Genomic DNA, 115343 nt, shown 5'->3' on the forward strand with positions numbered 1-115343 from the left:
CAAATAGGCTACCAGATCCTTATCATATAAGATGTTGTCACGGTTTATATCGCAAAGAATAACATTGTTGTGATGCATGAAGTCAATCAGTTCTGCAAAATTAACTGCCATAGTAACCTGATGTTTTTTTTCAATACCTGGAATAATCTCCTCAAAGGTATCATATGCAAATTCTGAAAAAGCAGTGGTATCTTTGAACAACTTCATAATATAACCAATTGGTTCAGATTTTTCGTTGTAAAGCATTTTTTCCGGCCATGCAATTCTCTCCATAATAGGGGTATCAATCATACGAAGCAGTCCATATTTAGAACACATGATTGTAACTTTCTGCATCTTCAACTCAGAATTACTTTCGTTCTTAAAAATTTTTGCACATTTCGTTCCAGAGAAAACTTTATAGACATTAGCTTCTCCTCCATGTCCAAGCTCATTTTCAAGAAGTACTGGTTCATATCCATTTTTCGACTTCATGAATACGTACTGACCGGATACTGGAATTTCTCCTTCCAGATATTTCGGAGAATCAGATAACGGAGCTTTGGCCTTGTCATCTGGATTTGCAAAGGCAACCATCTGATTTCTTGGGTTCGCGAGATGACCTTTCGCAGTAATATCTCTTTCGAAAATTCGAATATACTGATGGTCATTTTCATTCGCTTTATTTCTGCTGTAAATGAAAGTGCTCAGGCCACGGTTGATTCCGATTACAATAATAGAGTCGCTTAAATTTCTACCTTTAATAAAGGTACTGATAGCATGATTTTCTTCTGATATTTTTCCTGGAAGAATAGTAAACATGTTATATTTTCTTAAGGATTCAAGTGCATCCGCAACTCTTTTAATACTGCTGTCTGTTTTAGCTGCCTCCATTACAAACTCTACAGTTTCGGCACAAACAACAAGAGTTGTATTCGTTTTTCTGGTTATCTTAACACCCAGTGCTTCTGTAATAATGTCTGCTGCCACAGGCTTGCGAAGCGCCATGTGGGTAAAGATGATATAATCTCTGCTCAGAAGCTGTTTCTGACGCTCATCCGCATCCTGATGAGATGTGCGACTGCTTGTACGGCTTCCAGTTCTGGAAACACTTTTAGTAGTTTCTGATTGCTTATGATATCCAGTATGTTGTGTTCTGTCTGACGTGGAATGCTGTTGAGAATCTTCTGTTCTCTGTGTAGGCGTTGGTTTCGGAGCTGGCCTTGGAGTTGGCTTGGGTTTTGGAGTTGATTTTATATCGGCAAATATCTTGCTATATTTCAGGGTTTTCACCTGATCCAGTTGCAAATCAGTAGATAATATAAGAATATTATTTGCCTCAAGTGCAGCTAATGCTTCGTCTAATGTCAAGCCATACATGTTGGCAAGGCTTTTGACTGTTTCACTCATATGTATTTTTCCTTTCTTACGCATGGTCTATGGGTAACTTTGGATTTTTTACGTCATCTGTATTATCCAGCAAAGCACCTCCCTTTCCTATTTTTTTAACCAGAACCAGGGCAGACGACTTAGAAGAATGCGATTCATTTTGCTGAAGCGCATCTACAGTCAGCCCGTAGTCCTGGGTAATTAACATACAGCTTTGGGAATCATTTCGGAAATAAATCAGCTTTTCCAACATAACACGGTCAGCATGAACAACCTTTTCTCCGCGTTCATTTGTCCTCTTGTCTTCCTCATCTCCAATGATTTTTATTCGATTCTGCTGACATTTCTGGAGAATAAAATCAAATATGCGTCTGGCCTTTTCGACAACTTCATCATCTTTTTTCTTATCTATGCATATTTTTTTCAATTCTTCCAGAACGACATAAGGAATGTATAAACTGCTGTTTGATTGTACTGTTTTGTCGAACATGTTAAAGAAATCGTAAAAATACTGGTTCAGAAGACTGCAGGTATCAATAAAAAATAAATAATTATGCTCACTACAGTATTCCAGTAACTTCCTGGTGTATTTTATTTCCGGGTGAAGAATATCGGATAATTCTCTGAAGCACTGCTCTTCATCGGTTGGTTCCGAAGAAAATCCCTGCTTTTCAAAATCTCCCTCCGGAAGATCAGTATGTGAGACGGAGTCTATCTGATTGATACCAAAATAATCCATCAATTCATGAAGCACTTTTTCATCCAAACCAACATATTCAGATAATACGATACGGTTAAACTGTATCATTAAAAGTTCTTTCAAGTTATCAATTGACTGGTTTGATATCTTGGAAAATTCTATCAAATTCATATTACTCACCTCCGGTTAAAAGTTCCTCTTACGATTATGTAAAGTCCTACGCAACAGATAATACAAGGCATCAATGCATCCAGCAGTGCAGAAAGATCAGCTGCACTTCCAAGCAGGTTATATCTTATGATACATCCAATAATCGCACCGCTTATAGCTCCTGTAATAGTAATTTCCGCATTGAAATGGGTGCCAAATCTTATAGATAAAAAAGTTAACAGTACACTTCCAATGATTCCTCCCACAAGACAGGCTTCTAAAAATTCTTTTACTGTTACCCAGTTACGGATAATTAAAGATGCAGCTATTACAATCATTAATACCGGAACCAGGATACGGAGCCATGACAGGAGCCGCCGCATAATCTGTCGAAACCTTCTTCTGCGGATTCTTCTCCGGTAAACCGGCTGCACACTCTCTTCTTCATAATCATCACTTTCTTCACTTGGCTGGAATGAGGAGGATGATGTTCGTTTAACAGGCTCTGAATTTGAAGCTTCTTCAACTGGATGAACCCTGTTTCTTCTGCGTCTACTGCTGTCAGATTCAGAAGGAGCAGTGTCTGTGCCTGAAAAAGTTGATTCGGCACCGGTAAAAAAACTTGCACTATCATCTTCTGTTACGTTTTCATCAACAGGATGAATTGGGTTTCTACGTCTGCTGCTAGCAGCTTTTTCAAAATTGCTATTGGTATCTGCAAAAAATGATTTATTTCCTGCAAACCCCTTCTTATTAAATGATTCCTCCGATAAATCTGAAAGTACATCTGTTATCAAATACATGTTACACTTTGGGCAGATTACTTCAGAATCATCATATTTTGTTCCGCATTTTACGCATTTCTTCATGTTTCTTCCTCTGCATTACATATAAAGCTGGTTAACATGTGTATATCCATTTGGTGAAAGAATAAAACCACTTCCATCGCGTATATTCATTAGTGAAAGTCTGTCTGCCGTAATAGGGACCTGGTGTCCAATGGTAAATCCTACATGTCCACCATGTCCAACCCCCAGATGTGTCTGAATCCAGGAACTGTTCATGACCATCATATCAAAAATATCAGAAGCATCTCTTCCTGATACTCCTAAACAAACAACGGTAGAGGCAGGGATATTACAATCTTTGATATTTAATTCTCCGAATGTATTCCCTATGAATACGGACTTACCGGTTTCTGTCAATCGGTAGCAGCCAAATCCCGTAGCAGATATGTTATATCCTATCATCTGGTACTGAAGGCTGGATGTTTCCTGGAAGAGTTTAAGCTCATTCAGCAATGTTTCCATCAACAACTGCTCGTATTCTGGAGCAATCATTGCAATACAGACTTCATGCTTTTTCAGGCAGGAATACAGGGAACGTTTTTTCCCATTTTTACAGGAAAGTTTGTTTACTTCTGCCGAATAACGGATCCAGAAACGGTAAAACTCAGTCACTACGCTATCCCACTGTAGCAGAAGGGAATTTTCTATAAATCCCTCTGCATCAATATGAAGCTCCTGTTCAATCCAGCTTAGGAATTCTTTCAAGTTTTTTGCTTCTATACTGCCACGTCTGGAACCGGATGTCCTGACAAGATGATCTACTATAATGGAAAGATTGTAATATGTAAAATTTTCACGGCCAAGTCCGTCTTCCAGTATGGACAACAGAACATACATGAGCGAAGTAATATTTTGGCAGTTCATAGTCTGCCCTGCATACTTTTCGATAATTCTTGCGAACATTTCACAGGTCTGTTCGTAAGAAGTGGTTTTATCGAAAGGCATATAAGAAACGTTTACTCCCCAAAACACGATATTATTTCCAGTCTTTGGATCGCCTTGTGCCAGCGCTTTCAGCTCATCTACGAGTTCCTGGCTTATGGAATTTGGAGAACAGATACATATAGTGGGGATTCCCTTTTTCATTGCGTCATAGACCCCCGCATAAAGGGCATCTTCTTTGATACTTGTAGCTAATTCTCCTCTTTCTCCAGTATTTCCGCCACATACAATTAAGTTTTCATTTTCCGGTACAAATCCCAAAAGCCGGCGTGATACATGGTTCGCCCTGCGGTTATGCCGGCCTGCCAGACCCGCAAGGATTATATTTCCAATAAAACCCATGGACTATCCTTTCTCCACGACATTACGGGCAAATCTGAACTTAAATGGCATATATCCTGCAAGTTTCACGAAAGCTTCACCAATCTTAAGATTGAGCACTTCCTTTTCTTCAATACACTTTCGATCGTACGGTGGGGAATATGCCATTGAACCACCAGCAATTGTGTACCTGTCGGAAACGCGGGCTTCTCCGGTCTGTTTCTGTATCTGGACAATACTGTTTCCGGTGCACTTAAAGGCTATTATTGACTGGAATGCACTTAACATGACAGACGCTTCTGCTTCTGTATAACGGACATTCATTTGTTCAACGTGCTGCAGACCAGCTACAATACAGAAATTCATACTTCTGAGCTGATTCAGGGCCAGTAACACGTAATCCAGCTTAAACATCTGGCTAAACTCATCCAGAAACAGATACGTTTTTCCCACCTTGGCAGGACCCTTTTCTTTATAATAAGAACATCTGCTTGCAATAATGTTGTCTACAAAGAACCGGAAAACGTAAGACTGTGATTCCGGAAGTGATGGATCATATGATAAAAATACAACATTTGTTTTTAAGTTTCTTGCAATTTCTGATGCAGAAATATAAGCATTCTTTTCATTTTTTGCTGTTCCATATGCACCTGCAAATACATCATTCGCCATACTGGTTATCTCACTGATAACGCCATAGGCAGATTTATCTTCCATTTCTTTGGGTGGCAGGTAGGACAGCCCTCCTTTAAAACTTTCATAGGAAAGAAGAACTTTCCGGTAAGAATCATATAAATCTTCTTCGCAATTAATTCCTTTAAAAAAATTTTTCAGACAGAGGTTATTCAGCCTGCTGTCATCTCCTGTCTCTTTATACTCATAAAGGAAATACCTTATAACATATTCGGTTATTTCTCTTGCAGCATTGACAAAAAATGGCTGTTGCTCAGATTCCCGTCCTTTATATAAATATTTGCATAATTCTTTGATTCGCATATCGAAGAGGTATTCATTATCCAGAAATGGAAGAAGCTCTTCAAAAATGTTCCATGCATATTTATCATCTAAAGCATTTAGAATCAAATCACCATCTTCATAAAACGCCTCCTGGTAATCACCCTTTAAATCAAAAATAACTGCCAGATCATTTTCTTCCAGGTTTTCAAGAATCTGTCCGGTAAGACTCAACATGGTGTTTGTTTTTCCCTGACCGGCATCTCCAAGAAACAAAAGTCCCATAGTAAGCAACTTGTCTGCGATGATAATCTGTTCTCGTTGATCTCTATACCTTCCAGAAAGAAAATATTTTTTTTCATTGGAAGGAGAAAAAACTGGAAACGTATTATACTCTGCTACATTTCCTTTTATAATCCGGAGATTATCGCAAATCATCGTCCATGACCTCCTCCCGTTCCTCCGTGACCACCGTGTCCTCCGCCAGAAGATCCATTACCATGACCTCCTCCGTGCCCGGAACTACCAGAATGTCCGCCGATACTGCCAGAACTTCCAATACCGCTATGTCCTCCGGTTAATCCTCCAGACAATGAACTACCAGGGCTTCCTGTAGTAGAGGTTCCATGTATAGCGGACTTGGAACTAACTGTAACATAACTGCTGTGACTATTTTGGCTTTTATCAGAAACAACTGTATTCTGTGAATGACCGAAGTTTGTAGTTTTGGATTTATTACTAAAAGTAAAATCCGATTTACCATATTTATCATGAGCTTTATTTCTGTTTTTGCCTTTATAATCACGGATCACTTCGAAACATTTATGTAATTGCTCCATGCGGTCCTTGCTTTCAAATTTATGTGATCGGTTATTATGGGAAGACTCAAACTGATACAGTTTGGGATTCTGCATCATTTTATTATATTCTTTCTGAGTCATATGACAGCGTTCTGCACATACCCGCATAGCCTGTTCTTCATATCCATGCTTATGACCTTTGTCAATCTGCCCCTGCACCAGTACCTCTTTTGTATTTGCATCCAGCATCTGCCCTTTTTCGTTATAAATGGCTTCAATATTTTGCGATGTTGCTTTATTAGGAGTAACTCTGTGTAAATAAGACATATCTTACTCCTTTCTGTCTGCATCATAAACAATCAGGTAACTGCCATCATCCTGAAGAATAAGGGCAGTATTGTCTGGATGATCATATGCAATCTGCAGGATTAAATGTGGATTTAAAAGAAGTATCTGCCACATTTGGCATTGCTTAAACTGGACTTCTTTTTGTTCTGATAAAAGAAAATACCAGTCTCCCGCCTCCTTTATTGCATATCTGCAAGGCTGGCCTTTTAAAAGTGCAGGGTCACAAACGCACCACTGTTCTGCAATAGCTGGCAGCCCCCTGTAACTACTTCCTTCCTGTTTTTCCAAAGATAAAATTAAAATTGAAACCGGAATATTTGGATTCTTTGGATCCAGGCGATAAGCCAAATCTACTAAAGGAAAATCATGTACTTTGTAGTCATGAAAAAAAGTTTTTCCGTTCATCCATTCTTTTAACGGAACAGTGTAATCTGCATTATCAGCACATGCAGAAAGGATATCTTCTGCCAAGTCAAAACAGTCTTCCTGATCTAGAATAATTCTATATTTCTGATACATCTTCTCGGCAAGTTTTGTTTGAAGATCAACCATTTAGATACCTCCTCATAATCAAACACTGGTAAAGAAAAACGGCATGTATAAAACTTGTGTTTTCACAAGAGTTTTTCAATTTACATACTTATTATCCCACCAGAATTAGCTGTTTGCAAATGGGGTTTCGTAGTTCATTGACACGAAACATTTGTTCCTTTTTATCACCTTCTTTTACTTTATCCCATTGAAAGAAAATTCGTACTATTTTACACATTAAATCGAAATTATGTAACATATCATACCACTTATTGATACATATTGCTATATGATATTACTAAATAATGCAAATAATTAGTAAATATATCCAAAAATTCGACAAAAAAAGACATCTTTCGATGTCTTATAAAAAGTATTATGTATCCTATAAAATGCCTCGCATGACAACGGCGGATATTTTCTAATGAAATGGCAGCTCTTCATCGATACCATCTGGAATATTCATAAAGCCATCTGCAAAATTAGGATCCTGTGTATAGCTTGTTTTGGCATTATTGTTTCCGCGCGGAATCTGGTACCCACCAGTTGGACTACCATATCCTGCACCTGCCGGTCCACCATAAACAGGAGCTGATGGCGATGGCGTATGATAAGAGCCTTGTCCGTAAGCAGAGGCTGATGATGCCGGTGCACGGTATGAACTCTGAGAAGAGGTTTGGGCAGCTGAAGTGTTTGGTGATGGCAATGCTGCATTTGTAGTATTCTGACCACTTCCAGCAGCCGCATAGTTTTGACCATAATTATTGCCCTGATTATTTGGTGTCGGATTTTGATAACTCTGTCCTTGATAACTTTGTCCCTGATTCTGATATCCAGCTTGGTTATTGTTATAAGCAGCTGCACTGGACTGTTTGCTTTCACAAAATGCATGTTCACTTACTACAACCTCAGTAGTACCTACTTTTACCCCATCCCTATTAGTATAATTCCCAGTCTGGATGCTTCCACGAATAGTAATCTTCATACCTTTCTTCAGATATTTTGCGGCAAATGCAGCTCCCTTTATAAATGTTACACAATGAATGAAATCCGCAGTATCTTCTCCTTCTTTTTTGTGATACCGGTCTACTGCCAAAGTATATCTGGCAACAGACACTGAATTACCCTCGTTTCCATACCAGACTTTTGGATCATCGGTAAGACGTCCCTGTAAAATAACTACGTTCATAAATGTCTCCTTTTCTTTCCCTGAAAAGCTTGCTTTTATTTCTAATATGTCATTTTGTATTATATCCAGCCCATTTTTATAAGAAAATTAATTTTCAGCACGTTCTGCGACAAATGCCAAAACCTTCCTATTTAATGCCAGATGTGCCAGCTTTCGTTCACTCAGTGTTTTATCAAGTTCTTCTTCCGAATAAGTACCTCTTTCCAGAAGACTGGATTTGTACTCTGCAATATCGCTGCCGGTAACAGTAATGCCATTTTGATCTGCAATATAAAGAATCAAAAGGTCCATAGAATGTTCTTCCGTGCTATCCATGGATATTGTTTTACCAGCTGCTTCATATTCCTGAGCAAGTTCTGCAGGTGCAATCCCCTTTTCATCTGCTTCTTGCTGGATCTTTTCATAGGTCAGGTCATTCTCTGACTCTTCTTCTGGAATTCCTTTTATGTCTATAGAATCAGCAATTTGCGTCATGACTTCCATAAAGACATTATAGTTGTGCCGCTCTTCTTTTTCTGCCTCCAGCATTTCTTTTATATACTGCTGGTATTCTTTAACAGACTGATACTTTTGATCAGACAGCTTTACTGCAATTTCATCAGTAAGCTGCGGCTGTGTCCGAACAGCTTTCAGGTATACAGTAAAAACCCCCTTTTTTCCAGTCTGTTGTGTAAACGTATCATTATCTGGAAGAGTGAGTTCAAATGTAATGGTATCCCCGAGTTGTTTGCCAATCAGTTTTTCTTCAAATTCTGAAAAATAATTTCCTGCCCCAACATTCAGATTTATATCCTTTTTGCTACCCGGGGCATACTCTTTCCCATCGACGGTGCAGGTAATATCCAGATTCACAAGATCATATTGTTTTATACTGCCTTCTGTTTTATCAATCCAGATTTCCTTTTTTTCATCAGATCCGAGATTCTGGACTGTATTTCATCATTTGTCACTTCCTCAAACTGAGTCTGTTCAACTTTAATGTTGCTGTAATCTCCCAGGGAGATATAATCAGATGCTTTGTATCCAAAATCATACACTTCATCTTTGGATGTTGTGCCCTTAAACTGTATGGTTCCAGCATCGGAAGTAATGGTTGGGGAACCAGATGAGTCTTCAGCCAAAGTTTCCAGTGTTACATTTGTTTCGCCTGTTTTGTTCCCTCCACATCCAGATAAAATACCTGCCATAGAGGTTAACAGGCACAGAAAAAGAACCGTTTTTCTTCGCATTTTAAACTCTCCTTTTCTTTTTAATATGTTATTTTTATGTAAAAACAGCAGAAAACAGAAAAAGGCACTCCCACATTGGAAGTGCCAAGTAAAATACAACTATTTTGTAAGAAGCTCATCTACAGAAGGGTTTTCTACTGCTTTGAGATACTGTTTAAACATATATGCTTCCCGGATGGTATCTCCAGATACGAACATTACTTTAGCCCATTTCTCCTGACTGTTATCAGAAACGATAACTTCCTTACCGCTTTCTACCTTTCCAAGTTTTTCTGAAGTATCAGAAGCTTCTGCACGGACATTCACGTTTGCTGTTGTTACATATAAAGAAGCCGTGCTGGTGAGATCTGATGTTTTTACAGAACCCTCCTGCAAACTCCCATCTTTCACATACTGAATCTGACTCCATCCATCTTTTTCATCCAGTACACGCACCCGCTGTCTCTGTGTAAGAAAGTCGGAGGAATCTTTCAAGCTTGCTTTTGCTGCTACAATCATGATGTTTTCTGTAGAAGGTGCCTCACTCGTATCTTCGGCAGCTTCTGTCTGGTTTTCTGTCTCAACTTCTGAGCTTGCTTCCGTTTCCGTGGCCGGAACCACTTCTTCTGTTGTATCCTCTGAAATATCTGTGATGTTCAGACTGAGGTCTTCAGCTGGCATTGTAAAAGAAACCTTTCCATCCATTTCTTCAGCTGCAAAATCTGTGTCATCTACCCCCATAGCATCCTGGATCACAAAGCCATCGGCTCCTTTTACTGTCACATCGACAGATTCTCCTTCCTTATAAAGAAGTACGGTATACTGATCGCTGGAATACTGATCCGCTACATGTTCCTGATCCATCTCATACGTAATGCCTTCTGTTTTTGGTAAAAGCAGAATATAATCATTGGAATCCGCTGCCAGAACAGGTGTTGTTGTGAGAGATGCTGCTGCCATTAATACAGCAAAAATTTTTACGTTTTTGTTTTTCATTTTGCCTTCCTCCTAAATGTTTCGTGACTAATGTTTTTATTTTTCAAAATTAATATGTCATATTTCCTTGGTGATGGCAGATTTTTATAAGAAAACTTTTGGTTTTGTTTTATGAAGAAAATTACCCGATATCACTTATTAATATTATTTGACACATATTAATAAGTAAGATAAAATTGGAATCAGAAAAGAAAATCTGTTTACGAGGGTAAATATTATGAAAAATTTCGGGGATACACTTATCCGGCTTCGAAAAGAAAAAGGATTATCACGGATAGAATTGATAAAAAAAATGGAACAATTTGGTATTAAAACTACAGAAAACATGCTTGGAAAATGGGAACGGAATTACTCCATCCCAAATGTGCAGCAATTTTTTGCATTATGCGAAGCTCTGGATATAGATAATATCAATGCTGCTTTTCACGTGGCTGAAAAAGAAAATCCGGAGCAGATTCTGAACGAAAAAGGAATGGCACGAGTTAAAGAATACGTCAGACTGCTTAGCAAAGATGCACAGTTCCGCCATTAACGCCCCGAAATAACCTCTTTCTATGAATACAAAAGCAGCCCTGAAAGGCTGCTTTTATAAAAGTAAAGACTTTTATACACAGAATGTCATCTGTCCCATCGGATCCGAAGCATCAACATAGTAGATTCCCTTATCAGAAGAATTTAATGTTCCAATACATTCCATAAGATCATCCATCTGCTCTTCAATAGCTTTGGTTGGCATAATAGCATTAACTGAATAGTGTGCCATATGAATAGTTGCTTCTGAATAATAATCAGAATAGGTCTCATAAAGACGTGGATTTCTCTTCATCAGCTGAAGTCCCTTTTGATATTTGGTTTTGATTTTTCCAACTGTCGTTTTCATCTCACTTGCAATATATTCGTTTGTACAGTTAGAGCACTTCATAAGCACAATCCGGCGGTAATCTTCAGGAAGATCCATGATTGCCTGGTGAAGACTGTCATCCCGTTCTTTCTGGGCAAATAATGCCTCCGGCGTAGCTTCATATTCACAAGCACGGTCCTTTCCTTCATCTGCATCCAGATACTGAAATCTGGTACGTTCAAGATAATTCCATTCTCTCTCGATTGTCTCTCGTTTGAGTTCTGTCATAATAGCAATTTTTTCAATAGATGGTTCCAACCCTTCACTTTTGATATCTGCAATCGCCTGATTGATTTTTTTCTGTATATTATTAAAATGTACGGTAGTGCTGTTATTATGGAAATTGATCTGGGCGGAAATTTCGTGCAGGACAAATTTCGTACAATATGTATTAAATTTGCATCGAGTATCATAGTTCACCATAGCCGTCAAAAGCCCAATGCATCCACACTGATATAACTCTTCTCCGTATTTCTGTGCATAAGAGGTATAATGTCTGTGAATGATATCATATACATACATGCCATAGTTATCAATTACAATATCCTTGGATTTTTTTTCCAGTAAGTCGTTGCCGCTATGATACATCTTCATAACGATATCCATTGGAAACGGCTTTACAGGTCTGTTCGCTGCTTCGCGGAATGCTTCTGTAAGATCCATATTAACATCTAGGATAACAACAGTAGATAATTTTTCCATTAATTTTCCGCAGAATTCTTTTATCAAAATTTCTTTTTTTTCCGAAAAAGCATTTTTTAAAGCTTCTTTTTCTTTAGGTTTTGAAATCCCAGCAAGATCTTTTTCAAACTGCTCTTCTTCTGTCTTGATTGTTTCGGAAAATTCTTTGGAAGCTTCTTTTAAAACAGATGTTACTGTTTCTGGATATACTCCTGAAATATTCGTGGACGCATAATTTTTCAAATCAATGTCAGCTGTTCTAAAAAACATTATGTCCATAACCAGATCTTCTTTTTTCATGCTTTCTTTCCCCCTGATTCCATACCATAAAATTGTGATGATTCCGTGTGCAAAACCAAAATTTTCTATTTATTATAGTAATTAAATTACCATATATAGTAATTAAAGGCAATATATAATTTGATTTAATTTCAAATTTCGGTGTTTAGCACAAAAAAGTAAACCAGAAATCAAGCTGGTTTCGTGTAGGTTTATGCAACTTTTTCCAGTGAATAATCCGTATTCCAAACTACTTCATTTCTATTATGTTTGATTTTTCGATATTTCTCCTAAAATACGACATATTAAAAAGAAAAAAGGAGAATTTTATGGCACAGACACTCTTAAAAGGTTTCCTGGTAAAGAAAGTGACTGCCCTTGCAGACATAGAAACGATTCTGTATGAAATGAGGAATATCGTAGAAAAGCGCGCCTCTGCCGCATATGCGGATTTGGTGCGCTGGCAAGTGGAAAGGATCGTTGACGAAATTGCAACAAACCAGTTCCAGAGACCGGCAGAAGCATCAATCCTTGATGTGGCAGCAGGCGAAGTCCGCCGGAGAATGATTTATTCAGATAAACGTATGCAGTGCACGGAATTTAATATTTCCATAGGTGTTCAGGTGCTGGTAGGAAAATATGAAGGAATACCGGCAGTCTATTTAAAAACTCTCTGTCCAAATGATATCTATTCCAAATATTTGAAGAAAATCCCGGAATTGATACCATTTGATATCAATGAGGATGACCTGAAAGTAAAGAAAGGTGTAAAGAAAGAGTTCTGGGACAGCATCGAAGGAAAATACCAGACAGATATTCCTATCATCGCTTCTCTTCTCAATTATGATGCGATTTCTGTTCATCCGGAAGAATTCAAATTCCGTTCTCCAGCAGACCGCGCATCAGATCTTGCTAAAGAGAAAATCCTAAACCAGCTGCTTTCATCCTATGCCTGCGAGCAGGAAATTGCACCGAACAAGCTAATAGAATATACGCTTCAGAGCATAAACCGGCTGAAATACAGTGATATCCAGGAATTGATGGAAATGGAGAAAAAGCAGCTGGAATCTTTCCTTCCGGAAATTGACTTAGAAATGGTTACGAAGATTGGTAATACGCAGAATTCTGTGATTCCTACTGTACCTGCATCAATGGACTCATCTGAAAATCAGGAAAATATTGATTTTGAAGATTCTGATATAAATAAATCTGAATAGAAAAAAGGACAGCTGCTATGGCTGTCCTTGAATTTTACATACCATCTTCAGGCTGCAATCGCCCATACTCCTCTTTCACGGGAATAGAAAGTATTATACATTTACAATACCTGCCGCACTTTTTCTTTCCAGTGTGAATTTGATTGAGCTTTCTTATGTCCATCTATTTCAGAATAAATATCTGAAAGTCTTGCTTCTCCGCCGACTGCAGTTAGCGCAGCAAACACAACATCTCGCCAAGTAGCTGAAACACTATCCCTGATATCCAGTTCTTTCCGGAATGGATACTGGAAATCCAGAATGTACGGGGCTGCCTTTTTCAGAACCAGAATGTATTCGTGTACCAGTGGTACAAAATTCTTTCTTGTATAGTTCCGTCCGTTGGACACACAGTTATACTGCCGCTTAATGATAATCTGCTCCAGTTCACCTGGTTTCACAATATCTGTCAGCATGGAATATAAATGTCCATTCCTTCTGACATCTCCCATCAGGATTCCCATTCTGGATCCGGCCTCCATGGAAGCAAAATACTTCATGACAACGCTGTTTAATGTCTTTATGAACTCCGGCCAAGGCATTTGTCCAAGATCGTGCCTGGACAGTTCCCCAGATGGATCCGGATACATGCTTCCTGCATATGGGATCCTAAGCTCTGTTCCATATGGCGGATGCATAAACACAAAATCTGCGAATGAAAATGCTTCTGGCACTTCGTCCACAAAAGCGTCCAGGCAGCAGATATTCGGCCTTACCGGATTTGGATTCAGGTCAGCTCCAAAATACCCGATTTTCATGTCCTGGCAGACATCATAACCGGTACCGGAACCGGCAAACAGCTCAGCCATACGCTGCACCTGGTATTTCCAGATCAGGTATGCCTGGACATAACCACTGCAGTTTCCGCGATACTTATTGTCGCCCCAAGGTCCCCTGTCTTTGAAAGACAGGACGCTGGAATCATTTTGTTTTAAAATGTTTTCGATTTCTTCTCTTTTCATAAAGGCTCCTTTTACAGGTGTATTATAGTTAAAAAGATACATACTCAGGTTTTAAACTATATTCGCTTTTATCACATTTCCAGTTACGAATAAATTCTTCTGCTTCTATTATCTTGCCTTCGTCTTTAATAGTCACAGTTAGTCCATTTCTGAGCCCATGATATAAAGATTTTTTTCTGCCATTGCATCTATCACAATCACAAAATGCGTGAAGCTCTATCCTCTTATTTTTAGGTTTTACAATACCCTTCGCATAACAAATTCTATCAAATAAAAACTGTCCCATGATTTTTCCTCCAATTTATGACATCTTTTTATATACACCAGATCTCAGCATATCCCATATCCAACCATCAAAAGTCGGATATCTTCAATCAGATATCCATTGTATTTTTCATATAATTTCTGCATAATCTTTTCTTCCTAGAAATTCTATATATCAGCATAGTACATCCATTATTTCAGAACGAATTCCTCAATCTCAAAACAATCGACATCGTATTGAGGATACCTAATGCACCAACCATCATCATTCCAAGTGCTATTCCTGCAAATACCCCATAGGAACAACAGCTTCTGTTTTTTATCCCGGAAATAATGATTAAGATTAGTGATATGATAGATAACAATACAACGATTACCGTTGACAAAATGTGCATCTGATCCTGAAATGTTCCAGCATATCCGCTGTCACTTAACGGAAACATTCCAAAACCAACTGCAGACACCCACTCCATGATCGTAAATAAATAAACTCCACTTCTTAAAAGCCGGGTTCCTTTTTTCTGAATTCCGAGACACACCATCATGGCACATACCAAAGTACATACATTATACAGACTGCTCAGTTGATTCCATAACCTGAGTGATGGTGCATTGGATGCACTCAGTCACATTGATCTGCATAATTCAAGTACATGTTTTACTTTAATTCCGTCCCGAATAAACCATTAATTGAATATCATTATCCGATGATGGTTTACCAGTAAAATCTCCTGCCCTTTACATGTGAAGTGGATATTCACAATCCACTTCACTAAAATAACTGCCCCGGTAGTTTTTTCTTCTCTTTATAAAGAAACAACTTATCAAATTCTTCGGTTTCCTTTTCGTCTACAAAATATCCCGCTGGTGTCGCATACTCTCCCGTAATACCATCCAGATAGCCAGGAATCAGCTCTCTGCATAAAAAGAAAGTCGCATCCTGCCCTTCTTCCAGTCCATGATAACGAATGTTAAATTCTCTTGCCGGTCTGAATCCACTTTTCCCATAAAAATCAATATTTCCCTCAAAGCAGACTGCACCACAACCAAATTTCGCAGCCTTGTCTAATGAATAATCCAGTAAGACTTTTCCATATCCTTGTCTTTTCAGTTCTGGAGTAATACAAATCGGTCCCATAGTCATAATTGGAATATTTCTTCCATCATCCGCTTTAATACTTGTTCTCATAAACATATTCTGACCGATCAACTTACCATCTTCATCATTTTCATTAAGAAGCATCACAAAATCCAGTTCTGGAACAAATGCCGGATCATTTCGGAGCTGATGCAATACATAATGCTCAAGGCATCCTGGACGATACACATTCCAAAAACTTTCTCTTACCAGATTTTCTACTTTCTGATGTTCTTCCTTTTTCTCTAAACGAATCGTAATATTACTTTTTTCCATTTCTTTTATATCCTTTCAAATTATTCTAGATAAAAAGCCACTAATTTTGATTACTTTGCATTTATCAAAATTAATGGCTCTGCGTCTAAGCGTCTGGCTCTTATGTTTTTTAATTATTGCTATTTCTAATTTCTTCTGTGATTTCGGTCAGCATATGCTCAAACTGACATTTTACTTTCACCTTATCTGATGCTCCATCATACACACTATAATAGAAAAACATATTTGCATAAAATTTAACTGCAGTCTCCTCTGGATTTTCTATTTTCATATTTTTGAACAGATCCTTCACGTATTCTGCCGGTCCAGATACCAGATATTGCTGATACAACTTCTGCATTTCTTCATTTCTAAATTGTTCAAGCGTAAGCATTTTCCGAAATGATGATGCAAAATCATCCTCTGTCCAATACTCAAACATTGATTTGCTGTATCCTACAAAATCTTCTACTGATACGTTCTGATATTCTTCCGGCATTTTCTCAATACTTTCTTCTGGTACTTCATTCTGCCTGGCTTGTTCACTGTCCTGCTGTTCCATTCGTTTCACAATGTGCAAAAATATGTCTCTCTTATTTTCATAATGTCTGTATAACGCTCCTTTAGTCATTCCAAGAACCCCTGCAATCTGACTCACAGATACAGCTTCATATCCATTTTTCGCAAACAAGTGAAGGGCCACAGTCATAATCTCTTCCTTTGTACTTCCCATACATAATCATCTCCCTTACTACAAATAAACGATCGTTTACAGTCCTATTTTGGTAAACGGTCGTTTATTTGTCAAGTCATAAATGATTATTTGAGCAAAAGCACAAGGGATTTTAACGTCCCTTGTGCTTTTCTCTTTTCTTTTTCTGTTTCAGCTCAAGCATTCGTTATTCCGCCGCCTGTTTTATTTTTTTATATATCCCAGATCCGGGTTCTTATAATCCCCTCTGGCTTTTTTCTTTTCCACGTATGGCCCCCACACGTTTGCCTCATCTTTGATACCAACTGTCTCCGGATCAAATAACGGATCAAGCCCTGCATTTTTCTGTTTTTCATAATCTCTGACAATTTTAATAACCTGCGGCGTCAGAAGAAGGATACTGAATGTATTTACCCAGAGCATACAGCCAACTCCGATATCACCCATTGACCAGATCGTATCTCCGTCAATAAGGATTCCGAACAGACAGAAGATCAGGAACAAAATACGTACGATGGTAACTACTACTTTGTTTTCTCCCCACAGATATTTGCAGGTAGACTCCAGCTGATAGGAGTAGGATAACATTGTAGTAAAAATAAAGATAAACAGCATTACTGCCAGAAACATGGCCCCTGTTTTTCCAATTGATACCCTGAGTGCTTCCTGCATGAAAGAAATACCATACTGGATTCCCGGTACCTGTTCTACAAGAAGTACTGCTCCTGTTCCGTCAGCCGCTACATTATATGTACCTGCAAGTAAAATACAAAATCCGGTACAGCTGCACACCAGAAGTGTATCAATATATACAGAAAGTCCCTGTACAAGCCCCTGTTTTACCGGGTGGGAAGTATCGGTTGTCGCTGAGATCAGCGGGCTCATTCCGTTTCCTGCATCATTTGAGAAGAAGCCTCTCTTGATTCCCCATGCCACAGCAGATCCTACAATTCCTCCAAATATTGCATCCTTTCCAAATGCACTGGCAAAAATAGAACCAAACATCCCCGGAATTTCTTTATAATTCATAACAAAAATTGCAATGGTGATCAAGAAATAAATTCCGCACATGATCGGTGCAAGGACTTCTGCAACCTGACCGATACGTTTAATACCGCCCATTGTTACTACTCCAACAATAAGGACCATACCAATTCCAACTACGATAAACGGAATTCCAAATGCTCCTTTGATCGCAGTTGCTGCAGTCTGTGTCTGCATTGCAGGAAGCAGAAAACCAGGTCCAATGAAAACCGCAATACAGAATAATACTGCCAGGATTCTTCCAACCTTCTTATTTTTGAACCCGTTTGACATATAAAATGCCGGGCCGCCTGTTAACTCTCCTAAATTTCTGGTCTTATACGCCTGACCAAGAATACATTCCACAATACCGGTGGAAGCTCCCAGGATTGCTGTTATCCACATCCAGAACAGAGCTCCCGGTCCACCCATAAATATAGCGGTTGCAGTTCCTGCAATATTACCGGTACCGACACGTCCTCCTACGGTTGTCGCAAATGCCTGAAACGCTGAAAGACCGGTATCTTTCTTATTATCTCCCTTTTCTGTCAGACATTTTACCATGTCTTTGAATCTGCGGACCTGAATACCACGTAAACGAACGGTAAACCAGACCGCCGCGCACATCAGGAACACACACATCACCGGATGCCAGATGATGTCATTGATCGCGTTCATTACTGTTACAAATACTTCCATACTCTTTCCTCTCGTCCTTATATATTTAAAACTCTATTCTTTAATTTACTATAATCTGACATTTTTCACAAGTGTTTTCCATATAAAAACCTTTGTTTTTATCAGAAAGACACAGGAATACGTCAAGCGGATATTCGCAATTGAAGCAGGGGACTTACTTGATTTGGGTCAAGCGGATATTCGCAATCCGCTTCGCTACTTGCTCATAACCAAATAACTGCTCCGCAGTTTATTTGGTTAAAAAGGGGAAGCTGACTGTCTTCAGCTTCCCCTTCATATTTAACTACATATAGCTTATTGTTTCTGTTAATTCTTTTCTGCTGTTATGGTTTGGAAGTGCGCCTGTTCCGTCTGCCGCAATTCCAAGATCCAGCAACATCAAAATTTCTTCTTCCTCCGGAAGTCCAAGAGCCTTTGCCAGTTCATCCGGATTGAAAAAATTGATCCAACAGCTGTCAATCCCCTCATTGTAAGCTGCCAGCATCATGTGAGTTGCTACAATACTGGCATCTTCAATCCCGGAATCTCTTTTTCCTCCAGGATATGTGAAAACATTATTCTTATTATATGCTACCACCAAAACAACAGGTGCCTGATAACGGCATGGTGTTGCTTTATCAATTGCTTCCAGTCCCTTTTCAGACTGTACTACATAAATATGCTGTTCCTGAAGATTTTTTGCTGTTGGAGCGACACGTCCGGCCTCCAGGATCTTATCCAGCTTTTCTTTTTTCACTTCCACGTCACTGAATTTTTTGCAGGAATATCTGTTTTTTATTACTTCTGAAAAATCCATTCCAAACCATCCTTCCTATAATTTTTTATTATTTTACCATAAAAACGCAGATGCGCAAACTATCATCTAATACAAATAAATCTTCTTTTCTACAAGTCTGTCCCCTTCATACTGTAATTTTACGGAAAAAAAGCGTTCTTCTCCAGAAAGAAGCAGATCAAGAAATACTTTATCCCCCTCCCATGCAGGCAGTTCAGGCACTTTGGTTTTGTCAACCCAGCAAAGTTGTCCTTCATTACATTCAATCAGTTCTCCTGTATATCTGTCCGCTGTGAAAACACACATAAGCTCAGATTCATATTCATTATTAACAAATGTCACCAGCCCACGAAATTTATAAGATGTAAGTGTTAATCCGGTTTCCTCCTTCACCTCGCGCATAAGACATTCCTCCGGAGTTTCCTGACTTTCTACATGTCCGCCAACACCGATCCATTTTCCACCATTCATGTCATTCTGTTTTTTAATTCTATGAAGCATCAGATATTTGTCATCATTTTCTATATAACATAAAGTGGTTGTCGTCATTTAAATACCTTCTTTCCGTTTAATCACCCTACCACTGCCAACACAATATAAACCAGAATCGAAACAATACAATACAATGAATTTGTTGTAGAAGCATATGCACTGCTTTCTTTCTTTTTCAGAAATGTCTGCATACTGAATGTTGCTGGAGACGACATATATATAATAATTGCCAGATTCAAAAGTCTGGAACTTCCGACCAGATATTTCACAGCTATAAGAACTCCCATTATCATCGCTGCCTGCAAAATAATCCTCAGAAAAATAGTTTTGATACAGGGTCCTATAAGTTCCGGTACCAGTTCCATACTGTACCCAACAACAATAAGGATAATAGGCGTAATTGCAGTTGTCAGAATGCTTTCTGCACTGAGATAGCCAGGACCAAAAGAACTATCCATCAACCGGTTGATCAGCCCCGTCAATCCGGCGATGATTCCAAGAACCGTCCCTATAAAAGCAGGAGTTTTTAATGCACTGTAAAATAAACTTTTTGCATTGATCTTTTCTCCGTTTTCCGTTTGTCCCAGCATTCCCATATACACACTAAAGCCAAAAAGCAATCCTGCAATATCCAGCACCGCAATCTGTGAAAGATTTTCGCTGCCACAAAGGCTTGTATATAAAGGATATGCCATCATTCCGCCTTCATAGATACAGACCAGAAAAGGAAGATATTTTTTATAGGGTTCTTCCATAAATCTCTTCAGCAGGAATCCCACGCCAAATGAAATCAGAAGCATTATGAACATGATCAGCACCAATGTTCCAATCTTTCCACTGTATTTTGCAGTCGCAAGCGCATGAAAAATTGCCACTGGAAGCATAATGTTTGTTACCAGTGTTTTTATGTTATTGACACCATTCTGATCTAAAAGTTTCCACTTTCTACACAGCATTCCAAGAATGATCATAACCAGTACCGGTAAAACAATCTCTAAAACATCCATTTTCTCTGTCATCCTCTCCGTTGTCCTTAATTTTTTATTTCTATCTGTTTCTGTGCATCTGCAAAATTTCCAGCAGCACTTCATATACTTCCATATTTTCCTTTACCACAAGAGCCAGACTCTCTTTCGCCTGGTTCAGAAGATGAAAAAGTCTCCGCACACTGAAATCTTTTTCCGAAGAACACATGAATCTGAGATATCCTTTTTCATCGTAATAATATTGTTCGTCCAGTAATACAACAATCTTCTCCTCGTCTCTCACTGCCTGGGCATCAAGCTGTCCGGATCCCTCTGTCGTCCGCCGCTGATATCCCTGTCTCACAAAATCATTCATAAGATTTTCCGATTCTCGGCCATTACCAGCATACACCACTGCAATATTCGGATACCATCTGGGACTTCTTTTTTCCGGCAGGTGCATCATGTTCTGGATAAAAGTGGAAAGCTCCGCATTGGTACGGATCCGGTTTGTCAGATGAAATTTCTGGAGCCCCGGCAGATTCTCCAGTCTTTCCACAATGCTCCGGTCCAGCTCTTCCGGTGAAATCACATCTTCGGAGTCACTGGAAAAGATCACTGGCCTGTGCTCATTCCATGCAAGCAGAACAGATAATTTTTCCAGGGACAGAAGATGTGCTTCATCCACCAGAATACTGCTGTAACAGCCAAGATCTGTCGTCTTTCTCAACTGATTATCCGCCAGAAAGTCTGTCCGCCGCAGACGTTCATGAAGGAGCTTCCATTCTTTTCCAGCCTCTCCGCAGTGAATGATACAAACCCTCTGTCGTACGGAAAGTTTCATCGCAATATCATAAAGCAGCAATGTTTTTCCTGTTCCGGGAAGTCCGCTGAACCAGAAATATCCTTCTCTTTCTCCACGAATCCGCTTCAGGATCTGTCGTTCAATATCTCTCTGCTGAGAGGTAAGGAAATACTCTTTTTTGAGAAAACGTTCCGGTTCTGTCAGTGGAGAGATCAGATACAGTTCTGCCTGAAACAGCTTTTCAATATCTCCCTCATAGTCCGGGGTTTCTTTCTCCAATGCATTACAAAGCTGTTTCCAGTCTCCCTCCACAATATGATCGTGATTGGTCAGTCTCACCAGACGGTCTTCACTGCTGATATAAGTATACGACAGGATCGGTTTCCCGAAAACGGACAGATAATACCGGTTCTGGATCAGCTGTCTCCGGATGGCCTCGTCCGATACGCTGCCGCTTTTCAGTTCAATATTCACAATCTGGTCATCTTTGATCTGAAGAAGGTCAAACTCCTTTCCAAGCTTCGGAATCTGAAACGAATAAAAAAAACGGAGTTTATATACTTCTTCCATATGTAGTTCCAGCTGTTTCACCAACGCTTTCATACTTTCCAGTTCCCACTCTTTAATCCGGAGGAAAAAATCTCTGCCAGAAAGCTGACGCTCCAATTTCTGGATACATTCCATATTCTGATTTCTTGTAAGTGCATAGATCGATATTGCTTTCATATTTTGCCCCTTACTTTACCGTTCATTTCTTTATCCGCAGTGTCCTTAAATATTCCTTCTGCTCCGATGTAATCCGGTAACTTTCAATGGCCTTCTGTATCGTCTTGTTATGAGTCCAGACATCCATCTGACGCTTTTCCAGGAAAGGAAGAACGTTCTCATACTGTTTTGCCAGAGCTGTGGCAAAATACCAGGCACGCATCATATTTACATAATATTCTTCCGACCGGATCGCTGCTACTTTTTCAGGATATTCTGTTTTAAATTCTTCATCCAGATAATGGCGCATCAGCATACTGATCCCAAACCGGATGGTATACGGCTGATCCGATTCTATCCAGCGAAAAACTTCCCGGATAAATATATCCCGGTGTTTTTTCATCATATGGAGCGCCAGCAGATCACAGGTTGCCCAGTTATCAATAAACGGGAGAAAACGCTCCAGTTCTTCCAGACATTTATCATAGTCTCTGATCTGTTCGATCAGCAGTCCATGGAGATTATTTTCCTCATAATACTGATGAGGTAAAACCTTCAGGAACAATTCAGATTCTTCTGTTTTTCCAACCTCTTTTGCAAATTTCCGGAGTATCGGTGTCCGGATACCGATGATCTTTTCTTTCTCCACAGTCGGAATCAGCCTTGCATGAAAATCCCGATATCCTGTATCCTGCATTTCGAACAGTCTTTTCCGAACATCCCGGATCATCTCTTCCTGATTCATTTATCATCCCCGCCTTTTACACCAAAGATCGCGATCAGAGAACTTACAAGCAGAAGCATGGGATAAAACAGTTTCGGCATGATCTGAAAAGCAGAAAGCTCAAATCCCAGTTCCTTTGCCGCAGAAATGGCAACCAGCATCTGGGCTCCATACGGGATCACCCCCTGGAAAATACAGGAAAATGTATCCAGGATAGAAGCTGTCTTTCTGGAAGTGATCTTATATTCCAGCGCCATTTCCTTTGCAATGGGGTTGGCCATAACAATGGCTACCGTATTATTGGCTGTTGCGATATCCATGGCTCCAACCAGAAGTCCCATACCGAGAAGTCCGCCCTTTTTCCCTTTAAAAACTCTCTGTATTCCGGAGAGCAGTGCTTCAAAGCCTCCATGCTCACGGATCAGCGCACACATGGCTGCTACAAGGATAGCCACCATGCAGGTCTCGAACATTCCGGAAACACCGGATCCGATATTGGTCAGAAGCTCCACCGGCGTGATATGTCCTCCAAGAAGCATAATAAATGCTCCGGAGACAATTCCGATCAGAAGTACCACAAATACATTGATACCGATAATCCCGCCGATCAGCACCAGAACATACGGAAGGATCTGCACAAGATGATAATCCTGTACCACTCTTCCCTGGATCTCTGTCTGAAAAGACAGAATAAGGATCAGGAGCAGTGTAACAACAGCTGCCGGAAATGCGATCCAGAAGTTTTCCCGGAATTTATCTTTCATCTGACAGCCCTGACCGTTGCAGGCTGCGATCGTGGTATCAGAAATAAAAGAAAGGTTGTCTCCAAACATGGCTCCTCCCATCACCGATGCCACGCAAAATGCCATATCAAAACCGGAAGCTTTGGAAACCGCTACCGCAATAGGGGTAAGAAGCGTGATCGTCCCAACGGAAGTTCCCATAGCCACAGATACGAAGCAGGCAACTACAAACAATACCGCAACAGAAAAACGTGCCGGTATCAGAGAAAGCATACAGTAGGCCACACTTTCTGCACTGCTGCGCCCCACAACGCCCACAAAAGAGCCTGCGGTCAGAAAGATCAGAAGCATGGTGATGATATTTTTATCTCCTACTCCTTTTGCCATAAGCTCCAGCTTTCTGTCAAAGCTGATCGTTCTGTTCTGAACACATGCCACCAGGATCGCAGACAGAAAAGCCACAACGATCGGTACATTATAAAATCCCATAGGGATCTTCATCACATACTCAAACAAAATCCCCAGTCCCAGATACAGGACCAGAAAAACACCGATAGGCAGCAGTGCGATCACATTTCCTTTTTTCTTCATTTCCTCCATAAAACAATTCCCTTCATCACTTATTATATTCCCGTTTTTTTTCTCCGGGTGATCTGTTTTCTATCATATCATATTTCCCCATTCCTGTCCTGCTGCTGACGGAAACTTCTTCATATTTCCGTCACGATCCTGTTATCTCTGATATTTTTTATCTTATTTAACAAGATTTTCACCAATTAAATCGTTCCTTCCGTTGAAATCCAGAGCTTTTTTCAGTATAATTGGCTGTAGACAATTGTGAAAAAGATATCCGAGGGATTTATGTTGATATCTCTGATCACAGTCATTAAAGGAGGAATATGATTATGGCAACATGGAAAAATCTGGACACTCTTGCTTCTTACAGCAAACTTAACGGTCTGAAAGATCACGTGAACATTGCAGAGGCAATGTCCGGCGAGCAGGGTGCAGAACGTGTAAAGAAGTACAGCGTACCGATGGCAGCAGGTCTGGCTTACAATTACGCAGCTAAGGAAGTGGACGAGACCGTTCTTGACGCACTTTCCAAACTGGCTGATGAGGCAGAACTGATCGAAAAATTCCAGGAATTATATAACGGCGCAGTGATCAACACAGGCGAAAAACGTATGGTCCTTCATCATCTTGCACGTACACAGCTTGGCGAGCCTGTTGTTGTTGACGGTGTGGACAAGCGAGAATTCTATGTAGCTCAGCAGAAGAAAGCTGCAGATTTTGCAAACAAAGTACATGCAGGCGAGATCACAAATGAAGCCGGTGAGAAATTCACTACGGTTGTACAGATCGGTATCGGCGGAAGTGACCTGGGACCGCGTGCATTATATATCGCACTTGAGAACTGGGCAAAGGCAAACAACACCTTCAAGATGAAAGCAAAATTCATCAGCAACGTTGACCCGGATGATGCAGCTGCTGTTCTTGCATCTGTAGATCTTGCTCACTCTCTTTTCATCGTTGTATCCAAATCCGGTACAACACTTGAAACTCTGACAAATGAGGCATTCGTAAAAGACGCCCTTACAAAAGCGGGCCTGAACCCGTCCAGACATATGCTTGCTGTAACCAGTGAGACCTCTCCTCTTGCAAAGAGTGATGAGTACCTTACCGCTATTTTCATGGACGACTATATCGGCGGACGTTACTCTTCCGTTTCCGGCGTAGGCGGAGCGATCCTTTCCCTTGCATTCGGACCGGAAGTATTCGCAGACATCCTTGACGGAGCTGCCGAAGAGGATAAGCTTGCAACAAATAAGAACATTCTTGAGAACCCGGATATGCTGGATGCCCTGATCGGCGTTTATGAGAGAAATGTACAGGGATATCCTTCTACTGCAGTTTTACCATACTCACAGGCATTAAGCCGCTTCCCTGCTCATCTCCAGCAGTGTGATATGGAGTCTAACGGTAAATCTGTAAACCGCTTTGGTGAGCCGGTGGATTATGTGACCGGGCCAGTGATCTTTGGTGAGCCAGGAACCAACGGACAGCACTCCTTCTACCAGCTTCTGCATCAGGGAACCAATATTGTTCCGCTTCAGTTCATCGGCTTTAAGAAGAGCCAGCTTGGTGTTGATGTTGATATCGAGAACAGCACAAGCCAGCAGAAGCTCTGTGCAAACGTTGCAGCACAGATCGTTGCTTTTGCATGCGGAAAAGAAGATGAGAACCTGAACAAAAACTTCAAGGGCGGACGTCCTTCCAGTATCATTGTTGGTGAAGAACTTACACCGAAGTCTCTGGGTGCGCTTCTTGCACACTTTGAGAACAAGATCATGTTCCAGGGCTTTGTATGGAACCTGAACAGCTTTGACCAGGAGGGTGTACAGCTTGGTAAGGTTCTTGCAAAACGTGTTCTCGCTCATGATACAGACGGAGCACTGAAAGTTTACAGTGATCTTCTTGATATCTGATAAACAGATAGGTACCGTCCCGGAAAATGTTTTTTCGGGACGGTTTTTCTGTATATGTGACCTTAACCGGGAAAGGAAATCTTAAATATGCAGCAGATAAAAATGATCGGTCTTGATCTGGACGGAACTCTTCTGAATACAAAAAAAGAACTCACAGAAAATACCAGGCGCGTTCTCAGGGAAGCTATTGATGCAGGTATCCTTGTTCTGATGGCTACCGGCCGGCCATATACCGGCATTCCCGCGGAACTGAGAAATTTTCCGGGAATTCACTATGCTCTCACCTCCAACGGAGCCAGAGTCCTTGATACAGACCATAATAAACTTCTTATCGAGCAGCTTCTTCCCATGGAAAGTGCAAAAAAAGCTCTCCGTATCTTTGAAAAGTATGATACTTTAAGTGAGATCTATTTTGACGGCCAGGGATATGCAGACGCTGCCAAGCTTGATAATGTAGGAAAATACCATCACGACCCTAATATGTGGAATTATGTCCGTACTACCCGTATCGCGGTTCCGGACATCCAGGATGTCATTATAAAAGAAAACAGAAGCATGGATAAAGTCCAGGCGCTTTTTGCAGACATGGAGGAACGTGCCGCCGCCTGGAAGGAATTAAGTGAACTTAAGGAGCTGGAGCTTGTAGGCTCCTTAAGCTACAATATTGAGATCAACGCCGCCGGTGTCAACAAAGGAACCGCTCTTGTTGCTCTTGGCGAAATGCTGGGAATCCCAAGGGAATCCATTATGGCATGCGGAGACGGTGACAACGATGTCCATCTTCTCCGGGAAGTCGGTTTTGGCGTAGCCATGGCCAATGCACAGCCCCAGGTAAAAAAAGCAGCCGATTATATTACTGCTTCCAATGACGAAGACGGTGTAGCACGCGCCATTGAAAAGTTTGCGCTACACCGATGAGATATTCTATTATGTATGCCAAAAAGGAACCGACAGTTTTTACGCTGTCGGTTCCTTTTTTAGAATGGGATTGAATAGCGGTACATTCACATTCGATCAATATTCATAGTTTCCTGCCGGCTGTTTGATCCTGGTAAGAAGATCATGCCAGGACTGATCCCAGATATACCATTTTCCGGTTTTTGAGTGCTTATATGTACAGATCCATCTGGAACTGTCGCTGCCTGCAAAATCAGTAAATGATCTGTAGATCGCAGGAGTGGTCTGGGTCGGTTCAAAATACGGGATATCTTCACTGATGGAATTTCCCTTACCCGGAAGTGTGTCCTGTCTTAACGTAATGGAAATCGGTTTAGACGGAGTATAATTGTTGGCCGGAGTTGCTCCGTTCAGGTAAGAATTGCCAAGATATTTATATCCGTTATCCGCTTTCATACGATCTCTCAAAAAGTTTTTGTAATACTGAGTCATCTCTTTATTGTTGAGATAAGAAATCATCTCCTCGCAGTCCGTCGGATTGGTCGGTGTCCAGGTACGATATGCAAGGATCAGAAGAGCCATGGTCTTATAGCGTCCGTCTGCCGTTGTGATATCATACTGTTTCAGCTCCTCTGCATTGGTCGGGATCGTGGTAAAGGTGTAAGTATAGGTATTTATCGTTACATTAATAACTTCCTTCTGTCCTTTATCATTGGTGATCTCTTTTTTTGCAGATTTAGTTCCTTTTGTAAGAACCGGCTCCACCTGTTTCTTTACTGTCTGTGTCACGTGAACAGTACAGCTGCCTCGCCAGGTACTCTTATCCCGGACCTGGATCTTTGTTGTTCCCACATTCACTGCCGTTACTTTGCCTTTACTGTCTACAGTTGCAACAGATGTATCATCACTGGTCCATACAAGAATCTCTTTATAATTCTTTACCTGAAGCTGTCTCACATCACCTTTATTCATATTTAAGGTGGTGGCACTTAAAGATGGTTTCGGCACCGGTGTAGGTGTCGGCTTCGGTTTCGGTTTCTGCGCTGCTTTTACTGTAACCTTACAGTTGAATTTCTTTGTATTTGCCTTCGCTGTGATCACTGCTGTTCCTTTTTTCACTGCGGTGATCTTTCCTTTGGAATCCACACGTGCGATCTTCGGATTGGAAGAAGAATATTTCACCTTCACAGTTGTTCCTGTCAATTTAATGGCACTGGATTTCTTTTCTATTAATGTCAGCGATGTCCTGCTGAGCTTCGGTGTTTCTACCTTTACAACACATTTATACGTTTTTTTGCTTACCTTTGCATAGATCGTTGCGGAACCTTTATTTTTGGCAACCACCTGACCTTTGCTGTTTACGGTCGCAACACTCTTTTTGGAAGATCTCCAGGCAACCTTCTGCCTGGTTCCGGTAACCTTAAGTGTTGTCTTCTCACCTTTTAAAAGAGTTACTTTTGTTCTGTTCAGTTTTGGTGCGGCGCTGACCGTCACACTTCCAAATGCCATCGTAAAAATAAGGCTGATCAGCAGCACAAAACACAACAGATTTTTTTTCTTTTTCATTCTGATTTCCCCCTTTCCGGTAAAACGTATATTTACGTCATATATTGCTTTAATCACATTTTAGAGGAAATCCCTTATAAAAACACTAGCACTTATGATAGTATCCTTGTAAATATGATTGTTTATATTCTTTCATCGCCCATACCGGGGCTTATTGTCAGAAAACAAAAAATAAAACAGGACTGATTTTTGATACAGATACTTGAAATCAAAAGTTTCATCTGTTTAAAAATCAGTCCTGTTATATAAAAAATATCATGGTTGATCCGTAATAGCAGGCAGATCAAGGCATTCGCTATCTGCTCATAATGATACAGTCACGTAACATCGCCAGTGCATGCGCTGTAGTCTGCTCGCGGACCCGCATGCGATTTCCTGTAAAGTGGAACTCTTTGGCAATAGCCTTGCCCTTATAGCAGCAGCCCATAAATACAGTACCAACCGGAGTTTCCTTTGTTCCGCCTCCCGGTCCTGCCAGACCCGTCACGGAAATACTGATGTCTGCTCCGGATGCTTTGCAGGCGCCCTTTGCCATTTCTCTGGCACATTTGGCGGAAACTGCCCCCTGCTCCTTCAGAGTACGCTTCTTCACTCCCAGACATTTATGCTTGGCCTTGTTACTGTAAGTCACAAAGCCATAGCCAAACACCTCAGACGCACCGGATACATTGACAATGCGCTGGGCGATCATACCGCCGGTAAGCGATTCCGCCAGGGAAAGCTTCAGATCTTTCTCTTTCAGAAGATCGATCACCGCTTCCTCCAGTGTCTTGCTCTCATCTGTGGCGAAAACATTCTCTCCAAAACGCTTCTTTAGCTCCTTGACAACCGGTTTGATCAGCTTTCTGCAGGCCTTTTCATTCTCTGCGCTTGCTGTCACACGAAGATGCACTTCACCGGTTTTTGCATAAGGTGCAATGGTAGGATTGGTCTGGCTTTCGATCAGATCCTGGATTTCCTCTGCTACCTGACTCTCACCGATCCCGCTAATCTTTACCATCTGGGACACAATGATCTCCGGCTGGTTTTTCTGCAGATATGGGACCACGTACTCCTCGAACATGGGCTTCAGCTCATTGGGAGGTCCAGGAAGAAGGATCGCGGTTTTTCCTTTTTTCTCAAGGATCAGTCCCGGAGCAGTTCCGTTATGATTGTCAAGAACAATGGCTCCCTCAGGAACCATGGCCTGTTTATAGTTGTTCTTCGTGATACGTCTCTGAGGATTGTTTTTCTCATATTCCTTCAGATATTTATCGATCAGTTTTCTTGAGTGGGAATCTTCCTTAAGAGGCATTCCCATCAGATCCGCAGTTACTTCCTTGGTGATATCATCCTCTGTTGGTCCAAGACCTCCGGTGAGGATCACAACATCGGAACGATCCAGTGCAGTACGGATCACGTCACGCATACGGCCTTCATTATCACCTACTACATCCTGATAGTAAACACTTAACCCAAGCAGGGCGCATTTTTCAGAAAGATAGGCGCTGTTGGTATTTACGATATTTCCTAGAAGGATCTCGGTTCCTACGGATATCAGTTCTGTGATCATGAAAAGAAACTCCTTTCGTATACTCTGATCCCTACTCCTGCATGGAAAGGACCTTTCTGTTCTGCATGATATAAGTCAGCAGGGAGATAATGGTCAGTGCAACGGACAGCCAGATAAATATCTGTGTCAGCACTGCAAAAACACCTCCGAAATCCAGCATCAGAAGTATGATCATGATCATCTGGGAAACGGTTTTGAATTTTCCCCAGTAGTTTGCGGCAATGACAATTCCGTTCTCCGCTGCGATCAGACGGAAACCGCTGATGATAAATTCCCGTCCGATGATAATGATCACAACCCATGCCGGAAGCTTGTCAACCTCGATCATGCAGATCATGGCAGAGCATACCAAAAGCTTGTCTGCCAGCGGATCCATAAATTTTCCAAAATTGGTTATCAGGTTATATTTTCTGGCAAGATGACCGTCAAACCAGTCTGTCACACTTGCTGCGACAAAAATCGCAAGACAGATCCAGCGGTTTGCTTCTCCTCCCCAGCCTGTCAGTAAGAAAACTACAAGAAATGGTACAAGTATCATTCTTGCAACTGTAAGTTTATTCGGTGTATTCATCGCTCAGCACTCCTATCAAATCATACTCAAGCGCACCTGTCACACGTACCTTTGCAAAATCACCTGTCATAAGCAGTTCGCCTGTCTGAACGAAAATGTATCCGTCAACCTTCGGTGCATCCCCGTAGGTACGTCCGATATAGGCACTTTCATCTGCAACTTTTCCTTCGATCATAACAAGAAGTTCCTGTCCGATACGGTCCTGACCTCTGTCATAAGAAATCTCCTGCTGAAGCTCCATCAGCTCGTCTCTGCGTTCTTCCTTCACTTCTTCCGGAACCTGGTCTGCCATCTCTGCTGCCGGGGTATTCTCCTCCGGAGAGTAAGTGAAGACACCGAGACGGTCAAATTCCATCTCATCTACGAACTCCTTCAGTTCTTCATGGTCTTCCTCCGTCTCACCCGGAAATCCGGTGATCAGAGTTGTACGCAGTACGATATCCGGAATCTCCTTACGGAGCTTTCCGACAATATCGATCAGTTCCTGTTTGGAAGTACGGCGGCCCATTCTCTTAAGAATGTGATCCGATGCGTGCTGGATCGGAATATCCAGATAATGACAGATCTTCTTCTCATCACGAATGGTTTCGATCAGTTCATCGTAAATCTCCTCCGGATAACAGTAAAGGATGCGGATCCAACGGATACCTCTGATCTCACAGAGCTTCTTTAAAAGAATGTGAAGAGATTTTTTGCCGTAAAGATCCTTTCCGTAAACGGTGGTCTCCTGTGCTACCAGGATCAGCTCTTTCACTCCCTGTTCAGCCATATCCTCTGCCTGGGCAATGAGGCGCTCCATTGGGACGCTTCGAAATTTACCTCTGAGCTTCGGGATGATGCAGTAGGTACAGTGCTTGTCGCAGCCTTCCGCGATCTTCAGGTAGCCGAAATGTCCACCTGTTGTAAGGACACGTTTGCTTCCTGTATCCGGCAGATAATCAATATCACGGAATTCTTCGAAATGATTTCCGGCTACTGCTTCCTCCAGAGCCTTTACGATGTCGCCGTAGGATGTGGTTCCAAGAACAGCATCGACCTCCGGAACCTCCTCAATGATCTCTTTCTGGTATCGCTGTGCCATACAGCCGGTAACGATCAGTGCATGGCAGCTTCCTGTTTTTTTGTACTCTGCCATTTCAAGAATGGTTTCCACACTCTCTTCCTTGGCATCCTTGATAAAACAGCAGGTATTGATCACGATTGCATCTGCCTGTGTTTCATCGTCTGTGATCTCATGACCTCCGGCTGTAAGAAGTCCCAGCATTTCCTCAGAATCCGCCAGGTTCTTGTCACAGCCAAGAGAGATGAATAATATTTTCATAAAATTACTCCGCTTCTGTCTGAGCTGCTTCTGCAGTCTCAGTGCCTTCTGCGGTCTCGCCCTCTGCTGCCTCAAGAGCCTCCTTCTCAGCTTCAAGAGCCTCCAGCTCTTCCTCTTCCTCCTGTCCGGGAAGGATCTTTACTTTGCCCTTGTAAAGCTCATCAATGGCAACGGAAAGCGGTTTCTTTCCTGCTGCACCCGGTACAAGCGGCTCTGCTCCTGCGATCAGCTGGCGGGCACGTTTGCTTGCTGCAAGTACAAGAGAATAACGGCTGTTCAGCACGAGAGCCTCATCGTCGTCCTCGTTGTTTGTGTTGATAGCCTCAATTAATTCTGAATAAGATGGATGTATCATATCTTTTCTCCCTTCTGTAACGGCAGGGCCGTATTTAACTTGTTAATTGGTATTTATAAAAAAGCTTCCGCTTCTTTCTGGATCCTGGATACAAAATCATGATTCCTGGATGTACGCATGCGCTCACACCGGATGGTCTCATGAAGTGTATCAACACATTCCTCCAGATCATCATTGATCAGGAGATAATCATATTTATCCATTCCTCTGGATTCTTCAACCGCTCTTCTGAGACGCCCGTTAATCACATCCAGAGTCTCTGTTCCGCGACCTACCAGACGGTTCTTAAGCTCCTCCATAGACGGCGGACATACAAATACCAGCAGTGTATCCGGAAACTTCTCACGGATCTTCATGGCACCCTGGATCTCGATCTCAAGGATCACATCTTTCCCTGCGGAAAGCTGTTCCTCTACATATTTGCGGGGTGTGCCATAATAATTCTCCACATACTGTGCATACTCGATCAGTCCGTCTTCCCGGATCAGCTGTTCAAATTCTTCTTTTGTGCGGAAGAAATAAGCCTCTCCGTCCTTCTCACCCGGTCTTGGATTTCTGGTAGTAACAGAAACAGATAATGCATAATTGTCATATTTTTCCATCAGCCGTTTCATGACAGTACCTTTTCCGGAACCGGAAAAGCCCGAAACAACAACTAAAATTCCCTTACTCATTTCCTTCCTCCCTCATTTCCTCTCCATATGCTTCCGAAAATCTCCTGGCAATAGTTTCCGGCTGCAGAGCGGAAAGGACAAGATAATCATCGGAAGTAACGATCACTGCTTTTGTTTTTCTTCCCTGTGTGGCATCGATCAGAGTTCGGGTCCCCTTGACACTCTGTATCATGCGCTTTACAGGAGCGGCATCCGGACTTACCACAGCCACGATCTTGCGTGAATTGACAACATTTCCAAAGCCTACATTAATAAGTTTCGCCATTTACGCTCTCCCTTTCTGTCTGTGTACAGCCTGTTTCCTGCCCGGTTACTCGATATTCTGGATCTGCTCACGGATCTTCTCGATCTCTGTCTTCAGATCGATGGCCGCGTTGGATACAATAAGATCATTGGATTTAGACAGGATAGTGTTCGCCTCACGGTTCATCTCCTGTGCCATGAAATCCATCTTACGTCCCACGCCCTCGTTCTCATCCAGGATCTTTCTCATTCCGTGGATGTGGCTTCGAAGACGTACCGTCTCCTCATCATTGCAGATCTTATCTGAAAAAAGTATCACCTCTGCGGCGATCCTGGAATCATCGATCTGGTTATCTTCAAGTAGCTCGTGCATCTTGGCTTCCAGTTTCTCCCGATAAGCCTTCACTACTTCCGGAGAACGTTTTTCCACTACATCGACCTTTGCTTCCAGTCCGTCCAGCTTCCCAAGAAGATCCTGTTTCAGATTAGCACCCTCACGCTGGCGGGTCTCCACAAATTTCCGGCAGGCCTCATGAAGCGGACCCTCCAGAAAATTCCAGAGCTCTTCCTCATCCGGAGCCTGCTCTTCCATCGTAAACACATCCGGATATCTGGAAAGTGTGGAAACACGGATATCATTCTCGATCCCCAGTTCCTCACTCATCTGGTTCAGATAGCCCAGATATTCCTTTGCCAGCTCTGCATTGTATTTCAGAGCCATTCCGCCCATTGTATAGTCTTCATAGGTGATGAACACATCGACTTTGCCGCGGCGGATATAAGTCTTCATCACATTTCGGATCTCTCCCTCAAAATAGCTGAGTCTTTTCGGCATTTTGATGTTCAGATCCAGATATCTGTGATTGACGGATTTCAGTTCAACAGAAACCTTACGCTCTCTGGAAACTGCTTCTGCCCTGCCAAAGCCGGTCATACTTTTTATCATGTTATCCTCCAATACTGCCTCTTAAGTTTATCAGCTGCTGATAAATACAGTAACTGATTGCATACGGATTTATTATAGTTCATTCCAAAACCCTAGTCAAACTCTTTTTTTACTGTTATAATGATTGATGTTGAAATGGAGGTAAAATCATGGCATTTGACGGAATTACAGTTTCTGCTCTCGTGGCAGAGATCGATGATAATTTAAAAGGCGGACGTATCAACAAGATCGCCCAGCCGGAAAACGATGAACTTTTGATCACAGGAAAGGGCGCAAATGGACAGAAACGTCTTCTCTTAAGTGCAAGCGCATCCCTTCCTCTGATCTATTTTACAGATAAGAACCGTATCAGTCCTTTAACCGCACCGAACTTCTGCATGCTTCTCAGAAAGCACATCGGAAGCGCCCGTATCCTTGATGTGAAGCAGCCTGGAATGGAGCGCGTGGTGGAATTTGAGCTGGAGCATCTTAATGAGCTGGGGGATCCCTGCAGAAAGCGTCTGATCATGGAACTGATGGGCAAGCACAGCAACATCATCTTCTGTGACGAAAAGGGAATGATCCTGGACAGCATCAAACATGTCTCTTCTCATATGAGCTCTGTCCGTGAGGTTCTTCCCGGAAGAGAATATTTCATTCCCAATACCAGGGATAAAGAAAATCCGCTGACTGTTTCCGAGGAGGAGTTCACACAGCACATCTGTAAAAAGCCTGTAAATATTTCCAAGGCGCTTTACACTTCACTCACAGGTATGAGCCCGGTAATGGCTGAGGAGATCTGCTACCGTGCATCCATTGACGGAAGCGATGCATCGCAGTCCCTAGATGAGGCAGCCTGCACCCATCTTTATCATACCTTTCTCCGCCTTATGGAACAGATTCGGAACAGAGAGTTCACCCCAAATATTGTCTACCGCGGAGAGGAACCTGTGGAATACGGTGTCTTTCCTTATCAGCAGTTTGGCAGTGAATACCGCAGCGAAATCTTTGACAGTGTCTCTGTTATGCTGGAGACCTATTATGCTACCAAAAGTCTGCTGACACGTATCCACCAGAAATCCTCCGATCTTCGCCGTGTAGTACAGACCGCTCTGGAACGTAACCGAAAAAAATACAACATCCAGAAAAAGCAGCTGAATGATACTACAAAAAAAGATAAATTCAAGGTCTACGGTGAACTGATCAACACCTACGGATACGGACTTGAGGAAGGCTGCAAATCCTTTAAAGCACTGAACTATTACACCAACGAGGAGATCACTATCCCTCTTGACCCGACACTGACTCCGGCACAGAATTCCAAGAAATATTTTGATAAATACGGAAAGCTGAAGCGTACAGAGGAAGCCGTCACGGAACAGATCACAGATACGGAAAGTGAGATCTCTCATCTGGAATCTATCTCCAATGCTCTGGATATCGCCAGATCTGAAAGTGACCTTTCCCAGATCAAGGAAGAGCTCACTGAGTACGGCTATATCAAACGTCACTACACAAACAAAAAAGGCCAGAAAGCCCAGCCGAAATCCAAACCGCTCCACTACATATCCAGTGACGGTTTTGATATCTATGTGGGAAAAAACAATTTCCAGAATGATGAGCTGACTTTCAAGTTCGCAACCGGAAATGACTGGTGGTTCCATGCAAAGAAAATGGCTGGTTCCCATGTGATCGTCCGCACCAAAGACGGTGAACTTCCGGACCGTACCTTCGAAGAAGCAGGCCGCCTGGCCGCCTGGTACTCCAAAGGACACTCTGCTCCCAAGGTAGAGATCGATTATATCCAGAAAAAGCATGTGAAAAAACCTGCCGGTGCGAAACCCGGTTTCGTTGTTTATTACACCAATTATTCTCTCATGGCTTCTCCGGATATTTCGGATCTGAAAGAGGTTACGGAGTAATAACTATTCAACAAAAAACCTTCCTGTGTTCTCGTATTTCTTCAAGACCGGATACCTGTATCTCTGCAAGTATCTGTCCTGAGAAATTTTTCTGTAAACACAGGAAGTTTTTTTTATTGAACATTCGCACTCCGCTTCGTTACATGCTCACGAACAAAAATCGCAAAACGATTTTGTTCAGATCTCCAGTTTTTTCTTCACTGCCGGTGCAATAGACGTATCTGCTTTATGATATGGGATCAGTGTAGACTGCAGTGCATGGTACAGATCGGATTTTCCGGGCCATACGGTTCCTTTCAGATGATTCTGCTCATCCAGCTGATGAAACCAGGAGCCGTTTTCGTGATCCATGACCACTTCATCCAGGTACTTCATAAACGCAGCATAATCTTTCGCATATTTCTCCTTACCGGTCACATGATAAAGAACTGCAGAGGTATTGATCGCTTCCGCAAGCGTCCAGTGCATACGGTCATGTACCACCGGTTTGCCATTCCAATCTGTCGTGTATACAATTCCCGGTGCACCATCTGCGTTCCAGCCGTCTTTTATTGCTGTTGTGTAAAGGTTTTCTGCTGCCTGAAGATGTTTTTCCAGTTTTTCTTTCTCTTCTCCACAGTTTGCAAGCGTCCACTGTGTGATCAGCCTTGCCCATTCGATTCCATGTCCCGGTGTTGCGCCGTATGGCTTGAACGGATCATCCGGACGGTCACGGTTGCAGTCAAGATCTGCCACCCATTCCTTCGTAAAATGTTCCGGGATCCTCCAGGAGTTATCTTCTGCCCACTGGATCACATGATCAATGATCCTGCCTGCACGAATGTGATATTTTTTATCCCCGGTGACATCTCCTGCTGCCAGAAAAGCCTCTACCGTATGCATATTGGCATTTAATCCCCGATAATCATCCAGCACAGTAAATTCTGTATTCCAGGTGTCGCAGGCCAGCCCTTCCTCTTCATTCCAGAAATATCGGTCATAAACAGCCAATGCCTCTTCAAGGAGCTCTTTCGCCCCGGGCCTTCCGGCTGTCAGTGCGGAAGATGCAGCCAGGATCACAAATGCATGGGCATAACACTGTTTATTGGGCACAATATCTCCTTCCGGTGTTACACCTGCATACCAGCCACCGTTTTTTTCATCGTGAAGCTCTCCCTTCAGACCTTTCAATGCCGCATCCGCAAGCTCTCCGCTTCCCTCATGGCCAAGCATCAGACCCAGACTGTATACATGAGCCATACGACAGGTGATCCAGGTTTCCCGGTTTCTGTCCTTCCATGGTGTTCCGTCGTCCCCCAGATAATAGGAACCTCCATTCGTTGAAGGAAACCGATGTCCGAAATTCAAAAGTTCCTCACAGGATGCTTTCAGGAATTCCCGGTTTTCTTTTGTGCTGATCTCATATTTGCTGTTCATTTCAACCACCCCATCTACTTTTTTCTTTAGGATACCATTCTTTTTTGGGGACTTCAATTCCTTTGGATTCTTTTGACAGATTGACGAAAAAAGGAGAATGCCCTATATGCATTCTCCTCATATCAGATTTCTTAATTCCATTACCGTAACGGTCACAGATATCCCTGTATTAATCTTCAAAACAGATGATCACATAACGCTCACTTTCTGTGATCACATCGGAAACATTATCCCTATCCCAGATCGCATCACTGATGATATCTTTCAGCTTATCATCCATAACGATATTAAAATTCTCCTCGATCACCTGAAACGGGACTCCCTCATTCTCCTGTGCATACTCCATGATAAAATCAAGAATCTTCTCTTCCATACCTTAAAATCTGCCTTTCTGTAAATACTAACGTTTAATATATTACATCAGATTTCCGCAGATGTCCAGATATTTTCCAGCCATGTCCATGCGGTATTCCATAAGATATTATGCCAGTATACACACCCCCTTCACATTTCGTTCTATATCAGAATCTGGTATGTCGGTTCACATATTTTGCTTTATATTTGGAGTACACAATGGTCTGATCCTTGTAAAGGCCATAATATCCCGATGCTGCATAGCTGATAGATACTGCGATCAGATAGAAGGATACTCCCTTAAATCCAAACATTTCAAAAGCGATCAGGATCGAAGTGATCGGACAGTTGGTCACACCGCAGAAAACTGCTGCCATTCCGCAGGCTGCACAGATCGACGGAGAAATTCCCATAAGATTACCCATCACACAGCCAAAGGTAGCTCCAATGCAGAAAGAAGGTACAATCTCTCCCCCGCGGAATCCTGCGCGCATAGTCAGTGCTGTAAGCACCATTTTCCAGAAAAAGGCGAAAGTATCCGCCTGTCCGTTTTCCACCGCTTTTTCAATAAGCTCCGCACCAGCGCCCATATATTCATCTGTTCTCAGAATAAAGGTGACAACAATGACCAGACAGGCGCCCACTGCAACCCTGACATATTTATTCTTAAACCATCTGCCATAAAGTCCTGCTGCACCATTCAGCGCAATACAGAACATAATGCTGACAACTGCACAGCCCAGAGCGATCACTCCCATTTTCAGGCCAGTTCCCACAGTCAGTGCCGGAATATCCGTCACATGAAAACTTTCCGGTGTGACTCCCATTCCGGCTGCAAATCCGGAAGCGATCAATGACGCGATCATACACGGCATCAGTGCTGCATAATACATCACGCCCACACTGACCACTTCCAGCGCAAAAACTGCCGCTGCCATCGGTGTTCCAAACAGCGCGGAAAACGCCGCGCTCATGCCGCACATGACAATTACATGACGGTCCTCCTCGTCCAGATGGATCCATCTTCCAAGCTGGTTGGCAATACTTCCTCCAAGCTGGATCGCTGCTCCCTCACGTCCCGCAGAACCACCGGTAAAATGAGTCAGCGCCGTTGTGATAAAGATCAGAGGCGCAGAAAGGATCGGCACATCATCTCTGGAACGCACGGTAGAAAGAACCTGATTGGTCCCTCCATCCTCTTTTCCAAGCTTCTCATACAAAAATACAATGACAAGTCCGGATAATGGCAACAAAAGAAAAATCCATTCATGCGCCTTCCGGTAACTGGTCACTGCCTTCAACGTAAAAGAAAACAGTGTGCTGGCAGCTCCTACGATACATCCTGTAATGACAGCAAGAACCAGCCACTTGATCAGATTTGAGATATCCCGGCTGATTCTTGCACTGTAATAATATAAATGTTCCTTTAATCTTTTGTTATGATCGATCCCCATGTTCCTTCCCTTCTTTTCTTTACTGTCTGCATTATACTACATTTTTCTTCACAGTAAAAGCAGGAAGGAGAAAGCCCTGTTATTTTTTCTTCCGGGAAATATGCCTGTGTATCAGGATCGAGAATACACTGATCATCACAAGAAGCACTGCGGAAAGCCAGAATGCCAGTGATCCGGGATTCTTGATATTTGCTCCAAATATCGTGGCTAGGATAACTCCCGGAAATGTTCCCAGCATCCCGCCCAGCATATATACTTCAAACGGGATCTTCACCGCGCCCAGAAACAGGCTCACTGCATCCCCGGGCAAAAAATTCAGCGTTCTCATAAAAAAAGAGATATACAGCGGATTTCCGTTCTGATAGTCCACCACTGTTTTCAGCTTCGGATATTTGGAAGTAAGATTCTCCACCATGGAAGAGCCGGAAAAACGTCCCATCCAGTAAGGAAGCGCCAATGTAACTGCTCTTCCCAGAAAGTTCACCAGAAGTGCTGTTCCTGTAGAAAACAGATGCCCTACAGCAAGCTGCAGGATCGCAATTGGAAATATAAAAGAGACACTTTTCACTGCATAAAGCCCAAGCATAAGTAATGCAGCCTTAACAGGTTCCTCCGGTGTATAGCTTAAGATCCTTTCCACAGACAGATCCTCTCTATAACGGATACAGAAAAGGAGAAGCACAAGAAGGAGCACCGCCGGCAGATATTTTCTGATGTTATCAATCATTTTTTTCATGGTCTGATCCCTCCGTTTTCAAAAAAAGAGCACCGGCACCTGTTTCCGGTACCGTGCTCTTTCATAAGTTCTGCTTTTTTAAGTTTCAGGATCAGCAGCCTTTCTTCGCTGCCTTTCTCTCCTGGTCTTCCTTCCACATTTCCTCTGCTACCGGCTTCCAGTTTTCAGCATACCGGTCACATTTCGCACAGAGATGCTCTGCACTCTCCGGTGACTGAAGATCTGTGGAATGTGCTCCGGATTTTTCTACCATTTCTCTCAGCTTCTGCGGATTTTCAAGCATCGGGCATGGACGGTACATATTGTCATTAAACGGCTGTCCGTCATGATATGCCATCATCATCGGAGACTGCAGTGCTTCCAGAAGTGTTTTCTCGCGGATATTGGAATCAGAATAATGGATAAACACACATGGATCGATATCGCCGTTTGCATTGATATGCAGATAGCGACGGCCGCCTGCAATACATCCTCCCACAAACTCTGCATCATTCTGGAAATCCATGGCAAACAACGGCTTTGTTGCACGGTATTTACGGATACGCTCATAGGTTTCTCTTCTCTGTGCAGGAGTAGGAAGCAGCTCCGGTGCTGCATCATTTCCAACCGGCATATAATGGAAATACCAGATAAAGTACGCTCCAAGATCGATCAGGCTGTCGTAAAATGCCTCTGATGTGATAGACTCGAAATTTGCACTCGTATAACATGCAGAGATACCAAATACAAGCTTCTTCTCTCTGAGAAGATTGATGGCCTTGATAACCTTCTGGTATACACCATTTCCTCTTCTGCCATCTGTTGCAGTCTCAAATCCTTCCAGTGAAATTGCAGGAACAAAGTTTCCTACCCGAAGCATATCATTTGCAAAATCCTCATCGATCAGTGTTGCATTTGTGAAGGAAAGGAAGATACAGTCATTATGTTTCTCGCAAAGACGGATCAGATCCTTTTTTCTTACAAGTGGCTCTCCGCCTGTGTAAATATACATATAAACGCCAAGCTCCTTACCCTGGCGGATGATGTCATCGATCTCATCGTAGGTGAGGTTCAGCTTGTTTCCATACTCTGCTGCCCAGCATCCTGTACAGTGCAGGTTACATGCACTTGTTGGGTCAAGAAGGATTGCCCACGGGATATTACAGCCATATTTCTCACGGCATTCATCCTGTTTCTTCCAGCCTGCAAGATTTGCATTGATAAAGAAGTTTGCAACCAGAGTTTTCATAACATGCGGATCAATATCAGTTACCAATCTATGAATAAACGGATAATACGGATGTTCCGGATTAGAAATGGCTGCGCGGATCATTGCTCTCTGTGTAGGAAATCCACCACCGGAAAATTTATCTGCCCAGTCCATGATCTTGATAAAATTCTTATCCGGATCTTTATAAACATAATTGAATGCCTGTTCAAGTCCGAATTTCTTAAGTGTGTTCATTGCGCTCATACTATCTCTCCTTATTTCTCTCAATGTAAATATGCAATCTAGCTAAACGGACATCTTCATTCCGTCACACTGCATTTCGAGTACCAAAGCTTTCTTACTATCTTTGCCTGACTCATGGTGTTACTGTACGTTTTTTCCATTTGAATAACAATAGACAATATAATTGGCATGACCAAAAACTAGGCAAATCTGTTAAAATGCCTAAATATTATTGGCATTTATTCTAAATAACATTCGTTATTTTTGTGCATACTTACCGATTTTACGATGTTTATCCATATAAAAAACACCCTGGCAAAGGCAGAAATATCTTCCGCCCTGCTTCGGGTGTTTTTGATTTATCTTATTACTTTACTACGATATTGATGATCTTCTTCGGTACGTAAATTTCTTTGATGATATTTCCGGAAATCTTATCTGCAACTGCCTTCTTTCCTTCGGCAATCGCATCTTCTTTGGAGATTTCTGCCGGAATACTGATAACAGCCTTGGTCTTGCCGTTGATCTGAACCGGAACCTCGATCTCATCATCCTTCATAAGCTCCTCATCGTGAGCCGGCCACTGTGCATGGAAAATGGAATCCTCATGACCAAGCTTCTCCCAGATCTCCTCTGCAATATGAGGAACAAATGGCGCAAGAAGAATGGTAACTGTCTTGATGGTTTCTTTGTCAACAGCGCCGTCGTTCTGCTTTGCGATAGCGATCAGCTTGTTTGTGTATTCCATAAATCCGGACACTACGGTATTCAGGCTGAAGGCCTCAAGTCTGCTGGTGATATCGTATACCATCTTATGACGGGTCTTCTCCATCTCTTTGGTAGCCGGGATATCTTTCTCAATGCTGTCAAGAGCCAGATTCCAGAAACGTTTCAGGAATCTGGATACACCATCGATTCCTCTGTCATCCCATTCTGCATCCAGTTCCGGCGGTCCTACGAACAGCTCATACATACGTAAGGAATCACATCCGTAATCATTTACAAGATCATCCGGTGAAATAACATTTCCTTTGGATTTACTCATCTTGATTCCGTTTTTACCTGTGATCATACCCTGATTGAACAGCTTGACAAACGGCTCATCGAAATCAATAGCTCCGATATCATACAGGAACTTGGTGTAGAATCTGGAGTACAGAAGATGAAGAACAGCATGCTCTACACCACCGATATACATATCTACCGGCAGATATTTATCAGCTTTCTCTTTGGAAACCAGTTCTTTATTATTCTTATTATCTACATAACGGAGGAAATACCAGGAAGATCCTGCCCACTGAGGCATGGTGTTTGTCTCACGTTTTGCGGGAGCACCACAGCATGGGCATGTGGTATTTACCCACTCGTCAATAGCTGCAAGCGGTGACTCTCCGGTTCCTGTCGGCTGGTAGCTTTCTACCTCCGGAAGTCTTAACGGAAGCTGATCCTCCGGTACCGGTACCGCACCGCATTTCGGGCAGTGTACGATCGGGATCGGCTCACCCCAGTAACGCTGACGGGAAAATACCCAGTCTCTCAGTTTGTAGTTGACAGTCTTACGTCCGATACCCAGCTTCTCGATGATATGCGGTGCTTCCTTCTTCAGTACGGAAGATTCCATTCCGTTCCACTCACCGGAGTTGATCATGGTTCCGGAAGCCTCTGTGTAAGCTTCTGTCATATTCTGAATTTCTTTACCATCTTTTGCGATAACCTGGATGATCGGAATATCGAATTTCTTTGCGAACTCAAAGTCACGGTCATCATGAGCAGGTACACACATGATAGCACCTGTACCATAATCAGCAAGTACATAGTCAGAAAGCCAGATTGGAAGCTTCTCACCGTTCAGCGGATTGATCGCATAAGTACCTGTGAACACACCGGTCTTCTCTTTATCCTGAAGACGGTCTACATTGGATTTCATGGAAGCGTCAAAGATATATTTCTCTACAGCCTCTCTTGTCTCGTCTGTTGCAAGAGATTTTGCAAGAGCATGCTCCGGTGCAAGTACCATGAATGTTGCTCCATGAAGAGTATCCGGTCTTGTTGTATAGACCGTGATCTTCTCTTCTCTTCCCTCAACCGGGAAATCGACCTCTGCGCCGTAGGATTTGCCGATCCAGTCTGTCTGCATCTTTTTAACCTTCTCCGGCCAGTCCAGTTTATCCAGATCACTTAAAAGTCTGTCTGCATATTTTGTGATGCGGAGCATCCACTGACGGAGGTTCTTTTTGGTAACCGGAGTGCCACAACGCTCGCAGCATCCGTTTACAACCTCTTCATTTGCAAGACCTGTCTTACAGGAAGGGCACCAGTTGATCGGGAACTCCTTCTCATATGCAAGCCCCTCTTTGAACATTTTTACAAAGATCCACTGTGTCCATTTATAGAATTCCGGATCTGTTGTGTTAACCTCCATATCCCAGTCATAGATCGCTGCGATATCGTTGATCTGACGTTTGATATTTTTGATGTTTGCTGCTGTAGATACTGCCGGATGAACACCCATCTTGATGGCATAGTTCTCAGCCGGGAGACCAAAAGCGTCCCATCCCATCGGATGGATCAGGTAATAACCCTGGAGCATTTTATAGCGGCTCCATACATCAGAGATCACATAGCCTCTCCAGTGTCCTACATGAAGACCGTTTCCGGACGGATACGGGAACATATCCAGACAGTAGTATTTCGGTTTCTTGCCATCATTGACATTTACCGGCTTTTTCTCCCAGTTTGTGCGCCATTTCGCTTCGATGGCTCTATGGTTATAAGGTGCAGCCATTTTTTTATTCCTCCTGACAAATTACTCAGTATTAATACTTTAATGCTTTCACACACTGCTATTAATTTTAACTACTTATGATGTATTTGTCAAACAAAAATCCAAAAACAGCCCTTTTCCATCAAAATATACATGAACCTGCAATCCTGGCCTGGTTTAGTTGACGCTTCTTTTTTCACATGATATAATTTCCTGCATGTATTTTCCTATATTATACATACCATACATATTTATCTTAGGAGGGAACACATAAATGAAATCTTTTTATTCCTGGTACCGGAAGCATATTACCGGTGCGATCTTTACAGGACTGATCCTGGGTATCCTCACAGGACTTTTCCTGGCCGGACGGTTTGAACCTGTCCTCACTGTGACCAGTCTGATCGGAAGTATCTACATGAACGCCCTGAACATGATGATCTTTCCCATGGTCTTCTGTTCCATTGTCATTGGAATCTGTTCCATCGGAAACGCACGTACTACCGGCAAGATCACTGCAGCATCCATGATCTATTTTCTCTGCACAACGGCACTTGCCAGCCTGTGCGGACTGATCATCCCGAGACTGATCCATCTCGGAAAGGGAGTCAAATTTGAGATGGCAACAGCCGATATCCAGGCTACAGAAATGAGCAGTATCCTTGACACCCTGAAAAACCTGATCCCTTCCAACCCAATCGCCGCATTTGCTGACGGAAACATGCTCCAGGTTCTGGTGTTTGCCCTGATCATCGGTTTCACACTGATCGCAGTCGGTGAAAAAGGAACTCCATTCCTGAATCTGATTGATTCCATCAATGAAGTATGCCTGAAGATCATCACAACCATCATGTACTTTACACCCATCGGTGTTTTCTGTACCATCGTACCGGTTGTGGAAGCCAACGGAACTGAAACGATCATTTCCCTTGCAACACAGCTTGTCATTCTGTATGTGGCATTCTTTGGCTTCGCTATTGTAGTGTACGGTCTCTCTGTAAAGCTGATCGGCAAACAGAGTCCGCTGAAATTCCTGAAAGCGATCCTGCCAGCAGCACTGAACGCCTTCGGAACCTGCTCAAGCTCCGCAACCATTCCATTAAGCAAGCAGTGTATGGAAGAAGAAATGGGCGTATCCAACCAGATCACCAGCATCGCCATTCCTCTTGGTGCTACCGTTAATATGGATGCTGTATCTATCCTGATGTCCTTTATGATCATGTTCTTTGCAAACGCCTGCGGGATCCATGTAAGTATTCCTCTTATGATCATTATCCTTCTTGCAAACGTACTGCTTTCCGTTGGTACTCCAGGTGTTCCCGGTGGTGCTATCGCATCTTTCGCAGCACTGGCAACTATGGCCGGACTTCCTGCCGGAGTTCTTGGTGTTTATATCAGCATCAATACCCTCTGTGATATGGGCGCCACCTGTGTCAATGTTATCGGTGACATGGCATGCTGCTCTGTACTGAAAAATGTTATCCAGATTGAGGAAGAAGCATAAACAAATCTTTCTGAAGTGTTATTTAAACAGAATGCGAATTACTTTACATAAAATATTTTATGTAAAGCAGCAATAGCAAAAGCCGTAAGATATATGTTTAAGAAACTTTCACATATACTTACGGCTTTTCTGTTTATCAACTGTTCACATCCTGTATTCTTTATACTGTTTAACGTAAATGATGTAACACAGAAATTTATATTTCATTTTGCTGACTTTATTTTTTCAGAACACGGTAATTTTCTTCTCTGTCGTAATCCTTATGGACCCCATCGTCCTCATATAAGGTATACTCCGCACCTTCATATCCGAGAAGCTGCATATTTTTTGTATCCAGAGCTGCCACACATTCCGCTGCTTCTGCAACCGGAATACATTTTCCCTTCCGGATAAACAACGGAATCTCATTCAGTGCCACCTCTACATAATGAACACCCTTTTCAAGGATCTCCTCTGCAATGGTTCCATCCGGAAGGAATTTCACAAACTTCATCTCCTCCGGAAGATATACATAACGGCCTCTTGCGTTCTGTTCATAAACCGGAGCGATCATGATCTCATTTCCAAGAAGCAGCTGGTCTTCCACATGTACAGCAATCTTATCCTCCGGATAAACAAAGCCCAACGGCCGGAAATACATATCATCGTTCAGAGCCGCCTTCATATATTCACTGTAAAGATATGGAATAAGACGATATCTTACACCGATCACATGACGGAAATCTTCCACATTTTCAAACTGGTAGCATTCCTGCTCTCTGGTACCGATCGCTGTATGATCACGCATCAGCGGTGTGAATACTCCAAGTGCCAAGAAACGAAGCAGCAGTTCTCTTGTTGTATCAGCGCCAAATCCACCCAGATCTGCTCCTGCATACAGGAAACCACACATATTCAGGGAGGGCATCATCTTCAGGTTCAAAAGGATATGAGCCCACCAGGATTTATTATCGCCGGTCCAGATTCCACCATAACGATGCATACCAATATAGGATGATCTGGAGAACATCAGAAAACGTTTTTCCGGATCGATCCGTTCAAAAGCCTCCCCTGCTGCTCTGGTCATATTGTAGCCAAACAGGTTATGGACTTTGTCATGGCGGATCTTTCTGCCATCCACATTATGGTAAAATCTCCGATAATCTTCCGGATTGTTTGCAACATTGCGAAGTGCACTCTGCATCTTCCAGATATGGATCTTTCCTTCCGTATCTTTTGCAAATTCTCCTGCAAGCTCTTTGACCTCTTTCATTCCCTCTGTGGAATAGAAGATCGCTGGCTCATTCATATCGTTCCAGAAACCGTCGATTCCCTTCTCGATCAGGAAACGGTATTTGTCACCGAACCATTTTCTGGCATCTTTGTTCAATACATCCGGAAAATGAGTATCCCCCGGCCATACAGCAGCTACAAAATCACTGCCGTCCTCTCTCTGGCAGAAGTAGCGGTTTTTAACACCCTCCTCATAAACATCGTATCCCGGCTCTACCTTGACACCGGCATCAATGATAGGAATCAGACGGATATCCTGATCCTTCAGTTCCTTCACAAACTCCGGAAAATCCGGAAAATTCTCTTCGTTTAATGTAAAGTCCTTATAAGACTGCATATAATCGATATCCATATAGATCATATCAATAGGAATATGATTTTCACGATACCCGGCTGCAACCTTCCTGAAATCTTCTTTTGTAGTATAGCCCCATCTGCTCTGTCCAAATCCAAAGGCAAATTTCGGCGGGATATAGCTTCTTCCGATCACATGACGGAACTGCTTTACAATATCATAGGGACTTTCTCCCTCGATCACATAAAGCTTCAGGTCTGCATTTTCGCAGGTTACCTTCATGGTATCCATTCTGGTATAGCCAATGTCAAAGGTAATTGCTGCCGGATAGTCGAAGAACATTCCAAAGGTTTCTTTTCCTGACACAATGATAAGATTATGTGCACCGTACAGGGAATGTTTATCCTCTGTATGCTCCGGGTCATCGGTACAGTTACTGGTGTAAATGAATCCCCTCTTGTTGATGCCACGGTTGGATTCCCCCAGTCCGTAGACGATATCCTCTTCATCCATGATATATGTAAATGAAAATCCATTATCTGTACAGATTTCTCCATACCCTGGTCTTCCTTCTGCTGTTTCAATCTTTTCTGTCAGTGCCTCAGTCTCAAAAGGCTCTCCATATACATATTTTTTAATCATTTTTCATCCTCCTGATTTCTGTAAAGAACAAATGCCTCATAAGGTTTCAGGGGCACTTTCTCCCCAAAATCCTCTCTTCCGAGATTGGTGATCAGGCATTTGGCATTTTTCTGAAATTCTTCCGGAATTTCCATTTCTGCCACATGTTCGCTGAAATTGCAGACTGTAAGAAGTTTCTCTCCTTCAAGTGTTCTGGTATACGCAAAAATCTGTTCATGATCTCTGTAAAGTGCCTCAAAAGCGCCGTAAACGATCACCGGTTTTTCTTTTCTTAAACGGATCAGCTTCTGATAATAGTGGAAAATGGAATCCGGATCCAAAAGCTGCTGCTTCGCATTGATCTCCTTATAATTGGAGTTTACCCTGATCCATGGCGTTCCCTCCGTAAAGCCGGCCTGATGGGAATCCTCCCACTGCATCGGTGTTCTGGCATTGTCACGTCCTCTCAGCATCAGGCACTTCATCATGTATTCCGGTGTATAAATACCGGCTTCTGTATATTCATGGAAATACTGAATGCTCTCGATATCCCGGTAATCCTTAAGCTCTGTAAAATAAGCGTTGGTCATTCCAAGCTCTTCTCCCTGATAAACATAAGGAGTTCCCTGCATCATATGAAGGCAGGTTGCCAGCATCTTGGCTGAAGTTTCCCTGTATGCAGGATTATCATTTCCAAATCTGGAAACACTTCTTGGCTGGTCATGATTTCCAAGAAACAGACTGTTCCATGCTTTTCCAGCAAGCTCTTCCTGCCATTTGATCATAACCTTTTTAAATTCCCGGAAATCGTATTTCTCGGTAGTCCATTTACCATGTTCTGATCCCTGGCCATCTACATGCTCAAACTGGAACACCATGTTCAGCTCATTTCTGTCCTCACCTGCATATTTCTGTGCCTCTTCGATAGTCACACCAGAGGTTTCTCCAACTGTCATCACATCATATCTGGATAAAACTTCTCTGTTCATTTCCTGGAGAAACTCATGGATCCTCGGGCCATGGACGCAGTAAGGACCGAAATCACCGTATAATCCTCCATTCATTTCTCCATCCGGATATGACTGATCCTTGGAGATCATGCTGATCACGTCCATTCGGAAACCGTCGATTCCTTTTTCACACCAGAAATTCATCATATCGTAAACTTCCTGACGAACCTTTTCATTTTCCCAGTTCAGATCCGGCTGTTTTCTTGAAAACAGGTGAAGATAATACATCTCTGTCTGAGGATCATACTCCCATGCAGGTCCTCCGAACGCACTTCCCCAGTTATTCGGTTCTTTTCCATTCACCGGCTCTCTCCAGATATAGTAATCCCTGTAAGGATTATCTTTGGATTTCCTGCTTTCAATAAACCAGTTGTGTTCATCGGAAGTATGGTTTACGACCAGATCCATGAGGATCTTAATGCCCCGTTTATGCGCTTCTTCAAGAAGCTTTTCATAATCCTCCATGGTTCCATATTCTTTATAGATCCTGCGGTAATCGGAAATATCATAGCCATTGTCATCCTGCGGAGATTCCAGCATGGGTGAGATCCAGAGAACATTTACTCCCAGTTCTTTCAGATAGTCCAGTTTTTCTATGATCCCGGGAATATCACCAATTCCGTCTCCGTTGCTGTCCTTAAAACTTCTCGGGTAAATCTGATATACCACGCTTTCTTTCCACCAGTTTTTTTTCATAGTAAATGGCCTCCTTTTTCTGTTGATTCTGAAATTAGCATATCCTATCCACCCTTTAAAATCAACAGGTTTCTCGTGAAACTTAAATTACTGCCAAACTTTTTTGTTTTTTTTATGCAGTTTTAACAATAAAGCACTACTGTCCGGCGAAAGAATTCCTACCACATTCCGGAGAGGCACTAGGAAAAGTCATCACAACATAAAAAAAGAGATCCTGCTACTCTTTTACAGAATCTCTCTTTACAAGCCAGACAGGGCTTTTTACATTTTTTTCGGCAGGTTCCTTTCCCTCTGCCATAAGAAGCAGCTTCCGCAAGGCCAGAACTGCTTTCTGATGAACATCCTGATGAATGGTGGTCAGCTTTGGCCTGACGATCTGCGCATAAAAATTATCATCAAAGCCGGTAATGGAAATCTGATCCGGAATCCGGATTCCCTTGTCTGTAAAAAAATTGATGGCCTCCACAGCTGTGTAATCCGAAGAAAATGCCAGTGCCTTTGTCTCCAGAAAATGAGGCAGCAGCTCTTCATATTTTTTCAGTCTACGCCGGGGTTCCTGGGGAACCACCACATAGCGGGAGCGGCTGCAGAAGCCGCCATTTTTTTCCATAGCCTGTTTGAATCCAAGCCATCTGGCATAATCACTGTCCTGCTCTGTTTCCGCAACAAAAAGTGCCCGGTGGTATCCACAGGAATGCAGATATTCCCCGATCTGATATCCGCCGGAATAATCATCCACTCCTACATTCTGAAAGCTATATCCACCCTTCGGATAGGCATCGATCAATACCATTTTTTTATTCAGCTTTCTGGAAAGCTGATGATACTGTTCTTCATTATACCCTATAATGATAAGACCCTCCACATTCCAACGGGATGCCATATCTACCACATTATCGATCCGTTCACCGCCAATGAGCATAATATAATAGCCTCTGTTTTCTGCTTCGACCTGTAGCGTTCCGGTGATCTCTCCCACAAAAGAATCCTGCAGAGACTGCATACCATGAATGAAGGAAAAACCAAGAACCACTCCAATGATCCTTGAGCCGTGTCCGGATAGCATCACAGATCCCATGTGGGGAACATAATTCTGCTCCTTCAGGATCGCCGTGATCCGGTCAATGGTGCTCTGTGAAACCCGTTTTGTATTTCCATTGATCACATTGGATACGGTTGTACGACTGACACCTGCCATATCCGCGATATCCTGCAGCCTTATCATTTCATTGAATACTGCATCAGCTCATAATGAAGCTCACAGCCCTCATAGATTTCTGCCGGAAGTAATGCTCTGGCAACTACTTTCAGTTCCTCCTCCGGCTGATCCACACGCTTCAGATGTGCATAATCTCCGTCAATCTGTTCCACGATATAATCACATACTAACATTTTTTGTCCTCTCTCTTTTCTTTTTTGCTCATACTTCAATAACCTGTATGAGCGCAATTCGTTTCTCTGACTGCTTATTCACGAATGCATCTGAAAACAGGCTACAGCAAATGCTGCAGCCTGTCAACTCTTTATTCTGCCCTCAAAAAATATCTCTGTTTATTCGTCAGCACTGTCAACCTTGCTTGCGCGTGCCGCGATCTCTTTCTCCTGGATATCATTAGGAGCCTGCTCATAGCGTGCAAATTCATAGGAGAAATCTCCGCTTCCACCGGTCATGGAACGAAGGACAGTGGAATAACCATAGATTTCAAGAAGCGGAACATCTGCCTCAATGATGGTATTTCCTTCGTGGTCCGGATTCATTCCGAGAACACGACCACGTCTCTTGTTCAGATCTCCCATAACATCACCGGTATATTTATCCGGAACTGTAATCTTCATGGAGATGATCGGCTCAAGAAGTACAGGAGACGCTTCCATAAAGCCCTTCTTGAAGGCAAGGATCGTTGCCATCTTAAATGCCATCTCAGAAGAATCTACCGGATGATAAGATCCATCATAAAGGGTTGCTTTCACCCCAACTACCGGATATGCAGCCAGAGGGCCTTTCAGAACGCATTCCTGAAGACCTTTTTCAACTGCAGGGAAGTAATTCTTCGGAACTGCACCACCTACAACTACCTGCTCAAATACATAAGGTGTTTCCAGATCGCCGGATGGCTCAAAGCGCATCTTAACATGACCATACTGTCCGTGTCCGCCAGACTGTTTCTTATGTTTGCCTTCTACATCTGACTTCTTGCGAAGTGTCTCACGGAACGGAACCTTCGGTTTGGAAAGCTCCACATCCACTTTATAGCGCTCCTTCAGCTTGCTGACAACGATATCAAGATGCTGATCACCCATACCGTAGATCAGGCTCTGACGGTTTGCACTGTCATTGACAACCTTCAGTGTTCTGTCCTCTGTCATCATCTTGGCAAGGGACTGTGCGATCTTATCCTCGTCGCCCTTTTTTACTGCCTTAAATCTCTTATATGTATATGGTGTGGAAAGTATAGCCTTTGGATAAAGGATCGGATTCGCCTTGGTTGCAAGGCTGTCTCCGGTCTGTACACTGCCAAGCTTGGCAATGGCACCGATATCCCCTGCAAAAAGCTCCGGAACTTCGATCGGTTTGGAACCTTCCATGACATAAAGCTTGTTTACACGCTCCTCTGTTCCTTTCTCTACATTAAGAAGTGTATCATCGGATTTCAGCACACCGGAGCATACCTTGATCAGAGAATATTTACCAAGGAACGGATCCGCGATAGTCTTAAATACATAGGCGGATTTTGCCTTGGCAAAGTCATAATTGGCCTCAAAGATCTCGTTAGTCTTCTGTGCGATACCATTGCAGGAACGTCCGCTTGGGCTTGGGAAGTAACCGCAGATATCATCCAGAAGGTTAGATACACCGCGAAGGTTCACCGGTGATCCCATGCATACCGGAACAATACTTCCATCCTGTACATTGGTTGCAATAGCGGCGGAAACCTCTGCTACGGAAAAGGTATCTCCCTCGAAATAACGGTCCATAAATTCTTCGCTTGTCTCTGCAACAGACTCCATCAGAGTTTCATGATATTTCTCAAGATATTCTGTCAGATAATCCGGAACCGGGCATTCTTCCTTGCCGGCCTTATCAATATATCTTCTTCCTGCCTGCTTCACAACATTGACATAACCTACAAACTTACCATCCTCACGAATCGGAAAATGAAGGGGAGCGATTCTCTTGCCATACAGCTCTGTCAGCTCTTCCACAACCTCACGATAGCTGACATCATCCACATCCATATCGGTAACAAAGATCATACGCGGAAGTTTATATTTCTCGCAGAGATTCCATGCCTTCTGTGTTCCTACCTGAACACCGGCCTTACCGGAAACAACGATGATCGCTGCATCTGCGGCACTGACTGCTTCCTCTACTTCTCCCACAAAATCGAAATATCCAGGTGTATCCAGCACATTTACTTTCATCTTATCCCATGGTACCGGAATCAAAGAAGTTGTGATGGAAAAATGTCTCTTTATTTCTTCCTTGTCATAATCGCTGACAGTATTGCCATCCTCAACACGTCCGAGTCTGCTGGTCATACCTGCCAGATAAGCCATTGCCTCAGCCAGTGTTGTTTTGCCTGCGCCACCATGACCTAATAGGACTACATTTCTGATTCGGTCTGTTCTGAAAACGTCCATATGTAATACCTCCCTGTTCGTCTTACTTAATATGTTCACATTTTACTAAATTTCCATGCAAATTTCAAGTATTTTATTCAATTTTGACAACTTTTTTTCAGAAAGTTTTTCGTATTACCGTCAATTAATACAGAACAGTCGTCTATCTTTCAGAATTTCCGGTTTACATACTTTTTCACAGCATCCACAGAACGGTTCAGTACCAGCTCTTCCGGAAAATCCAGTTTAGTCAGAAGGTCTCTGGCAAGATCAAATTCCCCGATCAGAAGATCAAAATGGGCATCACTGTCCATAACCACAGGTACCCGATATTTTTTGCAGTATTCCAGCATGATGGTATCATTCTCTACTGCATTCTCACGGTTACAGTCAGGGTCCATGGAGTGATTGTTCAGCTCCAGGACTTTACCGTATTCTCTGGCTCCCTGTACAAGCGCCTCATAATCGATATTGTATCTTCCGTCATCCGGATGTCCGATGATATTGACACACGGATTCTTCATAGCATTAAGATAGGCCTCCGTATTCTCCTGTCTGCTGCCTGGTCTGATGCATGGAACATGAAGACTTGCAATGACCACGTCCAGCTTCTCCAGGGTTTTCTGCTCAAGATCTACCGTTCCCGCCGCATCCAGGATATTTACCTCCGAACCCAGAAGCAGCTGGATCCCGTACATTTCACGGGGTACTACCTTTATATTCTGGAAATAAAACTTATGACAGGTTCCGGGCATTTTCGGTGCATGCTCTGTGATTCCCAGGAGTTCAAGACCTTTATCGGAAGCAGCCCTGGCCATCTCGCGAAGTGTGCAGTATGCATGTCCGCTGGCTACGGTATGTGTGTGAAGATCCATTACTGACTGATATTTCATGATAAATTCTCCTCTGTATCTTATATTGTTTTTTTCTTATTATATTATACGTCCGAAATCTCCGATTTCTCAAGCCTTTTTCTATTGTTACTGTTCACTCCGTTCTCAGCAACACGCTTCGCGATGCACAGAATTTATGATAATCGCATAAATTCGCGCGGTATGTCTCGGGTTTTCCGTGACCTTCGCTCACAAAAAACACCTCGCGGAATATTACCAATGAACAGTAACTTTCTATTACTCTTCCCTGTTCGCAAAACATTACGGTAAACAGCTATAAAAATGGCCTTCCTGTTTCCGCTAACATTTGTTGACATTTTTCACACTTTCTTTTACAATATAGTCGTGATTTACACTATTAAAGAATAAAAGTAAAAAGTAACCTGAAAGGACTCTGAAGTACTATGAAAACCATAGGTTTTATCGGCCTTGGACTGATCGGCGGCTCCATTGCCAGAACCATACGAAAATTTCACCCGGATTATCGCCTGCTTGCCTTTGACAAAGACAGAAGTGCTCTGGCAGAGGCAGTCAGTTTAAACGTGATCAACGGGATCTGTGATATTGACGATGAGCAGTTATATAACTGTGATTATCTTTTTCTCTGTGCACCTGTAGAATTTAATGTGGAATACATGGAAAAGATCAAAGATTCTCTTGGAAAGAACTGTATCCTCACAGATGTAGGCAGTGTAAAAAGCGTTATCCACGAAAAAGTAACCGAGCTCGGACTTGAAGGACGCTTCATCGGCGGTCATCCTATGGCAGGCTCCGAACGCAGCGGTTTTTCCAATTCCAGTGATCATCTTCTGGAAAATGCTTATTATATCATCACTCCGGGAGGAGAAGTTGCTTTGGAAAAAATTTCTGATTTCACAGAACTGATCTCCTCTCTTGGTGCGATCCCCCTTGTTATCACTGCAGAAGAACATGATTTCATCACGGCAGGAGTCAGCCACCTTCCTCATATCGTAGCCTCCGCTCTTGTAAATCTTGTAAATCTTCTGGATAACGACGCCCAGTATATGAAAATGATCGCAGCCGGCGGTTTCCGTGATATCACACGTATTGCCTCTTCTTCACCGGTTATGTGGGAACAGATCTGTCTGGAAAATCAGAAAAACATTTCCACGGTTCTGGATGAATTTATCCGTATGCTGATCCAGATCCGCTGTTCCATTGACAACAAAGAAGCCGACAACATCTTTGACATGTTTGCAAGCTCCAAGGATTACCGTGACTCCATTGACATTGTAGACAACAGCCTGATCCCCCGCTCCTATGTCCTTTATATCGATGTGGCAGATGAGGCCGGTGCCATTGCAACCATTGCAACCATCCTTGCAACAGAAAAGGTCAGCATCAAAAATATCGGTATTATCCACAACCGAGAATTTGAAGATGGCGTTCTGAAGATCGAATTTTATACAGACGCAGCTCTGGAGCAGGCTAAAGTGCTTCTTACAAAACGTAATTACAAGATCTGCGAACGCTGATATATAAACGGCAGCAGATATCCGATCTGCTGCCATGTATTTCAAAAATAACAATACAGGCAGGTACTAATATGGAAATCAAAAAAGCAAAAAAATTATCCGGCTCTCTTGCCATTCCCGGAGATAAATCCATTTCTCACAGAGCTGTCATGTTCGGCTCTCTTGCAGAAGGCACTACCAAAATCACAAATTTTCTGGAGGGTGCAGACTGTCTCTCCACTATTTCCTGTTTCCGGAAAATGGGTATTAACATTGAAAATACAGAAGGAGAGATCCTGGTCCACGGAAAAGGTCTCCATGGTCTCAGTGCTCCGTCAGAGACTCTTGACGTCGGTAACAGCGGTACCACCACCCGCCTCATCTCCGGGATCCTTGCAGGACAGGACTTTGTATCAGAGCTTACCGGCGATGCTTCCATCCAGAAACGCCCTATGAAACGGATCATGACTCCGCTTTCCCAAATGGGTGCCGATATCATAAGTCTCAACGGAAACGGATGTGCACCGCTTAAGATCTCCGGAAAAAAGCTCCATGCCATCCACTACAATTCTCCGGTAGCATCTGCCCAGGTAAAATCCTGCGTACTTCTTGCCGGAATGTACTCTGACGGCATTACCCGTGTAACAGAGCCGGTCCTTTCCAGAAATCACACGGAGATCATGCTGAATTACTTTGGCGCCAATGTAACCGCAGAGGGAACAACAGCATCCATCAAACCGGACCCATCTCTTTACGGACGTGAGATCCTGGTTCCGGGAGATATCTCTTCTGCAGCTTATTTTATCGCAGCAGGTCTTCTTGTTCCCAACAGTGAGATCCTTCTGAAAAATGTGGGGATCAACCCGACCCGTGACGGCATCCTCCGTGTATGCAGGGCCATGGGAGCAGATATCACTCTCCTCAATGAAACCACAGAGGGTGAACCTACTGCCGATCTTCTGATCCGCTCCTCTGCGCTTCACGGGACCACAATAGAAGGCGCGATCATTCCTACTCTGATCGATGAACTTCCGATGATCGCCGTTATGGCAGCTTTTGCAGAAGGAACCACTGTTATCCGGGATGCACAGGAGCTTCGTGTCAAAGAGTCCGACCGCATCCAGGTTATGACGGAAAATCTTCGGAAAATGGGCGCAGATATCCAGGAAACCGAAGATGGCATGATCATTCATGGTGGAAAAGCCCTTCATGGCGCAGAGATCGATTCTCATCTGGATCACCGTGTAGCCATGTCTTTTGCAGTAGCAGGACTGCTTTGTGAGAGAACACTTTCCATCAAAAATGGAGAATGTGTCAACATCTCCTATCCGGAATTCTATTCTGATCTTTATAGTCTGGCTGAATAATTATCTCATATCCAGACAGAGAGCATTTTCATGTATCACAACATCTGTTCCATCAGATGACAGTGCATAAAATGCTCTCTTTTTTTGTATTTCGTATAATTTTTATTTATTATGGATATCATAATTCCAAAACAAAACCATTTTTTTGATAAATTTTATCGCTTTCCCCACTTTCCAAATTCCTACTATTATGGTATTATTTTTTCGGAAAATAATTATTTCCAGAGAGGAGCAACGATTATGAAAATTTTGTTTTATGACACCAAGAGCTACGATAGGGAATTTTTTGAGAAGCTGCTTCCATCTTATCCAGGTATTGAAATTAAATTCATTGAAGCAAATATCCATGAAGAAACCGCAGCTCTTGCCCACGGCTACGATGCCATCTGTGCATTTGTAAATGCAGATCTCGGCGCACCGGTCATTGAAGAACTTCACCGCCAGGGTGTAAAACTGATCCTGATGCGCTGTGCCGGATACAATAATGTTGATCTGGAAACTACAGCAAAATGCGGGATCCAGGTGGCACGTGTTCCCGGTTATTCTCCGGAAGCAGTTGCCGAACACGCCATGGCACTGGCTCTTACCGCCAACCGGCACACCCACAAGGCATATATCAAATGCCGTGAAAACAACTTTGCACTGAACGGTCTCATGGGCGTTAACTTTTATCAGAAAACTGCCGGCATCATCGGCACCGGAAAAATCGGTCAGGCAATGGCAAAAATCTGTCGCGGCTTTGGCATGAAGGTAATTGCTTATGATCTTTTCCCTAATAAAAATCTTGACTTTCTGGAGTATGTTTCACTGGATGAACTTCTTTCCACCAGTGATCTGATCAGTCTGCACTGTCCGATGACTCCGGAAACAGAGCATCTGATCAACTCCGAAACGATTGCAAAAATGAAAGATGGTGTGATCCTTGTAAATACCTCCAGAGGTGGACTGATCAAAACAGATGATCTGATCGCAGGTATCCGTGATCACAAATTCTTCGCCGTTGGTCTGGATGTTTACGAAGAAGAATCCGCATATGTATATGAAGACATGTCAAGCAGCATTCTTCCTACTTCCACGATCCAGCGTCTTCTGTCCTTCCCAAATGTGACCATGACCTCACATCAGGGATTCTTTACGGTAGAAGCACTGACCAATATTGCGGAGACAACCCTGGAAAACGCAAAAGCTTTTATGGTTGGAGCTGAAATGAAAAATCTGGTCCACTGATCGGTCTCAGCCCTGACACACAAAATAAGCCCCTCGGATACTGATCGTTTATCTGTATCCGGGGGCTTATTTTGTTCTTTTGATTTTAATAGATCTCGTCAAAAGACTGTCCGTCATCGTCTGTGTAATAAATGCGCTTTGCATCCTGAGTGAAGATCAGCTTCTGTTTCCCTGCATCATCGAGGCTGCACTGCTGATAGGTGACGCCCTCCTCTACCGGAAGCATACTGTCTGCATTATCATAGTCTGCAGCAGTAAGATTGGAGGGTACATGGCCATACTCATAAATGTACTGGGCCACTTCATCTTTATCTGTATAGGTGCCATTTTCATCCAGTTTCTTTTCGCTCTGCGAGTCTGCTGCATCCGATGAATCGGACCCATCTGTATCTCCTGCTCCTGCAGCATTTTCAGAATCCTGCAGCTGCTCCAGGTCGCTTTCATCAGCTACTGCCATCTCATCGTCACCATTCTGGTCCATGGCCTCCACTTCATCCTCACTCAAAGGTTCCAGGTCATCCTGAAAAGCGGATTCATCATATTTTTCCTTATCTTTGCATCCTCCCAGCATCATCGCTGCCACCCCAGCAAGCACCAGGATAAAATATCTGAACTTTTTCATGGATCAATCTCCTTTCATGGAATATCGTTCTCGTAAAAGTGCAATTTCTCTTTTCCATCCTTCATCATCATTTGGTGTCTCCAGAATAAAGGGAATTCCCTCAAGAGCCGGATGGCACACCACATTCACAAGTGCATCCAGGCCGATCTGACCTTCGCCGATCTTTGCATGACGATCCTTATGACTGCCCAGTCCGTTTATACTGTCGTTAAGATGAACAGCCTTCAATCTGGAAAGGCCGATCACCCGGTCAAACTCATCAAGAACACCATCCAGATCATGGACAATATCATAACCGCCATCCCATACATGACAGGTATCCAGGCAGACACCCAGTTTATTATTTTTTTCCACCCTGTCAATGATATCACGAAGCTCCTGAAACGTTGCTCCTACTTCCGAACCCTTGCCGGACATAGTTTCCAGAAGGACGGTCGTACTCTGTTCTTCTGTAAGGACATCATTGAGGATTTCCGCAATTTTGGTAATTCCCGTCTCAGTTCCCTGCCCTACATGACTGCCCGGGTGAAAATTATAATAATTTCCCGGTGTATATTCCATACGTTTCAGATCATCTGCCATGATCTCTCTTGCAAAATCTCTCAGATTTTCTTTTGCGGCACAGGCATTCATGGTATACGGTGCATGTGCCACCAGCTTTCCAAAATGATTTTCCCTGGAAAGCTCCAGAAATCTTTCCACATCTGCAGGATCGATCTCTTTTGCCTTGCCTCCTCTGGGATTGCGGGTAAAAAAAGCAAACGTGTTTCCACCGTTTTTCAGCATCTGACGCCCCATGGCAGCATAGCCTTTGGACGAACTTGTATGATTTCCGATATATAATATCATATCAGCACCATCTCCCTGTAGTTTATATTTCTGCCTTTTGGCCTAATTATTATATCAAAAACTTCTTTTTCTGAAAAGTCCGCGATTCTTTCTTTACAATACTTACCATTCTTTCTATAATAAAGATATCTTTACATACGAAGGAGAAAAAGAATGGCAAACGACAATCAAAGGCGGCCGCCTCATGGCCATGATCCAGAGCAGGCACGCAGAGAAGCCGCCAGAGCACGGGAAGCACGGCGGAAGCATTCTGGTTCTGCATCCCGTAATTCCCGTTCACATTCCACCGGGACTCGCAGGAATGACATCAGCAAAAAATCCAGATATTACCAGGTACGCCGTCAGAAAATGTTTCTTGCAGCTGGCGGGATCCTGATCATACTTGTTCTTGTGATCATTTTTTCCGCACGTGCATGCATTTCTTCCCGGAAAGCTGCAGAAGCCGCCGCTTTGCAAAAGGCCCAGGAAGAGGAGGCCGCAAAAAAGGCAAAAGAAGAAGCTGCTGCTGTGAAAGATCCCGTTTCACTGACGCTCAGCGTAGTCGGGGACTGCACGTTGGGTACCGATGAGACCTTTGATTATGACACAAGTCTGAACGCATGCTACGATAACAACGGCAAAGATTATTTCTTTAAGAATGTAAAAAGCATCTTTGAGGCAGATGACCTGACGATCGCCAATTTTGAAGGAACTCTCACTGATTCCGATGCCAGAGAAGATAAAACCTTTGCATTTAAAGCACCCGCCGAATATGCTCAGATACTCACCAGCGGTTCCGTTGAAGCCGTAAACACTGCAAACAATCACAGCCACGATTACGGAGAGCAGAGCTACACGGATACTCTGACTGCTCTGGACAATGCGGGCATTACACACTTCGGTTATGATGATACTGCGGTTATGGACATCAAGGGGATCAAAGTTGGTCTTGTCGGAATTTATGAGCTGAAGGATCATCTTGGGCGCGAACAGCAGCTGAAAGATAATATCGCAAAGGTCAAAGCAGATGGAGCAGAGCTTATAGTTGTGATCTTCCACTGGGGCAATGAGACCGAAACAGTTCCTGATACCAATCAGATGACCCTTGGCCGTCTTGCTATCGATGAAGGTGCAGATCTGGTATGCGGCCATCATCCGCACGTACTCCAGGGAATCGAAACCTATAAAGGAAAAAACATCGTCTACAGTCTTGGCAATTTCTGTTTTGGAGGAAACAGTTCTCCAAGTGATATGGACACCATGATCTTCCAGCAGACCTTCACTGTCACCTCAGAAGGCGTACAGGCTGATAACGTGACCAATATCATTCCCTGTTCTATTTCTTCCGCAGATGGCTACAACAATTATCAGCCAACTCCTGCATCCGGAGATGAGGCATCCAGGATCAAATCCAAGATAGAGGAACGCAGTGCTGCGATTCCTGCCGCGGATTCTTCATCCGCTACATCGGAAGGCTCTGACAGTGAAGAATAAATAGCATAACAAAAAATAATATCCCAACAGATCCTGTAATAATGCATGTTTCCATGCTGCGATCCGTTGGGATATTATTTATATAAAAAGTAATTTTAAATCTTATTCGATCATCATGGCATCCCCGAAACTGAAGAAACGATATCTTTCCTTCACAGCTTCTTCATAAGCAGCCATAATATGTTCTTTTCCGGCAAGGGCTGAAACTAACATCAGAAGCGTGGACTCCGGCAGATGGAAATTAGTGATCAGTCCATCGATAGCTTTGAATTTATATCCAGGATAGATAAAGATCTCTGTCCATCCGCTTCCGGCCTTCACGATTCCATCCTCTCCGGCTGCGGACTCCAGGGTACGGCAGCTGGTAGTTCCCACAGAAATCACTCTTCCGCCGTTTTTCTTTGTATCATTGATCAGTTTTGCCTGATCTTCTTCTACAATATAAAACTCCGAGTGCATATGATGCTTTTCTACATCATCCACCTTTACCGGGCGGAAGGTTCCGAGACCTACATGCAAAGTTACATGTGCAATATTCACACCCTTCTCCTTTACTTTCTCAAGAAGCTCCGGCGTGAAGTGAAGTCCTGCGGTAGGTGCGGCAGCAGATCCCTCATTCTTTGCATATACAGTCTGATAACGGTTCTTATCCTTCAGCTTGTGGGTAATATACGGCGGCAACGGCATTTCTCCCAGCTGATCCAGGATCTCTTCGAAAATCCCCTCATAATGGAACTGGATCAGACGGTTTCCCTCATCTACAATATCAATGATCTCACCCTTCAGGATACCGTCACCAAAAGTGATCTTTGCACCGGGACGTGCTTTTTTTCCCGGCTTTACAAGACACTCCCAGATATCATTTTCGCGGCGTTTCAGAAGCAGGATCTCGATCAGCGCTCCTGTTTCTTCCTTGTGACCATAAAGACGTGCCGGGATAACCTTGGTATCATTGATCACAAGACAGTCTCCCTTATGCAGGTAATCCAATATATCGGTAAAATGACGATGTTCGATACTTCCATCTTTCAGGGACAGATGCATCAGTCTGGAAGAACTTCTGTCCTCCAGCGGATCCTGAGCGATCAGTTCCTGTGGCAGATCATAATAAAAATCTGATGTTTTCATAATTATTTTTCCACTTCCTCTTTCCACTGTTTGCGAAGCCTGCGGACCTCGTTCCACTCTTTGTTGGTCAGATCAGCTTTTGGTAAAAGATCCGGCCTCCATTTGGCTGTACGGATGATAGACTGCTCTCTTCTCCATTTATCCACATTGGCATGGTGTCCGGAAAGCAGCACCTCCGGAACCTTTTTGCCATGCCATTCCTCCGGGCGGCTGTACTGGGGATACTCCAGAAGATTCCCGGAAAAGGATTCCGTCTCACCGGATTCCTGATTATTCAGAACACCTGGTACCATTCTGGAAATAGAATCCATCATGACCATAGCCGGAAGTTCTCCACCGGTAAGTACATAATCACCAATGGAAACATAGTCTGTTACGATTTCTTCCAGAACACGCTCATCAATTCCCTCATAATGACCACAGAGGAAAACCAGGTCTTCTTCCAGGGCAAACTCTTTTGCCATATCCTGATTGAAGGTTTTTCCCTGAGGAGTCAGAAAGATCACGCGAGGTTTCCTTCCAATACGTTCTGCAATGGATTCATAAGACAGATATACCGGCTCCGCCTGCATCAGCATTCCGGCTCCGCCGCCATAAGGATAATCATCTACCTTCTGGTGCTTATTGAATGCAAAATCCCGTATATTGATCGCTTCCAGTGATAACAGTCCCTTTGTAATGGCACGGCCTGTAATACTTGTGTTCATTCCGTTCTCGATCATTTCCGGAAATAATGTAAGTACATGATAATTCATTTAAACAAGCCCTTTCATCAAATGTACAGTCATGGTATTTTTTTCCACATCCACATCAAGAACACAGTCATGGATCGCAGGAAGCAGGATTTCCTCGCCATCCACACGATCTACAATATAAACATCATTGGCGCCGGTCTCCATCACATCACGGAGCACTCCGAATTTCTCCCCATTCTCCAGAAGTACCTCCATTCCGATGAGATCCGCCACATAATATTCGTCCTCGCCAAGCTCCTGTGCCTCTTCACGTGGGATCCAAAGCTCACGGCCCTTATACATTTCAATATCATTGATGTTGTCAATGCCTTCAAACTTCAGGATCGCAAGATTTTTAAAAAACTTTACATTCTGAATATTCAGTCTGCGAAGCTCTTTTCCTGTATCCAGAAGCACATATTCAATATCAAGAAAACGCTCTGCGTCATCCGTTGTCGGAAAAACTTTTACTTCACCACGGACGCCATGGGTCGTTGTAATAACTCCTACCTTTAATAAATCTTCCATTTTTGCTCCCTTTCAGAGTAAAAACAGGAGCCATGGAATCCACAGCTCCTGTCTCTTTTTCATTGCAGAATATCTACAATCACTTTTTTGCTGCTTTTTGAAGAAGCCGCTTTCACAACAGTACGGATTGCCTTGGCAATTCTGCCCTGTCTTCCGATAACCTTACCCATATCGGCCGGTCCGACCTTCAGTTCAACAACAATCGCGTCGTCTTTTTCAGTCTCAGTAACGACTACTTCATCCGGATTTTCAACAAGAGATTTTGCAATTACTTCTACAAGTTGTTTCATTACATACCTCCTTGCTCCTGCCTCATTGAGGCCACAGATCCAAATCTGTCAGGTATTATTTCTCGATTCCGGCAAGTTTAAGAAGCTTAGCAACTACCTCTGTAGGCTGAGCACCAGCTGCAAGCCATTTTTTTGCTGCCTCTTCATCGATTTTGTATACGCTTGGGTCAAGGTTCGGATCATATGTTCCGATCTCTGCGATGCATCTTCCGTCACGTTTGCAGCGGGAATCTGCTACTACGATTCTATAGAAAGGTGCTTTCTTCTGTCCCATTCTTCTTAATCTGATCTTAACTGCCATTTTTGTTTTCCTCCAATTATCTTTCTGAAAATTTATTGTTATTTATTAAAAGGGAAGCTTAAAGCCGCCTCTTTTTCCCATATTCATCTTGCCGCCTGTTAATCCCGGCATCTGTTTCATCATCTTCTTGCTCTGCTCAAACTGCTTCACAAGACGATTTACTTCTGTAATATCCACTCCGGCGCCTCTGGCGATACGGTTCTTGCGTGAGATGTTCAAAATGTTGGGGTTACTTCTCTCCTGAGGTGTCATGGAAAGAATGATGGACTTGGTACGGTCCATAGCCTTCTCATCGATCATACCCTCGATATCCTTCATCTTACCGCCCATTCCGGGAAGCATGTTCAGGATACTGGAAATACCACCCATCTTGTTCATCTGCTCCATGCTGGTAAGATAATCATTGAAGTCGAAGTCCATTTTCTTCAGCTTCTTTTGCATCTCCTGAGCCTGTTCCTGATCCACAGATGCTTCCACCTTCTCGATCAGACTCATTACATCGCCCATTCCAAGGATCCTGGAAGCCATACGTTCCGGATAAAACTGTTCCAGATCAGAAAGCTTCTCTCCCATACCAACATAGAAGATCGGTTTGCCGGTCACAGCTTTAATAGAAAGCGCAGCGCCGCCTCGTGTATCACCGTCCATCTTAGTCAGGATCACGCCATCAATGCCGACTTTATCAGAAAAGTTCTGCGCCACATTTACTGCATCCTGTCCTGTCATGGCATCAACTACAAGCACTGTAGCATCTACATTCACATTCGCTTTGATATTCTCAAGCTCCTGCATCATATCCTCATCAATGTGAAGACGTCCTGCTGTATCGATGAGCACAACATTCTGCTGATTAGATTTCGCATGCTCGATAGCTGCTTTTGCAATATCCACGGGATTCTGCTTATCTCCCATAGAAAAGACCTCGACGCCCTGTTTCTCACCGTTTACCTGCAGCTGTGTGATCGCTGCCGGACGGTAAACATCACAGGCCACAAGCAGTGGTCTCTTTCCCTTGGATTTCAGTTTGCCTGCCAGCTTGGCAACCGTCGTTGTCTTACCTGCACCCTGAAGACCGACCATCATAAGAACGGTAAGATCCATTCCCGGTTTGATCGGAAGCTCTGTTGTCTCACTTCCCATCAGGTTGACCAGCTCATCATTTACGATCTTGATCACCATCTGTCCCGGATTCAGACCATTCATAACATCCTGTCCGATAGCCTTTTCCTGAACGGATTTCGTAAACTGCTTAACGACCTTAAAGTTAACATCCGCTTCCAGAAGCGCCATCTTAACTTCCTTCAATGCTACCTTGACATCAGCCTCTGTGAGACGACCCTTGCCCTTCAGCTTCTTAAATACATTCTGCAGTTTATCTGTTAAACTCTCAAATGCCATTGATCATAACTCCTCTAATATCACATTGGAAATCGCCGCAATATCTTCGGCGTGGTACTTGTCAGCCAGTTCATGGATCTTTATGACCTGACTGCGGATGTTCAGGAATTTCTCGACCAGATGAAGCTTCTCTTCATATTCTTCCAACGTCCGATTGCACCGTCTGATCATATCATGCACACCTTGTCTGCTGATGCCAAGTTCCTCAGCAACCTCACTTAAGGAATAATCCTCAAATACCACACTGGTATACACCTGCCGCTGCCTCTCTGTCAGAAGCTCTCCATAAAAATCAAATAAAAATGTCTGCTCTACAAATTTCTCCATCTGTAATCACCTTGGCTATCATACACGATTCCATCATACCTGTCAAGGGTTTTTGCTTTACAAATTTATTTTTTCCTGAATTTCACAAAAAAAGACCGGAAAAGCACTTTTCTGCTGGGTTTTGCAGGCTTTTCCGACCTTTGTTATTCTATTTGCTTCTTATTAATAGAAGGCTTGTTTCTGCACTTGTTTTTTCCTTATGATTCTATTATACTGTAAATCAAAAGAATCACAATTCCACATAACACGGCTATTATTCCTGTTTTTTCCTACAAAATATAGGAGGGAGGATTTTCCTTGAAACTCAGTGCAAAACTCATCTGCTATCATTTACAGAAATCTTTTCCCATGCATACATCCAGGCTGGATACATTCCCCACCCTTTCCTGCCCTTCCCGCTTTGAAAAGAACACCTCTCTTCAGGATGGGCGTGTTTACCTTATCACAGATCCGGATTTTCAGCTCACTTTTCATCATCCCAAAAATATTCTGTTCCTGATGATTGGAAAAATCTATCAGAACTACGAATTAACTCAGCCAAACATGTGTATCATCCCTGAAGATATTCCAGTCAATATTGTCTTTAACAGGATTCAGGATATTTTTATCCTATATGATCAGTGGAATCAGTCCCTGATGGATTCCCGTCTCCGGAACGCATCTATCCAGGAGCTTCTGGATCTTACAGCTTCCATTATTCCCAATCCAATGATGCTGATCGGTATGGATTTTACTATCATTGCCTCCAGAGACTGGAATCTAAGTGATCTTTCCAATTCTGTTTTGGGTTCCACTGAAAATTCCTGGGCTATTGTGGACAGCCTGAAGCAGGATCCTCATTACGAAGAGGCTTTTTATAAAACCGGATATTTTTATTATCCGGGAAATGGCCTTACTGCTCCTTCTCTTTGCGTAAATATCTCCAATAATGATAAAGCAGTATACAGGCTGATGTTTTCCGAAGGTGAGGTTCCCCTGGATGATACGTTTGGTTTTGTTCTGGAGTACCTTTCCCAGATGGTATCCCATGCACTTTCCACAGGAATCATGCACAGCCGGGATAAAGCTTTTCCTCTGCATCAGATTTTTATGTCCATTCTGACTGATCCCGGAGCTGATTATGTAAAAGTCAGTCAGCAGCTGACAAATGTAGGGTGGCTTTCTTCCCATATATATCAATGTATTTTGATCCAGACCGGGCTGATCGACCAGAAAAATCTGACCCTCAATGCCATCTGTAATTATCTTGAAAATACGATCCCGGCCAGCTGTGCTACCGAATATAAAGGAAATGCGGTGCTTTTTATCAATCTGGATCTCTGCACTCTGACTATCCATGAGATTTCCGATAAGATCGAGGGTTTTATCAAAAGCAGCATGTTAAGCGCCGGATACAGCCGGAAGATGCTTGGACATTTCAATTTCCACCGGCAATACACGCAGGCTTCTGTTACCCTGCAGGTTGGAAAACGCAAAAATCCCGCAGAAAGTATCCACTATTTTGACTCCATCGCTCTGCCCTATATTCTGGAACAGGCAACCAAAAAGCTTCCTGCTTACATGGTCTGTCACGAAAAGCTTCTGTCAATGAAATATAAGGATGAGGCAAAGCAATCTCATCTCTATGAAACACTACGTTGTTTTCTGGAGCACAACCAGAACATTTCTCATACTGCCAGCGCTTTATTTATCCACAGAAGTACTCTTCTTTATCGTCTGGATAAGATCAAAGCTTTTCTGGATTCAGATCTTACAGACAGAAACGAGATCCTGTATCTGTTGCTTTCTTTTCATCTGATGGATATGGAAGAAGAAAACCGGAATGCAAGATCATAAAAACGGGAACTCTCTTAAATATTTAGCGTTTTCCCAGCTGCCAAAATGCAACTGCACTGGCTGCCGCCACATTCAGTGAATCCACACCGTGTGCCATTGGAATACATACTGTATAATCACAGTCCGCAATGGTCTTCGAAGCAAGGCCATCCCCCTCTGTTCCAAGAACTACTGCCAGTTTTTCTTCTGCCATCAGATGAGGATCATCAATATCAAAGGAATCCTCCCTAAGAGCCATGGCTGCCGTCTTAAATCCCATCGCTTTCAGAGACCGGATTCCTTCCGTTTTCCACTCTGTTTTTTCATCAAAAAATGTCCATGGTATCTGGAATACGGTTCCCATGCTGACACGGATCGCACGGCGGTACAATGGATTGCTGCACCCCGGTGTCAGCAGCACCGCATCCATCCCAAGAGCCGCCGCAGAACGAAAGATCGCGCCTATATTAGTAGGATTTACCACATTTTCCAGAACTGCGATCCTGCGGGCATTTTTGCATACATCGACTATATCAGGAAGCGCCGGCCGGCGCATTGCACAGAGCATTCCTCTTGTCAGCTTGAATCCAGTCAGCTGCGTCAACACATCAAATTCTGCCGTATAAACCGGGATGTCTCCACAACGACGGATCAGTTCTTTTGCCTCACCCTCAACATGTTTATGTTCCACCAGAAAAGAAATCGGCTGGCACCCGGAATCCAAAGCTCTCTCAATAACCTTCGGGCTCTCCGCAATAAAGATCCCCTTCTCCGGTTCTGCCCGGTTCAAAAGCTGTATCTCCGAGATCCTGGCATATACATCCAGCTCCGGAGCGTTGAAATCTGTGATTTCTATGATATTTGACATGGTTATTTTTCTCCTGTTCTATCTTCTTGTTTTCATCCTGCTATTGTAACAGAATCTCTTTGCAAAAGAAAGCCAGGTGTTATATGTTTCCACCTGGCTTTGCTGCTACTTGTAAAACAATTTGTTTATATTCAGATTCTCACTTCCATCCACCGGATCATATCCCCGATCACTTCATCTTTACAATACTCATTCAGGATCTCATGAAAAAGTCCGCCGTAGATCTTCATCTGCTTGTCTTTTGATCCTGCTTCTTTAAAGAAATCATAGGTATCCTGTACACTTACCAGACCGTCTTTCTCGCCGTGTGTCATAAGGACTGGATAATGGAACTCTGCTTTTTTCTCTTTGAACCAGTCAAGTCCGTCGCAGATCGCATAGCATAACCCCGCTGTAAAGGACTGTTTATTGTATGGATCTTTTCCGTACCAGTCTACCACTTCCTGTACAGAGCATACGCCTGAACCCAGCTGATTGGCAAGGCGCGTATGTACATCCATTTCTCCCGGCACACCACGTATCAGATTGCCGTTATCTGCGGTTAGCGCACCACTGGTAATGATCCCCCGGAGCTTTTTGTCCGGATATTTGGCTCCGTACAGAGAAACCGTAAATCCGCCCATGCTGTGTCCCAGAAGAAATACCGGAATATCTGGATTTTCCTCAATTGCCATATCCACAACTACGTTGGTGTCGTCCAGAAGCTCATTGAAATCTGAATAAAAAGTCTCTTCACCCTCAGACCGTCCATGTCCTCTGTGATCAAAACGATAGGTTCCGATTCCCGCCTCATGAAGTTTTTCCGCAAAATAATCGTACCTGCCCTGGTGCTCACAGAGTCCGTGGACAATCACGATCACCGCTTTATTGTCTGCTGCCGTTTCTTTTTTCAGATACAGTTTCGTTCCGTCAAACGATGTGATCATACTTTCACCCATAATAAAACCCTCCCTTTTCTTTCTGCGAGATACATATCCCCATTATATGTCTCACGCTATCTGATAGGTTTATCATATCATGAAATCTGTATTTTGATAACCCTTATTCGTAATTATCAGCAATTATATGTTTTTTTACAAAAAGTAATAAAAAATAAAGGGGTGACATATTTTGTTCTCTGAACTATAATCACCTCAGTACAAAGGGGCTGTCGCACTAAAAAATTAGTGCGACAGCCCTTTCTTTTTTCATTGTTAGGGCAAATCCCTAACAAAAACAGCAGCGGAATATCTACATTTCCGCTGCCTGAATTTCTTATTCTACTTCTTCCGGCTCCATGCTGAGCATATGGCCTTCCTGATTTCCAATATCATATTTCTGTCCGTATTCCTTGAAATACTGGTAGTAGTCCGCACTGTTTGTGGGATAGATCTTAGAATCGTGAATATGAAGATCAGATCCTGTCTCTCCGCTCTTCATAAGTGCCACCATAGCACTTGCACAGTGAGTTGCGATACGACAGAAACTGTTGAGGATATCACTAAATACCGTTCCCTCTTCCAGTCCGCATTTGCCCTGGCTCAGTCGCTCTGCATGACGCATCTTCAGTACATCACAAAGTCCTGTGATCACAGCTCCGAGAGGTGCTACTCTCTGTGCCATTTCTTTATCGTCTTTCATGAAAGCATTGCAGGTTATATTGATATCCTCACGAACTGCCTCCATAACAACATTCAGCTCATCCCAGGCTTCCTGTGAAAAATTCGTATGGTTATCATGCATTTCATTGGACATATGAGCAATGTAAGAAGCATGATCACCGATACGCTCAAAGTCATTGATCGTATGCAGATACAGTGAAGTCTGTCTTGTCTGTGCAGAATTCATCTCTCTCTTTGTCAGCTGGATCAGATACTCTCCTAGACGACTTTCATACTTGTCGATCAGATCCTCTTTTCGCTGAACCTTATCATACTTATCCTGCTGATAATCATTCAGAAGATTCATGGCTCTGTTGACATTCTTACGGAGCTTCTTGGACATTCCGTTCATTACACGGTGACACTGTGCGATAGCAAGGGCCGGGTAATTCAGAAGACGCTCTTCCAGAAGATCAAAGTCTGCCTCATCTTCCAGATCTTCTTTGTCATCCTTCACAAGCCAGCATACCAGCTTCTCGATCTTTGGAATGAATGGAAACAGCACGATAACCGTTGCCAGACGGAACACCGTATTCAAAAGTGCGATCGCTACCGGTGTCATGGTCATATCCATAAATGTAAAATGTACAAACGCATTCACGGTATAAAAGATCACTGACCAGAGGATCAGACCAAACAGGTCATTGATCAGATATACAAGAGCAGTTCTTTTACCGTTCTTATTTGCTCCGATGGCTGAGATCAGAACTGGACATGCAGCACCAACACCGATACCAAGAACGATCGGAAATGCACTTGCAAATGTCAGGATACCGGTTACGGAAAGAGCCTGGAGCACACCGACTGTTGCAGACGCACTCTGGAGTACCGCAGTAAAAGCGATACCTACGAGAATACCTGCGATCGGATTGGAAAACATAGTCAGCATCTTGATGAACATCGGACTCTCACGCAATGGAGATACCGCACCACTCATCATCTGCATACCTGTCATCAGGATCGCAAAACCAAGCATGATATTTCCCACGTTCTTATGTAAGGTACGCTTACAGAACATACGGAAAATAATACCAACTACAGCCACAACAGCAGAAATAGTTGCTGTGGAAAGAACGCTGGCGATTCCATTGGATCCTTCAATATAAGAAAGACATAAGATCCAGCCAGTAATACTGGTTCCGATATTGGCTCCCATGATGATACCGATCGCCTGTTTCAGTTTCATCATACCGGAGTTTACAAAACCGATCACCATAACTGTCGTCGCAGAAGACGACTGGATCACACTGGTAACACCAGTACCAAGTGCGACACCCTTCAGCGGAGTATTGGTCATCTTATAAAGAAATGCTTCCAGCTTATTACCTGCTGCCAGCTTCAGACCATCGCCCATTAGGGACATACCAAACAAAAATAATGATACTCCACACAACAAAGATAAGATCATTGAAAAAATTGCCATAATTTTCTCCTTTGTCATACTCGCTTCCTGTCATAATCTGTCAGGAGCCATGTTATCCTGAAAATGCAACTTTACATTTCCTTAATCTGGATTTTTCTTATTTTTAACATTTTCCCATTTATTATGCCACATCAATTTCCATATTACAACAACAGATTTATTTCGAAAATAAAAAAAATCGAAGGCAGCGGATCATCTTCCAAAACTCTGCCTTCGAAATGAGTATTTTTGAGTTATTTTTCACAAAATTTTTTATTTTTCCAGGCGCATCAGCATATCATCCAAAATATTTTCCAGGTACTCTCCCGTTGTTCTTTCCCCTTCTTTTTTTATCTGGAGCATCGCTTTCAAATCTTCATCGGACAGGCAGATGATCAGTTTCCCGCTTTCCCGTAGACTTCCCCGTGCAGCCATTTTCGCATGTTTATCCGCTCCTTTTCTGGAAATAATGATCGCAACTTTACGGAGAGCTTTTTCGTACAGATATTTTTCTGTAGTGTAAATTTCCCTCTGAGTAATAGGCTTTTCATAGTTTTTAAACTCGAACACGATATATTTCGTAGAAAAATACTTACAGATCGTGTCAAAAAAATCCTGTGTCACCCCGTTTTTGATCTTACAGCACATGTCAAAACGATACAGATTTTCCTCTGTTGTCTTCTGCTGCTCCCACAAAGTCAGATATTCTCCAAGGATATATTTCAGAATAGAAACACAAAGTTCCTCATATTTCTTGAAAGCTGCACTACCGGTCTCCAACACTTTTAACTGCGCTATATAGCTGTCAGCAACCGATTCCGGATCCGTATTCTCCATCTGGCTGCTTTCCTCAAAGATAAAAGGCTCCGGTCTCTCCGGTTCTATGTTTTCCACCGAATAATTCAGAATCGAGATCAGTTCGTTCTTCAGTTCCGGATAGTCCTCAAAGAGCCACAGCACATTTCGGATGTCCCAGACATATCCAAGCTTCGCCTCTTCGTACTTTCTCTTAGTCTCATCAGAGACCAGATTCGCCACTACACAGATATTTTGTAATGGCAGATCCTTTTTCTGATCTGACACTGCTTTTCCAACCAGACGGCTATAACTCTGCAACCGTTTAAGTGTAGCGATTTCTTTGGAATCACTGTACATTCTGGTCATAAAGACCCATTCATCGCTTTGGAAAGAAACCCCTTTATATGTAAGGTATTTTTCAAAAAGCTGCTTAAAGCGGGCCATATTTTCCCAGTTTTTCATCTGCACATCACCCTCTGAATTTATATAGGGTTCTACGCAGAGATTGCGAACGACCTGTTCTGTCACTTTTATGTTCGGCGCATATATCAGGCTTCTGTACATCCGGCTTTTGTTTGGCACAGAACGTGGAAAATCTTCCGGAAATCCCTTTAATCTGGCTATTTCTTTGTGTGTGATCTTATGATAGACGCCATGGATACGGATCAGCGGCATTTTTATCAGATTCAGACGAACCTGCCCGGATTCCCGATAACCGCCTTTTTCCCAACACAAAACGCTGTCACCGGCATGCGAAGCATCAATCTTCTCTTTCGCAAAATCAATTCTGTAATACCAGGAATCCTGTGGATTTATTTCCACCCAGCCATCCAACAGGATACTACTCTTATGGACCTGCACCGGCATGATCATATCCGAAGCATTCACTCTTTTTGAAACAATATATGCAAATTCTTCCCGCAGCGGAAATGCAGTAACCTCCGAACTCTGGATATTTTTATGCGTGATATGGTATCCATATTCTTGCAGCTGAAAAATGTGCTCCTTTATGAACCCTTTCCATAATTGCTTTTTCATAACAAAAAGAATGACCGGCGGTCGTCTTCTTTGCACCAGGGTCAAACTATAAAACACCTCTTCTGCTTTCGACTGCGTCAGATCAAAAGCCCAGACATCACTGTCCGGAACTGTGGCAGGATCTATGGAAGAAAGGCTGCATGCAGTTACATTTTGACTTATATTTTCCTGATAGATCTCTATCACTTTTCTGTCCGGCTCATATGCTTTCAAAATCTCATAACCGGCATTTTGAAAACCAAGAGTCAGCGCACCGATACCGGCATTAAAGATCACCACTGTATTCTTCATATATTTTTTCCTATCTTATTATTTGTACTGTGACAGCAGCTCCAAAAGCTTACCACTGTTGATTGGTTTGTTATAATTGATCCCCACAAGCCAGGATATTCCCTGTACATTTCTGTAAAGACTCCGGATAATTTTTCTCCTTTATCTGCTCTATGGCTGTCCGGGCACTCTGGTTTCAGTTCAATCTCCTCTCTGGCACTACCGGCATAAGCATGTACCCGTCACCCCTTCTTAATATCCCCTGAAAAGCAAAATAATTTCACAGCATCATATGTCTATATGATACCATGAAACTATTTTTGCGTAAAGATTTTATAAAAAAGCCTCAGAGTATTTTCGCATATACATACTCTGAGGCTTTCTCTATAGTCCATATATATTTTTTACTCCACTGTCACGCTCTTCGCCAGATTTCGTGGCTTATCCACATCCAGGCCTTTGGCTACGCTTACGTAGTAGCCCAGAAGCTGAAGCGGGATCACTGCCAGGGATGTTGCAAAGTGCGGGTCTGTTTTCGGGATGTAGACGGTGAAGTCTGCGGTATCCTCGATATTGTAATTGCCAAATGTGGTCAGGCCCATAAGGTAGGCGCCACGGCTCTTACACTCAACCATATTGCTGACTGTTTTTTCGTAGAGATCCGGCTGGGTCAGCACACCGATCACAAGAGTCCCGTCTTCGATCAGGGAGATCGTTCCGTGTTTCAGCTCTCCGGCAGCATAGGCTTCAGAATGAATGTAACTGATCTCTTTCATCTTCAGACTGCCCTCCAGGCTGATAGCGTAATCAATTCCTCTTCCTACAAAGAAAGCATCTTTTACATTTGCCTGTTTTGAGGCAAACCACTGGATACGCTCTTTATCTTCCAGGATCTTACAGATCTTATCCGGAAGTGTCTGCAGTTCACTGATATAATTGCTGTAGGCTTCTTCTGTGATCGTTCCTCTTACCATTGCAAACTGGATCGCCAGTGTATAAGCTGCGATCAGCTGTGTGCTGTACGCCTTGGTAGTAGCTACAGAAATCTCCGGTCCGGCCAGAGTATAAAATACATTATCAGCCTCACGTGCAATGGAAGATCCCACTACATTAACGATTCCCAGTGTATGAATGCCATTTTCCTTACATTTACGAAGTGCTGCAAGGCTGTCTGCTGTTTCACCGGACTGGCTGATAATCACTGCAAGGCTGTTGGTGTTAAGGGCCATTTTTCGGTAACGGAATTCGGAAGCGAGCTCTACCCTTACCGGGATCTGTGCAAGATCCTCGATCACATACTGTGCTGCCATTCCTACGTGATACGCGGAGCCGCAGGCTATGATATAGATCTGCTGGATGTTCCGGATGCTTTCTTCTTCCAGGCCAACTTCACTGAGGTCGATCTTTCCATCCTTGAGCACGGAATTCAACGTATCCAGTACTGCCTTTGGCTGTTCATGGATCTCTTTCATCATGAAATGCTCATATCCGGCTTTTTCCGCTGCTTCTGCATCCCATTCAATGGTTTTCAGCTCTTTCTCGATCTCATCTCCATCAAGATTGTAGAAGGTGACTTCGCCTTTTTTCACACGCGCCATCTCCAGATTGCCGATATAATATACATTGCGGGTGTATTTCAGGATCGCCGGTACGTCAGAAGCGATAAAGGATTCATCTTCTGCCACTCCAAGGATCATGGGGCTGTCTTTTCTGGCTACATATATTTCACCCGGATAATCCTTGAACATGATCGCAAGGGCATAGGAACCACGGATACGTACCATGGAATGTGTGATGGCATCCACCGGTGTTCCCTCATATTTCTTGTAATAATAATCGATCAGCTTGACTGCTACCTCGGTATCGGTCTCAGAATAGAAAGTATAGCCTTTACGGGTGAGCTTATTTTTCAGTTCCTGATAGTTCTCAATGATGCCGTTGTGGACTGCTACGATATTACCGTCGTCTGTCATATGCGGATGTGCATTGTTCTCAGAAGGTTCACCATGAGTTGCCCATCTGGTATGACCGATACCACAGGTTCCCGGTACAGTCTCTCCGCCGTTTGTCTTTTCTGACAGAACTTTCAGTCTTCCCTTGGCTTTGATCACTTCCGTCTCGTCCCCGCCGTCACGTACGGCGATTCCAGCGGAATCATATCCTCTGTATTCCAGCTTGGAGAGTCCATCTAAAAGGATCGGAGCTGCCTGGTGTCTACCTGTAAATCCTACAATTCCACACATATTTATCTGTCCTTTCTGTCTATGTAGGTATTTTCGCAAAAGACCGGGCTGTTACATCATATGCAACAGTCCGGTCAGAAGTTTCAGTTATTGCAATATAACACGTCCTACAGTATAGCACGTACCACTCTCGGTTTGCAACCCGCTTTTTCCAGAGCTGCAACGATCTGATTCTTATGATCTGTTCCGAATGCTTCCATAGTGATCCGAAGTTCTACGGCTGCATTTCGGTTGGTACTTACAAACTGGTTATGATCCAGTTTGATAACATTACCCTGATTTTCAGCGATCACACTTGCAACACGTACCAGTTCACCTGGCTTATCCGGAATAAGTACGGATACGGTAAAGATACGGTCACGCTGGATCAGTCCGTGCTGTACAACCGATGACATGGTGATCACATCCATATTTCCACCGCTTAAGATGGAAACGATCTTCTTATTCTTTACATCCAGATGACGGAGAGCGGCTACAGTAAGAAGTCCGGAGTTCTCTACGATCATCTTGTGGTTTTCTACCATATCCAAAAAAGCCACGATCAGCTCATCATCATCGATGGTAATGATATCGTCCAGATTTTCCTGGATATATGGGAAGATATTTTTTCCCGGAGTCTGTACTGCAGTACCATCTGCAATAGTATTTACGTGAGGAAGCGTTACGACCTCCCCTTTCTCCAGGGATGCCTTCATACATGCTGCGCCTGCCGGCTCAACACCGATGACTTTGATGTGTGGGTTCAGAAGCTTCGCAAGTGTAGAAACACCTGTAGCAAGTCCGCCCCCTCCGATCGGTACCAGAATGTAATCTACAAGCGGAAGTTCCTGTACGATCTCCATGGCGATAGTTCCCTGACCGGTTGCTACTGCCGGATCGTCAAATGGATGGATAAAGGTATATCCTTTTTCTTCTGCAAGGGCAAGTGCGTGTGCGCAGGCTTCGTCATACACGTCGCCGTGAAGGATAACCTCCGCACCGTAACTCTTGGTGCGCTCTACCTTGATCAGTGGTGTGGTAGTTGGCATGACAATGACTGCTTTTACTCCATATTTATGTGCAGCATAAGCAACACCCTGGGCATGATTTCCTGCAGATGCAGTGATCAGACCTTTGTTCCTCTCTTCGTCAGAAAGTGTGCTGATCTTGTAATATGCGCCACGCACCTTATATGCACCGGTACGCTGCATATTCTCTGGCTTCAGATAAACCTTATTTCCCGTCATATCTGAGAAATAACTGCTGTATATCAGCTTTGTTTCCTGTGTCACTTCTTTTACTTTTGCTGCCGCTTCCTCAAAGCTCTCTAATGTAAGCATTTGTATTTAGCTCCTTTCTTCTACGTCAAAGAGGGCGTTTACAAATGCGTCTGCATCAAATTTCTGCAGGTCATCGATACTTTCGCCTACTCCGATGTATTTTACTGGTATGTCAAGCTCAGACTGGATCGCTACTGCGATTCCGCCCTTGGCTGTACCATCAAGTTTGGTAAGAATGATTCCGGTAACGTTTGCGACCTCGGCAAACTGTCTTGCCTGGGAAAGCGCATTCTGGCCCGTGGTTCCGTCAAGAACTACCAGCGTTTCCAAATATGCTTCCGGATACTCACGTTCCAGAATACGGTAAATCTTGCGAAGCTCTTCCATAAGGTTTTTCTTATTATGAAGTCTTCCTGCGGTATCGCAGATCAGAATATCTGCATTTCTGGCTTTGGCTGCTGCCACTGCATCATAGACAACAGATGCCGGATCTGCTCCGTCCTGGCCGCCGATGATCTCAACGCCTGCACGGTTGGCCCACTGTGTCAGCTGCTCCCCGGCTGCCGCACGGAAGGTATCTGCAGCTCCGAGGATGACCTTTTTTCCCTGATCCTTTAATTTACCGGCCAGCTTGCCTACAGAGGTAGTCTTACCTACTCCATTGACACCGATCACAAGGATCACGGATTTCCGGTTCTCAAACTCATATTCTGTGCTTTCTACCTGCATCTGTTTTTTGATGCTGTCGATCAGAAGCTGTTTGCACTGGGACGGCTCCTTGATATGCTGCTCAGCAACCTGCTCCTTTAAATGCTCCAGAATGGAGGTGGTTGCGTTAATGCCGATATCTCCCATGATCAGGATCTCTTCCAGTTCTTCATAAAAATCATCATCAATACTGGAAAAACCGCTGAAAATGGAATCAAATCCGGCAACGATATTGTCTCGCGTTTTGGTAAGTCCACTTACCAGACGTTTAAAAAATCCTTTTTTTTCTTCTGCCATACTGATTCATCCCCTCTGCTACTGGGTAAGCTGGTTCTCTACTAAATCTACGGATACCAGCGTGGATACCCCTTTTTCCTGCATGGTAATTCCATAAAGCCTGTCTGCTGCATTCATGGTACCACGTCTATGTGTTATTATAATAAATTGTGTGTTCTTCGTCAACTTCTGAAGATATCCCGCAAAACGTCCTACATTGGAATCATCCAGTGCAGCCTCGATCTCATCCAGAAGACAGAATGGTGAAGGCTTCAGATTCTGGATCGCAAAAAGAAGTGCAATGGCTGTCAGTGCTTTTTCTCCACCGGAAAGCTGCATCATGTTCTGAAGTTTTTTTCCGGGCGGCTGGGAAATGATCCGGATCCCTGCCTCAAGGATATCCTCGTCTTCCGCAAGTTCCAGAGTTCCCCGGCCTCCGCCGAACAGTTCTTTGAAGGCTTTATCAAATTCTTTCTGGATCTCTCCGAATTTTTCGGTGAACTGCTTCCGCATGCCCTCATCCAACTCCTGGATGATCTGTTCCAGCGTTTTTTCCGCCTCCAAAAGATCGTTGTACTGACCGCTTAAGAACGTATGCCGTTCCAGAAGTTCTTTGTAATCCTCAATGGCATTGACGTTGACAGAGCCAAGAGCTCGGATCTCGTCCTTTAATTTATGGATCTGCTGCTTCATCACATGCCTGTCATTCATTTCTTCTTTCCTGTACTGCAAGGCATTATTCGGAGTGATCTCGTATTCTTCCCACATATAGGAAATCCTTGCTTCCCGGTTCTCTTCGATCTTTTCTGCCTGAGTCTTCAGTCGGAAGCATTCTTTGTCCAGAAGACTGATCTGGCCAGACAGCTCATCACGCTTTTCAAAAAACTCCTTATGGCTTTTTGTGCGCTCTTCCTTTTCCTGCTGCCATTTTTCCAGCTGTTTTGCAGCCGCCTCTTCTTTTGCGGCAAAGCCTTCGATCTCCTTACGGACCTTGTCGATCGTCTTTCTCTTTTCTGCAGTTTCCTGGCTGCCTTTTTCCAGAGAATCCAGAATTTCTTCCCTCTCTTTCGAAAGAACTTCGATCTCCTCTTTCAGACGCCGCAGATTTTCCTTTATGAAGCTTTCCTTCTGCTGGGATGCAGATGCGTCAAGACGAATCCTTTCCAGCTTCTCTGAAGTCTCCGCTTCGTCCTTTTTCCAGTCCTCCAGTTCCTTCTGCCGGGTCTCGATAAACGTTTCCAGCTCTTCCTCATCCCTTTTGGATGCTTCAAGTTCCTGCGTGATCTTTATGTTATCTGCCTGCATGTCTCTTGCCTGAAGACGGATCTCCTCCTGCTCCCTCTCAATCCTGGTATAACCGCCGCGGATCTCCTCCGCTTTTTTCTCCAGCTGTTCAATGTTCAACCTGGCTGTATTCTGCTGAATGGATTGTTCCTGAAATTTCTGCTGCAGCGCCGCCACAGCATCACGCATCTCATTTCTTCTGCTGCGGTTATCTTCCATGGACTGTCGGATCTCATGATACCCGGCTGCCAGCTCTTTTACCTTCTTTTCCAGTTCCTCGATCTCACGACGACGCCCAAGAAGATTGCTGTTGTTCTTAAAAGCTCCACCGGTCATGGAACCGCCTGGACTTAAGGATTCTCCCTCCAACGTTACCATACGGATACTGTGTCGGTATTTTCTGGCAATGGCAATAGCATGATCGATATGATCCACCACCAGCACTCTGCCAAGAAGATACCCGATCAGACCGTCATATTCCTTCTCTGCAGTTACCAGGCCACTGGCAAGACCAATAGCTCCCGGTTCGTTCAAAGCACCTCTCTGATTAAACTCGCCTCTTGAAGAAATGCTGTTTAACGGGAGAAAAGTCGCACGACCATACCGGTTTTTCTTCAGGAATTCGATCATCTGCTTAGCAGTCTGCTCGTTATCCGTAACGATATTCTGAATACTTCCGCCAAGAGCTGTCTCAATAGCGATCTCATAATTTTTTTCAACGTGAATGATATCCGCCACTACGCCACGGATCCCAGGAACATGATTCTTCTGTTCCATGACACGGCGGATACTGTTTCCATATCCATCATAACGTTCTGTGATATTGCGGAGGGATTCCAGTCTGGATGCCTCTCTATGATAGGACGTCTGTTCCTTTTCCAGCTGTGTATTCTGCTGTTTAAGGGTTTCCTGAATGGCATGTATCTCTTTTGTAAGACGGCTGCCTTCTTCTCTGGTTTCCTGAATGGCTTTCGTGATAGTGTCGTATTCCTTCTGTGCCTGATCGATCGCTGACTGCTGCTCCTCTTCCTGGGTTTTCAGGGAAAGGATCCTCTGACTGATTCCTGCTTTCCGGATATCCAGCTGCTCCTTCATGGCATCAAAACGCTGTGCCTTACCTTTGGTGTTTGCACGGGAATTAAGGATTTCAATGATCTCATTCTTACCATCTTCCACTGCCTGGGTGCATTCTTCGATGCTGCTCTGGATATTGTCCATTTTTTTCTGCTCGTCAGCAAGTTTTCTGTCGATCTCCCGTAAATTTGCCTGAAGATCTGCTTTTTGCTCTTCCAGAGCCTTCTGGTCTGCAGATTTTTTCTCCGTATCTTCCTGAACTGCTAAAAGACGGCTGCGATAATGACTGTCATTCTGCTCTCCTGCCAGGATCTGTTCATGAAGAACATTGATCTCACCGGACAGCTGTTGTTTACGGATAGCACGATCCCGGCTTTCTTCCCGCAACGCCTCCATCCGCTCATTCAGCTCTTCCAGTATTTTTTCCAGACGTTCATATTCATCCTTGGTACGACTATGAGCATCCTGGGCTTCTTTTAACTGATTTTCTGCGATCCTGGTTTTTTCTTCCAGCTCGCGGATCAGATTTCCGGTGTGTTCATATTCCAGGAGGAACATATTTATATCCAGCTCTTTCAGATTTTCTCTTTTTGCCAGATATATTTTTGCAGTCTCAGACTGACGTTCCAGCGGTTCCAGCTGCTTGGTCAGCTCACTTAAGATGTCCGTGACACGGACCAGATTCTGTTGTTCTTCCTCAAGCTTCTTCAGTGTGGTATTTTTTCGTCTTTTAAATTTGACGATCCCGGCTGCCTCGTCAAAAAGCTCTCGGCGTTCTTCGGGTTTTCCACTTAAGATCTTATCGATCTGACCCTGTCCGATGATGGAATATCCTTCTTTTCCGATACCGGTATCATAGAACATCTCATTGATGTCCTTTAAACGACAGGAGCTGCCGTTGATGCGGTATTCGCTCTCACCGGAACGATACAGTCTTCTGGTAACGGTTACTTCTTCAAAATCCACCGGGAGCTTGTGATCACTGTTATCAAGTGTAATAGCCACGGACGCAAAGCTCAGAGGCTTGCGAAGCTCCGTTCCTGAAAAGATAACATCCTGCATATTCCCGCCTCGAAGCTGCTTGGCGCTCTGTTCTCCCAGAACCCAGCGGACTGCATCGCCAACATTACTTTTTCCGCTGCCGTTAGGTCCTACGATGCCGGTGATCCCGTTATGAAATTCAAAATTTATTTTCTGTGCAAAGGATTTAAATCCCTGCACCTCTATATTTTTCAGATACATTGGCCACCTGCTGTTATTTTATACTGCGTATTGCCTCTAGAGCTGCAGCCTGTTCTGCTGCCTTTTTTGTATGGCCGATTCCGGTTCCCATACTTTTTCCATTGATCAGCGCCTCCACAGTAAAGCTCTTGCTGTGGTCCGGTCCCTCTTCTTTCAGAAGACGATATTCCACCGGATGATTTCCGCCTTCCTGTACCATTTCCTGAAGCACTGTCTTGCTGTCATAAAAAATCCTCTTATCCTCCAGATCGTTCAGGATAAATTTCATAACAAAAGCCTGTGCCGGTTCAAATCCACCGTCCAGATACATAGCCCCGATCAGAGATTCCAGGGCATCAGAAACGATGGAATCTCTTTTACGACCGCCCATCATTTCCTCACCTCTTCCAAGGAGGATAAACTCCGGAAGCCCGAATTCTCTTGCACAGTAGGCAAGACTCTTTTCACATACCATGCTGGCACGTTTCTTGGTCAACTCACCTTCCTGATTATTCCGGAATTTTTTGTACAAGAAATCACTGCTGATCAGCTCCAGCACCGCATCTCCAAGAAACTCCAGACGCTCATTGCATCCAAGCTTTCCAAGGTGTTTTTCGTTGGCATAGGAGCTGTGTGTCATTGCCTGCTCCAATAAAGATTTTGCGGTAAACTGGTATCCGATAGTCTGCTCCAGCTTTTTTAAATTATTTTCCATTTCTTCTTCCCTTCGTTACTCGGCGAAGAGTCTCCACTGCATCGCCGACAGTAACGATCTCCTCGGCTTCCTCCGGGGCGATACGAACATCAAAAGTTTCCTCCAGATCAATAAGAATCTGAAAAAAATCCAGAGAATCCACTCCCAGATCATCCACAAAGGTAGTTTTTTCTGTAATGGCATCCATATTTCTTCCCAGAGTTTTTTCGATGATGGTCTTCAGCATTTCCAGTTCCACGACTGTTCGCCTCCTGTTCTGTCTGTAATATTTCCGGCAATCCCGGTTTTATTTTTTTTCGCTTTTTTCTTCTGCCTGTGCTTTCTGCTCGGCTGCTATAAACTCCTCGATCTTTTCATTGATCTTCTCTTCCTTAAACTGCTCGCACTGAAAGATCGCATGACGGATTTCTACGCTTTTGGCACTTCCGTGGCTTTTGACCACAAGACCTTTCAGACCAAGAAGCGGTGCTCCGCCATATTCACTGGCATCAAATGATTTTAAGGTTTCCTTAAGAGCAGGTTTTACCATCAGAGCTCCCATTTTACTGCGAATGTTTGTCATCATACCTTTTTTGATCATAGATATCAGAGTAGCTCCAACACCTTCATAAAGCTTGAGGATCACATTTCCTACAAAAGCTTCACAGACTACTACATCTGCATAACCTGACGGGATATCTCTCGCCTCAATACTTCCGATGAAATTGATATCCTTACATGCTTTTAACAGAGGGAAGGTAGCCTTTACCAGCGCATTGCCCTTTTCTTCCTCAGCACCGTTATTAACGATAGCAACTCTTGGTTTCTTAATACCCACTACATTTTCCATATAGATGGAACCCATCTGCGCAAACTGTACCAGATGATCTGGTCTCGCATCTACATTGGCACCACAGTCGATCAGAAGGGAAACGCCCTTTGCCGTAGGGATCAGCGGAGCAAGAGGTGGTCTCCGGATCCCTTTGATCCTGCCTACGATCACCTGGCCTCCTACCAGTACCGCACCGGTGCTTCCGGAGGAAACAAAGGCATCGGCCTCCTGTTTTTTTACAAGATTTAATCCCACTACAATAGAGGAATCTTTCTTTTTCTGGATAGCCATGACCGGAGGTTCCGCAGTCTCGATCACCTGAGACGCATGCACCACACGGATCCTGTCCTTAGGATAATCCGGGTATTTCCGAAGCTCTGCTTCGATCACATCCTGTACTCCTGTAAGGATGACCTGGATGTTCTCTTTTTCTTTCACAGCTTCCACTGCGGCTTTTACCGGTTCCTCGGGAGCATTGTCACCACCCATTGCATCTACAACGACTTTTACCATTTCTGACATATGTTGTCCTTTCTCTGTCCGAAATCTTTTCGGAATGCATATGGTACACTGTAGTGAAAATCCTCATACACATCCGTATAAGGATTTTCATTGCAGAGTACCAAAAGTTAAGCGGATATTCGAAATCCGCATTCGCTACCTACTCATAACCGAATAACTGCTTTGCAGTTTATCCGGTTAACGTACCGTTATTTATGATACTAGAGTTTTGCCTGAGAAGTCAATATCTTTTACTCTTTCTGATTTTCAATCTGCTCTGCAAGATCATTTAAATATACCCAGCGATCCATTTTTTCGTCCAGCTTCTGCTGGATTTCCTGCTGCTCGTCGGAAAGCTCCCGGAGTTTTCCCGCATTTGTGGCATTGGCAGCCATCTCTTTGTCAATCTGCTCCAGACGTTCTTCCAATGCTGCAATGTCATCGTCAATAGTGTCAAATTCTTTCTGTTCTTTATAGGTGAATTTCAGTTTCTGTTTCCGGTTCTGTTTCCAGGTATCTGCAGCGGATTTCTTTTTCTCAGGCTCAGCTGTTTCTCCCTGTACTGTACCGCCATTCATATCTGAACGCGTTTCCAGAGACTGTCCCTTTCTTTCCTTTGCTTCCAGATAATCCGTATAACCGCCCTCATACTGGACAAGCCGGCCATCTCCCTCAAATGCCATAATACGGTTCACCACATTATCCAGGAAATAGCGGTCATGGGACACCGTGATCACGATGCCGGAAAAAGAATCCAGATAGTCCTCAAGAATGGTCATGGTGGGAATATCAAGATCATTTCCGGGCTCATCAAGAAGAAGAACATTTGGCGCCTCCATCAGAACCTTCAGAAGATACAGTCTTCGCTTCTCACCTCCGGAAAGCTTCTCCACCGGAGTGTACTGCATGGCCGGATCAAAAAGAAATCTCTCAAGCATCTGGGAAGCTGTGATCCTTCCTTCTTTTGTCGGAACATATTCCGCCACCTCACGGATATAATCGATCACCCGCTGTCTTCCATCCATATCCGGAACGTTTTGGGCAAGATACCCGATACGGATCGTTTCTCCGATCTGAATCTCTCCGGAATCCGGCAAGATCAGTCCATCTGCCATTTTAAGAAGTGTGGACTTACCGCAGCCATTTGGTCCGATGATCCCGAGACGCTGATCACGAAGAACAATATGATCAAAATCATTGATCAAAAGACGACCTTCGATGGTTTTACTTACATGATGAAACTCTATGGTTTTCTTTCCCATACGGGTCTCAATGGAATCCATTTCCACATTCTGCTCTTTCAGCGGGGTTTTTCCCGCCTTCAGTGCTTCCAAACGGTCAAGCCTTGCTCTCTGTTTTGTACTTCTGGCACGGCAGCCTCTTGCTGCCCATTCCAGTTCCATCCGAAGTACACTGCGGCGCTTCCGGTCACTGGCAAGCTCCATTTCCTCTCTCTGCGCTTTCAGCTCCAGAAATCTGGAATAATCTCCTGCATAGGAATATAATTTTCCGTGGCTGATCTCCAGGATCCGGTTTGCCACACGATCCAAGAAATAACGGTCATGAGTGACCATGATCACCGTCCCACGAAAATTCCGGAGAAAATCTTCCAGCCATATGACCATTTCTCCGTCCAGATGATTGGTAGGCTCATCCAGGATCAGAATGTCAGCTGGATTTAAAAGCATCCTTGCCAGCGCCACTCTTTTCTTTTCACCACCGGAAAGATTATCCATATTAATATTCTGATCGGTAATACCAAGTGTATTCAGCATGCGTCTGGCCTCACTTTCGGTACTCCAGTCCTTCTGCCATTTGCCTTCTGCCACATAGTCCAGAATGGTCATATGCTGCGGAAATTCCGGAGTCTGGGGAAGCCAGCTGATCCGGATCCCGTTCTGGGTGATCACCTGCCCTTCGTCCGGTTCTTCCTCTCCAGCGATCACGCGGAGCAAAGTAGTTTTACCGGTTCCGTTTACACCGATGATACCTATTTTTTCTCCCTGATCGATGCCGCAGGAGATATCATCAAATATCACCTTATCTCCAAAAATTTTGTGGATATGTTCTATATTAAGAATGTTCATGCGCATTTTCTCCGTTTTTTTCCAAAGTATATAAAAATCATTTCCATGATAGCGAATTTCCACGATTCCGTCAAGAATCACTGTTATGACAGGGGAAAGGGCTGTACCTCGAATCTGGAAGTACAGCCCTCTTGGGGGATTGTTTTTTATCTGGATCTTGGTCAACAGTTTCTGGTGTCGCCAGCTGCTGCCATTATTTTTCGTATATCCACCGCCTTTCGTATCTTTTGACGCTATTGTAAAAAAAATAGCAGGAAATGACAACAGACCTGTGACAAAATGACAGTTTCCATGAAATATGACATTTTTATTTTAAATATCTGCTAAAAGCACGTTTATCCCTGATAATTTTCTACACAATACGTCATTTCAGGCCAAAATCCGATATTGGATATACATAAAAGTTATGATATACTATTTTTACTACTCTTTTATAAACCGGAGGTTATATTATTTTGAATATTGCAATTATTGATGACATCTCAACGGATGCAGAAACCCTGAAGAATATCGCTGTTTCCTATTTTGAGAAAAAACAGATCCGGGCAGAAATCTGTCATTTTTCCAGCGCAGAAGAATTTTTTGAAGATTATCAGCCCGGAAAATTTCAGATCCTGTTCCTGGATATTTATATGGACGGAATGACAGGTATGGAAGCTGCGCGCAGGATCCGAAGACAGTCCGATAACTGCATCCTTGTTTTTGTCACTACCAGCAGTGATTTCGCTGTGGAAAGCTATGATGTAGGAGCCTCCTATTATCTTCTGAAACCATTTCAGCCAGAAAAACTCTGTTCCATTCTGGATTCCTTTCAATCCAGGCATTTACTGGCATCCCGTTACATTGAAGTCGTTTCTGACCGGGTTCCCATCCGGGTCCCTCTGCGCAGTATTTTATATGCAGATACATTCCGAAATGCAGTGTGCCTTCATACCGACGCCGGTCCGGTCCGGTCTTATCTTACCTTTCACAAATTTGAGGAGCAGATCCGGGACTGTCCCAATTTTCTCTCCTGTTACCGTGGCTGTGTCGTCAATATGGACCGTATACAGGAAGCTTCTGAAGAAGGCTTTCTTCTGGACAACGGGGAGGTCGTCCAGATCCGGAAACGTGGCTCTTCTGCTATCCGTAAAGCCTATCTTCAGTATCTCTTTGCGTCAGATGAAGAAATATCTCAGCTTTAAAAATGCCATTTTCAGACTGAAAATCCGCAAACCCTCCATAACGTGCCGCAATTTCCATGATCGACGCAGTTCCGATCCCCTGTCCGGAATGCTTACCTGAAAAAAATCCTGTTTTATTTCTGCGTAAGGGATCTGTGCAGCTGTTTTCTTCTTTTATAAGAAGTTTATTATTTCTGGTACGTATCTGTACACGGACAAATCTGGAACTGCCTTTCGGACAAAGCTGTGCCGCTTCTATGGCATTTTCCAGAAGATTTCCAAAGAGACGACAAAAATCTGTATCCTGGATCCCTGTTTTTTCCGGTGCCTCTACCTGACACTGAAAAACGATCCCGTTTTTTCTGCATAGTTCTTCATAATAATGTAAGATCGCATCGGCAACCTGATTTTTACAGTAAGAATGATAGGTCAAACGTTCCTGGAATTCACGGGTATACCGGCAAAGGTATTTCTGCATTTCTCCATACTGCTCACGTTCCAGTAATGCAGACAGAACACGAAGGTGCTGACGCATATCATGACGGACACGGCTGGTTTCTTCCATCTGTTCTTTTAATCGGTCGTAATGATTTTTCTGGGCAAGGAGACGAAGTTCAGTCTGATGACTATATACCTCATAAGTCAGACTGATCTTATATGCTTCTGACAGGTCTCTCCACAGAACACAGCCAAACGCAGCTGTCAGTATCAGCCCACCTGTCTCCGGGAAACCTCCTCCCAAAATCGGCTCATAAAGATACCCTATCCGATCTGCCACAAGGGAACAGGCATAAATCGTTGTTCCCACCAAAACGATCTTTCCATATCTGCAATCTGTTTCTCCAAAAGTATTGAGCAGCATATAGATCGCTGCCACCCATTTGACTGCCTCACTGATCCAGACAACATCATAAAGAAGCCTGGCTGAAGGAAGTATATCCGCAAAAATCTCCAGAAAGAAAGCTACTACGATCCAGAGATCGATCAAAAGAAACAGATATATGCCCCTTTTTTTTCCTATAATACAATCCTCAAGCCGGATCATGCAGGAAAGGATCAGATAATAGATCATAGTTTCCAGGGCATACCAGGGCTTTGTGGGAAGAAGAAAAAAATTATGTACCAGGGAGCATAACGAATATCCTGCCACACAGAGACAGACCAGATTAAAAATAGCAAATTCTTTTGTCCTGGTTCTGACATGTACCATAAGAGTCCCAAACATGATACAGATACAGAACGCAATGGCACAGCCGCTTCCGAGTACCCGCAGTCCTCTCTGTATGCTTACACGAACCGGAGATCCCAAAACCGGAATAGCCTGGATTCCGGGTCTGATATGGCTTTTGTCTGCTACTGCTATGACAATCTCCACAACCCCGGATCCCTGAAACGTAAAAACACGGTTCATGATCCGGTCCATATAGGTTTTTTCGTCAGGATCCCCCACTTCCCCGGCCAGTTCTCCATTGATATAGATTCGGTATGCGGAAAAAACCTCCGCCATAGATATCGCCCAGATTTTTTCCTCTTCGGGCAGGATCAGAAACATCCGGTATGTCCCACATCCATACGTAGAAGCCTCTTTATTCCCCAGTTCCATTTCATTACGTTCTCCGATCGAAATATAACAACTGTAATATCCTGGATCCTTTTTCAGCATCTCAGGTGTAAGCAGCTTTCCCGGAAAATATTGCCATTCCCTGGCAAGATAATGTAGCTTTGCCGCCGCATCTTTATCATCCAGACAAAGGATTCCCTGAATGGGCTGCTCGCCTTTCGCTGTATATTCATTATTTATGAGATACATCATAAAAAAAGCAGTCATAGATAACACCACAGTAAGTCCAAAGATCAGGGTCCATTGCCTACTTTTCTCCTTTATGACTGTCACCTCGCTTTCCGGATCTGCTTCGGATTCCTACGATCAGCACTGTTATCATTGTTGCTGTCGTCAGGACTGCCACTGCAAAAGGATTCTCTTCTATATCATCTATTTTCCGACCTCTTACGCAGAAGATTCCTGTCTCGTCCGTGTCAACGATCAGAAGATCCTGCTTTTTATCCAGGAATGTCTTTAGTTTTCTTCCTCTGGAATCCGTAATTTCCATAGTTTCCGGACCTCCGTTGGGAAACATCGCTTTTACCGGTATCATGATCCGGCTCCCCGGAATATCCGTGATCTTCTGAGTGCCTTTATAGATCTTTATTTCATATGAATGATTGGAAACCTTTTGTACCAGTGCCTGTATTGTACCATTCTCTGCTACCTTCCAACTTTGTGCCACAGAAGCAGGGATACGAAGACTGATTCCTTCTTTTTCAAAATTTATATCTCCCATATATTTCAGGATCAGATCCAGACGTTTTCCACTGATCACAGTCCATTTTTCAGTAACAACTTCTGTTACCTTTCTGGCCGGCTGCTGCACTTCAGGTTCAGCCCGTACAGTTCTCGCGTTATAAATCATACCGACACACAGCGCAATAACTTCAAGTATCAACCAAAAACCATATCGTATTGTTTTTTGCAGATTATACATATCTGGTCATCCCCATTACATATGTTTCATCTATCTGCATCCAGAATACCTCTTTTTCAGCTTTCAGGCAATCAAATCTATACGTAATAAATCGACATCTTTCGAACAAAACAAAGGTGCTGATCACTGCTATTACACAGAATCAGCACCTTTTCATATATCGTTATTTCTTTTTCTGCATACCTGGAAATCGCCGAAAATAATAGATGACAAACAGTACCGCAGTAATTATCCAGGACACCGGATAACTGAGCATGATACTGTCGATCCCCGGATGAGATCTTACAAAGGCAAACAACCAGATGATACGTAAAAGACAGACTCCTCCACAGGTCAGGATCATAGGAACCAGTACTCTTCCGGCACCACGCAGCGCTCCGGAAAGAATTCCGATCACAACATAAATAGCATAGGACGGAATCAGGAAACGGATCATATGCACCCCAATGTCTACAACCACCTGATCGGTTGTAAACAAATGGTAGATCGGATTTGCGAACAGAATAAGTGCTCCGCTTACAATAAACGCCGAAATGTATGCCATCACCATACAGACGCGGACACTTTTTCGCATGCGGTGGTATTTTCCGGCACCATAATTCTGTCCCACAAAGGTGGTAATTGAGATGGCAAAAGCATTGCATACCATCCAGAACACCGCATCAATCTTTCCCATAGTTCCCCAGGCTGCCACTGTGTCAGTCCCCAGTTCATTGACAAAAATCTGAATGGTGAGATTGGCAATATTATACATCACCGATTCCAGTCCTGCCGGAAGTCCAATCCTGAGAACTGCCCCCAAAGACCGGAGATCAAAACGGATCTCATGAAATTCCAGACGATAAATATCCTCTGCGCGCATCAGGAACCAGGTTACAAGGATGGCACTGACTGCCTGGCAGCTGACTGTTGCAAGTGCAACACCGAGGACTCCCATATGGAAGATCACTACAAATACAACATCCAGCAAAATATTCAACAAACAGGTAATGATCAGCACATAGAGCGGTCTTTTGGAATCTCCTACCGCTCTTAGGATACTGGATACCATGTTGTAGACCAGATTGAAAAATGTTCCCGCAAAATAGATATGCAGGTACAGCACAGAATCGGGAATTACTTCTGCCGGTGTTTTCATCAGGTGAAGGATCGGCTCAGCCAGGATAAAACCTGCTGTTCCCACAATAATACTGGCAGCCAGGCAGAAGATCATGGATGTGTGAAGTGCTTTTTTAAGGTTTTTGTGGTCTTTCGCTCCGTAAAACTGAGAAATCACTACAGACGCACCGGAACATAAACCTACAAAAAAACCTACGATGAGATTCACGATCATACTGGATGAGCCTCCTACTGCTGCCAATGCTTCTTTTCCCACAAAGCGGCCTACTACAACTGTATCGGCAGTATTGTAGATCTGCTGGAACAGAGTTCCAAACAAGATCGGAAAAAAGAATATCAGAAGCTGCTTCCAGATCACACCCTCTGTGATCTGGTTCACGGCGGTATTTTTCTGATTCTTGTTCTGTTTCATATTTTTTTATTTCCCCCCAGAGTATAAAAAAAGCCGGTATACTTATCTCAGCATACCAGACTCTTTTCGCATCATATATTGACTGTCTAATTAAAATTAGTCCTCAACTTTGATGATTTCCTTCTTATTGTAGCTTCCGCAAGCTTTGCAAACTCTGTGTGGCATCATAAGTGCTCCACATTTGCTACATTTAACAAGGTTCATAGCGCTCATTTTCCAGTTCGCTCTTCTCTTGTCACGTCTAGCTTTGGAAGATTTGTTCTTAGGACAAATGGACATAGGTTACACCTCCTTAAATTTACTGAATATATCACTGATAGCTGCCATGCGGGGATCCTTAGGCTCCTCCTTGCATCCGCAGGGACCTTCGTTCAGGTTCTTCCCGCAGCGGCTGCAGATACCTTTACAGTCTTCTTTACATAAGACCTTTAAAGGCCAGCATATCAATACCTCAAGATAGACCAACCGGTCCACATCCAGGTTCATACCTGTGAGATAGCTGCTTTCATCCAGATCATTGACACGCTCTTCATCAGAAAGCTTCATATCGAGCTTCTTCTTAAATTCCAGCGGTATCTCGACGGCTACTGTCTCAAGACAGCGGTCACATGGAATGCCCACTGTGATCTTACCAGTTCCTGTAAGCTCAAGAACCTTATCACCGGTATTGGTGATCGTAAGCTCTACCGGTTCCTTCGCAAGTACCGGAAAACTTCCCATCTGAAAATCAATCTTCTCCAGTTCAGGAGCAACTGATTCCTGGATCGTCTTGCCATCACAGGAAGAAATGTCTAATAAATGAATCTGCATAAGTCTCTCCTATCCACACTCAATCCATTATACATATGGTCTTGTGATTTGTCAACGTTATTTTCGGGAAAATATTACATTTTTTTAATTTTTTGTTACTGTTGGCTTAATCAGAAATTCGGGGTAAATTACGGGGGTGGACCTTTAATTGTCCGCCCCCCGAATGTATACTGCTGATCCACAGTAATATATAATTCTGCCTGATTACCGATCATGCCCGAACGGTTCTGTACCGGTACTGAAACAGCTGATTATACCAGTGCTACAGTCTCACGGCAGATTGCAAGCTCCTCGTTTGTCGGGATAACTGCAACCTTAACCTTGGAGTCCGGTGTGGAGATCACGATTTCCTCGCCACGATGTCCGTTAGCATCTTTGTCAAGTGTTACGCCAAGGTATCCGAGATAGCTGACAACCTTCTCACGTACCGGGATCGCATTCTCACCGATACCTGCTGTGAAGACGATCGCGTCAACACCATTCATTGCTGCAACATATCCGCCTACGAATTTAGCGATGCTATAGCAGAGAACGTCGATGGCATTAGCTGCATCCTCGTTTCCGCCTTCAGCTGCCTCGTTGAGGTCACGGAAGTCGCTGGAAAGTCCGCCGGAAAGTCCGAGAAGACCAGATTTCTTGTTGAGTACATTCATAACGCCCTCAATGTCCAGGTTCTCTTTCTTAGCAATGAACTCCATGATAGCCGGATCGATGTTACCGGAACGAGTTCCCATAACAACACCTTCAAGTGGTGTAAGACCCATTGTTGTATCTACACATTTGCCATTTACAACTGCGCTGATGGAAGATCCGTTTCCAAGGTGGCAGACGATAACTTTGGAGTTGTCTTTGTCAAGGCCAAGGAAATCAACAGCTCTCTTGGATACGAAGCTGTGGGATGTTCCGTGGAAACCGTATCTTCTTACTTTATATTTCTTGTAGAAGTCAAGCGGAAGTCCATAGAGATATGCTTTAGCAGGCATTGTCTGATGGAAAGCGGTATCAAATACGCCTACCTGTGGTACGCCTGGCATAAGCTCTGCACATACACGGATACCAATGAGGTTAGCCGGGTTGTGGAGCGGTGCAAGGTCATTGCACTCTTCTACTGCTTTGATCATCTCGTCTGTGATCACTGCAGAAGAAGCAAATTTCTCGCCTCCGTGTACGACACGATGTCCAATCGCATTAACCTCTTTAAGGCTTCCGATCGCACCTGTTTTATCGTTTGTAAGAGCATCCAGTACCATCTGGATTGCTTCTTTATGTGTTGGCATAGCTGCCTCTGTGATCTCTTTGTCACATCCGGCTTTCTGATATACCAGTCTTCCGTCAATACCGATTCTCTCGCAGAGACCCTTTGCAAGTACATTCTCTGTCTCAGAATCGATTAACTGATATTTTAATGAAGAACTTCCACAGTTGATAACTAATACGTTCATGATTTAACTCTCCTGATCTTTTAATAATTATTTATCCTCTGCCTGGCACTGTACTGCTGTGATCGCTACAACACCTACGATATCATCTGCAGAGCATCCGCGAGACAGGTCGTTTACAGGTTTTGCGATACCCTGTGTAACAGGTCCGTATGCTTCTGCTTTACCAAGACGCTGAGCAAGCTTGTATCCGATGTTACCTGCATCAAGGTCAGGGAATACCAGTACGTTAGCTTTACCTGCTACTTCGCTTCCCGGTGCTTTGGATGCGCCTACGCTTGGAACGATAGCTGCATCAAGCTGGAACTCTCCGTCAAGTTTAAGCTCCGGATGCTCCTCTTTGGCAATTCTTGTAGCCTCTACGACTTTATCTACGTCAGGATGCTTTGCACTTCCCTTAGTGGAGTGGGAAAGCATAGCTACGATCGGCTCCTCCTGAACAAGAAGCTTAAAGGACTCAGCAGAAGATGCTGCGATCGCAGAAAGCTCATCCGGAGTCGGGTTCTGGTTCAGACCGGAATCAGCAAATACGAATGCACCGTTTGCACCATACTCGCAATCCGGAACAACGATCAGGAAGAATGCGGATACAAGCTTGGTTCCCGGTTTTGTCTTCAGGATCTGAAGGCATGGACGAAGTGTATCTGCTGTAGAATGGCATGCACCGGATACCATACCGTCTGCATCCCCCATCTTAACCATCATTACGCCATAGTATGGGTACTGAGTATGAAGGATCTCTTTCGCTTTCTCAGGTGTCATTCCCTTCTTTGCTCTCAGCTCTACAAATTTATCAATATATGCCTGAGTTCTGTCAGATTTCTCCGGATCTACGATCTGTGCACCGGAAATATCAAAGCCGCCCTCTGCAGCTTTCTTGTTGATCTCTTCCTCATTACCGATGAGGATGATCTTTGCAACTCCCTCTTTCAGAATCTTGTCAGTTGCCTCAAGAGTTCTCATATCCTCTGTCTCTGGCAGTACAATTGTTTTTACGCTTTCTTTTGCTCTTTTTTTAAGCAGTTCAACAAATCCCATGATTAAATGGCTCCTTTCTTGATGTAACAAAAACGCTAGTGTCTGTTCGGGCACTACACTATGTTTATTATACCCCCTTACCCTTTTCTTTTCAAGCGTTTCATTGTCAGAAAATGGCTATACTGCGTATTTTTTGAAGTGCAATTGTTACTGTTTACCGACAATGTTCTGCGATGTGTTTTTTGTGGATAAAGATCACAGATGGCCCGAGGATTTCGGCGCATAATTATAAATTTGCGTGATTTCTGTATCTCACAAAGGGTGTTGCTGGGCCCAGAGCGGACAGCAGCATTCGGGTTTATGGCAGCAAAACAGATTTCGAATGCCGCTTAACTTTTTACATTGCTTATGTTAAAATAGCACCATTATTATAATATAAGAACTTATTTCAAGATTTGAATTTTCAGAAACGGCAGGTACTTTTTTATATGAAAGTTGTTGGAATCATTGCAGAATATAACCCATTTCACAAAGGTCACGAATACCAGATCCGCTATGCCCGGGAGATCCTTGGTGCCGATTATATTGTGATCGCCATGAGCGGGGATTTTGTCCAAAGAGGGGCTCCTGCCCTTATGGAAAAACATCTCCGGGCTGAGATGGCTCTTCTCGGAAGCGCCGATCTGATCCTGGAAATGCCGGTACAGACAGCAACGGCCAGTGCGGAAGGATTTGCCGCAGGTGGCGTAAGCCTTCTTGACGGGCTTGGTGTTGTAGATGAGCTATGTTTCGGAAGTGAATGCGGAGATACAGAGACTCTTATGAATATTGCACAGATTCTTATAAAGGAACCGTTTGAATACCGCAAACTCCTTCAGCAGAATCTTCGTACCGGAATGAGTTTTCCTGCTGCAAGAAGCAGTGCTTTGATCCGTTACATGCGAGAAAAAGCCACTTCCGTGCATAACACATTCGGCGTTTCATCAGAACATATTGAACTCATTCTTTCTTCTCCCAATAACATCCTGGGAATCGAATACTGCAAAGCGCTTCTCCGTCTTAACAGCCGTATCCTTCCTCATGCACTTTTAAGAAAGGGATGTGGTTATCATGATACGGATTTTTCTCTTCTTTCCGACGAAGAATTTCCCTCTGCTTCCGGCATCCGGAGCCTTATGAAAAAATCCGAAGGAACTGTGCAGTCTGCTGATCTTTCCCGGTTGATCCCTTCTGCTTCCCTTCCGGGATTCCTGGATTCTCTCAAAAAAGGAGCATGGCTTTCTGACTCAGCACTGGATCTTCCTCTGCATTACAAACTGCTTCTGGAATCCGAAGAAACTTTAAAAATGTATCCGGAGCTTTCGGATGCACTGATCCGGCGTATCCTGAAATCCCGAAATCAATATGAAGGTTTTTCCCAGTTTGCGGATCTTTTGAAAACACGGGATATTACCCGTTCTGCTATCTGCCGCAGCCTTGTCCGGATCTTTCTTGACCAAAAAACAACAGCACCCGGACACATTCCCTATGCCCGGGTACTTGGCTTTCAAAAAAACAGCGCTCCGCTTCTCAGCCAGATCAAGAAAAACTCCTCGATCCCGCTGATCACCAAAGCCGCCGATGCATCTGCGATCCTCGATGAAACTGCGCTTCGACTTTTTAATGAAACCTGTGCGGCTTCCAATCTTTACGAAATGCTTCTCTGCCACAAAACAGGTCAGCCTTTCATCCACGAGATGAAAAAGCCGCTGCGGATCATTTAAGCTCCACAGCGGCTTGAACGCTGATAAGTAATCTTTTCATGGCTTGAGATCGGATTTTGAACAACTTTCAGTTATTCAGTTTAATCCGCTTTTTCGGATCGCTTCCACTGCTTCCCGGATCTTCTCCGGCGGAAGTACCAGGGCGAAACGTACGTAGCCCTCTCCGTGGGGACCAAAGCTTGCTCCCGGAGTCACGATGACGCCGGCCTTTTCCATCAGTTCCATACAGAATGCCATGCTGTCGGTGCGGCCACCCGGGATCTTCGCCCAGACAAACATGGTGCCTTTTCCATTTGGAAGTTCCCATCCGATATCACGAAGTCCCTGGCAGAGAGCATCTCTTCTCTCCTGGTACTTCTGACACTGTTCTTTTACGCTGTCCAGCGGTCCCTGAAGTGCTGCAATAGCTGCTTTCTGAAGCGGCAGGAACATGCCGAAGTCGATCTGGCTTCTCAATTTGCGGAGCGCTGCGATCACATCCGGCCGGCCTACCAGAAAGCTAAGTCTTGCGCCTGTAACATTGAAGGATTTGGAAAGACTGAAAAATTCCACGCCAATATCTTTCGCTCCCGGAGTGGCCAAAAAACTTCCTCCAAATGCCCCGTCAAAAATAATATCGCTGTACGCATTATCATGAATGATCAGAATATCATATTTTTTCGCAAATTCCACGATTTCTTCGTAAAGTCCCGGAGTGGCAATGCTTCCTACCGGGTTGGACGGCAGGGATACTACCATATATTTAGCCTTATTCGCTATTTCTTCCGGAATTCCCTTTACATAGGGAAGAAAATCATGCTCTGCAACCAGCGGATAATAGTAAGGAACTGCTCCTGCCATCAGACTTCCTGCTGCAAATACGGGATAGCACGGATCCGGAAGAAGTACTGTATCTCCCTCATCACAAAGCGCCATGCCAAGATGCCCCATTCCTTCCTGGCTTCCATAAACAGTCATTACCATGTCCGGTGTCAGTTCCACATCAAAACGTTTCTTATAATAAATACAGACTGCATCCAGAAGCTCCGGCAGATCACGGAGACTGTATTTCCAGTTGTTGTCATCCATAGCTGCTTCCGCTACAGCTTTCTTGATATATTCCGGAGTCTTGAAATCCGGAGTTCCCACACTCATGTTATAGATCTTCATGCCCTGTGCTTCCAGCTCCATACGCCGGTTGTTCAGAGCAGCAAAAATTTCATCTCCAAATCGGTCCAGTCTTTTTGAAAACTGCATGTCATTCGTCCCTCTTCCATAATAAAATCAAACGGATATTCGCAATCCGCTTCGCTACTTGCTCATAAATGAAATCACAAAGTGATTTCATTTATTTTATCACGGTAACGTAACATACTCAAGAATTTTCATAAAAAAAGAACCATCACCTGTGTAAAGCGGCTATTCATTTTCCACTTTACACATGATCGGTAACGGTTCTTCATTATTTATTCCGTTTATTCAGACAAAAGAATACGGTCATTATCCAAAGCCTTGCCCACTCCCGTTTTAAATTTCTCAAGAAGGCCATCCACGGTCATATCCTTCTTCTCTTCCCCTCCGATATCCAGCACGATATTGCCGGAGTCCATCATCAGGATACGGTTACCAAGATCAATTGCTGACTGCATATTGTGTGTGATCATCAGACAGGTCAGCTGATTTTCTTCCACGATCCGTCTGGTGAGATTAAGGACTTTCTCAGCAGTTCCCGGATCAAGGGCTGCAGTATGCTCGTCCAGAAGAAGTAATTTCGGCGGATTCATGGTTGCCATCAAAAGCGTCAGCGCTTGTCTCTGTCCACCGGAAAGAAGACCTACCGGATGGCTCATCCGCTCTTCCAGCCCAATGTCCAACTTCTTTAATTCCTCACGAAAACGTTCTTTTTCCTGCCGGGTCGTGCGGGAAAGCCACCCACCCTTGCCGGCTGCAAGTGCAAGATTCTCTTCGATCGTCATTCCCGGTGCAGTACCACGCATCGGATCCTGATAAAGACGTCCGATCTCTTTTGCGCGTGCATGCTGCGGCATAAATGTGATATCCCTGCCATCCAGCTCGATCGAACCGGCATCTGTAAGAAAATCACCGCAGATCGCATTAAAAAGTGTTGATTTTCCTGCACCATTGGAACCGATGATCGTAGCAAAGTCGCCTTTTTTCAGTTCCAGGGAAAGATCTGTGATCGCCTTTTTTTCGTTTACGGTTCCCGGATTAAATGTTTTTGAAATATGGCTGATTTTCAGCATGAATCATCTTCCTCCTTTTGTATGAGTCATTCTTCTTCGGATCTGCGGCCACTGTTTCTTAAGATACGGACCGGAAATTGCAAGAACAACGATCACAGAGGATACCAGCTTCAGCATAAATGCCGGCATATTGAACCGAAGTGCGATGGTATACACAAGGCGGAAGATAAAGGAACCAAGCACCATTCCCACCGCTCTCGCAAAAATTCCTCCATGTCCGAGAAGAGTACCTCCGATCAGCAAGGATGCCAGTGCGATGGTGACCATACCCTGACCGATGTTGATATCTACGGATTTCTGTGACTGAGACAGAAGACATCCGGAAAGTGCGGTAAATGCATTTGCCACGCAAAGGCCGATGACCGTTGTAAAGACCGGATTGATGGAGGAAGATTTTACCATATCAGAATTATTTCCGGTTGCCCGGATCGCAAGACCAAGTCTTGTTTTCAGAAAGAATACCAGAAATACGATCACGAGGATCACTGCGATAGCTGCAATGAGGATATCTTCCCTACCTTTTAACGCTGTACCTGCAAGCGCATCCTTCATCATGGTAAATACTGTGGTCGTCCGATTCATATTGATCAGGGATGACCCTCCCATGACCGCGATATTTACGGAATATAATGCAGTATTTACAATAATACCTGCAAGCAGGCTGTCTACCCCCAGCTTCGTCTGCAGGATAGCCGTTACAAATCCTGATGTAACACCTGCTGCCATGGCTGCCGCAATGGACAGAAACGGATGTCCGCTTACAGCAACTACGGCTCCTACAGCGGCCCCGAAGGTAAAGCAGCCATCTGTAGAAAGGTCGCAGACATTCAGCATGGAATAACTAAGGAACAAAGCAAGAACTGTCAGAGAACAGATCAGTCCAAGCTTCAGGGCAGTCTCCCCGAGGGAGAGCATAGTTGCAATCGTCACAGTGATTTCCTCCAATTGGATTTATTTCATAACTGCTCACAAAAGTGAGCGGTTAATTTATTTTGATTCTACTTCATCAAAGCTTTCTGCAGTTGTGATCTCATTTACCTGTGTGCAGAGAGGCTCAAATGCCTTCTTTACGGTATCGAAATCAAGTCCAAGTGCCTTGCAGGTTTCTGTATTAACTGTTGCAGTACCATTGTCAAAGGTTTCAACAGCTGTCTTAGACGGATCCGCATTATCTATCAGGATGTCAGCGATCATATCGGCTGTTTTCTGTCCCAGATTTGCATAATCAACACCATATCCTACAAAGGCACCATTTAATGCAAAGGAGTCGGCACCTGTGTAGTGCGGGATTCCTGCGTCGATGAATTTTTCATAAATAGAAAGCTCTGCTGTCATGATGGTGTTGTCCGTAGGTGTAAATACGGCATCCACACCGTCAGCGATCAGTGCATCTGCTGCGAGCTGGACTTCATCGGTAGTGGTTCCGGTACGCTCTACATATTCGATTCCCTCTTTATCCAGATAATCTTTTGCTTCCTGGATCGCTGTTGTGGAGGAATCCTGTCCGACATCATAGAGAAGACCGATCTTCTTTACATCCGGATTCTGTGCCTGGATCAGCTTCATGATAGAAGAAGTATCCAGGTAATCGCTGGTTCCTGTGATATTTGCACCAGGAGCATCCAGAGAATCTACAAGACCGGAGCCAACCGGATCAGATACTGCGGAGAAAACAACCGGTGTATCGCTTCCCTCTGTAGCGGACTGCATACGCATTGCCACCGGTGTAGCCACACCAACCATCAGGTCAACCTTATCCGCCTGAAAATCTGAAATGATCTGTTCCATAACACTGGCATCTGCATTACAGTTATCATAAGACACATCAAATGTGACACCCTTTTCTTTGCCAAGCTCCTCCAGACGGGACTGGATGTTGTCTACGATCTGGTTCAGGGAAGCATCATCTACATAATTGCAGATGCCCACTTTAAAATCCTCCGCCATAACCGGGCTTGTCATCATCATAGTTGTTGCTGCTACTGCTGCTGCGATCACTAACATTCTTTTTTTCATGGTTTTGTTCTCCCTTCTTATTTCCGCTTATGATTACCTTTTGTACACCTTGCGGTCTGCTTTTCCGGAACAACTTTCATGCAACAGAATCGCTTTTCCTGTAACACAAAAACCGTCCCAAGCTTATATCATGCTTGAGACGGTAATAAAAGTTCTTTATTATCGCGGTACCACTCAAATTGACGAATCGTCCACTTTCCGGTGTACTAACATACACTCCTCATTGGTAACGGGTTCGGTTCCCGTCGGCGCCTACTGTACAGATAAATAGTTCGGGCCGCCCTCGAAAGTCCATTCAACATCTGGTCCCCTGCGGATTTCCACCATCACCGCTCTCTGTGAAGCTTCCTGAAATGTTTACTTCTCTTTCTCACTGGTTTGTTTTTTAAGTTGTGTTTACTTTAGCACATCAACGTGAGTCTGTCAAGTCCAAAAATAAAATTAATTCTTAAAGCTGTGGATTGGTGCCGGGATCCTTCCACCTCTCTGTACAAATGCATCACAGGAGAAGGAATTTACTGGCATGATCGGAGCATAGCCAAGAAGACCTCCGAACTCAACCGTTTCGCCCACACCCTTACCGATAACCGGGATGAGACGTACTGCAGTTGTCTTCTGATTTACCATACCGATGGCAGACTCATCTGCGATGATACCTGCCAGTGTAGTCGCCTTGGTATCTCCCGGAACTGCGATCATATCCAGACCAACAGAGCATACACAGGTCATGGCTTCCAGCTTCTCCAGAGTAAGAGCTCCCTCGTTTACCGCATCGATCATTCCCTGATCCTCGCTGACAGGAATAAAGGCACCACTTAATCCGCCCACAGCAGCTGCTGCCATAACGCCGCCTTTCTTCACCTGGTCGTTGAGAAGTGCAAGCGCTGCAGTTGTTCCAGGTGCACCGGCTCTCTCAAGGCCGATCTCTTCCAGGATCTCAGCTACGGAATCACCGATAGCCGGTGTCGGTGCAAGAGAAAGATCCACAATACCAAACGGCACGTCAAGACGTTTGGATGCCTCACGTGCAACCAGCTGTCCAACTCGTGTAACTTTGAATGCGGTACGTTTGATCATCTCGCAGAGAGTTCCGAAGTCCTCGCCACGAACCTGCTCCAGAGCTTTCTTTACAACGCCAGGGCCACTGACACCTACGTTGATGATGCAATCCGCCTCTGTGACACCGTGGAACGCGCCTGCCATAAACGGGTTATCATCCGGTGCGTTACAGAATACTACCAGCTTGGCACATCCAAGAGAATCCTGGTCCTTAGTAGCCTCTGCTGTTGCGAGGATGATCTCGCCCATCAGCTTTACGGCATCCATGTTGATACCGGTCTTGGTGGAACCAACGTTTACAGAACTGCAGACGCGCTCTGTTTCTGCCATTGCCTGAGGAATGGAGCGGATAAGAAGCTCCTCTGCCGGAGTCATTCCTTTGCTTACCAGTGCAGAATATCCGCCGATAAAGTTAACGCCAACTTCCTTGGCACATTTATCCAGCGTTCTTGCGATGGTCACAAAATCCTCCGGTTTCTTACATGCAGCCCCGCCAACCAGAGCAATGGGTGTTACGGAAATTCGTTTATTTACAACCGGGATACCGTACTCGGTTGCGATCTCATCACCGGTAGCTACCAGATTTCTGGCCTTTGTGGTGATCTTTTCGTATATTTTCTGATTCAGTGCATCCAGGTCAGGATCGATACAGTCCAGAAGGCTGATCCCCATGGTGATGGTACGCACATCCAGATTCTCCTGCTCGATCATTTTATTTGTCTCGTTTACCTCAAAAATATTGATCATTTTATTTTCTCCCTGATGATTGATGTAAAGTAGATATCATATGCATTGGCAATCCGCATTCGCTGCTTGATCATACTCGATGCATCATGTTAAAAATATCTTCATGCTGGCAGTGGATCACAACACCGATCTCCTTGCCCAGATTTTCAAGCTCTTTTGCAAGTTCACCGCCATCCTTTTCACATTTTGCTGTGTCTGCGATCATCATCATGTTGAAGTAACCCTGAACGATGGTCTGAGAAATATCCAGAATATTAACCTGATTCTCTGCAAGATATGTACAAACCTTTGCAATAATTCCTACTGTGTCATTTCCTACTACTGTGATAATTGTCTTCTTCATCGTTTTTTCCTTTCTACACTGTGATTATTTCTGATATGTGATCCCTCTTCGCTACCTGGATCTTAAAATCCCTGGAACGGTACGGGTTGTCACCAAGTGTCACCTCCGAGCACACAGTCTCGTAGGCAAGTTCTTCATAGTTGTTTTCTCTGCTTAAATGGCCAAGAAAAACCGCCTTCAAATTATCATGGAGGATCCGACAGAGCAGACGTCCTGCATTCTCATTGGAGAGATGCCCACGGTCTCCCAGAATCCTCTGTTTGAGATAATAAGGGTATTTTCCAACCTGAAGCATGCGGATGTCATGATTTGCTTCCAAAAGCACCGCATCCAGATTCTCCAGATTTTTTACAATGTAATCATTATATTTTCCAAGGTCCGTGGCAATGCCCACAGAATGCTCTCCACATTCCAGGCGGTAACCCACCGGCTGTGCAGCATCATGGGGAATGGTAAAAGGATTTACCGTCAGGTCCTTGATCTCAAAAGGCTCATCCTCCCGGATCTCGTGGATCAGTCCCTCCGGCATTTTTCCAAGGGATTTCATACGAAGCATGGCATCTGCGGTTCCACCTGTGGTATAGATGGGAATTCCGTATTTTCTGGAGATCACTCCCAGTCCCTTGATATGGTCGGAATGTTCATGTGTGATCAGGATACCGTCCACATCTTTTCCGGTAAGATCCAGGGAATTCAGGCCTTTTTCGATACTCTTCCCGCTGATCCCCACATCTACCAGAACATGTGCCTCCTCAGATCCCACATAAATACAGTTGCCGCTGCTTCCGCTGGCAATACTACAAAGTCTCATTTCTCTCTATCCCTTCTCTGATCTGTCTCCGGGTACCCTTCAGATCTCCATTATTCTCGATCACATAATCCGTATGTTCTCTGAAAACCTGGTCAGATACCTGGTTTCGGATAATGCCAAGAGATTTCTCTCTGGAATAGCCACGGCTTTCCATCAGACGACGGATCCGGATTTCCTCCTCTGTATACACATACCAGACTTCGTCACAGAATTCCTGATAATTCTCTTCCAGAAAAAGAGCAGCTTCCACAACACAGATCTCTCTTCCGGCTTCCTTCTGTTCTCCAAGAAGATCTAGGATTCTCTGCTTTACAGCCGGATGGATGATCCCGTTTAATTTCAAAAGCATATCCTTATCTGTGAATACTACATCAGAAATCCGTCTCCGGTCAATAGTTTTATCTTTTTTTATGATTTCTTTTCCAAACAATGCGATCACCGCATCGTAACATTCTTCCCCCGGTTCCATCAGAATGTGACCAAGCTGGTCTGCCTGGATCACATATGCCTGGAAATCTTCTTCCAGGATTCCAAGTACTGTACTTTTTCCGGCCCCTACTCCGCCGGTTACTCCGATCACTCTCATTTATTTCGCCTCATACCAGCTGTCACCCTGGTGCATATCTACGTCAAGTTCCACTGCAAGGTCTGCCGCTCCCTTCATCTCTTCTTCCAGAATACGGGAAACTTCCTCGATCTCTTCTTTCTTTGTCTCGATCAGAAGCTCATCGTGAACCTGCAGCACCAGTCTTGAACGCAGTCCCTCTTTTTTCATTCGTTCATAAACATGGTTCATGGCTATTTTGATGATATCTGCTGCAGTACCCTGGATCGGAGAGTTCATGGCTACACGTTCTCCGAAGGAGCGCTGCATGAAATTACTGGATCTCAGCTCCGGCACGGGCCTTCGTCTGCCGAACATAGTTGTTACATAACCGTGTTCCTTGCCATCCTTTACCAGACCGTCCAGAAAGCCCTTGATCTTCGGATAGGTCTCGAAATATTTCTCAATATAGGCAGCTGCCTCTTTTCTGGTAATACTTAGATCCTGGCTCAGTCCAAAGGAACTGATCCCATAAACGATTCCGAAATTTACCGCCTTGGCATTTCTTCGCTGAAGAGATGTCACTTCATCCAGCGGCACATGAAACACCTGGGATGCGGTGAGCCGGTGGATATCCTCCGCCTCACGATAAGCCTGGATCAGTTTTTCATCACCGGACATATGTGCCAGCACACGAAGCTCGATCTGGGAATAATCAGCATCCAGAAATACAAATCCCTCTTCCGGCACAAAAACCTTACGGATCAGCCTTCCCAGCTCCATGCGGACCGGTATGTTCTGAAGATTCGGATCTGTGCTGCTGATACGACCGGTTGCTGTGATCGTCTGATTAAAAGTAGAGTGGATCCTTCCATCTTCTCCGATCACATTTCCGAGACCATCTGCATAAGTGGATTTCAGCTTGGTCAGCTGGCGGTACTCCAGGATATCTTTTACGATGGCATGATCCGGCGCCAGCTTATCCAGGATATCCGCCGCTGTGGAATAGCCGGTCTTGGTCTTCTTTCCACCTGGAAGTCCCAGCTTTTCAAAAAGGATCACACCCAGCTGTTTCGGGGAATTGATATTAAACTCCTCCCCTGCTTCCTGCCAGATGGTTTTTTCCAGCTCCTGGATACGGACTTTAAGTTTTTCACCATAGCTCTTAAGCTCTTCACCCTTAACGAAAATCCCCCATTTTTCCATGGAATCCAGGGTAAAGACAAGAGGAAGCTCGATCTCATCATAAACCTTACGCATGCCTGTTTCATCCAGTTTTTCAAGAAGAACCTTTCGAGCCATGCAGGGCACAAACGCCTGATAGCAGGCATAATTTCCAAGGCATTCCAGTTCCTCTTCCCAGGCCTTTTTCAGAGAAGTCTTTCCAAGAAGGTCTTCCTTTGAGGGGAGCATCATACCATCCAGATATTCTCTGGCGATGTCATCATGGGAATAGGAAGATTTCAGCGGGTTCAGAAGATATGCAGCAACCCCCGCATCAAAAACCTTCTTCGGATCATCAAGGGAAACATGTTTGAGAACTGATTTAATATCCATAGCACAGAGCACCGTACTGTCCGCCAGAGTTTTCAGTTTTCCGCAAAGGTAATCCCCTGTGAGAAGTCCTCCTACCGGAATCTGATAGATTTCTTTTTCATCCAGGACCAGTCCCACGGTATACACCTGATCCAGATCTGCAAGAACAGAAATACCCACCTGATCTTTCTGCGCTGCTTTTTCAAACAGTGCCTCCACACCGGAAAGGTCATTACAGGTAAAAAATTCCAGTTCCATGGAGGAATCTGCTGTCGTAGCCGGATCAAAACGGTTCAACATGTTCTTAAATTCCAAGCGTTTACACAATTCATATGCCTCCAGAGTATAGGGATTTTCCACTTTCGCTTTTTCGTAGGAAAATTCCAGCGGACTATCTGTGTTGATGGTTGCAAGCTCTTTGGAAAGCTGTGCCAGATCATAATGCTCGCGGAGAGATTCTTTCGCCTTATTAGGCTTTACCTCTTCCAGATGCTCATGAGCATTCTCAATGGAACCGAACTGCACGATCATCTTGGTCGCGGTTTTCTCTCCAACACCCGGGATTCCCGGAATATTATCGGAGCTGTCGCCCATCAGCGCTTTCAGTTCTATGATCTGCGGCGGCGTTACCTGATATTTCTCAAGAACTTCCGCTGTATGGTAGTTTTCAATGGTTGTCTTTCCCCGGACAGTCTTCGGAAGCCGGATCAGCACCTTATCTGTGGCAAGCTGAAGAAGATCACGGTCTCCGGAAAGAATGGTAACATCCATACCCTTTGCTTCACTTCTTCTGGCGACCGTACCAAGAAGATCATCTGCTTCATAGCCTTCCAGGGACATGATGTTGATTCCCATGGCAGAAAGCATCTCCTTGATCAGCGGAACCTGTTCCCGAAGCTCCTCCGGCATGGGTTTTCGGGTGCCTTTATAGGCTTCATATCTCTTATGCCGGAACGTAGGTGCACTCAGATCAAATGCAACGGTAAGATACTCCGGCTTCTCTTCCTCCATGATCCTGAACATAATATTCAGAAATCCATATACCGCTCCTGTATGACGTCCTTCTGCATTGGTAAGATCCGGCAGACCATAAAACGCACGGTTCAGGATGCTGTGACCATCGATCAGTAATATTTTTTCACTCAAAATCAAATTCCCTCCTTCAGTTCCAGGATCACAAAAACAAGAAAGACCACCAGTGCCGCGATCAGAACGCAGACTGCCACTGCAGCGATCGCTCTGTGAAATTTCTTTTTTCGGATATACCTTCTGGATTTTCGGATATCCTCTTCCAGAAGCTCCTTAAAATCCAGAACAGTATCTTCCTGTTTCTCATCCAGCTGCTGCATGGCCTTATGTACAATGAAATATGTGGCAAGCTCATCGTAGCAGGAGGAACACTTCTCAATATGCTCCAGAAAATCCTCCAGATCATTCAACGGCAACGTATGATCGATATATTTATTAACCATTCCCTCTGCAATACGACAGTTCATATTTTCCCTCTCTTTCAAAGCAGCGGATTCTCCCATATGATAAGCCTCTTCTGAGATCCCGCTTCACAATTTGCCCCAGACTGGGGAAATATTTCCCAGAATATTATATCATTATAGCGAATTAAACGTTGAATGACAAGGGCGGTTTCCTGTGGTATACTTGAGATGTCCCGGTCAGAAAACAGAAAAACTGACCAAATATGAAAATCCAGGCAAGGAGGATCACCATTATGAAATCTATAGCAATCGTTACAGACAGTAACTGCGGCATGTCTCCCGCTCAGGTAAAAGACCTTGGCATCTACATGCTTCCAATGCCGTTTTTTATAGATGATAAGGAATATCTGGAAGACATTGACATGAACCAATCAGAGTTCTTTCAGCATCTTGAACAAAATCCAGGCTGCAAAGTTTCCACATCCCAGCCCACACCGGAATCCGTCACTACCCTCTGGGACAAGCTGCTCAAAGACTACGACGAGATCGTACATATCCCCATGTCCAGCGGTCTCTCCAGTTCCATGCAGACTGCCCGCATGCTTGCAGAAGACTATGATGGCCGTGTACGTGTCGTAAACAACCAGAGGATCTCCGGAACCTTACGTTACTCTGCCATCGAGGCTATCCAGCAGGCTAAAAACGGTCTCTCTGCCGATGAAATTGGAACCTGGCTGGAAAAAACCCGCTTCGACTCCAGCATCTATATCACTGTAGCTACTCTGAAGTACCTGAAACAGGGCGGCCGCATCACTCCTGCAGCTGCAGCCATCGGAACCATGCTCCGTCTGAAACCGGTTCTGCAGATCCAGGGCGAAAAGCTGGACGCCTTCTCCAAGGCCCGCACCATGACCCAGGCAAAAAACACTATGACGAAAGCCATCAAAGATGACATTGCAGACCGCTTTGGAGAAAAGATCAACCTGGATGTCATCCACTCCCACAACCTGGAAGCAGCCGAAGAATTCCGAAAAGAAGTCCTCACCACCTTCCCGAATATCGGTGAAGTCAACATCTTCCCTCTCTCCCTGAGCGTCTCCTGCCACATCGGCCCCGGAAGTCTGGCACTCACCTGTTCCAAGGTACACCCGGAAATATGGTAAAGACTAGTCAGAAGCAATCCACATGGCCAGAGCACAGCCGGAGGGAATACTTCTGTATGGCTCTGTCTCTGGAGGAGGGCTGCTAGTTCTTAGGTTCTGGAAATCTGCGTTATTAAAAAAAGTTCGGCTGTCTGAGCGGCAACAAGCCGCGAGTTCCGAACTTTTTTTAATGGTTTTAGCAGATTTTCAGGGCCTTAGAACTAACGCCCAACGGAAGCCGAAGACCTTACAGAAGTATTCCCTTCGGCGTCCCTCCCGCCAACATATTTAATTTTCCTGTGTATTCTCAATCTCCACCGGCGCTTCATTCAAGATCTTCATAAACTCCTCACCGGTGATCGTCTCATGCTCATACAGATACTTGGCAATCTCATGGAGCTTTCCGATATTATCTGTAAGGATCTTCGTAGCCTTTTCATGCTCCCGTCTTACAAGCTCCACAACCTTCTTATCCAAAAGCGTCTGCGTCTCAAAGGAACAGGTTAGACTTGCATCTCCGCCAAGATACTGATTGCTTACATTTTCCATGGCAACCATGTCAAAATCATCACTCATACCATACCTGCTGATCATCGCTCTGGCAATCTTAGTCGCCTGCTCAATATCATTGGAGGCACCGGTAGTAATGGAATGGAAGATCAGCTCTTCCGCTGCACGGCCGCCTGTAAATGTAGCGATCTTATTCTCCAGTTCTTCCTTAGTCATCAGGAAATGTTCCTGCTCATCTACCTGCATGGTATATCCCAGTGCACCGGAGGTACGTGGAATGATCGTGATCTTATGGACCGGTGCAGAATCTGTCTGCTTGGCAGCAACCAGTGCATGACCAACCTCATGATAGGAAACGATCAGCTTTTCCTTATTGGAAAGTACACGGTTCTTTTTCTGATATCCGGCAATAACAACTTCGATGCTTTCTTCAAAATCCGCCTGTGTGGCAAATTTCCGTCCGTCGCGGACTGCACGGAGAGCTGCCTCGTTGACAATATTGGCAAGCTCCGCACCGGAGGCACCGACTGCCGCCTTGGCAATTTCATCAAACCGGACTGTATCCGCAATTTTGATCTTCTTGGCATGAACCTTCAGGATTTCCTCACGCCCCTGAAGATCCGGAAGCTCAACCGGGATCCTTCTGTCAAAACGTCCCGGGCGAAGAAGTGCAGGGTCAAGGGAATCCGGTCGGTTGGTAGCTGCCAGGATCACAACACCCTTGGAACCGTCAAAACCGTCCATCTCTGTCAAAAGCTGGTTCAGTGTCTGCTCACGCTCATCGTTTCCGCCGCCCATTCCGGAGCCGTCACGTTTCTTGCCGATCGTATCGATCTCATCAATAAATACGATACATGGTGCCTTCTCATTGGCCTGTTTAAAAAGATCACGGACCTTGGCAGCACCCATACCCACAAACATCTCCACAAATTCCGAACCGGAAATTGAGAAAAACGGAACCTCCGCCTCACCGGCAACTGCCTTGGCAAGAAGAGTTTTACCGGTTCCGGGAGGGCCTACAAGAAGGGCACCCTTCGGCATGGAAGCACCGATTTCTCTGTATTTCTCCGGATTATGAAGGAAATCTACAATTTCCGTCAAAAGCTCCTTGGCTTCATCCTCACCGGCAACATCTGAAAATTTGATTCCCGTAGAGGATTTCACATAAACCTTGGCATTGCTTTTGCCAAAGGACATCATTCCTCCCGGTCCTCCGTTTCCCATGGAACTCATCATCTTCTTGCTGAGCCAGCGTCCCAGGAGAATAAAAATTGCGATCGGGAGTACATATCCCAGGATCAGAGATAAAAGCAGGGACTGTCTCTGAGGTGCAGTACCCTCTATACTTACGCCCGCATCGTAAAGATGGGATACAAGATCCTGATCCTCTACAGATACCGTCTTACAATAGACATCATTTCCATCTACCTTCATCGTATAATAGATATAATCAGAATTAATAGTTGCTTCATATACTTTTCCTCTGTCTACAGCTTTCAGGAAGGTGGTGTAATCGGTCTCTTTTACACTTCTCTCAGAAAGAGCAGGAAGAGCAAAAACATTCAGCAGAACAATAATTACGACCGCAATAATGTAATATACATACAGCGGCCGCTTCTCTGGTTTTTTTGAATTCAGATTCATGCAGTCTCCTCCGTTATCTTATAGTATATTGCTATATCCACAGTGCTATATCAGGTGGTACAGCCTTGTAATACACTCTACCACTTTTTTCAGTCAATTTCAAGGATGCCTCATCCGATTTCATAAACTTTTTAGAATTAAAAATATTTCCAAATAATACCTTTATTCTGAAAAAATCCTTGCAAGCCACCTGATACTGTGCTATTATAATAAATGGTTATGCCGCTGTGGCGGAATTGGCAGACGCACTTGACTCAAAATCAAGCGGAGCGATCCGTGCCGGTTCGAGTCCGGCCAGCGGCATTCGCATAAAAGACCTGACGGAGAAATCTGTCAGGTCTTTATTATATACTATCAAAAAACACGAAAGGAATAAAAAAATGGAAAAAGACAAAAGCTTTTTAGGAACCGAGTCTGTCGGAAAGCTTCTTCTGCAGCTTGCACTTCCTACCGTTGCCGCACAGCTCATCAATATGCTCTACAATATCGTCGATCGTATCTATATTGGTCATATTCCCGGAGAGGGTGCTCTTGCCCTTACCGGTGTAGGTGTCTGTATGCCGCTTATTATGGTCGTATCTGCCTTCGCTGCTCTTGTCGGAAACGGAGGCGCTCCCAGAGCCAGCATCTTTATGGGTAAAAATGACACGTCGAAAGCCGAACAGACTCTCGGAAACTGCTTCACCATGCAGATCATCATCTCCCTGATCCTGACTGTTATCCTGTTTCTCGGAAACCGCAGCCTTCTCCTTGCATTCGGCGCCAGTGCAAACACCATCGACTATGCGGTGGGTTACATGAATATCTATGCAGTAGGAACTATCTTTGTACAGCTGACTCTTGGCATGAATAATTTCATCACAGCCCAGGGATTCGCAAAAACCGGAATGCTCTCCGTATTGATCGGTGCGATCTCCAACATTATTCTGGATCCGGTTTTTATTTTCGGATTCCACATGGGTGTCCGGGGCGCTGCTCTGGCAACAGTGATCTCCCAGGCATTTTCCTGCATCTGGGTCCTCTCCTTCCTCTTTGGAAAAAAGACCTTCCTGAAGCTTCGGAAAAGCACCATGAAACTGAAAGCCGATATCATTCTGCCCTGTATGGCTCTTGGCTCTTCTCTCTTTGTCATGCAGCTCAGTGAAAGCGTTATCTCTGTCTGCTACAACTCCTCCCTCTTAAAATACGGCGGGGATGTTGCAGTAGGAGCCATGACTATCCTTACCAGCGTCATGCAGTTTGCCATGCTTCCTCTTCAGGGACTTGGTCAGGGTGCACAGCCTATCATCAGCTACAACTATGGTGCACGTAACGAAAAACGTGTACGTTCTACATTTAAGCTTCTTATAAAAACAAGTGTTTCTTATTCCGTGATCCTGTGGCTGATCATTATGATCTTCCCGCAGATCTTTGCCGGAATGTTTACTTCGGACAGTACATTACTTGCTTTCACAAAAACAGCGCTCCGGATCTATATGGCAGTTGTGTTTATCTTTGGTATCCAGATTGCCTGCCAGATGACCTTTATCTCCCTTGGCAGAGCCAAAGATTCCATCATTGTGGCTATTGTCCGGAAATTTATTCTGGTCATCCCGCTGATCTATATCCTGCCCAATATTTTCCGTGCTGACCGGACAAATGCAGTTTATATGGCCGAGCCGGTTGCGGATATCCTAGCCGTTACATTTACTGCCATCCTGTTTTTCTTTGAGTTTAGAAAAGCCTTGGCAGAAATCTCCGGCAGCCGGAAGCAGTAACCCTGCATTTGACCACCTTCCGCCCTGCTCACGATCTTATGCCTACCAGATACTTAAACATAAAACAGCCTTCCGGCATCATTACAAGATGCACAGAAGGCTGTTTTTATATATTTTCGCTATTTTATTTCAGTTCATCTTCATCCTGAAGAAGTTTCTCAAAAACAGGGAAGCAGTCAAAGGTTGCAAAATAATCTCTCGGTGTCTCGGCACGACGGATCATCTCAAAGCTGCCGTCCTCATGAAGAAGGATCTCTGCAGATTTCAGTTTACCATTGTAGTTATAACCCATTGCAAAACCATGAGCACCTGTATCATGGATCACAAGAAGATCTCCCTTGTCGATTTTCGGAAGCATACGGTCAATGGCAAATTTATCATTATTCTCACAGAGGGAACCTGTCACATCATATTTATGATCGCACGGCTCGTTCTCCTTACCCATAACCGTAATGTGATGATAAGCACCATACATAGCCGGACGCATCAGATTTACTGCGCAGGCATCTACGCCGATATACTCTTTATGCGTATGTTTCTCATGGATTGCTTTTGTGACAAGGCAGCCATACGGTCCCATCATGAAACGGCCAAGCTCTGTATAGATCGCAACATCACCCATTCCTTCCGGAACAAGTACTTCTTCATAAACCTTGCGGACACCCTCACCGATCACACGGATATCATTTGGCTCCTGATCCGGTTTATAAGGAATTCCGATACCACCGGAAAGGTTGATGAATTTAATGTGTGCACCTGTCTCCTTCTGAAGCTTCACGGCAAGCTCAAACATAACCTTTGCAAGCATTGGATAATAATCATTGGTCACTGTGTTGCTTGCAAGGAATGCATGGATTCCGAACTCTTTGGCACCTTTGGATTTCAGGATACGGAATGCGTCAAAAATCTGCTCGGTAGTCATTCCGTATTTTGCATCTCCGGGATTATCCATGATACCGTTACTGATCTTAAATACTCCACCTGGATTGTAACGGCAGCTGATCACTTCCGGGATTTTTCCGAGAGCTTTCTCTACGCTCTCAATATGTGTAATGTCATCAAGGTTGATGATCCCACCGATCTCATCTGCATATCTGAACTCTTTCTCCGGTGTGTCATTGGAAGAAAACATGATATCGCCCTTTTTGCAACCTACTGCCTTGGCCATCATAAGCTCTGTTTCTGAGGAGCAGTCGCAGCCACAGCCATACTCCTGCAGAATATTGATCAGATATGGATTCGGTGTTGCCTTTACCGCAAAAAATTCCTTGAATCCTTTGTTCCATGCAAAGGCCTCTTTCAGGGCTTTTGCATTCTCACGGATCCCCTTCTCATCATAGAGATGGAAGGGTGTCGGAAACTTTTCAGTAATTTCGTTAAGTTTCTCAAGTGTCACAAATGGTTCTTTTTTCATAATAACTGCATCTCCTGTTTTTCCGACTGCTGTTCCCGAAGAAAACTCAGTCTTATTCTGCCTCGATCACGTGCATCATATTTGTCACTGCACCACGACCGTTTGTCATGTTGGTCGCAGGGTCTCCTGCTGTAAATACAACAAGGTCTCCTTTATGTATCAGATGACGGCTGCGGACAACATTCATAGCCTGAGACATGATATGGTCCGTGGTATCTCTCTGATATCCTTTCAGAGGTGTTACACCCCAGATCAGCTGAAGTTTATGCTGGATGGTTGAGTTTGGTGTGATCGCATAGATTGGAACCTTCGGGCGGAAATTGGAGATCAGTCTGGCTGTATTTCCACTCATTGTCGGTGTTACGATAGCGTTCGCCTTCAGGTTCTTTGCAGTACGCACCGTTGCAAGTGCCACTGCACTGGAGATCTTCTCTCTTCCATCCATGGAACGATGTTCAATAAACACTTTATAATCCAGATGCGGCTCTGTCATCTCTGCGATATCTGCCATCATCTTAAGAGCATCAACCGGATATTTCCCAGCTGCTGTCTCTCCGGAAAGCATGATCGCATCGGTTCCGTCGTAGATCGCATTGGCAACATCAGCTACCTCTGCACGTGTAGGACGCGGATTACGGATCATGGAATCAAGCATCTGTGTTGCTGTAATAACCGGTGTATAATGTTCGTTACACTTACGGATGATCTCCTTCTGAATGTGAGGTACCTGGCTTGCAGGAATCTCCACACCAAGATCTCCTCTGGCAACCATAATACCGTCAGATGCTTCAATGATGGAATCAATATTCTCAACACCCTCTGCATTCTCGATCTTCGCGATAATACCGATATCCTTTCCACCATTATCATTCAGAAGCTTACGGATCTCACGGATCACCTCTGCGGAACGAACAAAAGATGCCGCGATGAAATCAAATTTCTGCTCGATACCAAAGATAATGTCCTTCTTATCCTGCTCTGTGATTCCCGGAAGATTTACTTTTACATAGGGAACATTTACACCCTTCTTCTCTCCCAGCTCACCACCGTTTAAGATATCACAGACAATATCGGTTCCCTTGATCGCCTTAACCTCCAACTCGATCAGACCATCATCAATGAGGATCCTGTTTCCCGGTTTTACATCCTTGTAAAGTGTCTCATATGTGATAGCAACCTTTGTGCTGTCGCCTTCAAAATCGCCAATTCCAAGTACAAACTGTTTTCCCGCTTCCAGCTTAACCTTCTGTCCGTCCTTTAAAAGTCTGGTACGGATCTCCGGTCCCTTTGTGTCAAGAAGCATGGCAATAGGCATATCAAGCTCCTCACGAAGCTCCTTGATCATATCCACACGGCCCTTCTGCTCCTCGTGGTCTCCGTGAGAAAAGTTGAATCTGGCAATATCCATTCCATTCTCCATAAGAGCCTTCAGAGTTTCCCTGTTATTACTGGCAGGTCCAAGTGTACAGATAATCTTAGTTTTTTTCATAATAATGTTCTCCTTCGTTTGTGCGTTTTACTGTACGTGTTTATGTGTAAATAAATGATCCTGACAATATTCATAATTTCCGTTGCACTTTGAGCAGAAACGAAACTCCAGGTTTGGGTCATCCTTTTCGGTACGTCCGCAGATCGCACATTTATGCTTGGCGATCCCATTCGGACCGGACCCTGTTCTGGAAGGAGCCACAGCCTTCTTAAACTGCTGCCTCCTGTGGATCTCTTTCGGATTGTATCGGTTCATATCACGGGTACTGAAATAAAAGATCACAAAGTTTAAAAGTGATGCTACGATCGGTACTACACCTACCCAAAGCCCGACTCGAAGATAAGATACGATATCCCACGCAATGAACAGTCCGTATACAAAG

101 protein-coding genes, 1 tRNA gene and 1 other annotated feature (2 of these 103 running past the window's edge) are annotated in these 115343 nt (G+C 44.0%); of the genes, 16 read left to right on the forward strand and 86 right to left on the reverse strand.

Going from position 1 to position 115343, the window contains the following annotated elements; all coding sequences use genetic code 11:
- From DWW77_RS02905 to DWW77_RS02955, 11 genes are all read right to left on the reverse strand, one after another.
- Nucleotides 1–1389, reverse strand: the 5' portion of a protein-coding gene (locus DWW77_RS02905; RefSeq protein WP_182431184.1) for a protein kinase domain-containing protein. It extends 612 nt beyond the left edge of the window; only the first 1389 of its 2001 coding nucleotides appear in the window; it begins with the start codon at nucleotides 1387–1389; the stop codon falls past the left edge of the window.
- A gap of 16 nt (nucleotides 1390–1405) precedes the next feature.
- Nucleotides 1406–2239, reverse strand: a complete 834-nt coding sequence (locus tag DWW77_RS02910; RefSeq protein WP_118608023.1) for a PIN domain-containing protein — start codon at nucleotides 2237–2239, stop codon at nucleotides 1406–1408.
- 5 nt (nucleotides 2240–2244) lie between these two features.
- Nucleotides 2245–3087: a zinc ribbon domain-containing protein gene (locus DWW77_RS02915; protein ID WP_118608024.1), complete on the reverse strand. Its 843-nt coding sequence runs from the start codon at nucleotides 3085–3087 to the stop codon at nucleotides 2245–2247.
- A gap of 15 nt (nucleotides 3088–3102) precedes the next feature.
- The gene (locus tag DWW77_RS02920) at nucleotides 3103–4350 is read right to left on the reverse strand and encodes a hypothetical protein (protein ID WP_118608025.1); all 1248 of its coding nucleotides are present in this window, start codon (nucleotides 4348–4350) and stop codon (nucleotides 3103–3105) included.
- Nucleotides 4351–4353: 3 nt separating this feature from the next.
- Nucleotides 4354–5721 (reverse strand): type IV secretory system conjugative DNA transfer family protein, encoded by a 1368-nt coding sequence (locus DWW77_RS02925; RefSeq protein ID WP_118608026.1) that lies wholly within the window; start codon nucleotides 5719–5721, stop codon nucleotides 4354–4356.
- A complete protein-coding gene (locus DWW77_RS02930) occupies nucleotides 5718–6410 on the reverse strand; it encodes a GH-E family nuclease (protein ID WP_118608027.1) in 693 nt (230 codons plus the stop codon). The genes DWW77_RS02925 and DWW77_RS02930 overlap by 4 nt, the downstream gene beginning before the upstream one ends.
- Nucleotides 6411–6413: 3 nt before the next feature.
- Nucleotides 6414–6983, reverse strand: coding sequence for a hypothetical protein (locus DWW77_RS02935; protein WP_118608028.1), 570 nt, complete (start codon nucleotides 6981–6983; stop codon nucleotides 6414–6416).
- A 400-nt stretch (nucleotides 6984–7383) separates the two neighbouring features.
- Nucleotides 7384–8151: a single-stranded DNA-binding protein gene (locus DWW77_RS02940; RefSeq protein WP_118608029.1), complete on the reverse strand. Its 768-nt coding sequence runs from the start codon at nucleotides 8149–8151 to the stop codon at nucleotides 7384–7386.
- Between the two features lie 87 nt (nucleotides 8152–8238).
- The gene (locus tag DWW77_RS02945; RefSeq protein ID WP_118608030.1) at nucleotides 8239–9003 is read right to left on the reverse strand and encodes a trigger factor; all 765 of its coding nucleotides are present in this window, start codon (nucleotides 9001–9003) and stop codon (nucleotides 8239–8241) included.
- A 14-nt stretch (nucleotides 9004–9017) separates the two neighbouring features.
- Nucleotides 9018–9380 (reverse strand): hypothetical protein, encoded by a 363-nt coding sequence (locus DWW77_RS02950; RefSeq protein WP_118608031.1) that lies wholly within the window; start codon nucleotides 9378–9380, stop codon nucleotides 9018–9020.
- A 99-nt stretch (nucleotides 9381–9479) separates the two neighbouring features.
- Nucleotides 9480–10355 carry an SH3 domain-containing protein gene (locus DWW77_RS02955; RefSeq protein ID WP_118608032.1) on the reverse strand — a complete coding sequence of 292 codons (876 nt, stop codon included), beginning with the start codon at nucleotides 10353–10355 and terminating at the stop codon, nucleotides 9480–9482.
- Between the two features lie 217 nt (nucleotides 10356–10572).
- On the opposite strand from DWW77_RS02955, the gene DWW77_RS02960 reads away from it, so the two are divergent.
- Entirely contained in the window at nucleotides 10573–10887 is a 315-nt protein-coding gene (locus DWW77_RS02960) for a helix-turn-helix domain-containing protein (RefSeq protein ID WP_118608033.1), read from the forward strand.
- 72 nt (nucleotides 10888–10959) lie between these two features.
- Here the strand turns inward: DWW77_RS02960 and DWW77_RS02965 are convergent, their stop codons facing one another.
- Nucleotides 10960–12237 (reverse strand): sigma-70 family RNA polymerase sigma factor, encoded by a 1278-nt coding sequence (locus DWW77_RS02965; protein ID WP_118608034.1) that lies wholly within the window; start codon nucleotides 12235–12237, stop codon nucleotides 10960–10962.
- Between the two features lie 308 nt (nucleotides 12238–12545).
- On the opposite strand from DWW77_RS02965, the gene DWW77_RS02970 reads away from it, so the two are divergent.
- Nucleotides 12546–13433: a hypothetical protein gene (locus DWW77_RS02970; protein WP_118608035.1), complete on the forward strand. Its 888-nt coding sequence runs from the start codon at nucleotides 12546–12548 to the stop codon at nucleotides 13431–13433.
- 101 nt (nucleotides 13434–13534) lie between these two features.
- On the opposite strand, the gene DWW77_RS02975 is transcribed toward DWW77_RS02970, so the two are convergent.
- From DWW77_RS02975 to DWW77_RS03030, 12 genes are all read right to left on the reverse strand, one after another.
- A complete protein-coding gene (locus tag DWW77_RS02975; protein ID WP_147419578.1) occupies nucleotides 13535–14434 on the reverse strand; it encodes a DNA methyltransferase family protein in 900 nt (299 codons plus the stop codon).
- Between the two features lie 28 nt (nucleotides 14435–14462).
- Nucleotides 14463–14720 (reverse strand): hypothetical protein, encoded by a 258-nt coding sequence (locus tag DWW77_RS02980; protein ID WP_118608037.1) that lies wholly within the window; start codon nucleotides 14718–14720, stop codon nucleotides 14463–14465.
- Between the two features lie 175 nt (nucleotides 14721–14895).
- On the reverse strand, nucleotides 14896–15324 hold the full coding sequence (locus DWW77_RS02985; RefSeq protein ID WP_118608038.1) for a DUF998 domain-containing protein: 429 nt from the start codon (nucleotides 15322–15324) through the stop codon (nucleotides 14896–14898).
- 146 nt (nucleotides 15325–15470) lie between these two features.
- On the reverse strand, nucleotides 15471–16112 hold the full coding sequence (locus DWW77_RS02990) for a GNAT family N-acetyltransferase (RefSeq protein WP_118608039.1): 642 nt from the start codon (nucleotides 16110–16112) through the stop codon (nucleotides 15471–15473).
- A gap of 109 nt (nucleotides 16113–16221) precedes the next feature.
- On the reverse strand, nucleotides 16222–16824 hold the full coding sequence (locus tag DWW77_RS02995) for a TetR/AcrR family transcriptional regulator (RefSeq protein WP_118063880.1): 603 nt from the start codon (nucleotides 16822–16824) through the stop codon (nucleotides 16222–16224).
- Nucleotides 16825–17007: 183 nt separating this feature from the next.
- Complete coding sequence (locus DWW77_RS03000) at nucleotides 17008–18525, reverse strand: alanine/glycine:cation symporter family protein (RefSeq protein ID WP_021978059.1); 1518 nt, start codon at nucleotides 18523–18525, stop codon at nucleotides 17008–17010.
- Nucleotides 18526–18808: 283 nt separating this feature from the next.
- Nucleotides 18809–19321: a nitroreductase family protein gene (locus DWW77_RS03005; RefSeq protein WP_021978060.1), complete on the reverse strand. Its 513-nt coding sequence runs from the start codon at nucleotides 19319–19321 to the stop codon at nucleotides 18809–18811.
- Between the two features lie 66 nt (nucleotides 19322–19387).
- Nucleotides 19388–19849, reverse strand: a complete 462-nt coding sequence (locus DWW77_RS03010; protein WP_021978061.1) for an NUDIX hydrolase — start codon at nucleotides 19847–19849, stop codon at nucleotides 19388–19390.
- 23 nt (nucleotides 19850–19872) lie between these two features.
- Nucleotides 19873–20799 (reverse strand): AEC family transporter, encoded by a 927-nt coding sequence (locus DWW77_RS03015; protein ID WP_118608069.1) that lies wholly within the window; start codon nucleotides 20797–20799, stop codon nucleotides 19873–19875.
- Between the two features lie 40 nt (nucleotides 20800–20839).
- Nucleotides 20840–22288 (reverse strand): P-loop NTPase family protein, encoded by a 1449-nt coding sequence (locus DWW77_RS03020; RefSeq protein WP_021978063.1) that lies wholly within the window; start codon nucleotides 22286–22288, stop codon nucleotides 20840–20842.
- Nucleotides 22289–22310: 22 nt separating this feature from the next.
- Nucleotides 22311–23012: a DNA alkylation repair protein gene (locus DWW77_RS03025; protein ID WP_118608040.1), complete on the reverse strand. Its 702-nt coding sequence runs from the start codon at nucleotides 23010–23012 to the stop codon at nucleotides 22311–22313.
- Nucleotides 23009–24334: a Na+/H+ antiporter NhaC family protein gene (locus tag DWW77_RS03030; RefSeq protein WP_118608041.1), complete on the reverse strand. Its 1326-nt coding sequence runs from the start codon at nucleotides 24332–24334 to the stop codon at nucleotides 23009–23011. Before DWW77_RS03030 ends, DWW77_RS03025 begins: the two co-directional genes overlap by 4 nt.
- 305 nt (nucleotides 24335–24639) lie before the next feature.
- Here DWW77_RS03030 and DWW77_RS03035 point away from each other — a divergent pair, with 305 nt between their 5' ends.
- Together DWW77_RS03035 and DWW77_RS03040 are read left to right on the forward strand one after the other, a co-directional pair.
- Complete coding sequence (locus DWW77_RS03035; RefSeq protein ID WP_114001598.1) at nucleotides 24640–26223, forward strand: glucose-6-phosphate isomerase; 1584 nt, start codon at nucleotides 24640–24642, stop codon at nucleotides 26221–26223.
- A gap of 87 nt (nucleotides 26224–26310) precedes the next feature.
- The gene (locus DWW77_RS03040; RefSeq protein WP_114001597.1) at nucleotides 26311–27141 is read left to right on the forward strand and encodes a Cof-type HAD-IIB family hydrolase; all 831 of its coding nucleotides are present in this window, start codon (nucleotides 26311–26313) and stop codon (nucleotides 27139–27141) included.
- A 96-nt stretch (nucleotides 27142–27237) separates the two neighbouring features.
- Here the strand turns inward: DWW77_RS03040 and DWW77_RS03045 are convergent, their stop codons facing one another.
- The 8 genes from DWW77_RS03045 to DWW77_RS03080 all read right to left on the reverse strand — a co-directional run bounded on the left by DWW77_RS03045 (nucleotide 27238) and on the right by DWW77_RS03080 (nucleotide 34348).
- Entirely contained in the window at nucleotides 27238–28686 is a 1449-nt protein-coding gene (locus tag DWW77_RS03045) for an Ig-like domain-containing protein (protein WP_114001596.1), read from the reverse strand.
- A 295-nt stretch (nucleotides 28687–28981) separates the two neighbouring features.
- On the reverse strand, nucleotides 28982–30238 hold the full coding sequence (locus DWW77_RS03050; protein WP_114001595.1) for a competence/damage-inducible protein A: 1257 nt from the start codon (nucleotides 30236–30238) through the stop codon (nucleotides 28982–28984).
- 31 nt (nucleotides 30239–30269) lie between these two features.
- A complete protein-coding gene (pgsA, locus tag DWW77_RS03055; protein WP_015525184.1) occupies nucleotides 30270–30809 on the reverse strand; it encodes a CDP-diacylglycerol--glycerol-3-phosphate 3-phosphatidyltransferase in 540 nt (179 codons plus the stop codon).
- On the reverse strand, nucleotides 30793–32130 hold the full coding sequence (gene rimO, locus DWW77_RS03060; RefSeq protein ID WP_114001594.1) for a 30S ribosomal protein S12 methylthiotransferase RimO: 1338 nt from the start codon (nucleotides 32128–32130) through the stop codon (nucleotides 30793–30795). Before rimO ends, pgsA begins: the two co-directional genes overlap by 17 nt.
- Nucleotides 32131–32134: 4 nt before the next feature.
- On the reverse strand, nucleotides 32135–32485 hold the full coding sequence (gene rpoZ / locus DWW77_RS03065) for a DNA-directed RNA polymerase subunit omega (RefSeq protein ID WP_015525187.1): 351 nt from the start codon (nucleotides 32483–32485) through the stop codon (nucleotides 32135–32137).
- 53 nt (nucleotides 32486–32538) lie between these two features.
- Nucleotides 32539–33159, reverse strand: a complete 621-nt coding sequence (gene gmk, locus DWW77_RS03070; RefSeq protein ID WP_015525188.1) for a guanylate kinase — start codon at nucleotides 33157–33159, stop codon at nucleotides 32539–32541.
- The gene (locus DWW77_RS03075; protein WP_015525189.1) at nucleotides 33152–33424 is read right to left on the reverse strand and encodes a DUF370 domain-containing protein; all 273 of its coding nucleotides are present in this window, start codon (nucleotides 33422–33424) and stop codon (nucleotides 33152–33154) included. Before DWW77_RS03075 ends, gmk begins: the two co-directional genes overlap by 8 nt.
- 45 nt (nucleotides 33425–33469) lie before the next feature.
- The gene (locus DWW77_RS03080) at nucleotides 33470–34348 is read right to left on the reverse strand and encodes a YicC/YloC family endoribonuclease (RefSeq protein WP_015525190.1); all 879 of its coding nucleotides are present in this window, start codon (nucleotides 34346–34348) and stop codon (nucleotides 33470–33472) included.
- 149 nt (nucleotides 34349–34497) lie between these two features.
- On the opposite strand from DWW77_RS03080, the gene DWW77_RS03085 reads away from it, so the two are divergent.
- Nucleotides 34498–36249, forward strand: coding sequence for an Rqc2 family fibronectin-binding protein (locus DWW77_RS03085; protein WP_114001593.1), 1752 nt, complete (start codon nucleotides 34498–34500; stop codon nucleotides 36247–36249).
- 177 nt (nucleotides 36250–36426) lie between these two features.
- Here DWW77_RS03085 and DWW77_RS03090 read toward each other — a convergent pair whose 3' ends face one another.
- The 6 genes from DWW77_RS03090 to leuS all read right to left on the reverse strand — a co-directional run bounded on the left by DWW77_RS03090 (nucleotide 36427) and on the right by leuS (nucleotide 44426).
- The gene (locus DWW77_RS03090; RefSeq protein WP_114001592.1) at nucleotides 36427–37665 is read right to left on the reverse strand and encodes an AGE family epimerase/isomerase; all 1239 of its coding nucleotides are present in this window, start codon (nucleotides 37663–37665) and stop codon (nucleotides 36427–36429) included.
- Between the two features lie 169 nt (nucleotides 37666–37834).
- Nucleotides 37835–38038 (reverse strand): hypothetical protein, encoded by a 204-nt coding sequence (locus DWW77_RS03095; RefSeq protein ID WP_114001591.1) that lies wholly within the window; start codon nucleotides 38036–38038, stop codon nucleotides 37835–37837.
- 148 nt (nucleotides 38039–38186) lie between these two features.
- Nucleotides 38187–39473, reverse strand: coding sequence for a chloride channel protein (locus DWW77_RS03100; protein ID WP_118608042.1), 1287 nt, complete (start codon nucleotides 39471–39473; stop codon nucleotides 38187–38189).
- Between the two features lie 79 nt (nucleotides 39474–39552).
- Nucleotides 39553–40209 (reverse strand): TVP38/TMEM64 family protein, encoded by a 657-nt coding sequence (locus tag DWW77_RS03105; RefSeq protein WP_118608043.1) that lies wholly within the window; start codon nucleotides 40207–40209, stop codon nucleotides 39553–39555.
- A 91-nt stretch (nucleotides 40210–40300) separates the two neighbouring features.
- Entirely contained in the window at nucleotides 40301–41662 is a 1362-nt protein-coding gene (locus tag DWW77_RS03110) for a radical SAM/SPASM domain-containing protein (protein WP_021652633.1), read from the reverse strand.
- 346 nt (nucleotides 41663–42008) lie between these two features.
- Nucleotides 42009–44426: a leucine--tRNA ligase gene (gene leuS, locus DWW77_RS03115; RefSeq protein ID WP_015525201.1), complete on the reverse strand. Its 2418-nt coding sequence runs from the start codon at nucleotides 44424–44426 to the stop codon at nucleotides 42009–42011.
- Nucleotides 44427–44679: 253 nt separating this feature from the next.
- On the opposite strand from leuS, the gene DWW77_RS03120 reads away from it, so the two are divergent.
- Complete coding sequence (locus DWW77_RS03120; protein ID WP_021652635.1) at nucleotides 44680–45909, forward strand: dicarboxylate/amino acid:cation symporter; 1230 nt, start codon at nucleotides 44680–44682, stop codon at nucleotides 45907–45909.
- Between the two features lie 217 nt (nucleotides 45910–46126).
- Here DWW77_RS03120 and DWW77_RS03125 read toward each other — a convergent pair whose 3' ends face one another.
- The 6 genes from DWW77_RS03125 to DWW77_RS03150 form a co-directional block, all read right to left on the reverse strand.
- Nucleotides 46127–48118 carry a glycoside hydrolase family 31 protein gene (locus DWW77_RS03125; protein WP_118608044.1) on the reverse strand — a complete coding sequence of 664 codons (1992 nt, stop codon included), beginning with the start codon at nucleotides 48116–48118 and terminating at the stop codon, nucleotides 46127–46129.
- Nucleotides 48115–49803, reverse strand: a complete 1689-nt coding sequence (locus DWW77_RS03130; protein ID WP_118608045.1) for a glycoside hydrolase family 13 protein — start codon at nucleotides 49801–49803, stop codon at nucleotides 48115–48117. The genes DWW77_RS03125 and DWW77_RS03130 overlap by 4 nt, the downstream gene beginning before the upstream one ends.
- Nucleotides 49804–50020: 217 nt before the next feature.
- Nucleotides 50021–51028 carry a LacI family DNA-binding transcriptional regulator gene (locus DWW77_RS03135; protein ID WP_118608046.1) on the reverse strand — a complete coding sequence of 336 codons (1008 nt, stop codon included), beginning with the start codon at nucleotides 51026–51028 and terminating at the stop codon, nucleotides 50021–50023.
- A complete protein-coding gene (locus DWW77_RS03140) occupies nucleotides 51025–51195 on the reverse strand; it encodes a hypothetical protein (RefSeq protein ID WP_015525206.1) in 171 nt (56 codons plus the stop codon). Before DWW77_RS03140 ends, DWW77_RS03135 begins: the two co-directional genes overlap by 4 nt.
- 159 nt (nucleotides 51196–51354) lie before the next feature.
- Nucleotides 51355–53445 carry an elongation factor G gene (locus tag DWW77_RS03145; protein WP_118608047.1) on the reverse strand — a complete coding sequence of 697 codons (2091 nt, stop codon included), beginning with the start codon at nucleotides 53443–53445 and terminating at the stop codon, nucleotides 51355–51357.
- Nucleotides 53446–53594: 149 nt separating this feature from the next.
- A complete protein-coding gene (locus DWW77_RS03150) occupies nucleotides 53595–54317 on the reverse strand; it encodes a phosphatase (RefSeq protein ID WP_118608048.1) in 723 nt (240 codons plus the stop codon).
- Nucleotides 54318–54721: 404 nt separating this feature from the next.
- Between DWW77_RS03150 and DWW77_RS03155 the strand changes: the two genes are divergently transcribed.
- The 3 genes from DWW77_RS03155 (at nucleotide 54722) to DWW77_RS03165 (ending at nucleotide 58386) form a co-directional block, all read left to right on the forward strand.
- Nucleotides 54722–55813, forward strand: a complete 1092-nt coding sequence (locus tag DWW77_RS03155) for a prephenate dehydrogenase (RefSeq protein ID WP_015525209.1) — start codon at nucleotides 54722–54724, stop codon at nucleotides 55811–55813.
- A 71-nt stretch (nucleotides 55814–55884) separates the two neighbouring features.
- Nucleotides 55885–57159, forward strand: coding sequence for a 3-phosphoshikimate 1-carboxyvinyltransferase (aroA, locus tag DWW77_RS03160; protein WP_021652641.1), 1275 nt, complete (start codon nucleotides 55885–55887; stop codon nucleotides 57157–57159).
- Between the two features lie 240 nt (nucleotides 57160–57399).
- Complete coding sequence (locus DWW77_RS03165) at nucleotides 57400–58386, forward strand: 2-hydroxyacid dehydrogenase (RefSeq protein WP_118608049.1); 987 nt, start codon at nucleotides 57400–57402, stop codon at nucleotides 58384–58386.
- Between the two features lie 85 nt (nucleotides 58387–58471).
- Here the strand turns inward: DWW77_RS03165 and DWW77_RS03170 are convergent, their stop codons facing one another.
- Together DWW77_RS03170 and DWW77_RS03175 are read right to left on the reverse strand one after the other, a co-directional pair.
- A complete protein-coding gene (locus tag DWW77_RS03170) occupies nucleotides 58472–59008 on the reverse strand; it encodes a ribonuclease domain-containing protein (protein WP_118608050.1) in 537 nt (178 codons plus the stop codon).
- A gap of 3 nt (nucleotides 59009–59011) precedes the next feature.
- Nucleotides 59012–59854 carry a deoxyribonuclease IV gene (locus DWW77_RS03175; RefSeq protein ID WP_353615802.1) on the reverse strand — a complete coding sequence of 281 codons (843 nt, stop codon included), beginning with the start codon at nucleotides 59852–59854 and terminating at the stop codon, nucleotides 59012–59014.
- Between the two features lie 156 nt (nucleotides 59855–60010).
- Between DWW77_RS03175 and DWW77_RS03180 the strand changes: the two genes are divergently transcribed.
- Nucleotides 60011–61330 (forward strand): CapA family protein, encoded by a 1320-nt coding sequence (locus DWW77_RS03180; protein ID WP_118608051.1) that lies wholly within the window; start codon nucleotides 60011–60013, stop codon nucleotides 61328–61330.
- Between the two features lie 102 nt (nucleotides 61331–61432).
- Here the strand turns inward: DWW77_RS03180 and queA are convergent, their stop codons facing one another.
- From queA to ylxM, 7 genes are read right to left on the reverse strand one after another with little or no spacing between them, the layout of a single operon-like run.
- Nucleotides 61433–62458, reverse strand: coding sequence for a tRNA preQ1(34) S-adenosylmethionine ribosyltransferase-isomerase QueA (gene queA / locus DWW77_RS03185; RefSeq protein WP_015525215.1), 1026 nt, complete (start codon nucleotides 62456–62458; stop codon nucleotides 61433–61435).
- A 2-nt stretch (nucleotides 62459–62460) separates the two neighbouring features.
- Nucleotides 62461–63213 (reverse strand): tRNA (guanosine(37)-N1)-methyltransferase TrmD, encoded by a 753-nt coding sequence (gene trmD, locus DWW77_RS03190; protein ID WP_015525216.1) that lies wholly within the window; start codon nucleotides 63211–63213, stop codon nucleotides 62461–62463.
- Entirely contained in the window at nucleotides 63214–63720 is a 507-nt protein-coding gene (rimM, locus tag DWW77_RS03195) for a ribosome maturation factor RimM (RefSeq protein ID WP_059085894.1), read from the reverse strand.
- Nucleotides 63721–63779: 59 nt separating this feature from the next.
- Nucleotides 63780–64010 (reverse strand): KH domain-containing protein, encoded by a 231-nt coding sequence (locus DWW77_RS03200; protein WP_015525219.1) that lies wholly within the window; start codon nucleotides 64008–64010, stop codon nucleotides 63780–63782.
- Between the two features lie 55 nt (nucleotides 64011–64065).
- The gene (gene rpsP, locus DWW77_RS03205; RefSeq protein WP_015525220.1) at nucleotides 64066–64311 is read right to left on the reverse strand and encodes a 30S ribosomal protein S16; all 246 of its coding nucleotides are present in this window, start codon (nucleotides 64309–64311) and stop codon (nucleotides 64066–64068) included.
- 45 nt (nucleotides 64312–64356) lie between these two features.
- On the reverse strand, nucleotides 64357–65709 hold the full coding sequence (gene ffh / locus DWW77_RS03210; protein ID WP_118369243.1) for a signal recognition particle protein: 1353 nt from the start codon (nucleotides 65707–65709) through the stop codon (nucleotides 64357–64359).
- Nucleotides 65710–65712: 3 nt separating this feature from the next.
- Complete coding sequence (gene ylxM, locus DWW77_RS03215) at nucleotides 65713–66036, reverse strand: YlxM family DNA-binding protein (protein ID WP_015525222.1); 324 nt, start codon at nucleotides 66034–66036, stop codon at nucleotides 65713–65715.
- A 297-nt stretch (nucleotides 66037–66333) separates the two neighbouring features.
- Between ylxM and DWW77_RS03220 the strand changes: the two genes are divergently transcribed.
- Nucleotides 66334–67872: a PucR family transcriptional regulator gene (locus DWW77_RS03220; protein ID WP_118608052.1), complete on the forward strand. Its 1539-nt coding sequence runs from the start codon at nucleotides 66334–66336 to the stop codon at nucleotides 67870–67872.
- 22 nt (nucleotides 67873–67894) lie between these two features.
- Here the strand turns inward: DWW77_RS03220 and DWW77_RS03225 are convergent, their stop codons facing one another.
- From DWW77_RS03225 to DWW77_RS03280, 12 genes are all read right to left on the reverse strand, one after another.
- Entirely contained in the window at nucleotides 67895–68719 is an 825-nt protein-coding gene (locus tag DWW77_RS03225; RefSeq protein WP_118608053.1) for a TrmH family RNA methyltransferase, read from the reverse strand.
- 131 nt (nucleotides 68720–68850) lie between these two features.
- Nucleotides 68851–69657 (reverse strand): alpha/beta hydrolase, encoded by an 807-nt coding sequence (locus tag DWW77_RS03230; protein ID WP_015525224.1) that lies wholly within the window; start codon nucleotides 69655–69657, stop codon nucleotides 68851–68853.
- A 316-nt stretch (nucleotides 69658–69973) separates the two neighbouring features.
- On the reverse strand, nucleotides 69974–71782 hold the full coding sequence (locus DWW77_RS03235) for a Na/Pi cotransporter family protein (RefSeq protein WP_118608070.1): 1809 nt from the start codon (nucleotides 71780–71782) through the stop codon (nucleotides 69974–69976).
- A gap of 252 nt (nucleotides 71783–72034) precedes the next feature.
- Nucleotides 72035–73888, reverse strand: coding sequence for a DNA cytosine methyltransferase (locus tag DWW77_RS03240; protein WP_118608054.1), 1854 nt, complete (start codon nucleotides 73886–73888; stop codon nucleotides 72035–72037).
- Between the two features lie 383 nt (nucleotides 73889–74271).
- Complete coding sequence (glmS, locus tag DWW77_RS03245) at nucleotides 74272–76110, reverse strand: glutamine--fructose-6-phosphate transaminase (isomerizing) (RefSeq protein ID WP_118608055.1); 1839 nt, start codon at nucleotides 76108–76110, stop codon at nucleotides 74272–74274.
- A gap of 107 nt (nucleotides 76111–76217) precedes the next feature.
- Nucleotides 76218–77429 carry a threonine ammonia-lyase gene (gene ilvA / locus DWW77_RS03250; RefSeq protein WP_015525229.1) on the reverse strand — a complete coding sequence of 404 codons (1212 nt, stop codon included), beginning with the start codon at nucleotides 77427–77429 and terminating at the stop codon, nucleotides 76218–76220.
- Nucleotides 77430–77435: 6 nt separating this feature from the next.
- Complete coding sequence (ftsY, locus tag DWW77_RS03255; protein ID WP_015525230.1) at nucleotides 77436–78374, reverse strand: signal recognition particle-docking protein FtsY; 939 nt, start codon at nucleotides 78372–78374, stop codon at nucleotides 77436–77438.
- 18 nt (nucleotides 78375–78392) lie between these two features.
- On the reverse strand, nucleotides 78393–81953 hold the full coding sequence (gene smc / locus DWW77_RS03260; protein ID WP_022427035.1) for a chromosome segregation protein SMC: 3561 nt from the start codon (nucleotides 81951–81953) through the stop codon (nucleotides 78393–78395).
- A 13-nt stretch (nucleotides 81954–81966) separates the two neighbouring features.
- Nucleotides 81967–82647, reverse strand: a complete 681-nt coding sequence (rnc, locus tag DWW77_RS03265; protein WP_022427036.1) for a ribonuclease III — start codon at nucleotides 82645–82647, stop codon at nucleotides 81967–81969.
- A complete protein-coding gene (locus tag DWW77_RS03270; protein WP_021652554.1) occupies nucleotides 82637–82885 on the reverse strand; it encodes an acyl carrier protein in 249 nt (82 codons plus the stop codon). Before DWW77_RS03270 ends, rnc begins: the two co-directional genes overlap by 11 nt.
- 48 nt (nucleotides 82886–82933) lie before the next feature.
- Nucleotides 82934–83980 (reverse strand): phosphate acyltransferase PlsX, encoded by a 1047-nt coding sequence (gene plsX, locus DWW77_RS03275; protein WP_021652553.1) that lies wholly within the window; start codon nucleotides 83978–83980, stop codon nucleotides 82934–82936.
- Nucleotides 83981–84210: 230 nt separating this feature from the next.
- Complete coding sequence (locus DWW77_RS03280) at nucleotides 84211–86046, reverse strand: ABC-F family ATP-binding cassette domain-containing protein (protein WP_022427037.1); 1836 nt, start codon at nucleotides 86044–86046, stop codon at nucleotides 84211–84213.
- Between the two features lie 455 nt (nucleotides 86047–86501).
- Between DWW77_RS03280 and DWW77_RS03285 the strand changes: the two genes are divergently transcribed.
- The gene (locus DWW77_RS03285; RefSeq protein WP_022427038.1) at nucleotides 86502–87230 is read left to right on the forward strand and encodes a LytR/AlgR family response regulator transcription factor; all 729 of its coding nucleotides are present in this window, start codon (nucleotides 86502–86504) and stop codon (nucleotides 87228–87230) included.
- Here the strand turns inward: DWW77_RS03285 and DWW77_RS03290 are convergent.
- The 7 genes from DWW77_RS03290 to pta all read right to left on the reverse strand — a co-directional run bounded on the left by DWW77_RS03290 (nucleotide 87169) and on the right by pta (nucleotide 94570).
- A complete protein-coding gene (locus DWW77_RS03290; protein WP_118608056.1) occupies nucleotides 87169–89037 on the reverse strand; it encodes a GHKL domain-containing protein in 1869 nt (622 codons plus the stop codon). The genes DWW77_RS03285 and DWW77_RS03290 overlap by 62 nt on opposite strands.
- Before the next feature lie 40 nt (nucleotides 89038–89077).
- Nucleotides 89078–89680: a hypothetical protein gene (locus DWW77_RS03295; RefSeq protein WP_147419579.1), complete on the reverse strand. Its 603-nt coding sequence runs from the start codon at nucleotides 89678–89680 to the stop codon at nucleotides 89078–89080.
- A 235-nt stretch (nucleotides 89681–89915) separates the two neighbouring features.
- Complete coding sequence (locus tag DWW77_RS03300) at nucleotides 89916–91283, reverse strand: MATE family efflux transporter (protein WP_021652545.1); 1368 nt, start codon at nucleotides 91281–91283, stop codon at nucleotides 89916–89918.
- A gap of 96 nt (nucleotides 91284–91379) precedes the next feature.
- Complete coding sequence (gene rpmF / locus DWW77_RS03305; RefSeq protein WP_015525241.1) at nucleotides 91380–91562, reverse strand: 50S ribosomal protein L32; 183 nt, start codon at nucleotides 91560–91562, stop codon at nucleotides 91380–91382.
- Between the two features lie 3 nt (nucleotides 91563–91565).
- A complete protein-coding gene (locus tag DWW77_RS03310) occupies nucleotides 91566–92093 on the reverse strand; it encodes a YceD family protein (RefSeq protein ID WP_015525242.1) in 528 nt (175 codons plus the stop codon).
- A gap of 251 nt (nucleotides 92094–92344) precedes the next feature.
- The gene (locus DWW77_RS03315) at nucleotides 92345–93535 is read right to left on the reverse strand and encodes an acetate/propionate family kinase (protein WP_021652542.1); all 1191 of its coding nucleotides are present in this window, start codon (nucleotides 93533–93535) and stop codon (nucleotides 92345–92347) included.
- Between the two features lie 27 nt (nucleotides 93536–93562).
- Nucleotides 93563–94570: a phosphate acetyltransferase gene (pta, locus tag DWW77_RS03320; RefSeq protein WP_015525244.1), complete on the reverse strand. Its 1008-nt coding sequence runs from the start codon at nucleotides 94568–94570 to the stop codon at nucleotides 93563–93565.
- Between the two features lie 428 nt (nucleotides 94571–94998).
- Between pta and DWW77_RS03325 the strand changes: the two genes are divergently transcribed.
- Nucleotides 94999–96273: a tRNA(Met) cytidine acetate ligase gene (locus DWW77_RS03325; RefSeq protein WP_022427105.1), complete on the forward strand. Its 1275-nt coding sequence runs from the start codon at nucleotides 94999–95001 to the stop codon at nucleotides 96271–96273.
- 75 nt (nucleotides 96274–96348) lie between these two features.
- Here the strand turns inward: DWW77_RS03325 and DWW77_RS03330 are convergent, their stop codons facing one another.
- The 10 genes from DWW77_RS03330 to DWW77_RS03375 all read right to left on the reverse strand — a co-directional run bounded on the left by DWW77_RS03330 (nucleotide 96349) and on the right by DWW77_RS03375 (nucleotide 107104).
- Complete coding sequence (locus tag DWW77_RS03330) at nucleotides 96349–97509, reverse strand: pyridoxal phosphate-dependent aminotransferase (protein ID WP_015525246.1); 1161 nt, start codon at nucleotides 97507–97509, stop codon at nucleotides 96349–96351.
- Nucleotides 97510–97727: 218 nt separating this feature from the next.
- Nucleotides 97728–98516: an ABC transporter ATP-binding protein gene (locus tag DWW77_RS03335; RefSeq protein ID WP_015525247.1), complete on the reverse strand. Its 789-nt coding sequence runs from the start codon at nucleotides 98514–98516 to the stop codon at nucleotides 97728–97730.
- A 3-nt stretch (nucleotides 98517–98519) separates the two neighbouring features.
- Entirely contained in the window at nucleotides 98520–99446 is a 927-nt protein-coding gene (locus DWW77_RS03340; RefSeq protein ID WP_022427104.1) for an ABC transporter permease, read from the reverse strand.
- A gap of 57 nt (nucleotides 99447–99503) precedes the next feature.
- On the reverse strand, nucleotides 99504–100532 hold the full coding sequence (locus DWW77_RS03345; protein WP_021652537.1) for an ABC transporter substrate-binding protein: 1029 nt from the start codon (nucleotides 100530–100532) through the stop codon (nucleotides 99504–99506).
- A gap of 132 nt (nucleotides 100533–100664) precedes the next feature.
- Nucleotides 100665–100915 (reverse strand) — a binding site (T-box leader).
- 58 nt (nucleotides 100916–100973) lie between these two features.
- Nucleotides 100974–102338 (reverse strand): PFL family protein, encoded by a 1365-nt coding sequence (locus DWW77_RS03350; RefSeq protein WP_015525248.1) that lies wholly within the window; start codon nucleotides 102336–102338, stop codon nucleotides 100974–100976.
- 70 nt (nucleotides 102339–102408) lie between these two features.
- Nucleotides 102409–102681 (reverse strand): ACT domain-containing protein, encoded by a 273-nt coding sequence (locus tag DWW77_RS03355; protein ID WP_015525249.1) that lies wholly within the window; start codon nucleotides 102679–102681, stop codon nucleotides 102409–102411.
- Between the two features lie 13 nt (nucleotides 102682–102694).
- Nucleotides 102695–103492 (reverse strand): MBL fold metallo-hydrolase, encoded by a 798-nt coding sequence (locus DWW77_RS03360; protein ID WP_022427103.1) that lies wholly within the window; start codon nucleotides 103490–103492, stop codon nucleotides 102695–102697.
- Nucleotides 103479–104078 (reverse strand): dephospho-CoA kinase, encoded by a 600-nt coding sequence (coaE, locus tag DWW77_RS03365; protein ID WP_015525251.1) that lies wholly within the window; start codon nucleotides 104076–104078, stop codon nucleotides 103479–103481. Before coaE ends, DWW77_RS03360 begins: the two co-directional genes overlap by 14 nt.
- Entirely contained in the window at nucleotides 104079–106718 is a 2640-nt protein-coding gene (gene polA / locus DWW77_RS03370; protein ID WP_022427102.1) for a DNA polymerase I, read from the reverse strand.
- A 2-nt stretch (nucleotides 106719–106720) separates the two neighbouring features.
- On the reverse strand, nucleotides 106721–107104 hold the full coding sequence (locus DWW77_RS03375; RefSeq protein WP_022427101.1) for an anti-sigma factor family protein: 384 nt from the start codon (nucleotides 107102–107104) through the stop codon (nucleotides 106721–106723).
- A 194-nt stretch (nucleotides 107105–107298) separates the two neighbouring features.
- Here DWW77_RS03375 and DWW77_RS03380 point away from each other — a divergent pair, with 194 nt between their 5' ends.
- Nucleotides 107299–108168: a DegV family protein gene (locus tag DWW77_RS03380; RefSeq protein ID WP_022427100.1), complete on the forward strand. Its 870-nt coding sequence runs from the start codon at nucleotides 107299–107301 to the stop codon at nucleotides 108166–108168.
- A gap of 267 nt (nucleotides 108169–108435) precedes the next feature.
- Here the strand turns inward: DWW77_RS03380 and ftsH are convergent, their stop codons facing one another.
- Nucleotides 108436–110295 (reverse strand): ATP-dependent zinc metalloprotease FtsH, encoded by a 1860-nt coding sequence (ftsH, locus tag DWW77_RS03390; RefSeq protein ID WP_502685122.1) that lies wholly within the window; start codon nucleotides 110293–110295, stop codon nucleotides 108436–108438.
- 227 nt (nucleotides 110296–110522) lie between these two features.
- Here ftsH and DWW77_RS03395 point away from each other — a divergent pair.
- Nucleotides 110523–110604: transfer RNA gene (locus tag DWW77_RS03395), tRNA-Leu, on the forward strand.
- Nucleotides 110605–110681: 77 nt separating this feature from the next.
- A complete protein-coding gene (locus tag DWW77_RS03400) occupies nucleotides 110682–112058 on the forward strand; it encodes an MATE family efflux transporter (protein WP_118608058.1) in 1377 nt (458 codons plus the stop codon).
- Between the two features lie 124 nt (nucleotides 112059–112182).
- On the opposite strand, the gene DWW77_RS03405 is transcribed toward DWW77_RS03400, so the two are convergent.
- The 3 genes in view from DWW77_RS03405 to DWW77_RS03415 are tightly spaced (at most 52 nt apart) and all read right to left on the reverse strand, a layout consistent with a single transcriptional unit that may run on beyond the window.
- Nucleotides 112183–113472: a diaminopimelate decarboxylase gene (locus tag DWW77_RS03405; RefSeq protein WP_059085911.1), complete on the reverse strand. Its 1290-nt coding sequence runs from the start codon at nucleotides 113470–113472 to the stop codon at nucleotides 112183–112185.
- Between the two features lie 52 nt (nucleotides 113473–113524).
- On the reverse strand, nucleotides 113525–114961 hold the full coding sequence (gene pyk / locus DWW77_RS03410) for a pyruvate kinase (RefSeq protein ID WP_021653035.1): 1437 nt from the start codon (nucleotides 114959–114961) through the stop codon (nucleotides 113525–113527).
- A 27-nt stretch (nucleotides 114962–114988) separates the two neighbouring features.
- On the reverse strand, nucleotides 114989–115343 hold the end of the coding sequence (locus tag DWW77_RS03415) for a DUF1751 domain-containing protein (RefSeq protein ID WP_059085913.1). The gene runs 536 nt beyond the window's last position; only the last 355 of its 891 coding nucleotides appear in the window; its start codon lies off the right edge, out of view; the stop codon is at nucleotides 114989–114991.

The organism is Ruminococcus sp. AF17-12, assembly GCF_003479245.1.
In the GTDB taxonomy this organism is placed as follows: domain Bacteria; phylum Bacillota; class Clostridia; order Lachnospirales; family Lachnospiraceae; genus Blautia_A; species Blautia_A fusiformis.

What these genes read in the sequence shown, in the direction of transcription:
- rpoZ (WP_015525187.1), bottom strand. Translation starts at nt 32,485, where the DNA reads ATGATACATCCATCTTATTCAGAATTAATTGAGGCTATCAACACAAAC.
- DWW77_RS03225 (WP_118608053.1), bottom strand. Translation starts at nt 68,719, where the DNA reads ATGTCAAATATCATAGAAATCACAGATTTCAACGCTCCGGAGCTGGAT.
- DWW77_RS02910 (WP_118608023.1), bottom strand. Translation starts at nt 2,239, where the DNA reads ATGAATTTGATAGAATTTTCCAAGATATCAAACCAGTCAATTGATAAC.
- DWW77_RS02955 (WP_118608032.1), bottom strand. Translation starts at nt 10,355, where the DNA reads ATGAAAAACAAAAACGTAAAAATTTTTGCTGTATTAATGGCAGCAGCA.
- DWW77_RS03180 (WP_118608051.1), top strand. Translation starts at nt 60,011, where the DNA reads ATGGCAAACGACAATCAAAGGCGGCCGCCTCATGGCCATGATCCAGAG.
- DWW77_RS03325 (WP_022427105.1), top strand. Translation starts at nt 94,999, where the DNA reads ATGAAAGTTGTTGGAATCATTGCAGAATATAACCCATTTCACAAAGGT.
- DWW77_RS03300 (WP_021652545.1), bottom strand. Translation starts at nt 91,283, where the DNA reads ATGAAACAGAACAAGAATCAGAAAAATACCGCCGTGAACCAGATCACA.
- DWW77_RS03125 (WP_118608044.1), bottom strand. Translation starts at nt 48,118, where the DNA reads ATGATTAAAAAATATGTATATGGAGAGCCTTTTGAGACTGAGGCACTG.
- DWW77_RS03140 (WP_015525206.1), bottom strand. Translation starts at nt 51,195, where the DNA reads ATGTTAGTATGTGATTATATCGTGGAACAGATTGACGGAGATTATGCA.
- ilvA (WP_015525229.1), bottom strand. Translation starts at nt 77,429, where the DNA reads ATGCTTACATTAGAGAGCTTTGAGGAAGCGGCAGCAAAAGTAAAAGAA.
- DWW77_RS02920 (WP_118608025.1), bottom strand. Translation starts at nt 4,350, where the DNA reads ATGGGTTTTATTGGAAATATAATCCTTGCGGGTCTGGCAGGCCGGCAT.
- DWW77_RS03345 (WP_021652537.1), bottom strand. Translation starts at nt 100,532, where the DNA reads ATGAAAAAAAGAATGTTAGTGATCGCAGCAGCAGTAGCAGCAACAACT.
- glmS (WP_118608055.1), bottom strand. Translation starts at nt 76,110, where the DNA reads ATGTGTGGAATTGTAGGATTTACAGGTAGACACCAGGCAGCTCCGATC.
- DWW77_RS03155 (WP_015525209.1), top strand. Translation starts at nt 54,722, where the DNA reads ATGAAAACCATAGGTTTTATCGGCCTTGGACTGATCGGCGGCTCCATT.
- DWW77_RS02925 (WP_118608026.1), bottom strand. Translation starts at nt 5,721, where the DNA reads ATGATTTGCGATAATCTCCGGATTATAAAAGGAAATGTAGCAGAGTAT.
- DWW77_RS03360 (WP_022427103.1), bottom strand. Translation starts at nt 103,492, where the DNA reads ATGAGACTTTGTAGTATTGCCAGCGGAAGCAGCGGCAACTGTATTTAT.
- DWW77_RS03035 (WP_114001598.1), top strand. Translation starts at nt 24,640, where the DNA reads ATGGCAACATGGAAAAATCTGGACACTCTTGCTTCTTACAGCAAACTT.
- DWW77_RS02940 (WP_118608029.1), bottom strand. Translation starts at nt 8,151, where the DNA reads ATGAACGTAGTTATTTTACAGGGACGTCTTACCGATGATCCAAAAGTC.
- DWW77_RS03335 (WP_015525247.1), bottom strand. Translation starts at nt 98,516, where the DNA reads ATGCTGAAAATCAGCCATATTTCAAAAACATTTAATCCGGGAACCGTA.
- pyk (WP_021653035.1), bottom strand. Translation starts at nt 114,961, where the DNA reads ATGAAAAAAACTAAGATTATCTGTACACTTGGACCTGCCAGTAATAAC.
- rpmF (WP_015525241.1), bottom strand. Translation starts at nt 91,562, where the DNA reads ATGTCCATTTGTCCTAAGAACAAATCTTCCAAAGCTAGACGTGACAAG.
- DWW77_RS03095 (WP_114001591.1), bottom strand. Translation starts at nt 38,038, where the DNA reads ATGGAAGAGAAGATTCTTGATTTTATCATGGAGTATGCACAGGAGAAT.
- DWW77_RS03150 (WP_118608048.1), bottom strand. Translation starts at nt 54,317, where the DNA reads ATGAAATATCAGTCAGTAATGGATCTTCACACACATACCGTAGCCAGC.
- DWW77_RS02930 (WP_118608027.1), bottom strand. Translation starts at nt 6,410, where the DNA reads ATGTCTTATTTACACAGAGTTACTCCTAATAAAGCAACATCGCAAAAT.
- DWW77_RS02980 (WP_118608037.1), bottom strand. Translation starts at nt 14,720, where the DNA reads ATGGGACAGTTTTTATTTGATAGAATTTGTTATGCGAAGGGTATTGTA.
- DWW77_RS03100 (WP_118608042.1), bottom strand. Translation starts at nt 39,473, where the DNA reads ATGGGGATCGATCATAACAAAAGATTAAAGGAACATTTATATTATTAC.
- DWW77_RS03145 (WP_118608047.1), bottom strand. Translation starts at nt 53,445, where the DNA reads ATGGACGTTTTCAGAACAGACCGAATCAGAAATGTAGTCCTATTAGGT.
- DWW77_RS03280 (WP_022427037.1), bottom strand. Translation starts at nt 86,046, where the DNA reads ATGAACATTCTTAATATAGAACATATCCACAAAATTTTTGGAGATAAG.
- ftsY (WP_015525230.1), bottom strand. Translation starts at nt 78,374, where the DNA reads ATGGCAGAAGAAAAAAAAGGATTTTTTAAACGTCTGGTAAGTGGACTT.
- DWW77_RS03295 (WP_147419579.1), bottom strand. Translation starts at nt 89,680, where the DNA reads ATGATTTATAACGCGAGAACTGTACGGGCTGAACCTGAAGTGCAGCAG.
- DWW77_RS03040 (WP_114001597.1), top strand. Translation starts at nt 26,311, where the DNA reads ATGCAGCAGATAAAAATGATCGGTCTTGATCTGGACGGAACTCTTCTG.
- DWW77_RS03080 (WP_015525190.1), bottom strand. Translation starts at nt 34,348, where the DNA reads ATGATAAAAAGTATGACCGGCTTTGGCAGGGCAGAAGCAGTTTCCAGA.
- DWW77_RS02965 (WP_118608034.1), bottom strand. Translation starts at nt 12,237, where the DNA reads ATGAAAAAAGAAGATCTGGTTATGGACATAATGTTTTTTAGAACAGCT.
- DWW77_RS03380 (WP_022427100.1), top strand. Translation starts at nt 107,299, where the DNA reads ATGAAATCTATAGCAATCGTTACAGACAGTAACTGCGGCATGTCTCCC.
- trmD (WP_015525216.1), bottom strand. Translation starts at nt 63,213, where the DNA reads ATGAATTATCATGTACTTACATTATTTCCGGAAATGATCGAGAACGGA.
- DWW77_RS03085 (WP_114001593.1), top strand. Translation starts at nt 34,498, where the DNA reads ATGGCATTTGACGGAATTACAGTTTCTGCTCTCGTGGCAGAGATCGAT.
- DWW77_RS03045 (WP_114001596.1), bottom strand. Translation starts at nt 28,686, where the DNA reads ATGAAAAAGAAAAAAAATCTGTTGTGTTTTGTGCTGCTGATCAGCCTT.
- DWW77_RS03025 (WP_118608040.1), bottom strand. Translation starts at nt 23,012, where the DNA reads ATGAATCAGGAAGAGATGATCCGGGATGTTCGGAAAAGACTGTTCGAA.
- DWW77_RS02915 (WP_118608024.1), bottom strand. Translation starts at nt 3,087, where the DNA reads ATGAAGAAATGCGTAAAATGCGGAACAAAATATGATGATTCTGAAGTA.
- DWW77_RS03005 (WP_021978060.1), bottom strand. Translation starts at nt 19,321, where the DNA reads ATGGATTTTTCAGAAGTAATAAAAAACAGATATTCCTGCAAAAAATTC.
- DWW77_RS02935 (WP_118608028.1), bottom strand. Translation starts at nt 6,983, where the DNA reads ATGGTTGATCTTCAAACAAAACTTGCCGAGAAGATGTATCAGAAATAT.
- DWW77_RS03170 (WP_118608050.1), bottom strand. Translation starts at nt 59,008, where the DNA reads ATGAAAAAGTTCAGATATTTTATCCTGGTGCTTGCTGGGGTGGCAGCG.
- pgsA (WP_015525184.1), bottom strand. Translation starts at nt 30,809, where the DNA reads ATGAATACACCGAATAAACTTACAGTTGCAAGAATGATACTTGTACCA.
- DWW77_RS03240 (WP_118608054.1), bottom strand. Translation starts at nt 73,888, where the DNA reads ATGAAGAATACAGTGGTGATCTTTAATGCCGGTATCGGTGCGCTGACT.
- DWW77_RS03310 (WP_015525242.1), bottom strand. Translation starts at nt 92,093, where the DNA reads ATGCAGATTCATTTATTAGACATTTCTTCCTGTGATGGCAAGACGATC.
- DWW77_RS03230 (WP_015525224.1), bottom strand. Translation starts at nt 69,657, where the DNA reads ATGGGTGAAAGTATGATCACATCGTTTGACGGAACGAAACTGTATCTG.
- DWW77_RS03110 (WP_021652633.1), bottom strand. Translation starts at nt 41,662, where the DNA reads ATGAGCGCAATGAACACACTTAAGAAATTCGGACTTGAACAGGCATTC.
- gmk (WP_015525188.1), bottom strand. Translation starts at nt 33,159, where the DNA reads ATGAGTAAGGGAATTTTAGTTGTTGTTTCGGGCTTTTCCGGTTCCGGA.
- DWW77_RS02990 (WP_118608039.1), bottom strand. Translation starts at nt 16,112, where the DNA reads ATGGAAAAAAGTAATATTACGATTCGTTTAGAGAAAAAGGAAGAACAT.
- DWW77_RS03030 (WP_118608041.1), bottom strand. Translation starts at nt 24,334, where the DNA reads ATGGAGGAAATGAAGAAAAAAGGAAATGTGATCGCACTGCTGCCTATC.
- DWW77_RS03235 (WP_118608070.1), bottom strand. Translation starts at nt 71,782, where the DNA reads ATGGCAATTTTTTCAATGATCTTATCTTTGTTGTGTGGAGTATCATTA.
- DWW77_RS03405 (WP_059085911.1), bottom strand. Translation starts at nt 113,472, where the DNA reads ATGAAAAAAGAACCATTTGTGACACTTGAGAAACTTAACGAAATTACT.
- DWW77_RS02960 (WP_118608033.1), top strand. Translation starts at nt 10,573, where the DNA reads ATGAAAAATTTCGGGGATACACTTATCCGGCTTCGAAAAGAAAAAGGA.
- DWW77_RS03090 (WP_114001592.1), bottom strand. Translation starts at nt 37,665, where the DNA reads ATGAACAGCAAATATGAGATCAGCACAAAAGAAAACCGGGAATTCCTG.
- ylxM (WP_015525222.1), bottom strand. Translation starts at nt 66,036, where the DNA reads ATGGAGAAATTTGTAGAGCAGACATTTTTATTTGATTTTTATGGAGAG.
- DWW77_RS02995 (WP_118063880.1), bottom strand. Translation starts at nt 16,824, where the DNA reads ATGGGAAGTACAAAGGAAGAGATTATGACTGTGGCCCTTCACTTGTTT.
- rimM (WP_059085894.1), bottom strand. Translation starts at nt 63,720, where the DNA reads ATGGAAGATTTATTAAAGGTAGGAGTTATTACAACGACCCATGGCGTC.
- DWW77_RS03015 (WP_118608069.1), bottom strand. Translation starts at nt 20,799, where the DNA reads ATGGATGTTTTAGAGATTGTTTTACCGGTACTGGTTATGATCATTCTT.
- DWW77_RS03135 (WP_118608046.1), bottom strand. Translation starts at nt 51,028, where the DNA reads ATGATAAGGCTGCAGGATATCGCGGATATGGCAGGTGTCAGTCGTACA.
- DWW77_RS03010 (WP_021978061.1), bottom strand. Translation starts at nt 19,849, where the DNA reads ATGACGACAACCACTTTATGTTATATAGAAAATGATGACAAATATCTG.
- DWW77_RS03315 (WP_021652542.1), bottom strand. Translation starts at nt 93,535, where the DNA reads ATGAACGTATTAGTTATCAACTGTGGAAGTTCTTCATTAAAATATCAG.
- DWW77_RS03105 (WP_118608043.1), bottom strand. Translation starts at nt 40,209, where the DNA reads ATGAAAAAAATGATTGATAACATCAGAAAATATCTGCCGGCGGTGCTC.
- DWW77_RS03355 (WP_015525249.1), bottom strand. Translation starts at nt 102,681, where the DNA reads ATGAAGAAGACAATTATCACAGTAGTAGGAAATGACACAGTAGGAATT.
- ffh (WP_118369243.1), bottom strand. Translation starts at nt 65,709, where the DNA reads ATGGCATTTGAGAGTTTAACAGATAAACTGCAGAATGTATTTAAGAAG.
- rimO (WP_114001594.1), bottom strand. Translation starts at nt 32,130, where the DNA reads ATGAAAATATTATTCATCTCTCTTGGCTGTGACAAGAACCTGGCGGAT.
- DWW77_RS03375 (WP_022427101.1), bottom strand. Translation starts at nt 107,104, where the DNA reads ATGGGAGAATCCGCTGCTTTGAAAGAGAGGGAAAATATGAACTGTCGT.
- DWW77_RS03075 (WP_015525189.1), bottom strand. Translation starts at nt 33,424, where the DNA reads ATGGCGAAACTTATTAATGTAGGCTTTGGAAATGTTGTCAATTCACGC.
- smc (WP_022427035.1), bottom strand. Translation starts at nt 81,953, where the DNA reads ATGTATCTGAAAAATATAGAGGTGCAGGGATTTAAATCCTTTGCACAG.
- DWW77_RS03350 (WP_015525248.1), bottom strand. Translation starts at nt 102,338, where the DNA reads ATGATCAATATTTTTGAGGTAAACGAGACAAATAAAATGATCGAGCAG.
- DWW77_RS03165 (WP_118608049.1), top strand. Translation starts at nt 57,400, where the DNA reads ATGAAAATTTTGTTTTATGACACCAAGAGCTACGATAGGGAATTTTTT.
- rpsP (WP_015525220.1), bottom strand. Translation starts at nt 64,311, where the DNA reads ATGGCAGTTAAGATCAGATTAAGAAGAATGGGACAGAAGAAAGCACCT.
- DWW77_RS03200 (WP_015525219.1), bottom strand. Translation starts at nt 64,010, where the DNA reads ATGAAACAACTTGTAGAAGTAATTGCAAAATCTCTTGTTGAAAATCCG.
- DWW77_RS03290 (WP_118608056.1), bottom strand. Translation starts at nt 89,037, where the DNA reads ATGACTGCTTTTTTTATGATGTATCTCATAAATAATGAATATACAGCG.
- DWW77_RS03000 (WP_021978059.1), bottom strand. Translation starts at nt 18,525, where the DNA reads ATGGAAGTATTTGTAACAGTAATGAACGCGATCAATGACATCATCTGG.
- DWW77_RS03120 (WP_021652635.1), top strand. Translation starts at nt 44,680, where the DNA reads ATGAAATCTTTTTATTCCTGGTACCGGAAGCATATTACCGGTGCGATC.
- queA (WP_015525215.1), bottom strand. Translation starts at nt 62,458, where the DNA reads ATGAAAACATCAGATTTTTATTATGATCTGCCACAGGAACTGATCGCT.
- DWW77_RS02950 (WP_118608031.1), bottom strand. Translation starts at nt 9,380, where the DNA reads ATGCGAAGAAAAACGGTTCTTTTTCTGTGCCTGTTAACCTCTATGGCA.
- DWW77_RS03050 (WP_114001595.1), bottom strand. Translation starts at nt 30,238, where the DNA reads ATGATCACAGAACTGATATCCGTAGGAACCGAGATCCTTCTAGGAAAT.
- DWW77_RS03020 (WP_021978063.1), bottom strand. Translation starts at nt 22,288, where the DNA reads ATGAAAGCAATATCGATCTATGCACTTACAAGAAATCAGAATATGGAA.
- coaE (WP_015525251.1), bottom strand. Translation starts at nt 104,078, where the DNA reads ATGAGAGTGATCGGAGTAACCGGCGGAGTAGGGGCCGGAAAAAGTACA.
- DWW77_RS03400 (WP_118608058.1), top strand. Translation starts at nt 110,682, where the DNA reads ATGGAAAAAGACAAAAGCTTTTTAGGAACCGAGTCTGTCGGAAAGCTT.
- DWW77_RS02970 (WP_118608035.1), top strand. Translation starts at nt 12,546, where the DNA reads ATGGCACAGACACTCTTAAAAGGTTTCCTGGTAAAGAAAGTGACTGCC.
- leuS (WP_015525201.1), bottom strand. Translation starts at nt 44,426, where the DNA reads ATGGCTGCACCTTATAACCATAGAGCCATCGAAGCGAAATGGCGCACA.
- DWW77_RS02975 (WP_147419578.1), bottom strand. Translation starts at nt 14,434, where the DNA reads ATGAAAAGAGAAGAAATCGAAAACATTTTAAAACAAAATGATTCCAGC.
- aroA (WP_021652641.1), top strand. Translation starts at nt 55,885, where the DNA reads ATGGAAATCAAAAAAGCAAAAAAATTATCCGGCTCTCTTGCCATTCCC.
- DWW77_RS03330 (WP_015525246.1), bottom strand. Translation starts at nt 97,509, where the DNA reads ATGCAGTTTTCAAAAAGACTGGACCGATTTGGAGATGAAATTTTTGCT.
- pta (WP_015525244.1), bottom strand. Translation starts at nt 94,570, where the DNA reads ATGGGATTTGTTGAACTGCTTAAAAAAAGAGCAAAAGAAAGCGTAAAA.
- DWW77_RS03130 (WP_118608045.1), bottom strand. Translation starts at nt 49,803, where the DNA reads ATGAAAAAAAACTGGTGGAAAGAAAGCGTGGTATATCAGATTTACCCG.
- rnc (WP_022427036.1), bottom strand. Translation starts at nt 82,647, where the DNA reads ATGGAAAATAATTTAAAAAAGCTGGAGCAGACTATCGGATACCAGTTT.
- plsX (WP_021652553.1), bottom strand. Translation starts at nt 83,980, where the DNA reads ATGTCAGAAATGGTAAAAGTCGTTGTAGATGCAATGGGTGGTGACAAT.